97 protein-coding genes, 1 pseudogene and 1 riboswitch (2 of these 99 running past the window's edge) are annotated in these 113,161 nt (G+C 73.4%); of the genes and pseudogenes, 38 read left to right on the forward strand and 60 right to left on the reverse strand.

Annotation, left to right across the window (positions count from 1 at the left end):
- Positions 1–495: the 5' portion of a MarR family winged helix-turn-helix transcriptional regulator gene (locus ABTY59_RS01855; RefSeq protein ID WP_352016937.1), read on the reverse strand. 42 nt of this gene lie to the left of the window's left edge; 495 of the gene's 537 nt are visible here — the first part of the coding sequence; the start codon lies at positions 493–495; the stop codon falls past the left edge of the window.
- Positions 496–581: 86 nt separating this feature from the next.
- Here ABTY59_RS01855 and ABTY59_RS01860 point away from each other — a divergent pair, with 86 nt between their 5' ends.
- A complete protein-coding gene (locus tag ABTY59_RS01860; RefSeq protein ID WP_352016938.1) occupies positions 582–1,832 on the forward strand; it encodes an MFS transporter in 1,251 nt (416 codons plus the stop codon).
- Here ABTY59_RS01860 and ABTY59_RS01865 read toward each other — a convergent pair.
- Positions 1,811–2,593 (reverse strand): alpha/beta fold hydrolase, encoded by a 783-nt coding sequence (locus tag ABTY59_RS01865; protein ID WP_352016939.1) that lies wholly within the window; start codon positions 2,591–2,593, stop codon positions 1,811–1,813. The genes ABTY59_RS01860 and ABTY59_RS01865 overlap by 22 nt on opposite strands.
- Before the next feature lie 123 nt (positions 2,594–2,716).
- Between ABTY59_RS01865 and ABTY59_RS01870 the strand changes: the two genes are divergently transcribed.
- From ABTY59_RS01870 to ABTY59_RS01880, 3 genes are read left to right on the forward strand one after another with little or no spacing between them, the layout of a single operon-like run.
- On the forward strand, positions 2,717–3,151 hold the full coding sequence (locus tag ABTY59_RS01870) for a hypothetical protein (RefSeq protein WP_352016940.1): 435 nt from the start codon (positions 2,717–2,719) through the stop codon (positions 3,149–3,151).
- A 5-nt stretch (positions 3,152–3,156) separates the two neighbouring features.
- A complete protein-coding gene (locus ABTY59_RS01875) occupies positions 3,157–3,627 on the forward strand; it encodes a thiol-disulfide oxidoreductase DCC family protein (protein ID WP_352016941.1) in 471 nt (156 codons plus the stop codon).
- 9 nt (positions 3,628–3,636) lie between these two features.
- Positions 3,637–4,380, forward strand: coding sequence for a TetR/AcrR family transcriptional regulator (locus ABTY59_RS01880; RefSeq protein WP_352016942.1), 744 nt, complete (start codon positions 3,637–3,639; stop codon positions 4,378–4,380).
- Between the two features lie 186 nt (positions 4,381–4,566).
- Here the strand turns inward: ABTY59_RS01880 and ABTY59_RS01885 are convergent, their stop codons facing one another.
- From ABTY59_RS01885 to ABTY59_RS01895, 3 genes are all read right to left on the reverse strand, one after another.
- Complete coding sequence (locus tag ABTY59_RS01885; protein WP_352016943.1) at positions 4,567–6,120, reverse strand: ABC transporter substrate-binding protein; 1,554 nt, start codon at positions 6,118–6,120, stop codon at positions 4,567–4,569.
- Between the two features lie 193 nt (positions 6,121–6,313).
- Positions 6,314–7,534: a metallophosphoesterase gene (locus ABTY59_RS01890; RefSeq protein ID WP_352016944.1), complete on the reverse strand. Its 1,221-nt coding sequence runs from the start codon at positions 7,532–7,534 to the stop codon at positions 6,314–6,316.
- A gap of 18 nt (positions 7,535–7,552) precedes the next feature.
- Positions 7,553–7,798, reverse strand: a complete 246-nt coding sequence (locus ABTY59_RS01895; RefSeq protein WP_352016945.1) for an SCO4848 family membrane protein — start codon at positions 7,796–7,798, stop codon at positions 7,553–7,555.
- A gap of 109 nt (positions 7,799–7,907) precedes the next feature.
- Between ABTY59_RS01895 and ABTY59_RS01900 the strand changes: the two genes are divergently transcribed.
- Positions 7,908–9,200 carry a D-alanyl-D-alanine carboxypeptidase family protein gene (locus ABTY59_RS01900; protein ID WP_352016946.1) on the forward strand — a complete coding sequence of 431 codons (1,293 nt, stop codon included), beginning with the start codon at positions 7,908–7,910 and terminating at the stop codon, positions 9,198–9,200.
- On the opposite strand, the gene ABTY59_RS01905 is transcribed toward ABTY59_RS01900, so the two are convergent.
- Positions 9,106–10,032, reverse strand: a complete 927-nt coding sequence (locus ABTY59_RS01905) for a YihY/virulence factor BrkB family protein (protein WP_352016947.1) — start codon at positions 10,030–10,032, stop codon at positions 9,106–9,108. The two genes, ABTY59_RS01900 and ABTY59_RS01905, sit on opposite strands and share 95 nt — an antisense overlap.
- A gap of 206 nt (positions 10,033–10,238) precedes the next feature.
- On the opposite strand from ABTY59_RS01905, the gene dprE1 reads away from it, so the two are divergent.
- Complete coding sequence (gene dprE1, locus ABTY59_RS01910; protein ID WP_352016948.1) at positions 10,239–11,615, forward strand: FAD-binding protein; 1,377 nt, start codon at positions 10,239–10,241, stop codon at positions 11,613–11,615.
- A gap of 75 nt (positions 11,616–11,690) precedes the next feature.
- A complete protein-coding gene (dprE2, locus tag ABTY59_RS01915; protein ID WP_352016949.1) occupies positions 11,691–12,446 on the forward strand; it encodes a decaprenylphospho-beta-D-erythro-pentofuranosid-2-ulose 2-reductase in 756 nt (251 codons plus the stop codon).
- Between the two features lie 113 nt (positions 12,447–12,559).
- Here the strand turns inward: dprE2 and ABTY59_RS01920 are convergent, their stop codons facing one another.
- Both ABTY59_RS01920 and trpS read right to left on the reverse strand, forming a co-directional pair.
- Positions 12,560–13,150: a 2'-5' RNA ligase family protein gene (locus ABTY59_RS01920; protein WP_352016950.1), complete on the reverse strand. Its 591-nt coding sequence runs from the start codon at positions 13,148–13,150 to the stop codon at positions 12,560–12,562.
- A gap of 94 nt (positions 13,151–13,244) precedes the next feature.
- Positions 13,245–14,258 (reverse strand): tryptophan--tRNA ligase, encoded by a 1,014-nt coding sequence (trpS, locus tag ABTY59_RS01925; RefSeq protein WP_352016951.1) that lies wholly within the window; start codon positions 14,256–14,258, stop codon positions 13,245–13,247.
- A gap of 56 nt (positions 14,259–14,314) precedes the next feature.
- On the opposite strand from trpS, the gene ABTY59_RS01930 reads away from it, so the two are divergent.
- Complete coding sequence (locus ABTY59_RS01930) at positions 14,315–14,914, forward strand: RNA polymerase sigma factor (RefSeq protein ID WP_352016952.1); 600 nt, start codon at positions 14,315–14,317, stop codon at positions 14,912–14,914.
- On the forward strand, positions 14,907–15,701 hold the full coding sequence (locus ABTY59_RS01935) for a hypothetical protein (RefSeq protein ID WP_352016953.1): 795 nt from the start codon (positions 14,907–14,909) through the stop codon (positions 15,699–15,701). The genes ABTY59_RS01930 and ABTY59_RS01935 overlap by 8 nt, the downstream gene beginning before the upstream one ends.
- 134 nt (positions 15,702–15,835) lie before the next feature.
- Here the strand turns inward: ABTY59_RS01935 and glyA are convergent, their stop codons facing one another.
- Complete coding sequence (glyA, locus tag ABTY59_RS01940) at positions 15,836–17,116, reverse strand: serine hydroxymethyltransferase (protein ID WP_352016954.1); 1,281 nt, start codon at positions 17,114–17,116, stop codon at positions 15,836–15,838.
- Between the two features lie 64 nt (positions 17,117–17,180).
- A riboswitch (ZMP/ZTP riboswitch) is annotated at positions 17,181–17,271 on the reverse strand.
- A 108-nt stretch (positions 17,272–17,379) separates the two neighbouring features.
- Here glyA and rocD point away from each other — a divergent pair.
- Positions 17,380–18,585, forward strand: coding sequence for an ornithine--oxo-acid transaminase (rocD, locus tag ABTY59_RS01945; RefSeq protein ID WP_352016955.1), 1,206 nt, complete (start codon positions 17,380–17,382; stop codon positions 18,583–18,585).
- A 90-nt stretch (positions 18,586–18,675) separates the two neighbouring features.
- Entirely contained in the window at positions 18,676–19,368 is a 693-nt protein-coding gene (locus ABTY59_RS01950) for a polysaccharide deacetylase family protein (RefSeq protein ID WP_352016956.1), read from the forward strand.
- 4 nt (positions 19,369–19,372) lie between these two features.
- Here the strand turns inward: ABTY59_RS01950 and ABTY59_RS01955 are convergent, their stop codons facing one another.
- The gene (locus ABTY59_RS01955; RefSeq protein ID WP_352016957.1) at positions 19,373–20,557 is read right to left on the reverse strand and encodes a glutathionylspermidine synthase family protein; all 1,185 of its coding nucleotides are present in this window, start codon (positions 20,555–20,557) and stop codon (positions 19,373–19,375) included.
- 14 nt (positions 20,558–20,571) lie between these two features.
- Positions 20,572–20,871: a hypothetical protein gene (locus tag ABTY59_RS01960; RefSeq protein WP_352016958.1), complete on the reverse strand. Its 300-nt coding sequence runs from the start codon at positions 20,869–20,871 to the stop codon at positions 20,572–20,574.
- 90 nt (positions 20,872–20,961) lie between these two features.
- On the opposite strand from ABTY59_RS01960, the gene ABTY59_RS01965 reads away from it, so the two are divergent.
- Positions 20,962–21,810, forward strand: coding sequence for a DMT family transporter (locus ABTY59_RS01965; protein WP_352016959.1), 849 nt, complete (start codon positions 20,962–20,964; stop codon positions 21,808–21,810).
- Between the two features lie 45 nt (positions 21,811–21,855).
- On the opposite strand, the gene pdxR is transcribed toward ABTY59_RS01965, so the two are convergent.
- On the reverse strand, positions 21,856–23,271 hold the full coding sequence (gene pdxR / locus ABTY59_RS01970) for a MocR-like pyridoxine biosynthesis transcription factor PdxR (RefSeq protein ID WP_352016960.1): 1,416 nt from the start codon (positions 23,269–23,271) through the stop codon (positions 21,856–21,858).
- 46 nt (positions 23,272–23,317) lie between these two features.
- On the opposite strand from pdxR, the gene ABTY59_RS01975 reads away from it, so the two are divergent.
- Both ABTY59_RS01975 and ABTY59_RS01980 read left to right on the forward strand, forming a co-directional pair.
- The gene (locus ABTY59_RS01975; RefSeq protein WP_352016961.1) at positions 23,318–23,821 is read left to right on the forward strand and encodes a carboxymuconolactone decarboxylase family protein; all 504 of its coding nucleotides are present in this window, start codon (positions 23,318–23,320) and stop codon (positions 23,819–23,821) included.
- Positions 23,818–24,522, forward strand: coding sequence for an isocitrate lyase/PEP mutase family protein (locus ABTY59_RS01980; RefSeq protein ID WP_352016962.1), 705 nt, complete (start codon positions 23,818–23,820; stop codon positions 24,520–24,522). Before ABTY59_RS01975 ends, ABTY59_RS01980 begins: the two co-directional genes overlap by 4 nt.
- A gap of 55 nt (positions 24,523–24,577) precedes the next feature.
- On the opposite strand, the gene ABTY59_RS01985 is transcribed toward ABTY59_RS01980, so the two are convergent.
- The 6 genes from ABTY59_RS01985 to ABTY59_RS02010 all read right to left on the reverse strand — a co-directional run bounded on the left by ABTY59_RS01985 (position 24,578) and on the right by ABTY59_RS02010 (position 30,479).
- The gene (locus ABTY59_RS01985) at positions 24,578–25,426 is read right to left on the reverse strand and encodes a serine/threonine kinase C-terminal domain-containing protein (protein ID WP_352016963.1); all 849 of its coding nucleotides are present in this window, start codon (positions 25,424–25,426) and stop codon (positions 24,578–24,580) included.
- Position 25,427: 1 nt separating this feature from the next.
- Complete coding sequence (locus ABTY59_RS01990) at positions 25,428–25,793, reverse strand: hypothetical protein (RefSeq protein ID WP_352016964.1); 366 nt, start codon at positions 25,791–25,793, stop codon at positions 25,428–25,430.
- Complete coding sequence (locus tag ABTY59_RS01995; protein WP_352016965.1) at positions 25,786–27,531, reverse strand: AbeC-like domain-containing protein; 1,746 nt, start codon at positions 27,529–27,531, stop codon at positions 25,786–25,788. Before ABTY59_RS01995 ends, ABTY59_RS01990 begins: the two co-directional genes overlap by 8 nt.
- 183 nt (positions 27,532–27,714) lie before the next feature.
- Positions 27,715–28,704 (reverse strand): malate dehydrogenase, encoded by a 990-nt coding sequence (locus ABTY59_RS02000; RefSeq protein ID WP_352016966.1) that lies wholly within the window; start codon positions 28,702–28,704, stop codon positions 27,715–27,717.
- 397 nt (positions 28,705–29,101) lie between these two features.
- Complete coding sequence (locus tag ABTY59_RS02005) at positions 29,102–29,617, reverse strand: DUF3017 domain-containing protein (protein WP_502995322.1); 516 nt, start codon at positions 29,615–29,617, stop codon at positions 29,102–29,104.
- Between the two features lies 1 nt (position 29,618).
- A complete protein-coding gene (locus ABTY59_RS02010) occupies positions 29,619–30,479 on the reverse strand; it encodes a bifunctional methylenetetrahydrofolate dehydrogenase/methenyltetrahydrofolate cyclohydrolase (protein WP_352016967.1) in 861 nt (286 codons plus the stop codon).
- Positions 30,480–30,729: 250 nt separating this feature from the next.
- Between ABTY59_RS02010 and ABTY59_RS02015 the strand changes: the two genes are divergently transcribed.
- Positions 30,730–31,320 carry a hypothetical protein gene (locus ABTY59_RS02015; protein WP_352016968.1) on the forward strand — a complete coding sequence of 197 codons (591 nt, stop codon included), beginning with the start codon at positions 30,730–30,732 and terminating at the stop codon, positions 31,318–31,320.
- A gap of 70 nt (positions 31,321–31,390) precedes the next feature.
- On the opposite strand, the gene ABTY59_RS02020 is transcribed toward ABTY59_RS02015, so the two are convergent.
- The 3 genes from ABTY59_RS02020 to purN all read right to left on the reverse strand — a co-directional run bounded on the left by ABTY59_RS02020 (position 31,391) and on the right by purN (position 35,163).
- Entirely contained in the window at positions 31,391–32,824 is a 1,434-nt protein-coding gene (locus ABTY59_RS02020; protein ID WP_502995323.1) for a DUF2079 domain-containing protein, read from the reverse strand.
- Positions 32,825–32,993: 169 nt separating this feature from the next.
- Positions 32,994–34,559, reverse strand: coding sequence for a bifunctional phosphoribosylaminoimidazolecarboxamide formyltransferase/IMP cyclohydrolase (gene purH / locus ABTY59_RS02025; RefSeq protein ID WP_352016969.1), 1,566 nt, complete (start codon positions 34,557–34,559; stop codon positions 32,994–32,996).
- A complete protein-coding gene (gene purN, locus ABTY59_RS02030) occupies positions 34,534–35,163 on the reverse strand; it encodes a phosphoribosylglycinamide formyltransferase (protein WP_352016970.1) in 630 nt (209 codons plus the stop codon). The genes purH and purN overlap by 26 nt, the downstream gene beginning before the upstream one ends.
- Positions 35,164–35,497: 334 nt before the next feature.
- Between purN and ABTY59_RS02035 the strand changes: the two genes are divergently transcribed.
- Positions 35,498–36,253, forward strand: coding sequence for a hypothetical protein (locus ABTY59_RS02035; RefSeq protein ID WP_352016971.1), 756 nt, complete (start codon positions 35,498–35,500; stop codon positions 36,251–36,253).
- Positions 36,254–36,263: 10 nt separating this feature from the next.
- On the opposite strand, the gene ABTY59_RS02040 is transcribed toward ABTY59_RS02035, so the two are convergent.
- Positions 36,264–38,081, reverse strand: coding sequence for a cell division protein PerM (locus tag ABTY59_RS02040; RefSeq protein ID WP_352016972.1), 1,818 nt, complete (start codon positions 38,079–38,081; stop codon positions 36,264–36,266).
- 111 nt (positions 38,082–38,192) lie between these two features.
- On the opposite strand from ABTY59_RS02040, the pseudogene ABTY59_RS37625 reads away from it, so the two are divergent.
- A pseudogene (locus ABTY59_RS37625) lies at positions 38,193–38,399 on the forward strand (helix-turn-helix domain-containing protein); the annotation flags it as partial.
- A 786-nt stretch (positions 38,400–39,185) separates the two neighbouring features.
- A complete protein-coding gene (locus ABTY59_RS37630; protein ID WP_502995327.1) occupies positions 39,186–39,656 on the forward strand; it encodes a hypothetical protein in 471 nt (156 codons plus the stop codon).
- A gap of 135 nt (positions 39,657–39,791) precedes the next feature.
- On the opposite strand, the gene sucD is transcribed toward ABTY59_RS37630, so the two are convergent.
- The 6 genes from sucD to ABTY59_RS02075 all read right to left on the reverse strand — a co-directional run bounded on the left by sucD (position 39,792) and on the right by ABTY59_RS02075 (position 47,948).
- A complete protein-coding gene (gene sucD / locus ABTY59_RS02050) occupies positions 39,792–40,676 on the reverse strand; it encodes a succinate--CoA ligase subunit alpha (protein ID WP_352016974.1) in 885 nt (294 codons plus the stop codon).
- A 20-nt stretch (positions 40,677–40,696) separates the two neighbouring features.
- The gene (sucC, locus tag ABTY59_RS02055) at positions 40,697–41,875 is read right to left on the reverse strand and encodes an ADP-forming succinate--CoA ligase subunit beta (protein ID WP_033210588.1); all 1,179 of its coding nucleotides are present in this window, start codon (positions 41,873–41,875) and stop codon (positions 40,697–40,699) included.
- A 546-nt stretch (positions 41,876–42,421) separates the two neighbouring features.
- On the reverse strand, positions 42,422–43,555 hold the full coding sequence (locus tag ABTY59_RS02060) for a VWA domain-containing protein (protein ID WP_352016975.1): 1,134 nt from the start codon (positions 43,553–43,555) through the stop codon (positions 42,422–42,424).
- Positions 43,552–46,251: a DUF5682 family protein gene (locus tag ABTY59_RS02065; RefSeq protein ID WP_352016976.1), complete on the reverse strand. Its 2,700-nt coding sequence runs from the start codon at positions 46,249–46,251 to the stop codon at positions 43,552–43,554. The genes ABTY59_RS02060 and ABTY59_RS02065 overlap by 4 nt, the downstream gene beginning before the upstream one ends.
- Entirely contained in the window at positions 46,248–47,405 is a 1,158-nt protein-coding gene (locus ABTY59_RS02070) for an ATP-binding protein (RefSeq protein WP_352016977.1), read from the reverse strand. Before ABTY59_RS02070 ends, ABTY59_RS02065 begins: the two co-directional genes overlap by 4 nt.
- Positions 47,406–47,534: 129 nt before the next feature.
- Positions 47,535–47,948, reverse strand: a complete 414-nt coding sequence (locus tag ABTY59_RS02075; protein WP_352016978.1) for a hypothetical protein — start codon at positions 47,946–47,948, stop codon at positions 47,535–47,537.
- Positions 47,949–48,095: 147 nt separating this feature from the next.
- Here ABTY59_RS02075 and ABTY59_RS02080 point away from each other — a divergent pair, with 147 nt between their 5' ends.
- The gene (locus tag ABTY59_RS02080) at positions 48,096–49,439 is read left to right on the forward strand and encodes an SWIM zinc finger family protein (RefSeq protein WP_352016979.1); all 1,344 of its coding nucleotides are present in this window, start codon (positions 48,096–48,098) and stop codon (positions 49,437–49,439) included.
- Between the two features lie 38 nt (positions 49,440–49,477).
- The gene (locus tag ABTY59_RS02085; protein ID WP_352016980.1) at positions 49,478–51,286 is read left to right on the forward strand and encodes a DUF5691 domain-containing protein; all 1,809 of its coding nucleotides are present in this window, start codon (positions 49,478–49,480) and stop codon (positions 51,284–51,286) included.
- A 57-nt stretch (positions 51,287–51,343) separates the two neighbouring features.
- Here the strand turns inward: ABTY59_RS02085 and icmB are convergent, their stop codons facing one another.
- Positions 51,344–51,751: a coenzyme B12-dependent isobutyryl CoA mutase small subunit gene (gene icmB / locus ABTY59_RS02090; protein ID WP_189800319.1), complete on the reverse strand. Its 408-nt coding sequence runs from the start codon at positions 51,749–51,751 to the stop codon at positions 51,344–51,346.
- Between the two features lie 301 nt (positions 51,752–52,052).
- Here icmB and ABTY59_RS02095 point away from each other — a divergent pair, with 301 nt between their 5' ends.
- Together ABTY59_RS02095 and ABTY59_RS02100 are read left to right on the forward strand one after the other, a co-directional pair.
- On the forward strand, positions 52,053–52,853 hold the full coding sequence (locus ABTY59_RS02095; RefSeq protein WP_352016981.1) for a lipase family alpha/beta hydrolase: 801 nt from the start codon (positions 52,053–52,055) through the stop codon (positions 52,851–52,853).
- A gap of 222 nt (positions 52,854–53,075) precedes the next feature.
- Positions 53,076–54,656: a M23 family metallopeptidase gene (locus tag ABTY59_RS02100; protein WP_352016982.1), complete on the forward strand. Its 1,581-nt coding sequence runs from the start codon at positions 53,076–53,078 to the stop codon at positions 54,654–54,656.
- Between the two features lie 83 nt (positions 54,657–54,739).
- On the opposite strand, the gene pcrA is transcribed toward ABTY59_RS02100, so the two are convergent.
- Together pcrA and ABTY59_RS02110 are read right to left on the reverse strand one after the other, a co-directional pair.
- Positions 54,740–57,190 carry a DNA helicase PcrA gene (pcrA, locus tag ABTY59_RS02105; RefSeq protein ID WP_352016983.1) on the reverse strand — a complete coding sequence of 817 codons (2,451 nt, stop codon included), beginning with the start codon at positions 57,188–57,190 and terminating at the stop codon, positions 54,740–54,742.
- A 68-nt stretch (positions 57,191–57,258) separates the two neighbouring features.
- Positions 57,259–57,612, reverse strand: a complete 354-nt coding sequence (locus tag ABTY59_RS02110) for a hypothetical protein (RefSeq protein ID WP_352016984.1) — start codon at positions 57,610–57,612, stop codon at positions 57,259–57,261.
- 353 nt (positions 57,613–57,965) lie between these two features.
- Here ABTY59_RS02110 and ABTY59_RS02115 point away from each other — a divergent pair, with 353 nt between their 5' ends.
- On the forward strand, positions 57,966–59,084 hold the full coding sequence (locus ABTY59_RS02115; protein WP_352016985.1) for a C40 family peptidase: 1,119 nt from the start codon (positions 57,966–57,968) through the stop codon (positions 59,082–59,084).
- A gap of 87 nt (positions 59,085–59,171) precedes the next feature.
- Here the strand turns inward: ABTY59_RS02115 and ABTY59_RS02120 are convergent, their stop codons facing one another.
- The gene (locus ABTY59_RS02120) at positions 59,172–59,888 is read right to left on the reverse strand and encodes a LuxR C-terminal-related transcriptional regulator (RefSeq protein WP_352016986.1); all 717 of its coding nucleotides are present in this window, start codon (positions 59,886–59,888) and stop codon (positions 59,172–59,174) included.
- Positions 59,885–61,147 carry a PspC domain-containing protein gene (locus ABTY59_RS02125; protein ID WP_352016987.1) on the reverse strand — a complete coding sequence of 421 codons (1,263 nt, stop codon included), beginning with the start codon at positions 61,145–61,147 and terminating at the stop codon, positions 59,885–59,887. The genes ABTY59_RS02120 and ABTY59_RS02125 overlap by 4 nt, the downstream gene beginning before the upstream one ends.
- Positions 61,148–61,303: 156 nt before the next feature.
- Here ABTY59_RS02125 and ABTY59_RS02130 point away from each other — a divergent pair, with 156 nt between their 5' ends.
- On the forward strand, positions 61,304–62,644 hold the full coding sequence (locus ABTY59_RS02130) for a PspC domain-containing protein (RefSeq protein WP_352016988.1): 1,341 nt from the start codon (positions 61,304–61,306) through the stop codon (positions 62,642–62,644).
- A 156-nt stretch (positions 62,645–62,800) separates the two neighbouring features.
- Here ABTY59_RS02130 and ABTY59_RS02135 read toward each other — a convergent pair whose 3' ends face one another.
- The 4 genes from ABTY59_RS02135 to guaA form a co-directional block, all read right to left on the reverse strand.
- Positions 62,801–63,376: a DoxX family protein gene (locus ABTY59_RS02135; protein WP_352016989.1), complete on the reverse strand. Its 576-nt coding sequence runs from the start codon at positions 63,374–63,376 to the stop codon at positions 62,801–62,803.
- Positions 63,377–63,467: 91 nt separating this feature from the next.
- On the reverse strand, positions 63,468–64,700 hold the full coding sequence (locus ABTY59_RS02140) for a hypothetical protein (RefSeq protein ID WP_502995324.1): 1,233 nt from the start codon (positions 64,698–64,700) through the stop codon (positions 63,468–63,470).
- Between the two features lie 195 nt (positions 64,701–64,895).
- The gene (locus ABTY59_RS02145) at positions 64,896–65,684 is read right to left on the reverse strand and encodes a class II aldolase/adducin family protein (RefSeq protein ID WP_352016990.1); all 789 of its coding nucleotides are present in this window, start codon (positions 65,682–65,684) and stop codon (positions 64,896–64,898) included.
- A gap of 246 nt (positions 65,685–65,930) precedes the next feature.
- On the reverse strand, positions 65,931–67,523 hold the full coding sequence (gene guaA, locus ABTY59_RS02150; protein ID WP_352016991.1) for a glutamine-hydrolyzing GMP synthase: 1,593 nt from the start codon (positions 67,521–67,523) through the stop codon (positions 65,931–65,933).
- A 357-nt stretch (positions 67,524–67,880) separates the two neighbouring features.
- Here guaA and ABTY59_RS02155 point away from each other — a divergent pair, with 357 nt between their 5' ends.
- Positions 67,881–68,183 (forward strand): chorismate mutase, encoded by a 303-nt coding sequence (locus tag ABTY59_RS02155; RefSeq protein WP_352016992.1) that lies wholly within the window; start codon positions 67,881–67,883, stop codon positions 68,181–68,183.
- A gap of 879 nt (positions 68,184–69,062) precedes the next feature.
- Here ABTY59_RS02155 and ABTY59_RS02160 read toward each other — a convergent pair.
- From ABTY59_RS02160 to ABTY59_RS02185, 6 genes are all read right to left on the reverse strand, one after another.
- Complete coding sequence (locus ABTY59_RS02160) at positions 69,063–70,877, reverse strand: GMC oxidoreductase (RefSeq protein WP_352016993.1); 1,815 nt, start codon at positions 70,875–70,877, stop codon at positions 69,063–69,065.
- Positions 70,878–70,930: 53 nt separating this feature from the next.
- Positions 70,931–72,598, reverse strand: a complete 1,668-nt coding sequence (locus ABTY59_RS02165) for a succinic semialdehyde dehydrogenase (protein WP_352016994.1) — start codon at positions 72,596–72,598, stop codon at positions 70,931–70,933.
- Positions 72,599–72,751: 153 nt separating this feature from the next.
- A complete protein-coding gene (locus ABTY59_RS02170) occupies positions 72,752–74,551 on the reverse strand; it encodes a protein kinase domain-containing protein (protein WP_352016995.1) in 1,800 nt (599 codons plus the stop codon).
- Positions 74,552–74,663: 112 nt separating this feature from the next.
- Positions 74,664–77,771: a serine/threonine kinase C-terminal domain-containing protein gene (locus ABTY59_RS02175; protein WP_352016996.1), complete on the reverse strand. Its 3,108-nt coding sequence runs from the start codon at positions 77,769–77,771 to the stop codon at positions 74,664–74,666.
- Between the two features lie 156 nt (positions 77,772–77,927).
- A complete protein-coding gene (locus ABTY59_RS02180) occupies positions 77,928–80,306 on the reverse strand; it encodes a serine/threonine-protein kinase (RefSeq protein ID WP_352016997.1) in 2,379 nt (792 codons plus the stop codon).
- A gap of 187 nt (positions 80,307–80,493) precedes the next feature.
- The gene (locus tag ABTY59_RS02185; RefSeq protein ID WP_352016998.1) at positions 80,494–82,200 is read right to left on the reverse strand and encodes a glycerol-3-phosphate dehydrogenase/oxidase; all 1,707 of its coding nucleotides are present in this window, start codon (positions 82,198–82,200) and stop codon (positions 80,494–80,496) included.
- Between the two features lie 314 nt (positions 82,201–82,514).
- Between ABTY59_RS02185 and ABTY59_RS02190 the strand changes: the two genes are divergently transcribed.
- Positions 82,515–83,756 carry a nucleotide sugar dehydrogenase gene (locus ABTY59_RS02190; protein ID WP_352016999.1) on the forward strand — a complete coding sequence of 414 codons (1,242 nt, stop codon included), beginning with the start codon at positions 82,515–82,517 and terminating at the stop codon, positions 83,754–83,756.
- A 54-nt stretch (positions 83,757–83,810) separates the two neighbouring features.
- Here the strand turns inward: ABTY59_RS02190 and ABTY59_RS02195 are convergent, their stop codons facing one another.
- From ABTY59_RS02195 to ABTY59_RS02210, 4 genes are all read right to left on the reverse strand, one after another.
- Positions 83,811–84,935, reverse strand: a complete 1,125-nt coding sequence (locus ABTY59_RS02195) for a GuaB3 family IMP dehydrogenase-related protein (protein WP_086828596.1) — start codon at positions 84,933–84,935, stop codon at positions 83,811–83,813.
- Between the two features lie 106 nt (positions 84,936–85,041).
- Entirely contained in the window at positions 85,042–86,544 is a 1,503-nt protein-coding gene (gene guaB, locus ABTY59_RS02200) for an IMP dehydrogenase (protein ID WP_352017000.1), read from the reverse strand.
- Between the two features lie 140 nt (positions 86,545–86,684).
- Entirely contained in the window at positions 86,685–87,287 is a 603-nt protein-coding gene (locus ABTY59_RS02205; RefSeq protein WP_308433031.1) for a sigma-70 family RNA polymerase sigma factor, read from the reverse strand.
- 243 nt (positions 87,288–87,530) lie between these two features.
- Complete coding sequence (locus ABTY59_RS02210) at positions 87,531–88,142, reverse strand: response regulator transcription factor (RefSeq protein WP_003948568.1); 612 nt, start codon at positions 88,140–88,142, stop codon at positions 87,531–87,533.
- A gap of 431 nt (positions 88,143–88,573) precedes the next feature.
- On the opposite strand from ABTY59_RS02210, the gene ABTY59_RS02215 reads away from it, so the two are divergent.
- Positions 88,574–88,948: a WhiB family transcriptional regulator gene (locus ABTY59_RS02215; RefSeq protein WP_352017001.1), complete on the forward strand. Its 375-nt coding sequence runs from the start codon at positions 88,574–88,576 to the stop codon at positions 88,946–88,948.
- An 86-nt stretch (positions 88,949–89,034) separates the two neighbouring features.
- On the opposite strand, the gene ABTY59_RS02220 is transcribed toward ABTY59_RS02215, so the two are convergent.
- Positions 89,035–89,928: a LysR family transcriptional regulator gene (locus ABTY59_RS02220; protein WP_352017002.1), complete on the reverse strand. Its 894-nt coding sequence runs from the start codon at positions 89,926–89,928 to the stop codon at positions 89,035–89,037.
- A gap of 80 nt (positions 89,929–90,008) precedes the next feature.
- Between ABTY59_RS02220 and ABTY59_RS02225 the strand changes: the two genes are divergently transcribed.
- Entirely contained in the window at positions 90,009–90,683 is a 675-nt protein-coding gene (locus ABTY59_RS02225; RefSeq protein WP_352017003.1) for an MOSC domain-containing protein, read from the forward strand.
- 28 nt (positions 90,684–90,711) lie between these two features.
- Entirely contained in the window at positions 90,712–91,485 is a 774-nt protein-coding gene (locus ABTY59_RS02230; protein ID WP_352017004.1) for an SDR family NAD(P)-dependent oxidoreductase, read from the forward strand.
- Positions 91,486–91,490: 5 nt separating this feature from the next.
- On the opposite strand, the gene ABTY59_RS02235 is transcribed toward ABTY59_RS02230, so the two are convergent.
- Positions 91,491–93,314 carry a DUF2264 domain-containing protein gene (locus ABTY59_RS02235; RefSeq protein ID WP_352017005.1) on the reverse strand — a complete coding sequence of 608 codons (1,824 nt, stop codon included), beginning with the start codon at positions 93,312–93,314 and terminating at the stop codon, positions 91,491–91,493.
- A gap of 243 nt (positions 93,315–93,557) precedes the next feature.
- On the opposite strand from ABTY59_RS02235, the gene ABTY59_RS02240 reads away from it, so the two are divergent.
- From ABTY59_RS02240 to ABTY59_RS02260, 5 genes are all read left to right on the forward strand, one after another.
- Complete coding sequence (locus ABTY59_RS02240) at positions 93,558–94,652, forward strand: substrate-binding domain-containing protein (RefSeq protein WP_352017006.1); 1,095 nt, start codon at positions 93,558–93,560, stop codon at positions 94,650–94,652.
- Positions 94,653–94,754: 102 nt separating this feature from the next.
- A complete protein-coding gene (locus tag ABTY59_RS02245) occupies positions 94,755–96,071 on the forward strand; it encodes an ABC transporter substrate-binding protein (RefSeq protein WP_352017007.1) in 1,317 nt (438 codons plus the stop codon).
- Positions 96,072–96,075: 4 nt separating this feature from the next.
- Positions 96,076–97,020, forward strand: a complete 945-nt coding sequence (locus ABTY59_RS02250; protein WP_352017008.1) for a carbohydrate ABC transporter permease — start codon at positions 96,076–96,078, stop codon at positions 97,018–97,020.
- Positions 97,017–97,868, forward strand: coding sequence for a carbohydrate ABC transporter permease (locus ABTY59_RS02255; protein WP_352017009.1), 852 nt, complete (start codon positions 97,017–97,019; stop codon positions 97,866–97,868). The genes ABTY59_RS02250 and ABTY59_RS02255 overlap by 4 nt, the downstream gene beginning before the upstream one ends.
- A gap of 17 nt (positions 97,869–97,885) precedes the next feature.
- Positions 97,886–98,905 carry a hydroxyacid dehydrogenase gene (locus tag ABTY59_RS02260; protein ID WP_352017010.1) on the forward strand — a complete coding sequence of 340 codons (1,020 nt, stop codon included), beginning with the start codon at positions 97,886–97,888 and terminating at the stop codon, positions 98,903–98,905.
- Here the strand turns inward: ABTY59_RS02260 and ABTY59_RS02265 are convergent.
- The gene (locus ABTY59_RS02265; protein ID WP_352017011.1) at positions 98,882–102,310 is read right to left on the reverse strand and encodes a hypothetical protein; all 3,429 of its coding nucleotides are present in this window, start codon (positions 102,308–102,310) and stop codon (positions 98,882–98,884) included. The two genes, ABTY59_RS02260 and ABTY59_RS02265, sit on opposite strands and share 24 nt — an antisense overlap.
- Positions 102,311–102,356: 46 nt before the next feature.
- On the opposite strand from ABTY59_RS02265, the gene ABTY59_RS02270 reads away from it, so the two are divergent.
- Positions 102,357–103,055, forward strand: a complete 699-nt coding sequence (locus ABTY59_RS02270; protein WP_352017012.1) for an ester cyclase — start codon at positions 102,357–102,359, stop codon at positions 103,053–103,055.
- Positions 103,056–103,133: 78 nt separating this feature from the next.
- On the opposite strand, the gene groL is transcribed toward ABTY59_RS02270, so the two are convergent.
- From groL to ABTY59_RS02290, 4 genes are all read right to left on the reverse strand, one after another.
- Entirely contained in the window at positions 103,134–104,762 is a 1,629-nt protein-coding gene (gene groL / locus ABTY59_RS02275; RefSeq protein WP_352017013.1) for a chaperonin GroEL, read from the reverse strand.
- A 118-nt stretch (positions 104,763–104,880) separates the two neighbouring features.
- Positions 104,881–105,189, reverse strand: coding sequence for a co-chaperone GroES (groES, locus tag ABTY59_RS02280; protein ID WP_073810087.1), 309 nt, complete (start codon positions 105,187–105,189; stop codon positions 104,881–104,883).
- A gap of 146 nt (positions 105,190–105,335) precedes the next feature.
- On the reverse strand, positions 105,336–105,575 hold the full coding sequence (locus ABTY59_RS02285) for a hypothetical protein (RefSeq protein ID WP_352017014.1): 240 nt from the start codon (positions 105,573–105,575) through the stop codon (positions 105,336–105,338).
- Positions 105,572–106,516, reverse strand: a complete 945-nt coding sequence (locus tag ABTY59_RS02290; RefSeq protein ID WP_352017015.1) for a polysaccharide deacetylase family protein — start codon at positions 106,514–106,516, stop codon at positions 105,572–105,574. The genes ABTY59_RS02285 and ABTY59_RS02290 overlap by 4 nt, the downstream gene beginning before the upstream one ends.
- Positions 106,517–106,616: 100 nt before the next feature.
- On the opposite strand from ABTY59_RS02290, the gene ABTY59_RS02295 reads away from it, so the two are divergent.
- From ABTY59_RS02295 to ABTY59_RS02305, 3 genes are read left to right on the forward strand one after another with little or no spacing between them, the layout of a single operon-like run.
- A complete protein-coding gene (locus ABTY59_RS02295; protein WP_352017016.1) occupies positions 106,617–107,804 on the forward strand; it encodes a THUMP-like domain-containing protein in 1,188 nt (395 codons plus the stop codon).
- A 21-nt stretch (positions 107,805–107,825) separates the two neighbouring features.
- Positions 107,826–108,473, forward strand: coding sequence for a hypothetical protein (locus ABTY59_RS02300; RefSeq protein ID WP_352017017.1), 648 nt, complete (start codon positions 107,826–107,828; stop codon positions 108,471–108,473).
- Positions 108,466–109,017: a hypothetical protein gene (locus ABTY59_RS02305; protein ID WP_352017018.1), complete on the forward strand. Its 552-nt coding sequence runs from the start codon at positions 108,466–108,468 to the stop codon at positions 109,015–109,017. Before ABTY59_RS02300 ends, ABTY59_RS02305 begins: the two co-directional genes overlap by 8 nt.
- 15 nt (positions 109,018–109,032) lie before the next feature.
- Here the strand turns inward: ABTY59_RS02305 and ABTY59_RS02310 are convergent, their stop codons facing one another.
- The 6 genes from ABTY59_RS02310 to rimI form a co-directional block, all read right to left on the reverse strand.
- On the reverse strand, positions 109,033–110,226 hold the full coding sequence (locus ABTY59_RS02310) for an RNA polymerase sigma factor (RefSeq protein ID WP_469531898.1): 1,194 nt from the start codon (positions 110,224–110,226) through the stop codon (positions 109,033–109,035).
- 61 nt (positions 110,227–110,287) lie between these two features.
- Positions 110,288–110,653, reverse strand: coding sequence for a YciI family protein (locus ABTY59_RS02315; protein WP_352017020.1), 366 nt, complete (start codon positions 110,651–110,653; stop codon positions 110,288–110,290).
- A 98-nt stretch (positions 110,654–110,751) separates the two neighbouring features.
- Positions 110,752–111,615, reverse strand: a complete 864-nt coding sequence (locus ABTY59_RS02320; RefSeq protein ID WP_352017021.1) for a polysaccharide deacetylase family protein — start codon at positions 111,613–111,615, stop codon at positions 110,752–110,754.
- Positions 111,616–111,661: 46 nt separating this feature from the next.
- A complete protein-coding gene (locus tag ABTY59_RS02325) occupies positions 111,662–111,901 on the reverse strand; it encodes a hypothetical protein (protein WP_352017301.1) in 240 nt (79 codons plus the stop codon).
- An 11-nt stretch (positions 111,902–111,912) separates the two neighbouring features.
- The gene (gene tsaD, locus ABTY59_RS02330; RefSeq protein WP_352017022.1) at positions 111,913–113,010 is read right to left on the reverse strand and encodes a tRNA (adenosine(37)-N6)-threonylcarbamoyltransferase complex transferase subunit TsaD; all 1,098 of its coding nucleotides are present in this window, start codon (positions 113,008–113,010) and stop codon (positions 111,913–111,915) included.
- Positions 113,010–113,161: the 3' portion of a ribosomal protein S18-alanine N-acetyltransferase gene (gene rimI, locus ABTY59_RS02335; RefSeq protein WP_352017302.1), read on the reverse strand. It continues 313 nt past the right edge of the window; only the last 152 of its 465 coding nucleotides appear in the window; the start codon falls outside the window, past its right edge; the stop codon is at positions 113,010–113,012. Before rimI ends, tsaD begins: the two co-directional genes overlap by 1 nt.

Here is a 113,161-nt window from a genome sequence, read left to right on the forward strand (position 1 = left end):
GACCATGATCCGGCGCAGCATGTCGTTGAGCAGGACGCGCTCCTCGGGGCCGAGGACACCGAGGAGCCGGTACTCCTCGTGGCCGAGGACGTCCATCGCGCCGAGCCAGGTCTCCCGCCCGGACGCGGTGAGTTCGACGACGACCCGGCGCCGGTCGGTCGTGGACTGGGTGCGGCGGACGAAGCCGCGCTTCTCCAGGACGTCGAGGCGCCCGGAGACGGAGGCGGGGGCCAGGTCGAGGTCCTGGGCGAGTTCGGAGGGGGCGGCGCTGCCGCCGCGTCCCGCGAGCTTGTGGAGGGTGTCGAACTCGTGCCGTTCCAGGTCGAAGTCGACGAGCGACTGCTCCCGGACCCGGCGCAGATGGACCGAGAGCTTCTTCATCCGCGTGACCGCGCCCTCGACGACGGGGTCGAGGCCGGGCAGGACGGGCTGCCAGCGGGCGACGTGCTCGTCGGTCCAGTCGCGCGGTGCCTGCGGTTCCTCGGGGTGCGCCATGGGGTGATCGTACGTCGGCGAGGACTTCCGCCCCTCCGGAAGTATTTCGTTGACGAATTATTCGGTGCCGAAATAATCTGCGGTCCATGACCACGGCCCCCGTGCGCCCCGTCGCGCCTCCGCCCGTCCCCCACCCCCTCCGCACCCGCTCCTTCCGCCTGCTCTTCGCCGGCCGCGCCCTCTCCCTCCTCGGTGACGCCGCCATCCCCGCCGCCCTCGCCCTGGCCGTCCTGGAGGCCACCGGCTCCACCACGGCGCTCGCCCTGGTCCTCGGCTGCGCGATGGTCCCCAAGCTGCTCCTGCTGCCGGTGGGCGGAGTCGTCGGCGACCGCTTCGACGCCCGCACGGTCGCGCTCACCACGGACCTCATCCGCTGCGCCACCCAGCTGACCGTCGGCGTCCAGCTGCTCGGCGGCTCCCCCGGGCTCGCCGTCCTCGCGGTCGCCGAGGCCGTCGGCGGCGCGGCCGGGGCCTTCGCCATGCCGACCGGCTCGCCGCTGGTCAGGGGCACGGTCGAGGCGGCGGCGCTGCACCGGGCCAACGCGGCGATGAGCGTCGCCCAGAGCGCCACCCGCCTCGCCGGGCCCGCGCTCGCCGGCACCCTGGTCCTGACCGTCGGCCCCGGCTGGGCGTTCGTCCTCGACGCGGCCACCTTCGCCGTCAGCGCCCTGCTCCTGACGGCCGTGCGGGTGAAGCGGGTCCCGATCCCCCGCCGTTCGCTGCGCGCCGACCTCGCCGAGGGCTGGCGGGAGGTCCGCTCCCGCGACTGGTACTGGACCAGCCTGATCGGCCACAGCGCGTGGAACGGCGCCGCCGCCGTCCTGATGACCCTCGGGCCCGCGATCGCCGTGCAGCGGCTCGGCGGCGGCACGACCTGGGTCGTCCTCCTCCAGGTCGGCGCCGTCGGCTTCCTCCTCGGGGCACTGCTCGCCGACCGGGTCCGACCCCGGCGCCCGGTCCTCGCCGCGAACCTCGGCCTCGCCACGTACGCGCTGCCGCTGCTGCTGCTCGCCCTCGACGCGCCCGCGTGGCCGACGATCGCGGCGTACGGACTCGCCCAGGCGGGCCTCGGCTTCCTCTCGCCCGTGTGGGAGACGGCCGTGCAGCGCGCGGTGCCCGCCCACGCGCTCGCCCGCGTCACCTCGTACGACTGGCTGCTCTCGCTCGCCGCCATGCCCCTGGGGTACGTCCTCGCGCCGGTCGCCGCCTCGGCATGGGGTCCCGAAGTGCCGCTGCTCGCCGCCGCGGTGGTGGTCGGCGGGTGCTGCGCGGGAACCGCCCTCGTACCGGGCGTGCGGCGGTTCCGGCAGGACGGTCAGCCGGTCGCGTCGAGCTGAGCGGCCTCGGCCAGGAACGACAGGAGCAGCCGGGCGGTCTCGTCCGGGCGTTCCAGCGCGGGGAGGTGGCCGGCCCAGTCGAGGTCGACGCGGCGCGCGGCGGGCAGCAGGCTTCCGAGCTCGTCGGCGATCGCCCGGAAGTCGGGGAGGTCGTGCGCGCCGACGGCCACGAGCGCGGGGGCCTGGATCCGGGCGAGGTCGTCGCGGGTGACCTGGGGGGCGACGGGGTGGTGCTCCTCGGCGGCGGCGAGCTGGAGCGCGAAGGCACGCCGCTGCCCGTCCCGTACGAGGGCGCGGGCGGCCTCTCCGGCCTCGGGGCCGAGCCAGGTGTCGACGTTGAGCTCGACGGCGGCGTCGAGGTCGCCGGCCTCGATGAGCGCGTCCTCGCGGGCGCCCCAGGCGCGCAGTTCCGCGCTGGGCGCCATGCCGGGGATCGCTGAGCCGAGGAGGGCGAGGGCACGGACGCGGCCGGGGTGCAGGACGGCGAGTTCGAGGGCGACCCGGCCGCCGAAGGAGGAGCCGACGACGACGGAGCGCTCGGCGCCGAGGTGGTCGAGGAGGGCGCGCACGTCCTCGGCGTGGGTGTGCGGGGCGTCGACGGGGGTGTCCCCGAAGCCGCGGAGGTCGCAGCGGACGACGCGGTGTCCCGCTTCGGCCAGCGCGTGGAACTGCCCGTCCCACATGCGGCGGTCGCAGACCCCGGAGTGCAGCAGGACGACGGTCGTGGGGCCGGTGCCGGCCAGGTCATGAGAGAGCGTCACCCGCCGACCCTATGCGCGGGGGCGCGGCCGGACCAGCTCTTTCCCTCGGCACTTGAACACGTTCAAGAAGGGGTCTACAGTCAGGCGTGCCAGCTTTTGAACGTGTTCAAGGGAGGGTGGGGCATGGACCTCACTGTCGTCGCGTACATCGTCTACCTGCTGATCAGCGTGGCCCTCACCGTCTGGGTCGCCCGCACGCTCAGCCGTAACGGAAAGATCTTCCTCTCCGACGTCCTGCACGGGAACGAGAAGCTCGCGGACGCCGTCAACCACCTCCTCGTGGTCGGCTTCTACCTCGTCAACTTCGGCTTCGTCGCCCTCTACCTCAGCCAGGACGCCGCCGTCGTCGACGCCCGGGCCCTCTTCGAGGCCCTCTCCGTCAAGCTCGGAGTGGTCCTGCTCGTCCTCGGCGTGATGCACCTCGGCAACGTGTACGTGCTCAACAAGATCCGCCGCCGCGGGGTCATGGAGCGCGAACAGGTCCCGCCGGTCCGCCCCCAGGGCTGGACCACCACGCCCAAGGCCGGCCCCTGGGCCCCGCCCGCCCCGCAGGGCTGAGCGCGATGCCTGCCCCGGCACACCCCACGACCCCCGTGGGACGCCTGACCGTGCTGTACGACGCCGACTGCCCGCTCTGCGTGCACCTGAGGCACTGGCTGCTGCGCCAGCGGCAGCTCGTCCCGCTCGACCTCGTACCGGCCGGCTCGCAGCAGGCTCGACGTCTCTTCCCGGCCCTCGACCACGCCGCCACCCTGCGGGAGATCACCGTGATCGGGGACCGGGGCCAGGTCTACCGGGAGACCTCCGCCTGGATCGTCTGCCTCTGGGCCCTGGCCGACCACCGGCCCCGGGCCCACTGGCTGGCCACCCCCGCCGGACAGCCCTTCGCCCGGATGACCGTCCTCGCGGCCGCGAGGTGGCGCGAGGCGCTCAAGGGGCCGGGGCAGGACGACGACGGGCACTGCGGGGACGGGTGCCCGGAGGACGGGTACTGCGGGGACGGGCGCTGCGAGCCGCCCGGTCCGCCCCGTTAGGCTCGGCCCGTGACGGAAGAGAAGAAGGCCCCCAAGAGCGAGCAGACCCGCACGCTCATCCTCGAAACCGCGCTCCGGCTGTTCAAGGAGCGCGGTTACGACAAGACGACCATGCGGGCCATCGCCCAGGAGGCCGGGGTCTCCGTCGGCAACGCGTACTACTACTTCTCCTCCAAGGAGCACCTGGTCCAGGGCTTCTACGACCGGATCGCGGAGGAGCACCAGGCCGCCGTCGAGCCCATCCTCACCGGCCCCGAGAAGGACCTGACCGCCCGGATCCGCGGGGTCTACCTCGGCTGGCTCGACATCGCCGAGCCGTACCACGAGTTCGCCGCCCAGTTCTTCAAGAACGCCGCCGACCCGGACAGCCCGCTCAGCCCCTTCTCCCCCGAGTCCGAGGGCCCGCGCGAGGCCGCGATCGAGGTGCACCGGCGGGTCATCTCGGGCGCCGCGGTCAAGGTCGACCCCGAACTGAAGGAGGCCCTGCCGCAGTTGCTGTGGCTCCAGCAGATGGGGCTGGTGCTGTTCTGGGTGTACGACCGCTCGGAGGGCGCGGCGAACAGCCGGCGCCTGGTGGAGCGGCTCGCGCCGGTCACCGCCCGCGCGATCTCGCTCTCCCGCTTCCGGATCCTGCGCCCGCTGGTCAAGGAGACGCACGAGCTGCTCTCCGACTTCATGCCGACGGCGGCCGGGATGGCGGCCTCGGGCAAGCCGAAGAAGAAGGCGAGCCCGAAGCCGTCGGAGGATTCCTAGGGTCCGCCCCCGGGGCCGCCCCTAGGGGGTATTTCGAAAGTCCTGTGCGGTGCCCGCGGTGTCCGGTGCGTGCCCTCGGCGTGCCGGACGAAGGCCCTCGTAGCGGAGCTACTTGGGTCTTCGGCCGGTGCGGCGAGGGGGCGTGCCGGGCGCCGCGGGTGCTGTGCGGGACTTCCGAAACACCCCCTAGATCCAGCTGAGCTCCCACAGGCGCCAGATGCCCGTGCCGTCCGTCAGGTACTGGGACCCGGCGACCGCCTCCGTGGACAGGACGTAGTCCTTCTTCTGCCAGAGCGGGACGAGCGGGACGTCGGTCGCGACCTCGGTCTGGATCTGCTCGAAGTCGTTCGTCGCGCGGCCCCGGTCGCTGTACTGCTGCGTCGAGGCGATCAGGCTGTCGATGCGCTTGCTGGAGAAGCCGTTGTGCAGGGTGTTCTCGGTGCCGACCAGCGGCGCCGTGAAGCTGTCGGAGTCGGGGAAGTCGGGGAGCCAGCCGACGGGGTAGGCGTCGTAGCCGCCCTTCGCGTACCCCTTCTGGAAGCTCTGCCAGTCGGCCTCGACGACCTTGACCTCGAAGAGCCCGGTCTCCTCCAGCTGCCGCTTGATCTCGGCCGCCTCGGCCGCGTAGGTGGCGTCCTTGCGGAAGCCGTACGTGAACTTCACCGGCGTCTTGATCCCGGCCTCCGACAGGAGGGCCTTGGCCTTCTTCGCGCTCGGCTCCGGGTACGTGTCGTAGAAGGCGGTGCTGTGGCCGACGAAGCCCTGCGGGATGAGGGAGTAGAGCGGCTCGACCGTTCCCTTGTACGCGCCCTCGGTGATCGCCGGGCGGTCGAGGACGGCGGCGACGGCCTGTCGTACGGCCTTGTCCGCCATGGGCGAGCCGGGCCGGACGTTGAAGTTGAGGTTGCGGATCTCGGCGCTCTCCGCCTCCGTGACCCGGGTCCCGTCCTTGGTGTCCAGGGTCGAGAGGAAGTCCGGCGGGAGCTGGCGGTGCGTCACCGCGACGTCCTTCGCCTTCCAGGCGTTCGCGAGCTCCTCGGACTGGCCGTAGTACTTCACGAGGACCGTGTGACCGGTCTTGGTCACGGCGCCCTTGTACCTCGGGTTGGGCTCCAGGAGCGCGGACTCGCCCTCCTTGTACTCCTTGAGGACGTAGGGACCCGAGCCGTCGACCGCGTAGCCGCTGCGCAGCCGGTTCGCCGGGTACTGGTCCTTGTCCACGATCGAGCCGGCGCCCGTGGCCACCTTCAGCGGGAACGTGGCGTCACGCCCGCTCAGTCGGAAGGTGACGGTCCGGCCTTCGGCCGTGACGCTCTTCAGAGTCGGGAAGAGCGGCTGCGGTCCGACGTCCGCCTTGATGCGCAGCATCCGCTCGAAGGAGTACTTGACGTCCTCCGCGGTGATCTTGCGCCCGTTGGCGAAGGTGAGGTCGTCGCGGAGCGTGCACTGGTACGTGGTGAGCCTGGTGCCCACGAACTTGCAGCTCTCGGCGGCGTCCGGAACCGGCTGGCTCAGGCCCGGCTTGAACGTCAGCAACGACTGGAAGACGTTGCTGTACATGGCCCAGGAGCCGGCGTCGTAGGCGCCGGCCGGGTCGAGCGAGGTCACCTCGTCGGTCGTGCCGACGGTGATGGGATCGGTCCGGACGCCGTCGGAGGGCAGGAGTTGCCAGCCCCCCACTCCGGCGGCCACCAGTACTCCACAAGTGATGAGGATCCGCAGACGGACCGTCGACCGCATTGCCGTGCTTCCTTTTTTTGGTACCACCCCTGATGCGACGGCCCCCGGAAACGTCGCGATGGCTGCATCCCATCACACGCTTTTCACAAGCGGAAGAGAAAACTTTCACACCACATGTATATGTCCGGGAAATGCGAATTTAAGTCGATGAGCAGCACGTATCGACCTCGGCGCGGGGAGTGACCTCGACCGGTCAGGCCTGCTTCGAGGCGAGTTCGACGATCGTGATGTCGGAGGGGGCCCCGACCCTGACGGGGGGTCCCCAGGCGCCGGCTCCCCGCGACACGTACAGCTGGGTGTCGCCGTACCGTTCGAGCCCGGCGACCGTCGGGTTGGCGAGTTCGGCGAGGTAGTTGCCGGGCCAGAGCTGCCCGCCGTGGGTGTGACCGGAGAGCTGGAGGTCCACGCCGTGGCGCACGGCGTCGTGGACGACGATCGGCTGGTGCGCGAGGAGCACCGCGGCGCGGGCCCGGTCGCGGTCGCCGAGGGCCCGCGCGAAGTCGGGTCCCTGGCCCTCGCTCTCACCCGCGACGTCGTCGACGCCCGCGAGGTCGAAGCCGGCCGGGACCTCCACGCGCGCGTTGCGCAGGGGACGCAGCCCGAGTTCGCGGACGTGGTCGACCCAGGCGTCGGCACCCGAGAAGTACTCGTGGTTGCCGGTCACGAAGAACGAGCCGTGCCGGGCGCGGAGCCGGGCGAGCGGCTCGGCGGCGGGTCCGAGGTTCTCCACGGTCCCGTCGACGAGGTCGCCGACCACCGCGATCAGGTCGGGCTGGGTGGCGTTGATCGTGTCCACGATCCGCTGGGTGTGGGCGCGGCCCAGGATCGGCCCGAGGTGGATGTCGGACACGACGGCGATCCGGTAGCCGTGCGCGGCGCGCGGGATCTTGGCGAGCGGGACGGTGACCCGCTTGACCCGGGGCCCGCGCAGCACGCCGTACGTTCCGTACCCGACGGTCCCGAGGGCGACGGCCGCCGCCGAACCGCCGACGACCCGGGACACGAAGAGCCGCCGCGAGACGTCGAGGGGATCGGGTACGGGCTCCGCGGGCGGGGGCTCCGCGGGTACGGGCTCCGCCGAGCCCGTGGTGGCCGCGCGGCGGCGCGTCCAGCCGCGCAGCAGCGGCCGGACGGCCTCGCCGACCAGGAGGGCCAGGACGAGGTACAGGAGCACGGCGAGCCAGAGGAAGCCCGGCCAGGCGACCGCCTGCTGGACCGCGAAGGGCGCGCCCGCCCGCGAGGAGACCAGGGCGGCGACCGACAGCAGGGGCAGGACCACGACGGCGGCCGTGCCCGCCCGGCGCGGGAGGCTCCCGGGCACGGTCACGTCCCGCACCAGCCGCCGCCACACGTACCAGTGGACCGCGCCGAGCAGCGCGAGCACCACGACCAGGACCAGCAGAAACACGCCCACGCCCCCGGAACCCCTCTTCTAGCCGTCCGCGCGGCGCGCGGCGCGCACCCCACGCAACCCGATCGCGCCGATCACCGTCCCCAGGACAAAGGACGTGACGGCAAGCAGCAGATGAACCCAGAAGTAGGCCGTCGGGTCGCCGGCGTCGTCGAAGGCGAGGCCGCTCCCGTCGTTCCAGAGGTTCTTGACGAAGGTGACCCAGATGAACCAGGACCACACCCCGAAGGCGAGCAGGAACCAGGAGACGCGGCGGCTGAGCTTCATGACCCCAGTATCACCGTCGGTCGTACGGCCCCCGCTTCCGGGTGGCCGAGCGCGGGCCAACCGCCTGCCGGGGTTCGGATCGCTTGGCCGTACCTGTACGTTCTCGACCGTGTCTGCTTCGAAGAAGACCGCTTGGGCGGTCGCCGCTGCTGTGCTCCTGCCGCTCGTCACCGCCGCTCCCGCGGCCCACGCGGACGGGAAGGACGGGAAGGACAAGCAGCCCAAGCCCCCGGCCGTGATGTCCAAGGTCGGCGGGGCACAGCTCGGCAGGCCGGGCACCCAGGTGCAGCTGCTGCCCGGCGCCCCGGTGCTGCCGAAGGAGCTGTCCGGCCGGTCCTGGGTCGTCGCCGACGCGGAGAGCGGCGAGATCCTCGCCGCGCACAACGCGCACTGGCGGCTCGCCCCGGCCTCCACGCTCAAGATGCTCTTCGCGGACACGCTGCTGCCGAAGTTCCCCACCAAGACGCAGAACCACCTGGTCACCGACCGGGACCTGGCCGGCATCGGGGCCGGCTCCAGCCTCGTCGGCATCAAGGAGAAGCAGACCTACAGCGTCCGCGACCTCTGGCTCGGCGTCTTCCTCCGCTCCGGCAACGACGCCGTGCACGTGCTGACCAGCATGAACGGCGGTCTCCAGCAGACCGTCACGGACATGAACGACCACGCGGCCGACCTCCAGGCCCTCGACACCTTCGTGGTCTCCCCGGACGGCTACGACGCCCCGCGCCAGGTCTCCTCCGCGTACGACCTGACGCTCATCGCCCGCAGCGGCATGCAGAAGCCGGACTTCCGCGAGTACGCCGCCACGTCCCGCGCGGCCTTCCCCGGCGAGGCCAAGCCGGGCAAGAAGCGCGAGACCTTCGAGATCCAGAACACCAACCGGCTCCTCACCGGCGACATCGGCGTCGCCCCGTACCCGGGCATCGCCGGCGTCAAGAACGGCAACACCACGCACGCGGGTGCCACCTTCACCGGCGTCGCCGAACGCAACGGCAAGGTGCTGCTCGTCACCGTCATGAACCCCTCCTCGAAGGAGCAGCACGCCGTCTACCGGGAGGCCGCCCGGCTGCTCGACTGGGGCTTCGCCGCCACCGGCAAGGTGACGCCGGTCGGTGAGCTGGTGGCACCGCGCTCGGCCCGTACGACGCCCGCCGCGCCCGACGACGGCACGGCCCCGGCGCCCGGCAAGAACGCCCCGCACGAGCCGGTCCACGCGGCCGCCTCCGCCGAGAAGTCCGGCGGGGTCGGGATCGCGCTGGCCGTGGCGGGCGGTGTCCTCGTCCTCCTCGCGGCGGCCGCCTTCCTGGTCAACCGCCGCTGGCCGCTGGCGGCGTCGGCGGCGCGTCGGCGCCGTCCGCAGTCCCCCCAGGACGTCCAGGAGACGACCGACGCGACTCCGTAGCCGTCCAGGCCGCGCAGAACAGCAGGAGCTTCGCGGTGAAGTTGATCCAGAGGAGCAGGGCGACCGGCACGCCGAACGCCCCGTACATCGACTTCGCCGCGACGCCCTTCATGTAGCCGCCGAGCAGCAGTTTCAGGAGCTCGAAGCCGACCGCGCCGATGAGGGCCGCCACCACGAGGTCCCGGCGGCGCGGTTCGACGCCCGGCAGCAGCGTCAGCACGTACAGCAGGATCAGGAAGTCGGCGACGACGGCGACGAGGACGGCGGCCGCCTGGAGCAGATAGCCGCCCGCCCCCTCGCCGGAGACGCCGAGCCGGTCGGCGCTCCAGCCGACCGCGGTGGAGCCGAGCCAGGACGCGGCGAGCGAGGCGAGCGCCACACCGCCGAGGCCGACGAGGATCAGCGCGTCCTTGCCCTTGAGCAGGATCGGGTTGCCCTCGACGTCGTCGAGTCCCCAGACCGCGCGCAGGCACTCCCGCATCGAGCCGATCCAGCTGATGCCGGTGACGAGCAGCACGGCGCCGGCGACGAGTCCGACGGTGCCGGCGTTGGCGACGAGCCCGTCGATGTCGAGCTGGTCGGAGATTCCGGGCACCTGGTCGGCGACCTTCTCCTCGATCCGGTCGAGCTGGTCGTCGGTGAGGAGGGCGGCCCCGACCGCGGCGGCGACCGTGATCAGCGGGAAGAGGGCGACGAACGAGATGAAGGTGATGGCGGCGGCCAGCCGCGTCCAGTGGGCCTCGTCGAGGGTCTCGTACGAGCGCCAGGCGTGGGTCCGCATGAAGCGGGTCACCCACGGGCCGATGACGGGGAGCTTGGTCAGCCAGTCCATGTCGTACGTCTACTCCTCCGCCGTCGGATCAACCCCGGTACGAGAATCCCTTGCCGGGGCTCGCGGACCCACGACCGACATCCCGTACGCCGCGATCCGCGTCCACGGGCCCGGGACTCTTTCCTGACGGTCCTTTCATCACCCATTTCGACGAACCGCCATGCAATACCGGCATAAGCCACAACAGCGGCTATACGGTCACCCTCATGGCTGTCGAGACCCGCGTCCCGGACGAGGACTGCGAAGCGATCACCGGCTGGGGCCGCACCGCCCCCACCCTCGCGCGCGTGCAGCGGCCCCGCGGGCACGCCGAGGCCGCCGAGGCCCTCCGTGCCTGCGGTCCCCGCGGCGCCGTCGCCCGCGGACTCGGCCGCGCGTACGGCGACGCCGCGCAGAACGCCGGCGGCACCGTCCTCGACATGACCGGCCTGGACCGGATCCTGGCCGTCGACACCACCGCCGGGCTCGTCGTCTGCGAGGCGGGCGTCAGCCTGCACCGGCTGATGGAGACGCTGCTGCCGCTCGGCTGGTCCGTCCCGGTCGTCCCCGGCACCCGGTGGGTGACCGTCGGCGGCGCGATCGGCGGCGACGTCCACGGCGCGAACCACCCCGTCTCCGGCTCCTTCGGCCGTCACGTGACCGCGCTCGAACTCCTCACCGCCGACGGCGGGATCCGGACCGTGCTGCCCGGAACCCCGCTCTTCGACGCCACCACCGGCGGCATGGGCCTGACCGGCGTGATCCTCTCGGCGACCCTGCGGCTGCTGCCCGTCGAAACCTCCCTCCTGCGCGTGGACACCGCACGCGCCCCCGACCTCGACGCGCTGCTGGCCGGGCTCGCCGACGGCGCCCACGCGCACGCGTACTCGGCCGCCTGGATCGACCTGCTCGCGCGGGGCGCCGCCACCGGCCGCGGCGTCCTCAAGCGCGGCGACCACGTCCCGTACGACTCCCTGCCCCGCCGCCACCGCGCCCGCCGCGCGCCGCTCGGCTTCCGTCCCGCCCGGTGGCCCGCCCCGCCGCCGTACGTCCCCGGCGGGCTCCTCGGGCGCACCTCCGTCGGGCTCCTCCACGCGCTCCGGTACCACGGGGCGCCCCGGGCCGCCACCGGTCGCCTCCAGCCGCCGACCGCGTTCCTCCACCCCCTCGACGGCGTCCCGCACTGGAACCGGCTGCACGGGCCCGGCGGCTCCGTCCCGTACGAGTTCGTCGTCCCGTACGGGCAGGAGGAGACCCTCCGACGGATCGTGCGGCGGATCGCGGACCGCCGCTGGCCCGCCTTCCTCGCCGTCCTGAGACGGTTCGGCACGGGCGACCCCGGCTGGCTGTCCTTCCCGCTCCCCGGCTGGACCCTCGCCCTCGATCTCCCGGCCGGCCTCCCCGGACTCGCCCGGTTCCTCGACGCCCTCGACGAGGAGCTCGCGGAAGCCGGCGGCCGGGTCCACCTCGCCGGGGACTCCCGGGTCCGGCCGGAGACGCTGGCCGCGATGTACCCCCGGCTCGACGAGTTCCGGGCACTGCGTGCCTCGCTCGACCCCCGGTCCGTCCTCACCTCGGACCTGGCCCGCCGCCTCAGCCTCTAGGGGGTGTCTTGTCGACCAGGCCGGGCTCGCGGCGCCTGATCGACAAGACACCCCCTAGACCCCTCAGGAGTTCCCGTGAAGGACGCCTTCGGTGCCCCGCAGTCCCTGCTCGTCCTCGGCGGCACCTCCGAGATCGGGCTCGCCACCGCCCGCCGGCTGATCGCGCGCCGCACCCGCACGGTCTGGCTGGCCGGCCGGCCCTCCCCCGCGCTCACGGCCGCCGCCGACTCGCTGCGGGCACTGGGGGCCGAGGTGCGGACGGTGCCGTTCGACGCGCTCGACACGGAGTCCCACGAGGAGCGGCTCGGGAAGGTCTTCACGGAGGGCGACATCGACATGGTGCTGCTCGCCTTCGGGGTCCTCGGCGACCAGGCGCGGGACGAGTCCGATCCGCTCGCCGCGGTCCGCGTCGCGCAGACCAACTACACGGGCGCCGTCTCGGCCGGCCTGGTGTGCGCCGGAGCGCTCCAGGCGCAGGGGCACGGTTCCCTGGTGGTGCTCTCCTCGGTGGCCGGCGAGCGGGCCCGCCGGGCGGACTTCATCTACGGCTCGTCGAAGGCGGGGCTCGACGCCTTCGCCCAGGGCCTCGGGGACGCCCTGCACGGCACGGGCGTGCACGTCATGGTCGTACGGCCCGGGTTCGTGCGCTCGAAGATGACCGCCGGGCTCGCGGAGGCGCCGCTGGCGACCACCCCTGAGGCGGTCGCGGGCGCGATCGAGCTGGGGCTGCGGCGGCGCTCGGAGACGGTGTGGGTGCCGGGGGCGCTGCGGATGGTGATGGCGGCGGTACGGCACGTGCCGAGGCCGCTGTTCCGGCGGCTGCCGGTGTGACGTCGGTCTGTCGCCCGCGGCTGCCGGTGTGACGTGCGGCTGGTGCCCGCGGCTGCCCGTGTGACGTCCGGCCGTGCGCGCCGTCAGGCCGTACGTGCCGGCCGTGCGCGCCGTCAGGCCGTCGGCGCCGGGTGGTCCACCGGGCTGCCGCCCTGCGCGGGGACCGCCGAGATCGGGCGGCCGCTGCCGAACTCGTAGTCGTACAGCTTCCGCCAGACCCCGTCCGGGCCCTGCTCGTACAGCGCGAAGGAGCGGCAGGTCCAGGCAGCCTCGTACCCGGCGAGCTCCTCGAACGCCCGGTCCATCCCCTCCTCGGAGATGCCGTGCGCGACGGTGACGTGCGGGTGGTACGGGAACTGGAGCTCCCGCGCGAGGGGGCCGGCCTCGTCCCGGATCCGGTGCTGGAGCCGGTTGCAGAGGGGGACGCCCTCCGCCAGCTTCACGAAGACGACCGGGGAGAGCGGACGGAAGGTCCCGGTGCCCTTGAGGCGCACGGGGAACGGCTGGTGGTCGGCGGCGACGTCCGCGAGGTGCGCCTCGATCTCCGGAAGCCGCTCCTCGGCGACCTCGGTCGGCGGGACCAGGGTGACGTGCGTGGGGATGCCGTACGCGGCCGTGTCCCCGAAGCCGGCGCGCCGCTCCTGGAGCAGGCTGCCGTAGGGCTCCGGGACCGCGATCGAAACGCCGAGCGTTACGGTCCCCACGTCGTTCTCCTCCGTCGTCCGTCGTCGAGTCGTGTGTGGTGGTGCAGCCGCCAGTGTGCGGCCTGCACCACCGTTTCGGCCAGGGTCCTCGGTCTCAGTGCTTGGCGGGCAGGAAGCCCATCCGCTCGTACGTCTGCGCCAGCGTCTCCGCGGCGACCGCGCGGGCCTTCTCCGCTCCCTTGGCCAGGACCGAGTCCAGCGTCTCCGGGTCGTCCAGGTATTCCTGGGTGCGGGCCCGGAACGGCGTGACGAAGTCCACCATGACCTCGGCGAGATCGGTCTTCAGCGCGCCGTACATCTTGCCCTCGTAGCTCTTCTCCAGGTCCTCCACGGACGTGGCGGTGAGCGTGGACATGATGGTGAGCAGGTTGGAGACGCCGGCCTTGTTCTCCGGGTCGAAGCGGATCACCGTGTCGGTGTCGGTGACCGCGCTCTTGACCTTCTTCGCGGTGGCCTTCGGGTCGTCCAGGAGGTTGATCAGGCCCTTCGGCGAGGACGCCGACTTGCTCATCTTGATCGTCGGGTCCTGGAGGTCGAAGATCTTCGCCGTCTCCTTGAGGATGTACGGCTTGGGGATCGTGAACGTGTCGCCGAAGCGGCCGTTGAAGCGCTCCGCGAGGTCGCGGGTCAGCTCGATGTGCTGGCGCTGGTCCTCGCCGACCGGGACCTCGTGGGCCTGGTAGAGCAGGATGTCCGCGACCTGGAGGATCGGGTACGTGAAGAGGCCGACGGTCGCGTTGCCGGCGCCCTGCTTGGCGGACTTGTCCTTGAACTGGGTCATGCGGGAGGCCTCGCCGAAGCCGGTGAGGCAGTTCATGACCCAGCCGAGCTGGGCGTGCTCGGGGACGTGGCTCTGGATGAACAGGGTGCAGCGCTCGGGGTCGAGACCGGCGGCGAGCAGCTGGGCCGCGGCGAGCCGGGTGTTGGCGCGCAGCTCGGCGGGGTCCTGCGGGACCGTGATCGCGTGCAGGTCGACGACCATGTAGAAGGCGTCGTGCGTCTCCTGCAGGGCGACCCACTGGCGGACGGCGCCGAGGTAGTTGCCGAGGTGGAACGAGCCTGCGGTGGGCTGGATTCCGGAGAGCACACGGGGACTGTCAGAGGCCATGCACATCATTCTCTCAGGTGTGGGAACCGATCCCCGACTGCCGGTGTATCAAGAGTGTGAGGACGCGGGAGGGGGGCCTGGTCGAGGACGAGGCCGCGGTGATCGCCCGTGTGCGCGCCGGAGAGCCGGAGGCGTACGCGGAGTTGGTCCGCGCGCACACGGCGGTGGCGCTGAGAGCGGCGGTGGCGTGCGGCGCGGGCGCGGAGGCCGAGGACGTGGTGCAGCAGGCCTTCTTCAAGGCGTACCGGTCGTTGGGGCGTTTCCAGGAGGGCGCGGCGTTCCGGCCGTGGCTGCTGCGGATCGTCGCCAATGAGACCAGGAACACAGTGCGGTCGGCGGGTCGGCAGCGTGCCGTGGCCGGCCGGGAGGCGGATCTGCTCGGGGGCGAGCCGCGGATACCGGAGTCGGCGGACCCGGCGGTGGCGGCCGAGGAGCGGGAGCGGAGCCGGCGCTTGTGGGAGGCCCTGGACGGGCTCGCCGAGGACCATCGGCAGGTGGTGATCCACCGGTACCTCCTGGAGCTGGACGAGTCGGAGACGGCCCAGGCGCTGGGCTGGCCGAAGGGGACGGTGAAGTCCCGGCTGAGCCGGGCGCTGAGGAAGCTGGGCTTGGTGCTGGGGGCGGAGGAGCCGGAGGGAGGTGAGGGGCGTGAATGAGGAGCGGCGGCTGCCGGAGGAGCTGCGCGAGCTGGGGCGGCGGCTGCGGGTGCCGGACGTGGACGGCGAGACGATGGCCGAGCGGGTGCTCGCCCAGCTCCTCGCCGAGCGGGTGCCGACGCCGGTGGCCGAGCCCGCGCCGCGCCGGGTCCGGTGGTGGCTGCGGGAGCGGTGGCGGGCGCTGGTGGCGGCACTGACCGGGGTGCTGATCGTGCTGGTGCTCACGCCTCCGGTGCGGGCGGCGGTGGCGGAGTGGTTCGGCTTCGGCGGGGTCTCCGTGCGGTACGACCCCGAGGGCGGCCGGGTGCGGCCGGGCGGTGCGGTGCCGGGGTGCCCGGACCCGGTGGGCGTGGCGGAGGCCGGGCGGCGCGCGGGCTTCGTGCCATGGATACCCGCCGCGCTCGGGGTGCCCGACGCGGTCGCGGTGACGGGGGCGGCGGAGCGGGGCCGGGCGGTGATCAGCCTGTGCTGGCGCGACGGGGAGCGGACGGTGCGACTCGACGAGTTCCCGGCGCGGCTCGATCTGGGCTTCGTCAAGCAGGTGCCGGTGCAGCCGGAGGGGGTGGCGCTGCCGGACGGGACGCCGGGGTACTGGTTCGCCCGCCCGCACCGGCTGACGTTCCCGCTGGAGACGCGGGACGGCGCGGTGTGGACGCACGCGGTGCGCCCGGCGGGCCCCACGCTCCTGTGGACCAGGAGCGCGGGGGCCCTGACCCTCCGCCTGGAGGGCATACCGGACCGGACGGAGGCCGTGCGCGTGGCGGGGACGACGGGCGGGCCGGGCTGAGCGACCGCCGGGCCGGGTGCGGCCGCCGGGCCGGGTGCGGCCGCCGGGCCGGGTGCGGCCGGCGGGCCCGGCGACCGTGGGTGCCGGGGCGGCGCCACGGGGACGGCGGCCGCCGGGCCGGGGTGTGGGGTTCGTCAGATCGGGAGGCCCGGGGCCGGGAAGGCCGCCATCAGTTCGGCGACCTCGGCGCGGACCGTGCGGAGGGTGTCCTCGTCGCCCGCGCCGGCGGCGGTGACGGCGCGGTCGATCCACTCGGCGACCTGGTCCATGTGGTCCGCGGTGAGGCCGCGGGAGGTCAGGGAGGGGGTGCCGATGCGGATGCCGGAGGGGTCGAAGGGCTTCCGGGGGTCGTAGGGGACGGTGTTGTAGTTGACGACGATCCCGGCCCGGTCGAGGGCCTTCGCGGCGATCTTGCCCGGGACCTGCTTGGGGGTGAGGTCGATGAGGATCAGATGGTTGTCGGTGCCGCCGGAGACGAGGTCGAAGCCGCGGGCGAGGAGCGCCTCGGCGAGGGCCTTGGCGTTGGCGACGACGGCGTGGGCGTAGTCGCGGAAGGAGGGCTGGGAGGCCTCGCGGAGGGCGACGGCGATGGCGGCGGTGGTCTGGTTGTGCGGGCCGCCCTGGAGGCCGGGGAAGACGGCCTTGTCGAGGGCCTTGGCGTGCTCCTCGCGGGACATGAGCATGGCGCCGCGGGGGCCGCGGAGGGTCTTGTGGGTGGTCGTGGAGATCACGTCCACGTGCCCGACCGGGGACGGGTGGGCACCGCCGGCGATGAGGCCGGCGATGTGGGCGACGTCGGCGACGAGGACGGCGCCGGACTCGCGGGCGATCTCGCCGAAGGCGGCGAAGTCGATGGTGCGGGGCAGCGCGGTGCCGCCGCAGAAGATGATCTTCGGGCGCTCCTTGAGGGCGAGCTCACGCACCTGGTCGAAGTCGATCAGACCCCCGCCTTCGGAGATCGGAGCCTGGCGGACGCCGTACTGGACGCCGCGGAACCAGCTGCCGGTGGCGGAGACGCCCCAGCCGTGGGTGAGGTGGCCGCCCATCGGCAGCGCCATGCCCATGACGGTGTCGCCGGGCTGGGCGAAGGCGAGGTAGACGGCGAGGTTGGCCGGGGAGCCGGAGTAGGGCTGGACGTTGGCGTGGTCGACGCCGAAGAGGGCCTTGGCGCGCTCGACGGCGAGGGTCTCGACCTGGTCGATGTTCTGCTGGCCCTCGTAGTAGCGGCGGCCGGGGTAGCCCTCGCTGTACTTGTTCTGGAGGACGGTGCCGGAGGCTTCGAGCACGGCGGCGGAGACGTAGTTCTCGCTGGGGATGAGGCGCAGGGTCTCGGCCTGGAGCCGCTCCTCGGCGCCGACGAGGGCGGCGAGCTCGGGGTCGGCGGCGGCGAGCGCGGGGTGCTGCTGCGGGGTCATGGTGATGTCCTCCGGGCGTTCGGCGGAACGGTCCCGGGGCTGAGGTGCGCACGGGACCGGGGGCCCGTGATGCCCAGGCGAGCGGCACCTCGTGTGGTGGAGCGCGCGCGGCTCCCCCGGGGTCGTTTCCCCGTACGCCAGTCGCCGCGCGTGTTTCCAGCGTAGCGGGCGCGCCGTCGCCGAGGTTTCCCTGTCCGGCATCCGAGCGACGATAAGAAAGGGGCCACAGCCACCCCCCGGGCCGCAGGACGAACGGAGATCCCGTGTCGAGGACAGAAGACGCCATCGCTTCCGCGGACGCGCACAGCGCGCACAACTACCACCCCCTTCCGGTCGTCGTCGCCTCGGCGGACGGCGCGTGGATGACCGATGTCGAGGGTCGCCGCTACCTCGACATGCTCGCCGGGTACTCGGCGCTCAACTTCGGGCACGGCAACCGGCGTCTGATCGACGCGGCGAAGGCGCAGCTGGAGCGGGTGACGCTGACCTCGCGCGCCTTCCACCACGACCGGTTCGCCGAGTTCTGTACGCGGCTCGCGGAGCTGTGCGGGAAGGAGGCGGTGCTGCCGATGAACACGGGGGCGGAGGCGGTCGAGACGGCCGTGAAGACCGCCCGGAAGTGGGGGTACGAGGTGAAGGGCGTGCCGGACGGGCACGCGAAGATCGTGGTCGCGGCGAACAACTTCCACGGCCGGACGACGACGATCGTGAGCTTCTCGACGGACCACGAGGCGCGGGACCACTTCGGGCCGTACACGCCGGGGTTCGAGATCGTGCCGTACGGGGACCTGACGGCGCTGGAGGCGGCGGTCACCGAGAACACGGTGGCGGTGCTGCTGGAGCCGATCCAGGGCGAGGCGGGGGTCCTGGTCCCGCCGGCCGGCTATCTGGCGGGGGTGCGGGAGCTGACCCGCCGGCGGAACGTGCTGTTCATGGCGGACGAGATCCAGTCGGGTCTGGGCCGGACGGGGCGGACGTTCGCGTGCGAGCACGAGGGTGTGGTGCCGGACGTGTACATCCTGGGGAAGGCGCTGGGCGGCGGGGTGGTGCCGGTGTCGGCGGTGGTGGCCGACCGCGCGGTGCTCGGGGTGTTCCGGCCGGGTGAGCACGGGTCGACGTTCGGCGGGAACCCGCTGGCCTGCGCGGTGGCCCTGGAGGTGATCGCGATGCTGCGGACGGGCGAGTTCCAGGAGCGGGCGGCGGAGCTGGGCGAGCACCTGCACGCGGAGCTGGGGCTCCTGGTGGGCGGCGGCGCGGTGGAGGCGGTGCGCGGGCGCGGCCTGTGGGCGGGCGTCGACATCGCGCCCGCGAAGGGGTCGGGGCGGCAGATCTCGGAGCGTCTGATGGAGCGGGGTGTCCTGGTGAAGGACACGCACGGTTCGACGATCCGGATCGCTCCGCCGCTGGTCATCTCGAAGGAGGACCTGGACTGGGGTCTGGAGCAGTTGAGGGGTGTCCTGTCGGAGTGACGGGATCCGGTTCGGGCGGGCGGTGAGCGGGAGGAGCGGGGGCAACTCGGCTCATTGACACGGCTCTTGGTCTAGGCCAATGATGCCGCCATGCCGAGACTCCGTCTGCGTCACGCCCTGCGTGCCGCGCTCGCCGCCCTCGTCCCGCTCGCGCTGCTCGGCGCGGTCGCCGGACCCGCGCACGCCGCCCCGGCGGCCTGGCCCGAGCCCGTCCCGGTGGTCTCCCGCGTCGAGACCACCGACCCGGTCGTCTTCGTCACCATCGACGACGGCTGGTACCACGACCCGGCCACGGCGCGGCTGCTGCTCGACCGCCGGGTGCCCGCCTCGCTGTTCCTGCTCCCCGGCGCCTACTCGTACGACTCCGGCTACTTCCACACCCTGCTCGACCAGGGCCGCTCCCGCATCGAGAACCACACCGTCGACCACCCCGACCTGACCACCCTCGACGCCGCCGGCCAACGGGCGCAGGTGTGCGGGGCCCGCGACCTGCACCTCGCACAGTTCGGCGACGGGCCCCGGCTGCTGCGCCCGCCGTACGGCTCGTACGACGCGACCACCCGGACCACCGCCCGCGCCTGCGGGGCGAAGGCGCTGGTGACCTGGACGTACGACCTCACGACCTGGGGCCAGTGGACCCCGCCGACCCCGGCGCTCAAGGCCGGCGACATCATCCTGCTGCACTTCAACGAGACGGTGACGCAGGACCTGAAGCGGGCCCTGGACGCGGCCGAGGCGGCGGGCCTGACGCCGGCTCCGCTGCGGGACTACGTGCCGGAGTAGTCCGTCACAGGATGACGTGCGGGAGGAAGCGGGCGTACTCGTCGGTGACGAGCCCCGCCGACTCCCGGATGCCGAGCCCCGCCGCCTCGTCCTCGACGACCCACGCGCCGAGCACCACCCGATTGCCGTCGAAGTCGGGCAGCGGGGCCAGCTCCTGGTAGCAGCAGGCCTCCCCGTCCCGTACGAAGGGCTCCGTACCGGCCTCGTGCAGGGTGACCCCGGCGCCCTCGCGGCCGAGCAGCGGTTTTGCGACCCAGCCGGTGGTCGAGGCGAGTTCGCGCGGCCCGTCGAGGTAGGCGGGGAGCAGGTGGGGGTGGCCCGGGTTCAGCTCCCACAGGACGGCGAGGAGCGCCTTGTTGGAGAGCAGCATCTTCCAGGCGGGTTCGATCCAGCAGGTGGTGCCGGTGCCGCCGCCGTTGTCGAGGGTGTCCAGGACGTGCCGGCCGAAGCGGTCGGTGGTGAGCCACTCCCACGGGTAGAGCTTGAAGCAGCTGCGGATGAAGCGGAGCCGGTCGTCCACGAAGCGGCGCGAGAGCCGGTCCCAGCCGATCCGTTCGACGGAGAGCGCCTCGGTGTCGAGCCCGGCCTGCTGGGCGGTCTCGCGCAGGTACGCGACCGTCATCAGGTCCTCGCCCAGCTCGTCGCCGTCCGAGTGCGCGAAGTGGACGGGTCCGGGCGGGAGCAGGGGTGCCTGCCGCCGCCACGCGTCGACGAGCCGCTCGTGGAGGGAGTTCCACTGGTCGGCGCCGGGGAAGCGTTCCTCCATCCAGAACCACTGCGGGCTCGCGGCCTCCACCAGTGAGGTCGGGGTGTCGGCGTTGTACTCCAGCATCTTGGCGGGGCCCGTGCCGTCGTAGCGCAGGTCGAAGCGGCCGTACAGGGAGGGGAGTTCGGCCCGCCGCCGCCAGGACTCGGCGACCAGGCCCGCCAGCTTCGGATCGGTGATCCCGAGCTCGGCGAAACGATCCTTCTCGACGATGTGCGCGGCCGCCGTCAGACACAGCGCGTGCAGCTCCTCCACGACCTCCTCCAGCGCCTCGACCTCGGGCAGCGAGAAGGAGTAGTAGGCGCTCTCGTCCCAGTACGGGCGCAGCGAACCGTCCGGGTGACGGGTCAGCGGATAGACGAGCCCCTGCTCCTCGACCGTCTCCTGCCAGCCGGGCCGCGGGTCGATGGTGTGGCGTTCCACGGTGCCGCCCCGCCTCAGCCGCCGCCGGTGCCGGAACAGCCGAAGCCGCCGGTGTCGACGGCGGTCTTGTCGAAGCTGCCACCGCTGACGCGCTTGTCGCGGACGGAGCCGCCGTAGTAGTACGAGCCGCGGTGGGTGGAACCGTTGTCGTCGTCGTCGCTTCCGCCGCCGCTCTGGCACTCGTAGCTCGGCAGCTCCTCCCGGGTCAGCGGGTCCACACACCGCCTGTCCGGCTCCGAACCGCAGGCGGTGATCGTCGCCGCCAGGACACCCATCCCGCCGAGCACCACCGTGCTCGACCTCAGCCTGCGCATGTCCGCCGCCTTCCCTTCACCGTCGCGACCGCACAGTGTAGGCCGGTGATTTCCGGCCTCACGCCCTAGAGTCGTTTCGTGCTCCTCGGGATGATTTGCGCTCTCGCCTCGTCCGTTTGCTTCGGCGCGGCCTCGGTCCTCCAGGCGATGGCGGCGCGCGCCGCCGAACCCGGCACGGGCAGCGGCGTCGACATCGCGCTGATGTGGCGGGCCCTGCGTCAGTGGCGCTACCTCGCCGGCCTCGGGGCGGACGGTCTGGGCTTCGTCCTGCAGATCGTGGCGCTGCGGACGCTGCCCATCTACGTGGTGGGCGCGGCCCTCGCCGCCAGCCTCGCGGTCACGGCCGTCATCGCCTCCCGGGTGCTGCGGGTGCGGCTGAGCCGGGTGGAGTGGACGGCCGTGGCCGTGGTCTGCGCGGGGCTCGCGATGCTGGCGCTCGCCGCCGGCAAGGAGGGCCACCGGGAGGGCTCGGAGGCGCTGCGCTGGGCGCTGCTCGGGGTGTCCTTCGGGGTCCTGGTGCTCGGCGTCGCGGCGGGCCGGCTGCCGGAGAAGCCCCGGGCGCTGGTCCTGGGCCTCGGGGCGGGGTTCGGCTTCGGGGTGGTGGAGGTGGCGGTCCGGCTGATCGACGGCATCGATCTCACCGATCCCGTCTGGTACGCGCTCCTCGTCGGCGGCGGGGCCGCGTTCCTGCTGCTGACCTCCGCCCTCCAGCGCGGCTCGGTGACGACGGCGACGGCGGGCGCGGTGCTCGGCGAGACGATCGGCCCGGCGATCGTCGGGGTGGCCTGGCTCGGGGACCGCACGAGGGAGGGGCTCAACTGGCTGGCGATCTCCGGCTTCGCCGTGGCCGTGGCGGGTTCCCTGACCCTGGCCCGCTTCGGCGAGGCCCCGGCCGCTCCGGAAGCAGGCCGGGACCCGGCGCCGGAGACACCGGGGTGAGGCCCGGAGGGGAGCCGGGACCCGGCTCGTTCGTGCCCCGGGCCCCTACGGCAGCACCCCGCACAGTGCTGTGAGGGCCCCCTGCCAGCCGCTGTCCGGGGGTGTGGCGTAGCCGACGACGAGGCCGTCGAGGGTGGGCGGCACCGTGGGGCGGCGGAACTGGTTGACGCCCTGGACGGCGAGGCCGCGCCAGGCGGCGGCCCGCAGGGTGGCCTGCTCGGTGCCGGGCGGCAGGGCCAGGACCGCGTGGAGGCCGGCCGCGATGCCGCTGACCCGGGTCCCCGGCGAGTGCGTGGCGAGGGCCGCCACCAGCTGGTCCCGGCGCCGCCGGTAGCGCAGCCGCATCGCCCGCACGTGCCGGTCGTACGCCCCCGAGCGCAGGAACTCGGCGAACGCCAGCTGGTCCGGCGCGCTCGACGACCAGTCCACCGCCCCCTTCGCCGCCGCCACCTCCACCGCCAGGTCCGACGGCAGGACCATCCAGGCGAGGCGGAGCCCGGGGGCAAGGGACTTGCTCGCGGTGCCCAGGTAGACGACGCGCTCGGGGTCGAGTCCCTGGAGCGCCCCCACGGGCTGCCGGTCGTACCGGAACTCCCCGTCGTAGTCGTCCTCCAGGACGAAACCGCCGGAGGCGCGCGCCCAGTCGACGACGGCCGCCCGTCGGTCCGGGGGCAGGGCGCCGCCCAGCGGGTACTGGTGGGCGGCCGTCATGAGGACGGCCCCGCACCCGTCGAGACCGGCCAGCTCCTCCGTCCTCGTGCCGCGCTCGTCGAAGCCGAGGGCCGGGGTGCCGAGCCCGGCCCCGCGCAGGAGCCCGTCGTGGAGGTCGAGTCCGTACGACTCGACGGCCACGTCCCGCACGCCCCGGGCCCGCAGCACCTGTCCGATCAGCATCAGACCGTGCACGAAGCCGGAGCAGATCACGATCCGTTCGGGCCGTGCGTGCACGCCCCGGGCGCGGGCGAGGTACTCGGCGAGCGCGCCGCGCAGTTCGGTCCGGCCCCGCGGATCGCCGTATCCGAAGGCCTCGTTGGGGGCGTCGGTGAGCGCCCGGCGGTATGCCTTGAGCCAGTCGGCGCGCGGGAAGGAGGCGAGGTCGGGGGTGCCCGAGTTGAGGTTGTGCGCGGGCGGGGCGGGCCTGCGGCGGCCGGTGCCCGCCGCCGGAGCCGGGCTGGGCTGTGCCGGGGCACGGGGGGCGGTCCGGCGGGCGACGCGGGTCCCCGAGCCCTGCCGGGCGGTGAGCCAGCCCTCGGCGACCAGTTCGACGTAGGCGTCGGCGACGGTGTTGCGGGCCATGCCGAGGTCGGCGGCGAGCTGACGGGAGGACGGCAGGCGGGTGCCGGCCTCCAGGCGCCCGCTGCGGACCGCCTCCCGCAGGGCGTCCATGAGGCCCGCGCGGAGCCGGGTGCCACGGAGTTCCAGATGGAGGTCGGCCCCGAAAGTGGCCCAGTCGTTCGCCATGGAAATGGACCATACCGCTGCGCCACCGGCTTCGTACGGTGGACGCATGACGACGACGGAACCGATCGAGAAGACCCTGTACGCGCACGAGCACGCGCCCCGCCTCCCGCTCGCCGAGCACCTCCCCGAGTTCTACCGGGCCATGATCCGGCTGGAGACGGCGGCCGCGAAGGACATCGACCCGACCCTGTACCACCTGATCAAGCTGCGGGCCTCGCAGATCAACCGCTGCGCCTTCTGCGTCGACATGCACAGCAAGGACATGCTCGCGGAGGGCGAGACCATCGAGCGGATCGTGCAGCTCTCCGCCTGGGAGGAGTCCCGGCACTTCTACACCGAGCGGGAACTCGCGGCGCTCGCGCTGACCGAGTCCGTCACGGTCCTCACCGACGGCTTCGTGCCCGACGAGGTGTACGCGCGGGCCGCCGAGCAGTTCGACGAGACCGAACTCGCCCGGGTCATCGCCGCGATCGTCACGATCAACGCCTGGAACCGGATCGGCGTCACCACCCGCATGACGCCCGGCCACTACACCCCGCGCCCCGCATGAGCGCGTCGGCGCTGCGGGCCCTGCACCACGGGCTGCCCGCGGACGGCCCGCTGGTGCTGCCCGGCCCCTGGGACGCGGCGAGCGCCCGCGCCTTCGAGGAGGCGGGGTACCCGGCACTCGCCACGCCGAGCGCCGGGATCGCCGCCTCGCTCGGGTACGAGGACGGGGCGACCCCGCCGGTGGAGATGTTCGCCGCCGTCGCGCGGATCGTCCGGTCCGTCGCGGTGCCCGTCACGGCGGACCTGGAGGGCGGGTACGGCCTTCCGGCGGCCGAACTGGTCGAGCGCGTACGGGAGACCGGGGCGGTCGGCGTCAACCTGGAGGACACCGGTCCCGACCGGACCCTGAAGGACCCGGAGGCGCACGCGGAGTACCTGGCGGAGGTGCGGGCGGCGGCGCCCGACCTCTTCCTCAACGCGCGCGTCGACGTGTACGTCCGGCGGGTGCCCGAGCCGCTGCCGGCGGCGATCGCGCGGGCGCGGCTCTACGCGGCGGCGGGCGCGGACTGCGTCTACCCGATCGTCGCCCCGCCGGCCGACCTGCCCGTCCTCCGCTCCGCCCTCGGCGACCTCCCCCTCAACGCCCTGGCCCTGCCGGACGGCCCGCCCGTCCCGGAACTCGGCCGGCTGGGCGCGACACGGGTCACGTTCGGGGACGGGTTGCTGCGGCGGGCGCTGGCGGGTCTGACGTCGACGCTCTGACGTACGCCCCGTCGTGGGCGGCGCACCGCCCCCGTGTGCCCACAAGGGCCGGGGGTCAGTGTGCGCCCGGGGCGAAGAACCGCAGCGCCACCCCGAGGACCTCGCGTTGCCGTGGCCAGTCCGTCTCCGGTCCCGCCGCCAGGATCGCGTACTGGTTGCCCTCCTCGGCCGTGAACGCGCGGTCGACGACCTTCCGCCGGCCGCCCTCGCGGTCGTACGCGTACACCAGCTCGGCCGCGTCCGCCTCCCCGGTGACGGGCGCGAGGCCGAGTTCCTCATAGCCCGGCTTGTTGGCCCGGCCGTCCTCGGAGGCCCCGCGCAGCGCCTCGTACGGCGTCATGCCCGCCTCCTGGATGACGAAGACCTGGACCAGGCTCCGCCCGTCCGGCGCGTTGAAGAACACGCCCTGGTCGGACTCCGTACGGTCCCAGCCCTCGGGGACGGCGATCGTGAAGCCCTTGAGGTCCTTCTGGACCCGGTAGCCGGGCGGCGGCGCGGAGGAGTCCGAGGGCGTCGCCGAAGGGGTCTCCGCGGGCGCCTCCGACGGCGTCTCCGAAGGGGGCTCGGACGTCGGGTCCGGCGGGACCGAGACGGAGGCCGGAGGGCCCGCCGCCGGGTCGCGCGCGTCCCCGCGGCCCCAGAGCTGCCACGCACCCACGGATCCCGCCGCCAGGACCGCCGCCACCACGCCCGCCACCAGCACGACCCGGGGCCGGGGCCCGGGAGACGGCGGGGCGGGCGGCGGGGCGACGGGCTCGGGCCCGTACACCGGCGCGTACAGGGGCGGCGGCGGAGGCGGCGGGGCGACGGGGCCACCGCCCTGCGGGACGACGGGCGGCGGCACCGCTTCCCCGGTCTCCCAGCTCTGCGTCTCGTCGTTCCAGCGGGCCCCCTGACCGCTCATCTCATCCTCCGAGGGCGCCGACGGCCTGGCCCAGGGCCACGCCCGAGGCGAGGATCCCGGACACCGCGCCCGCGTCCGTGAGGGCACGGCGCAGGGCGGCGATCCGTCCGGTGCCGGCGCGGCCGGTGCCCTCGATCTCGTCCTCGGCGTCGGAGAGTTCGGCGTCGAGCGCGCTCGTCTGCTCGGAGGCGACGACGCCCTGGAGGTCGGCGCGGAACCGGCGGATGGCCTGGAGCAGCGCCTCCTGCTCCGGGTCGCGGGCCGGCTGGGTGCCGTGCACGGTGCTGGTGACGGTGTTGTTGTCGCCGATGGTGACGTTGCCGCCGGTGTTGGTGACGTGAATGCCGTTGCCCGTGTGGTCAGCCACGGTCGCCTCCGCTCGTCGAAGTGGTGAAGGTCTTGCTGGTGACGGTGTTGTGGTGCCCGACGGTGACGTTCCCCTTGGTGTTCTCGATGAACGTGCCTCCCTCGGCGACGTGCACGATCTTCTGCTCGAACTCGGCGGTCTCGTAACCGGTTTCGCGGAGCGCGACCGTCACGCCGTTCACGACCCGGTCCTGCACGCTCTTCAGATGGCGGCTGACGTCCATCTCCTGGAAGAGGGAGGCGTCGTCGTCGGAGCCGAGCTCGCGCACCGAGGCCCACGGGCCCTCGGGCAGCGCGCCCGCGTGTCCGGCGGTGAGCACCCGCCACAGGTGGCCGAGCGAGCGCCCGAGGGTGACCAGGGCCTGTCCGGCGGAGCGCGGGGTCCGGCCGAGCGCCCAGACGGCCTTGCCGAAGTGGTGGTTGTGCCGGTAGCGGTGGGCGATCCGGTCGGCGTGCCGGTAGAGGGGCTTCACGGGCCGCAGGACGTGCGGGGCGACCTCCAGCATCAGCATGCCGCCCTGGGTGTGGACGCGGACGAAGACCGTGGTGACGATCTCCTCGCCCCAGCCGCCGACCCGGATGCGGAGGAAGTGGCGGCGGGTCTCGCCGCCTTCCTCGATGGCGCCCGAGCGGTGCGCCTCGAACCCCTCCGGGGTGTACGGGGCGGCCGTGCGGTCCGGCAGTCCGTCGACGGGCAGGAAGACGACCTCGTCGATCTCCAGCTCGCGCAGCCGGTCCCGTACGGCGGCCTGCAGCCGCGGCGAGCCGTGCGGCGAGGGCACGCGCAGCGCCTCCAGGAGCGGCACGACGTGGCGCAGGACGGCGCTGTTGTCGAGGGGTTCGGGCACCGCGCCGTCGAGGTTCTCGCGGGGGCGCAGCTCGACGGAGAGCGACCAGGGCTCGTACGGTGCGCCCGCGCCGCAGAACGGGTCGTCGGAGCCGTACATGATGAGCCGGGCGTGCTGCTCGACCCTGATGCGGTCGCGGAGTCGGCGGAAGCGGGCGCCCTCGGCGTGCTCGGCCGGGTCGGAGCGCTGGTCGGCGAAGCGCTCGCGGGACAGCTCCTGGGTGAGCGCGCGGGCGAACTGGCCGCGCTGGATGGCCACCGCCCAGGCCACGAGGAGCGGCACGGCGACGGTGATCCACACCTCCAGCCTGCCGATGCCCCACGTCTCCTGCGCGACGAGGCCGGCCGCGAGGCCGAGGACGTCGCCCGTGCCGGAGACGTCGCCGAGGAGGTCCCCGCCGAAGTCGCCCGACTCGTCGTCGGCGAACGCGAGGAAGAGGAGGAACAGCGCGGACTGCAGGAACATCAGCCGGCCGTACCAGCGCACCAGGAACGCGGGGACGACCCGGTACACGGGGGCGGTGGCGGACGTGCCGCGCATCCAGCGGGCGATGCCGAGCAGCAGGTAGGGGACGATCAGGAGGGTGATCAGTCCCTTGGTGAGGGGGATCGCGACGATCCAGAGGGCGAGGACGCCTGCGGCCCAGGCGAGTTCGACGCGGCGGGCGCGCAGCGCGTGGGCGAGGACGCGGCTCGCGTCGTAGCCGAGGGAGGGGGCGGCGAAGCGCTCCTCGTGGACGTACAGGTGGTCGATGACCGCGTCGCGGAATCCGTCGTCGAGGTACGTGCCGGCGCAGAGCAGGCGGGTCGCCTCGCTGGCGGCGGGTAAGCGGCGCGGGTCGACGGCGCCGGGTGGGCCGCTGGGCTGGTGAGGTACGGACGGCTGCGCCAAGACTCCCCCGATGGTGTGGAACTTCCCTCGGTCGCGGCCCCGTCGGCCGGTGACCGGTGGGACAGCATAGGGGAGCCGGGGCGCGGTGGCGGCACGGAATGACGGCGCCCCCGCACCGTACGGTCGGTCGTACGGTGCGGGGGCGCCGGGAGTGTGGAGCCGAAGCTCGACGTCCGCTCGGGCTCAGATGAGGCCGAGCTCGCGGACCGCGTCGCGCTCCTCGGAGAGCTCGTTGACCGAGGCGTCGATGCGGGCGCGGGAGAAGTCGTTGATCTCCAGGCCCTGGACGATCTCGTACGCGCCGTCCTTGCAGGTGACCGGGAAGGACGAGATGAGGCCCTCCGGGACGCCGTAGGAGCCGTCGGACGGGACGCCCATGGAGGTCCAGTCGCCCGCGGCGGTGCCGTTGACCCAGGTGTGGACGTGGTCGATGGCGGCGTTGGCGGCGGAGGCCGCGGACGACGCGCCACGGGCGTCGATGATCGCGGCGCCGCGCTTGGCGACGGTCGGGATGAAGGTGTCGGCCAGCCACGCCTCGTCGCCCACGACCTCGGCGGCGTTCTTGCCGGCGATCTCCGCGTGGAAGATGTCCGGGTACTGGGTCGCGGAGTGGTTGCCCCAGATCGTGAGGCGCTTGATGTCCGTGACCGAGGAGCCGGTCTTCTGGGCCAGCTGCGTCAGCGCGCGGTTGTGGTCCAGGCGGGTCATCGCGGTGAAGCGCTCGGCCGGGACGCCCTTGGCGGCGGACTGGGCGATCAGGGCGTTGGTGTTGGCCGGGTTGCCGACGACGAGGACCTTGATGTCGTCCGCGGCGTGGGCGGCGATGGCCTCGCCCTGCGGCTTGAAGATGCCGCCGTTGGCGGCGAGCAGGTCGCCGCGCTCCATGCCCGGGCCGCGCGGGCGGGCGCCGACGAGCAGGCCGATGTTGGCGCCCTCGAAGCCCGCGTTCGGGTTGTCGAAGATGTCGATGCCCTTGAGCAGCGGGAACGCGCAGTCGTCGAGCTCCATGGCGGTGCCCTCGGCGGCCTTCACGCCCTGCGGGATCTCGAGGAGGCGCAGCTTGACCGGCACGTCCGCGCCGAGCAGGTGGCCGGAGGCGATGCGGAAGAGCAGCGCGTAGCCGATCTGGCCGGCCGCGCCGGTCACGGTGACATTCACGGGAGTGCGGGTCATGGCGATCTCCGTAAGACAGCTGGCGGTGGGGGTCCCTGCCCCTGGTGCGGGATAGCTCTCTTGATCGATCGGTGTCTCGACATGAAGAGATATCCAGCGGTCAGGCTATCCGACCCGGGCCCCCTCGAATCCCCACCCCCTTGTGGTGCGGCTCACTGCCACCCGTCCGGGAAGCCCCCCGGGGGTGTGCGGCGTCCCCTGGCGGCGACCGGGCCGGTTCGGTGGCGGAATGGTCACTTCCGTGCCACAGCGCACCGACGGAGCTTGAATCGACGTTGGCACGTACATGACCCTTGACCAGGGACGGCGCCCGCCCTCCCACGGGGGAGAGGGTGGGCGCCGCGCCTCACGAACGGTCGGCTCGTGCTGTGGCCGGTGAACCTTTCCGGTCACGGCACTAGGTCACCGTGAGATGGAGTACGTCCTCCAGGAACGGGATCCGCAGCCACGGCTCCGGCTGGACCATCAGCGCGAGCAGCACGATCAGGCCGCCCATCACCCCGTACGTGATCATGTCCGTGAAGCGGGAGCGCACGGCGAGCATGCCGACGGACGGCAGCGTCCGGCGCAGGGCCGCGCCCGTGAGGAGCGCCGCCCCGACCAGGATCGCCCCCACCCGGAAGGCCTGCGGGAAGGGATCCGTCCCCACCACGAGCAGGCCGGTCCCGGCGAGCACGAGCACGGTGAGCAGCGGCCACTGGCGCGCCGGCGCCGGGGCGTCGCCGGGGGCCGCCCGGCCGCCGCCCTCGGGGCGCGCGGTGTCGGTGGTGAGGGTCGGCGGCGGCCGCCGCCACGCGCGCTTCGCCGCGGCCGGAGCGCCGTCCGCCGCGCCGGCGGCGTCCGCCGCGCCGGCGGCGTCCGCGGGCTCCGCCGCGTCCGGGTTCCCGGGCGACCCCGGGGTCCCGGGGGTCACGTCAGAGCGCCGCGGCCGCGCGCTCGGCGGCCTCGACGACGTTGACGAGGAGCTGCGCGCGGGTCATCGGGCCCACCCCGCCGGGGTTCGGCGAGATCCAGCCGGCCACCTCGGCGACGTCGGGGTGGACGTCGCCGACGATCTTGCCCTCGCCGTTGCGCGAGACGCCGACGTCCAGGACGGCCGCGCCGGGCTTCACGTCCTCCGGCCTGATCAGGTGCGGCACGCCGGCCGCCGCGACGATGATGTCGGCGTTGCGCAGGTGGGCCGCGAGGTCCCGGGTGCCGGTGTGGCACTGGGTCACGGTGGCGTTCTCGGAGCGGCGGGTCAGCAGCAGCGGCATCGGGCGCCCGATGGTGACACCACGGCCGACGACCACGACCTCGGCGCCGTTGATCTCCACGCCGTGGCGGCGGAGCAGCGTGATGACGCCGTTCGGCGTGCAGGGCAGCGGGGCGGGCTCGTTGAGGACGAGCCGGCCGAGGTTGGTCGGGTGCAGACCGTCCGCGTCCTTGGCGGGGTCCATCAGCTCCAGGATGCGGTTCTCGTCGATGCCCTTCGGCAGGGGCAGCTGGACGATGTAACCGGTGCACTCCGGGTCCTCGTTGAGCTCCCGTACGACCGCCTCGATCTCCTCCTGGGTGGCGGTGCCCGGCAGGGTGCGCTGGATCGAGGCGAGGCCGACCTCCGCGCAGTCGCGGTGCTTTCCGGCGACGTACTTCTGGCTGGCCGGGTCGTCGCCGACCAGGACCGTGCCGAGGCCGGGCGTGACGCCCTTCTCCTTGAGGGCCGCCACACGGACGGTCAGATCGGACTTGATCGCGGCTGCGGTGGCCTTGCCATCGAGAATCTGGGCGCTCATGGAGACATCCTCCCGGATGACCCCCGCCTTGTTCCAATTCGCCGTCCACCGACGGGAGGCGATGCGGAACGACAGATTGCAACTGCACAACTCCGTGACGTATCGACTGGACAAAAAGTCGACCTTGCCCCGACGATGATCCGCGTAGTACCGCGGAAAGTGCCGGGGGGAATCCGCTGAAATGCCGTGAAAGTCCTCCGCGCGGGCCGCGTCGTCCCCGCACAGAGAAAATTCACGGAGGAACCCCGCGATGAGCTTCGGCGATCCGAACAACCCCTACGGCCAGCCGCAGGGACAGGGGCAGCAGCCCGGCTACGGCTACCCGCAGCAGACCCCGCAGGGCGTTCCGCCGCAGGGCTACGGCTACCCGGCGGCCCCGCCGGTCTCCCCGTACGGCGGCTACCCGGGCGCGCACATGGAGATGCCCGGCGGCGTCAAGAGCGCGCGCGTGATGCTGTGGATCATGAGCGTCTTCAACGTGATCGGCGGCCTCGCCGCGATCGGCATGTCCTTCGCGATCGACAGCGCCGACCTCGACACGTCGGGCAGCTCCTCCGCCGACGCCGAGGCCTTCGCCGACCTCGGCCAGGGCATCATGATCGGCGCCGGCATCATCTCGCTGATCTTCGCCGTCTTCGGCATCGTCCTCGCGGTCAAGTTCAAGACCGGCGGCAACGGCGTCCGCGTCGGTGCCATCGTCTGGGCCTCGTTCGCGGTGCTGTTCAGCCTCTTCTCGCTGCCGCTCGGCATCGTGAGCCTCGCTCTCGGCGTCCTGATCATCGTCTTCGTGGCGAAGTCGGACGGCGCCTCCTGGTTCAAGCGGAACCAGCAGCAGTACTGAACCACCCACGTGTGAGGGGCGGGATCCGTTCTCCGGATCCCGCCCCTCACGCGTGCCACGGCCGCGCGCGTCACTGCCGCTTCAGGACCGCGAAGCCGTCCGAGCGGTACGTGATCGCGTAGCGCGCCTCCGGGTGCAGTTGCGAAGCCAGCTGCTCCGGATCCGACACCTGCTGGCCCCACCCGCGCAGGTCGAAGGCGATGTAGTCCGGTGTGGCCCCCTTCGACGTGCCCACCCAGTAGACCCGGTGGTCCGCCGTCAGGTGGGCGAGGAGGGAGACGTCCGCCTCGACGCTCACCCCCTCCGGCACCGCGTCGACCGCGGCCCGCGCCTCCTGGGTCCTGCTGTCCGCGCGGTACGTCTCCGACTTCGTCAGCTCCCGCAGCGGCAGGTTCGCCGCGAGGACGAGCGCCACGGCCGTCGCGACCGGGATCACGACCTTCCCGTACGAGACGAGCCAGGCGCGCGGCGAGGTGCGGACCGAGCGGACGCCGTCCACCAGGGCCAGGAAGACGACCGGCATCAGGACCGCGCTGTAGTGCCAGTGCATGCCCCAGTGGTTGGGGTCCTGGGAGAGGAAGCGCCAGCCCAGGGTCGGCAGGACGAGCAGGACGAGCGGGGAGCGCAGGGCGAGGAAGCCGGTGATCGCGAGGAGGTAGAACACCATCTCCCACCGCTCGCCGGACGCGAGCGCGTCGCCGATGACCTGGCCGAAGGAGGTGTCCGCGCCCTGGCCGGTCTTCTCGATCTTGGACCAGTAGTCGTACTGTCCGAGCGCGCTCGCCGCCGGGATCAGGACGAGGACCGTCAGCGCGAACGCCGCCACGCCGAAGCCGGCCAGCGCCGCGCCGAGCCGCTTCCGCCCCTTGAGGAAGAGGACCGCGCCGACCATGGCGACGGTCAGGCCCATGTCCTCCTTCACCAGGACGAGCGGGGCCGACCAGGCGGCGGCAGCGGTCCAGCGCCCGAGGAGCAGGGCCCGGCAGGTCAGGGCGAGCAGCGGGACGGCGAAGGCGATCTCGTGGAAGTCGGACCTGACGGCCTCCTGGAGCCCCCAGGACAGTCCGTACGCGACGGTCAGTCCGATGCCGGCGGCCCGGCTGCCCAGGATCTGCTGGGTGGTGCGGCCGACGACGACCGCGGAGGCGGCGAAGAGAGCGGCCTGCCCGAAGAGCAGGGAGACCGGTGAGGGCCATATCCAGTAGAGCGGCGCGAGGAGCGCCGTGACGGGGCTGAAGTGGTCGCCGAGTATGGGGAAGCCGGGGCCCTTGATGTCGACGACGGGGGCCCGGAACTCGGCGTACGCCCGCACCGACTGCCCGAAGATCCCGAGGTCCCAGGAGGGCGTGCGGAAGTGCGCGTACTGCACCCAGGAGTACAGGAAGTACAGGCCGCAGAGGACGGCCGCGAGGATCAGGTACGGACGGAGCGGTGCCGGGGAGAGCCCTTCGGACGGCGCCTCGTCGGTGGACTCGGCAGCGGGCCTGTTCAGTACGTCCAACACCACGTCCCCCACTACCGGCGGCCGACAAAAGAGCAACCCATTAGAACAGAGTCCACCCGTTCGGCGGATCCGCCGACCACCGGCACCACGGCCGAGCGGGGCGGCCCGCCGGTACCGCGTGGGTACCGGCGGGCCGCCCCGCTCGCTTCCGCGCTGACGCGCGGGCCGGTCAGTGGAAGAAGTGGCGCGTGCCCGTGAAGTACATCGTCACGCCCGCCTTCCTCGCCGCCTCGACGACCAGCTCGTCACGCATCGAGCCGCCCGGCTGGACGACCGCCTTCACGCCGGCCGCGGTGAGGATCTCCAGGCCGTCGGGGAAGGGGAAGAAGGCGTCGGAGGCGGCGTAGGAGCCGCTCGCCCGCTCCTCGCCCGCCCGCTCGACCGCGAGCTTCGCGGAGTCGACGCGGTTGACCTGGCCCATGCCGACGCCGACCGAGGCGCCGTCCTTGGCGAGCAGGATCGCGTTGGACTTGACCGCGCGGCAGGCCTTCCAGGCGAAGGCGAGCTCGGCGAGCTCCTCGGCGGAGAGCGCCTCGCCGGTCGCGAGGGTCCAGTGCGCCGGGTCGTCGCCCTCGGCCTGGAGGCGGTCGGTGACCTGGAGGAGGGCGCCGCCGTCGATCGGCTTGACCTCGACCGGGTTGGCGGGGGCGCCGTCGGCCTTCAGGACGCGGATGTTCTTCTTCTTGGCGAGGATCTCGACCGCGCCGTCCTCGTAGCCGGGGGCGACGATGACCTCGGTGAAGATCTCCGCGACCTGCTCGGCCATCGCGACGGAGACCGGGCGGTTGACGGCGATGACGCCGCCGAACGCGGACAGCGGGTCGCAGGCGTGCGCCTTGCGGTGGGCCTCGGCGACGTCGGCGCCGACCGCGATGCCGCACGGGTTGGCGTGCTTGATGATCGCGACGCACGGCTCGGCGTGGTCGTACGCGGCCCGGCGCGCGGCGTCGGTGTCCGTGTAGTTGTTGAAGGACATCTCCTTGCCGTGCAGCTGCTCGGCCTCGGCGAGACCGCCCGTGCCGTCGACGTAGAGCGCGGCGCCCTGGTGCGGGTTCTCGCCGTAGCGCAGGACGTTCTCACGCGCGTACGTGGCGCCCAGGAAGTCCGGGAAGCCGCTGTCGTCGGCCGCCGCGTAGTCGTCGGCGAACCAGGAGGCCACGGCCACGTCGTACGCGGCGGTGTGCTGGAAGGCCTCGGCGGCGAGCCGCTTGCGGGCGGTCAGGTCGAAGCCGCCGGCCTTGACCGCGGCGAGCACGTCGGCGTACCGCTCCGGGCTGGTGACGATCGCGACCGACGGGTGGTTCTTGGCGGCGGCGCGGACCATCGACGGGCCGCCGATGTCGATCTGCTCCACGCACTCGTCCGGAGTGGCGCCGGAGGCGACCGTCTCGCGGAACGGGTACAGGTTCACGACGACCAGGTCGAAGGGCTCCACGCCCAGCTCGGCGAGCTGCTCGCGGTGCGACTCCAGGCGCAGGTCGGCGAGGATGCCGGCGTGCACGCGCGGGTGGAGCGTCTTGACGCGCCCGTCGAGGCACTCGGGGAAGCCGGTCAGCTCCTCGACCTTGGTGACCGGGACCCCGGCGGCGGCGATCTTCCCGGCGGTGGAACCGGTGGAGACGAGCTCGACACCGGCCTCGTGCAGACCGCGGGCCAGCTCCTCGAGCCCCGTCTTGTCGTAGACGCTGACCAGCGCGCGGCGGATGGGCTTAACGGTGTCCGTGTTCACCGACATGAACCTTTCGTCCCTCAATGCGGTAGCCGTGCCGGGCGAGACGCCCCACGACGTCGACGAGCAGCGAGCGCTCGACTTCCTTGATGCGCTCGTGCAGAGCGGCTTCATCGTCCTCGTCCCGCACCTCGACCACGCCCTGGGCGATGATCGGGCCGGTGTCGACACCGTCGTCGACGAAGTGGACGGTGCACCCGGTGACCTTCGCGCCGTAGGCGAGGGCGTCACGCACCCCGTGGGCACCGGGAAAACTGGGGAGGAGCGCCGGGTGGGTGTTGACGACCCGGCCGCCGAAGCGGGCGAGGAACTCCTTGCCGACGATCTTCATGAATCCGGCCGAGACGACCAGGTCCGGCTCGTACGCCGCGGTGGCCTCGGTCAGCGCGCGGTCCCACTCCTCGCGGGTCGCGTGGTCCTTCACCTTGCACACGAAGGTCGGCAGTCCGGCGCGCTCGGCGCGCTCCAGGCCGACGATGGCGTCGCGGTCGGCGCCGACGGCGACGATCTCCGCGCCGTACCCCTCGGGGTCGGCGGCGATGGCGTCGAGGAGGGCCTGCAGATTGGTACCGGACCCGGAGACCAGGACGACGAGGCGGGCGGCAGCCACTGGGGTCACTCTTTCCGTGGTGTTTGTGCGGTCGTACGAACGAATCGTGCCCCTCGATACGGGGAACCCTACGAATGGCTCGACCGTCAGCAACGATACCGGCACACGGGACGGCCCCCACGGGACGGGGGCGGAGCAGGGCGGTAGCGTCAGGGTCCGAGGCCGGACGCGCACCGGGCCCGGGCAGGGGCCGGGGCCGGTACCGGGCGGCGGAGGGCTCGGCGGAACAGCAGCGGAACCAGCAGCGGACGAGCAGCAGACGAGCACCACGAGACAGCAGCGGAGACCACGGGTGCGGCCGTGGTCGAGACGACAGAGGGAAGACGTTCAGCAGATGCCGGAACGCCAGTCCACGGACGACAACAACCCGTTCGCCCCGCCGCCCGAGGGCCGGCCGGACCAGCCGTGGCAGCCGCGGCGACCGGAGGGCTCGGACGACGACCCGTCCGGCACCCCGGACTCGTCGGGGCCGTCCGACGGCCGCTGGAGCCCGCGCCAGCCGGGCCCCTCGCAGGACGGCTTCGGCCGGGGTCCCGAGCGCCGGGGCGGCGGCCAGGGCGGGCCGGAAGGCGGGCCCGGCCAGGGCGGGCCCGGCGGCGGTCCGGGGATCCGCTGGGACCCGACGGACCCCGCGCAGCGACGGGCGCGGTACGCGATCCTCGCGGGCATGTGGGCCTTCTTCTTCGCGATCTTCGAGATCCCGGAGCTGGCGCTGCTGCTCGGCGCCCTCGGCCTGTACTGGGCGATCAGCTCGCTGCGCGCCAAGCCGAAGGCGGCCGGGGAGCCGTCGCCGACGTCACAGTCCCCGTCCTCGTCGCCGTCCGCTCCGACGGCCCCCGCGGCCGACCGGCCGTCGGGGCAGGGCGCGTCCGCCGCGCTCGCTCCGCTCCGCTCGATGCGGACGGCGGCGATCAGCGGGCTCGTCGCGTCGAGCGTGGCCCTGATGATCGTCGGGGTGGGCTTCACCCTGCAGATCGTCTACCGCGACTTCTACGAGTGCCGCGACGACGCCCTGACCCACGCGGGCGAGCTGGCCTGCAACGACCTGCTGCCGAAGCCGCTGCGCGCGGGCTTCGGGGTACGGGAGTAGCCGCCCCGCGTCAGCCGGCCGGCGGGGGCGGGGGCGGGGAGGACTCCCAGGCCGCCGGAAGGTAGTCGTACGGCTCGTAGCCGGGATCGTCGAAGGGGTCGCCGAGCGGACCGGCGAGGGGGTCGGGCCGTACCTCGGCGGGGAGACCGGCGGAGCCCCCGGCGGCTGCGCCGGCACCGAGGACCGACCCCGTGCCGGCGCCCGGTCCCGCACCGGGGGCCTGTGCTGCGCCCGCGCCCCGTCCGGTACCGGGGCCTGGCCCTGCGCCCGCGCCCCGTCCCGCACCCGCGCCTGGCCCTGCGCCCGCGCCCGGTCCCGTACCGGCTCCTCGCCCTGCGCCCGCGCCGCCCTGTGTCGTACCGGCGCCCTGTCCCCTGTCGGAGCCCGTGTCCGGCCCCGTGAGGCCCGCGTCGGCTCCCGGGGGCACGGCCGGGTCGGCGTTCCTGTCGGTGCCGGGCTCCGGGATCGTCGGCGTCCCGGGGGCGGCGGCCTCCGCGTCGCCCCCCGCGGCGCCCGGAGAGGCGCCGGCGGACAGCCCGAGCGCCGCCACGACGGCCCCGACCGCCGCCGACACCCGGCCCGGTACGGGCACGCGCGCGGGCGCCGGCACGCGCGCGGGCCTCTCGGAGCGCGGGATCCGGCGGCCCCAGGCCCGTACCCCCAGGGCCACCGGAACCCCCGCGCACGCTCCCCACAGCACCGCGGCCGCCCCCGCCTGCCACCACACCGGGCCGAACGCCGAGAGCCGGCCGGTGCCGATCGGACCGCCCGCCGCGCCCGCCAGGACCGCCACGGCCGCCCCGCACCCCCAGGCCGCGCCCAGCGCCGTCAGGGCGGCGTCCCGGGTCGCCCAGGTCCGCGCCGCGCGGCCCACGCGCCGTCCCTGCACCACGGCGGCGACCAGCGGGACCGCCACGGTCGCCCAGTGGCCCCAGGTGCCGCGCCCCTCGGCGGGCAGCGCGGCCAGGAGCGGGAAGGGCGGCACGGCCGGGTCGCCGACGAGCCCCAGCGGGGTCGCGAGCGCGCCCGTGCCGAGGGCGAAGCCGGGCCCGAGACCGTACGCGGCTCCCCACACGGCCAGGTTCGGCAGCAGCGCGAGGACGAGCAGCAGGACCGTCACCCGACCGGACCACTCCCCCGCGAGTGCTTCGTACGAGGCCTGGGCCCGGCCCGCGTGCCAGGCCAGCGACGACGCCGCCGCCACCGCGCCGCCGCCCAGCAGCGTCAGGCTCCCGAGCCCGGCCGCACGCAGGGCGACGGCGGCCTGCCGCCGGCCGGGCAGCGGGCGGCCGAGCGCCGTCCAGACGCCCGTGCCCGCCGCCCCGGCGACGACGGCGGGCAGCCAGAGTCCGGCCGTGAGCAGGTCGGCGGGCAGCGGCCCGCTCTCGCTGTAGACCACGACGACGGCCGCGACCAGGAGGTAGCCCCCGGCCACGGCGGCGACCGCGCCGCCCGGGGAGGGGCGTGGCCGGAGCCCGCCGTCGGCCGGGTCGAGGGTGTCGCGGGCGGCCCGGTGGACCAGCCAGACGGGCAGGGCGACGAGGAGCAGCGGAACGATCCCGACGGGGGCGGGCAGGCCGGACAGGGTGTCCGTGCGGACCAGGTCCACGCCGTGGGCGAGGAGCCAGATGCCGGCCGCGATGTGCAGGGCGCCGACGGGGCCGCCGTCGGGGTACGGGGAGCTGATCCAGGCCGCGATCACGAGGACCGCGAGGGCGCCGAGGCCGAGTCCGGCGGCGACTCCGCCCCGGACGCAGGCGGTGGCGAGTGCGGCGGAACGGCCGCCCTGGACCAGGGGGTGCTCGGTCGCGTGGGTCACGCGGGCCATGCTCCCAACGACACGCGCTTTTGCCGCGTAACAGGCAAACCTCCGTTGTGTCGCTCAAGATACGTTTATGTACTTTTCCGCCCAGAGCAGCTCTGCGGGAGGTCGACGCCGATGAGCCGGAGCACAGCGGATTCCGCCCCCTCCGCCACCCTGCCGTCCCCGAAGGAGCGGCGCAGGTTGCGTGAGGCCCTCGCCCTCAGCGAGGAGCAGGTCGCCGAGGCCATGGGCGTCACGAAGGCGACCGTCAGGGCATGGGAGACGGGGCGCTCGGCGCCCCGCGGCCGCAAGCGCGAGGCGTACGCGAGGCTGCTCGGCGCCCAGGAGCCGGAGGGCCCGCTCCCGGCCGCGCCGCCCCGGCCGGAGGAGCGGGCACAGGCCCAGGCGCCACGGCATCCCCAGACCGCCGGGCCGGAGTCCGCACCGCCGGAGTCCGCACCGCCGGAGTCCGGCCCTCAGGAGTCCGCCGCGCGGCAGGACCCGGCGCCGTGGCAGCCCACCCGGCCGGAGCCGCAGGCCCCCTCGCAGCCCGCCCGGTCGCAGCCGCAGGCTCCGGCCGCGTCGCAGTCGTCCGGGTCCGGGTCCGGGTCCGCCAGCGTCCGGCCCAAGGCCGCCGCCAAGCGGGCCGCCAAGCCGCCGCGGGCGCCCTCCCCCGTGCCGGCCATCGCGCCGGGACCCGCCCGCAAAGGCTCCTCGAAGCCGCCCGAGCGCCTGAAACCGGTGGCGGCCGAGGCGACCCCCGCGGAACCGGCCGCCGAGACGCCCCCCGTCGGACTCTCCGTCACCCCCGAGGAGGCCTTCGACGCGCTGTACGCGTACGCCGCGCCCGGCCTCGTCCACCAGGCGTACCTGCTCACCGGTCGCCGCCGGCTCTCCCACGAGGCCGTCGAGCGGGCCTTCCACCACGCCTGGCACCACTGGCCCGAGGTCGCCGTGGACGCGGACCCGGTGGGCTGGGTGCGGGCGGCGGCGTACGAGTACGCCCTCTCCCCCTGGCACCGGCTGCGCCGCGCGCACAAGCACCCCGACGCCCCGCCGGCCGAGGCGGACCGGCGGGCGCTGCTCGGCGCGCTCCTCGAACTGCCGCCGCCGTACCGCAGGACCGTCCTGCTCTACGACGGGCTCGGGCTCGACCTGCCGGAGACGGCGGCCGAGACCGAGGCGAGCACCCCCGCCGCGGCCAACCGGCTGCTGCACGCCCGGACGTTCCTCGGGCAGCGGATCCCCGAGCTCGCCGAGCCGGAGGCCCTGCACCGGCGGCTGAGCGCGCTGGTCGGGGAGGCGCCGGCGGCGACCCTGCCGCCCGCCCGCACGGTCCGGTCGGGCGGGGAGCACCGGGCCCGCACCTGGACGCGGGCGGTGCTCGGGGTGACGGCCACCCTCATCGCGGTCACCGGCTTCACGGTGGCGACCGCGCCCACCCGCTACATCCCGGTGAACGCCCCCGGCGAGACCGTCAACGGGGTGCCCGTGCGCGGCGGGCCGCAGAAGCTGGGCCCGGAGGACCTGGAGCTGCGCCAGAAGCTGCGCGCCGAGCCCAACCCGGGCCCGGAGCGGCTGATCCCGGCGGCCGAGTAGCCGGACACGCGAAGTGGGCCCCGCCCCCACCCGGTCTCCCGGGAGGGGCGGGGCCCACTCACGTACTGCCTCTACTGCCGTGCGCTGCCCGTCAGGCCGCTGTGCGTGCCAGCCCGTTCAGCCCGTTCAGCCCGTTCAGCCGGCGAGGATGGCGCGCGCCAGCTTGGCGGTCTCGGTCGGCGTCTTGCCGACCTTGACGCCGGCGGCCTCAAGGGCCTCCTTCTTCGCCTGGGCGGTGCCGGAGGAGCCGGAGACGATGGCGCCGGCGTGGCCCATGGTCTTGCCCTCGGGCGCGGTGAAGCCCGCGACGTAGCCGACGACCGGCTTGGTGACGTTGGCCTTGATGAAGTCGGCCGCGCGCTCCTCGGCGTCGCCGCCGATCTCGCCGATCATGACGATCAGGTCGGTCTCGGGGTCGGCCTCGAACGCCGCGAGGGCGTCGATGTGCGTGGTGCCGATGACCGGGTCGCCACCGATGCCGACGGCGGACGAGAAGCCGATGTCACGGAGCTCGTACATCATCTGGTACGTCAGCGTGCCGGACTTCGAGACCAGGCCGATGCGGCCCGGCTTCGTGATGTCGCCCGGGATGATGCCGGCGTTGGACTGGCCCGGGGTGATGAGACCGGGGCAGTTCGGGCCGATGATGCGGGTCTTGTTGCCCTTCGCCTGGGCGTAGGCCCAGAAGGCGGCGGAGTCGTGGACCGCGATGCCCTCGGTGATGACGACGGCCAGCGGGATCTCGGCGTCGATCGCCTCGACCACGGCGGCCTTCGCGAACGCCGGCGGGACGAAGAGGACCGAGACGTTGGCGCCGGTCTCCTTCATCGCCTCGGCGACGGAGCCGAAGACCGGGACCTCGGTGCCGTCGAAGTCGACGGTCGTGCCGGCCTTGCGCGGGTTCACGCCACCGACGATGTTGGTGCCGTCACCCAGCATGAGCTTGGTGTGCTTCATGCCCGTGGCACCGGTCATGCCCTGGACGATGACCTTGCTGTCCTTGTTGAGGAAGATAGCCATGGCTCTGGTTCCCTCGTCCCTTACTTCGCAGCCGCGAGCTCGGCGGCCTTGTCGGCCGCTCCGTCCATGGTGTCCACGCGCTGCACCAGCGGGTGGTTGGCGTCCGACAGGATCTTGCGACCCAGCTCCGCGTTGTTGCCGTCGAGGCGCACGACCAGCGGCTTGGTGACCTCTTCGCCCTTGGAGGCGAGGAGCTCCAGCGCCTGGACGATGCCGTTGGCGACCTCGTCACAGGCGGTGATGCCACCGAAGACGTTGACGAACACGGACTTGACGTCCGGGTCGCCCAGGATGATCTCCAGGCCGTTCGCCATGACCTCGGCGGAGGCGCCGCCGCCGATGTCGAGGAAGTTGGCCGGCTTCACGCCGCCGTGGTTCTCACCGGCGTACGCGACGACGTCCAGGGTCGACATGACCAGACCGGCACCGTTACCGATGATGCCGACCTCGCCCTCGAGCTTGACGTAGTTGAGGTTCTTGGCCTTGGCGGCAGCCTCGAGCGGGTTGGCTGCGGCCTTGTCCTCGAGCGCCTCGTGGTCGGGCTGACGGAAGTCGGCGTTCTCGTCGAGAGACACCTTGCCGTCCAGGGCCAGGATGCGGCCGTCCTTGGTCTTCACCAGCGGGTTGACCTCGACGAGGAGCGCGTCCTCGGCGACGAAGGTCTTCCACAGGGTCACCAGGGCCTCGGCGACACCCTCGGCCACGTCGGCCGGGAACTTCGCCAGGGCGACGATCTCGCGGGCCTTCTCGATGTCGACGCCGTCGACGGCGTTGACCGGGACCTTCGCGAGGGCCTCGGGGGTCTTCTCCGCGACCTCCTCGATGTCCATGCCGCCCTGCACCGACGCCATCGCGAGGAAGGTGCGGTTGGTGCGGTCGAGGAGGTACGAGACGTAGTACTCCGCCTCGATCTCCGGGGACAGCTCGGCGATCATCACCTTGTGGACCGTGTGGCCCTTGATGTCCATCCCGAGGATGTCCGTCGCGCGGGCGACGGCCTCGTCCGGGTTCGCCGCCAGCTTCACGCCGCCGGCCTTGCCGCGGCCACCGACCTTCACCTGCGCCTTGACGACCGACTTGCCGCCAAGACGCTCGGTGGCCTCGCGCGCCGCCTCAGGCGTGTCGATGACTTCACCGGCCAGCACCGGTACACCGTGCTTGGCGAAGAGGTCCCTCGCCTGGTACTCGAACAGGTCCACGCGCGTCCGTCCCTTTTCTGATGATCGCGGTTCGTTGTCTGCGTGGGCGTGCCGCGAAGGGCAACGTGACTGCGCTGTCACAAGGGAGGCGTGCACGGAGTCCGTGGACGCGGCATGTCCGTCTCGCAGGTTATCCCCGAGGGCCGTGGGTCCCTAAATCGCAGATCACAACAGAGCGGTGATACGGGTCACAGACCGTACGGGCCGGGGGGCTGTCCGTAGGGGTGGCGGGGTGGCCCCGGGAACCCCTCGCGGCAGGCGGGGACCGGGGTTTGGTCCCCTCACGACGCGCCGGACCCCGAGGTGAGGGGCGTTCCGCCACGAGTGTGATATGGACCTCAGTCGGGTCACGGGCACCCGAGTGGGTGGCCCGGGGGCTGCGGATTCCGCACCCGGGTCCGTGGTCCGGAGGCGACGGATTCCACACCCCCACTCAGGCCCGGGGCACCCGCTCAGGCCCGGGCACTCCGCTCAGCCCGGGGCAGGCACTCAGGCCCGGGGCACCCGCTCAGGCCCGGGGCAGGCACTCAGGCCCGGGGCACCCGCTCACGTCTCGGGTATCGGCAGCGGGCACTTCTCCAGGGCGGCCGCCATGATCTCCGGGAACAGGTCGGGGGTGCAGGCGAAGGCCGGGACGCCGAGCGCGGCCAGGGCGGCGGCGTGCTCCCGGTCGTAGGACGGGGCACCCTCGTCGGACAGCGCGAGCAGGCACACGAACTGCGTTCCGGACGCCTTCATCGCGGCGACCCGCTTCAGCATCCCGTCGCGGATCCCTCCCTCGTACAGGTCGCTGACGAGGACGACGACCGTGTCGGCGGGGCGCGTGATCTTCGACTGGCAGTAGGCGAGGGCGCGGTTGATGTCGGTGCCGCCGCCGAGCCGGGTGCCGAAGAGGACGTCGACCGGATCGTCGAGCTGCTCGGTGAGGTCGACGACCGAGGTGTCGAAGACGACCAGGCGGGTGGCGAGCGTCCGCAGGGAGGCCAGCACCGCGCCGAAGACGGCGGCGTGGACGACGGAGGCGGCCATGGAGCCCGACTGGTCGACGCACAGCACCACCTCCTTCCTGACCGCCCGGGAGGCGCGCCCGTGGCCGACGAGCCTCTCGGGGACGACCGTGCGGTGCTCCGGCAGGTAGTGCTTGAGGTTGGCACGGATCGTGCGGTCCCAGTCGATGTCCCGGTGGCGGGGGCGGCTGATCCGGGCGGAGCGGTCCAGCGCGCCGGTGAGGGTGGCGCGGGTGCGGGCGGCGAGGCGGCGCTCCAGGTCGTCGACGACCCTGCGGACGACGGCCCGCGCGGTCTCCCGGGTCGTCTCGGGCATCGCACGGCCGAGGGAGAGCAGGGTGCCGACGAGGTGCACGTCCGGCTCGACGGCCTCCAGCATCTCCGGCTCCGCCAGGAGCGTGGCGAGCCCGAGCCGCTCGATCGCGTCGCGCTGCATCACCTGGACGACGGTGCTCGGGAAGTAGGTCCGGATGTCGCCGAGCCAGCGGGCGACGGAGGGCGCGGAGGCGCCGAGCCCGGCGGAACGCTGCCCGTCCTCCCCCTTCCGGTCGTACAGCGCGCCGAGGGCTCCGTCCATGGCGGCGTCGGCGCCGCCGAGGGCCCGTCCGGTGCCGTCGGCGTCCCCTCCGCCCAGGACCAGCCGCCAGCGCCGCAGCCGCTCGTCGTCCCTCATGTGCGCGCCTCCGTTCCGAGGATGAGGTGGAGCAGGGGCAGCACGCGATCGGCCCGCGCCGGGTCGGAGGCGGCCCCGAAGCCCGGGGTGCCGGGATCGGCGGGTCCGGGGCCGCCGGAACGGGGTCCCCGGGCGGCCAGCTCCCCGAGAGTGCGGCGCACACCTGGCTCGTACGCGGAGAAGGTGCGGCGCAGCAGGGGCAGGACGTCGGTGAAGGCCTCGTCCGGCACCGACGTCAGCCAGTCGTCGACCAGGCCGAGGAGGTGCTCGTCGTGGACGAGGAGCAGCCCGCCGCCGGAGGTCCCGCCGACGAAGCCGTCGATCCAGGCGGCGGCGTCGGCGGGCGGGGTGCCGGGGGAAAGGGCCCGGCTCATGAGCAGCGCGGCTTCTCCGCCCCCGATGCGCCCCTCGTCGAGCAGGAGCCGTGCGGCCCTCCCCCGAAGCACCCCGGACACCCGGTCCCGCCCGGCGATCCGCCGCAGCACACCGGCCCACCGGCCACGCAGAGGACGCGGGTCGCCGTGCTCTGCGGGACCGGGGGGAGCGGGGCCCTCCGGAGGGTCGGTGCGGTCGTCGAGGAGGCCCATCGAGGTGTGGACGGCGTCCAGCCGGTCCCGCATCTGCGCGGCGGCGTCCGTGTCGAGTCCCGCGCAGGCGGACGGCAGGCCGACGCAGATCCGCTCGGCGAGCCCGGCGGCGACCTCTCCGAGCGCGGCCGTTCCGGTCCCCCGGACGTCGCCGTAGCGCAGGGAGCGGGCCAGGGTGGGCAGGGCCTCGGCGAGGTGGGCGACGTCGGTGTCGAGGGCGGCCCGGTCGGCGAGCGCCCGCATGACGACGGGCAGGGCGTCGGCGAGCCCGGCGAGGAGGCACTGCTCGGCGAGGGCGGTGATGTCGGTCAGCGCGGTCGCGGCGAAGGCGCGGGACTCGGCCTTCGCGGTGGCGGCCGCCTCGACGGTGGTGCCCCAGACGCCCGCCTCGGCGACCTGGACGTGCAGCTCGGGCTCCCAGCGCAGCCGCCAGGTCTCCCGGAACGTGCCGGTGCCGGCCACGCGTCCGGCGGCGGGCTCGCCCCAGTGGACGCCGAGCAGGCGCAGGCGGTGCAGCAGGCGGCTGCGCTCGGCGTCGGTCTCCTTGCGGAGGTCGAGTGCGAGCTCGCGCTCCTGGGCCTCGGGCTTGAGGCGCAGGGTGCGCTGGCGGCGGGTCAGGTCGCGCTGGAGGGGGACGGCGGGGGCGCCGGCGGGGACCTCGCCGAGGACGTCGCCGACGACGAGGCGGTCGCGGACGAGGCCGAGCGGCACGTCGGAGCCCTCGCAGAACACGGCCCGGACGGCGTCGGTCGTCTCGTCGAGCCCGGGGGCGGGGCGGCCGCGCAGGGCGGCGAGGGTCTCGGCGAGGCGGACGGCCTCGATGACGTCGGCGGAGGAGACGGGGTGGTCCTCGGCCCTGAGGAGGCCGGCGACCCCGGTCATCCAGCGCTCGACGGGCCGGTCGGGGGCGGCGAAGAGGTGCGCGTACCAGCCGGGCGCGTCGATTCCGGCGCCGTATCCGGAGCGGCGGGCGAGCCGGCGGTGGGTCCAGGGGACCCAGGTCAGCTCGGTCTTCGCGCGGGGCAGGCCCTTCAGGAGGGCCTTGTCGGCGGCGACGGTGGTCGCCCGGGTGAGCGCGGGCACGTGCCAGGCGCCGCAGACGACGGCGACGGAGTCCCCGAACTCCTTGCGGGCGGCGCGCAGCCGGAGCCGCATGTGGGCCTCGCGGACCAGGTCGCGGGGGTGCCCGCCGTGTCCGTACGTCTCGCGCAGGGCGCCCATGGCTTCGGCGAGCGCGTCGAAGGGGGCGGTGGGGTCGCCGTCCCCGCGCAGCTCGACGACGTCCTCCCACCAGCGCTCGGCGTCCTCGTACCCGGCGGCCCTGGCCAGTTCGGCGACGGGGTCGACCCGCAGACCGCTGCCGCTGACGGCCTCCTCGTCGTCCTCGTCGTCGCTCCAGGTGGGGTCGACGGCGGCGAGGGTGTGGGCGGCGGGCAGGTCGATGAAGCGGACGGCGGCGCCGTGGTCGAGGGCCCAGCGGATCGCGACCCACTCGGGGGAGAACGCGGCCATGGGCCAGAACGCGGCGCGCCCGGGGTCGTCCACGGCGTGGGCGAGCAGGGCGACGGGCGGCCGCATGTCGGGGTCGGCGGCGAGCGCGACGAGGGCGTCGGCCTCGGCGGGCCCTTCGACGAGCACGGCGCCGGGCCGCGCCGCGTCCAGCGCGGCCCGCACTCCACGGGCGGACCCGGGCCCGTGATGCCGCACTCCGAGCAACAGGACTCCCCCGTCCCGCGCCTGGGATACGCCCGGGGAGCCACCCGGTCCCCGGGGTACACGCGGCGGGCGGCGGGCGGGCGTGGGGGCGGTCGCGGTCGTGGACGGGGTCCCGGTGGTGGGCGGGGTCCCGGTCGCGGGCTCGGCCGTGGTCGCGGTCGTGGTCGTGGGCGGGGTCCCGGTCGTGGACGCGGTCGCGGGCGCGGGGACGGTCGTGGATGCGGGCTCGGTCGTGGGCGCGGTCGCGGTCGTGGACGCGGACGCGGGCGTGGACGCGGTCGCGGTCGCGGTCGCGGGCGTGGACGCGGTCGCGGGGGCGGTCGTGGACGCGGGCGCGGGCGCGGGCTCGGTCGGGGCTGCGGGCTCGGTCGGCGTCGTGGTCGTGGGCGTCATGCGCTCACCTCGCGGCACGCGCGGTAGAAGTCCTTCCAGCCCTCTCTTTCCCGGACGACCGTCTCCAGGTACTCCTGCCAGACGACCCTGTCGGCCGCCGGGTCGCGGACGACCGCGCCGAGGATGCCGGCGGCGATGTCGGCGGGGCGCAGGACGCCGTCGCCGAAGTGGGCGGCGAGGGCGAGGCCGCCGGTGACGACGGAGATCGCCTCGGCCGTCGAGAGCGTCCCCGACGGGGACTTGAGCCGCGTCCGCCCGTCGGTGGTGACGCCGTCCCGCAGCTCGCGGAAGACGGTGACGACCCGGCGGATCTCGTCCACGCCGTCGGGAGGGGCGGGCAGGTCGAGGGAGCGTCCGAGCTGCTCGACCCGGCGGCTGACGATGTCGACCTCGGCCTCGGGGGTGGCGGGCAGCGGGAGCACGACGGTGTTGAACCGGCGGCGCAGGGCGCTGGAGAGCTCGTTGACGCCCCGGTCGCGGTCGTTGGCGGTGGCGATCAGGTTGAAGCCCGGGACGGCCTGCACCTCCTCCCCCAGTTCGGGGACGGGCAGGGTCTTCTCGGACAGGATCGTGATGAGCGTGTCCTGTACGTCGGCGGGGATGCGGGTCAGCTCCTCGACGCGGGCGGTCATGCCCTGGGACATCGCGCGCATCACGGGGCTGGGGACGAGGGCGTCGCCGCTGGGGCCGTGGGCGAGGAGCCGGGCGTAGTTCCAGCCGTACCGGATCGCTTCCTCGGGGGTGCCGGCGGTGCCCTGGACGAGGAGGGTGGAGTCGCCGCTGACGGCGGCGGCGAGGTGCTCGGAGACCCAGGTCTTGGCGGTGCCGGGGACGCCGAGCAGGAGCAGGGCGCGGTCCGTGGCGAGTGTGGTGACGGCGACTTCGACGATGCGGCGCGGTCCGACGTACTTGGGGGTGACGACGGTCCCGTCGGGGAGCGTGCCGCCGAGGAGATAGGTGGCGACGGCCCAGGGGGAGAGGCGCCAGCGGGCGGGCCGGGGCCGGTCGTCGGCGGCGGCGAGGGCCGCGAGTTCATGGGCGAAGGCGTGCTCCGCGTGCGGCCGCAGGGCCTCGGCGGCGGGCTGCGGCCGGCCCGGTCCGGTGTCCGTCTCGACACCGGAACCGGGCTGCGCGATGGTTTCGGGCACGGGCATGGATCCCCCTCCAGATCGTTCGACCTGCTGTGCGATCCACCGTGCACCATGCCACTGACAATCGGATGTCACCGCTGGTCAGGGCAGGTTGGGAAGGTGAGGGAGGGTCAGCCCGCGACGGAGGCCGGGTCAGCCCACGACAGGGGAGACGGCGACGCAGCCGCCGGCCATCGCCTGCTCGGCCTTGGCCTCCTTGATGACCTTGCCCTGGTAGATGACCTTGCAGGTGAGGTCGGCGGGGTCGAGCGAGATCGGCATGACGGCCGGCGGCATGATGCCCTTCAGCGTCACCGTCTTCTTCCACGGGGTGGCCGGCTTCTTCTCCGACGCGACCTTCGGCTCCATCGCGGTGCCGCCGCCGGCGTGGTAGTCGATCGACTCGACGCCCTTGCCGCTGACCTCGTACGTGACCTCGTAGGTCTCGTTCACGGACTTGTCGACCTGGTCGACGGCCTTCTCGGCGGCCTCGGAGCAGGCCCCGAGCCCGAGGGCGAGGCCGGTGACGGCGAGGGCCGAGACGGCGGTGCGGACAGTGCGCTTCATGGGGTCCCCTGGGCGGCGTGGTGCGGTTCGTCGGTCGCCGCAGAGAATCGTAAAGGGAGAGTAAAGTCAAATCGCTCCGGGGCCGCCCCGCCACACGGAGCAGGCGGCCCGGGGGCGTTGTCAGTGGCTCCCTCTACCGTCGAGGACATGAATGCCATGGGGGTGCGTCGGACGGCGGAACAGGTGCTGGCACTGGCTCCTGACGAGGCGTCGCGCAGAGCGGGGAGCGAGCTCGGCACCGCCGGGCCCTGGTCCGGGACGGGGTGCGGGGACGGCGCGCTGTGGGGCCTGTGCAAGGGCGGCGGAAGCGCGCCGTACCGCACGGTCGTCGACACCACCGGCCCCGCGTACTCCTGCGGTTGCCCCAGCCGGAAGTCCCCGTGCAAGCACGCCCTGGGCCTGCTGCTGCTCCGGGCGGCGGACGGGATGGCGGCCGAGGACTCCCCCGCGCCCGACTGGGCGGCCCGGTGGCTCACCGCGCACCGCGGCCGGACCGCGTCCGCCGGTCCGCCGACGGGGGGCGCCGCGAAGGAGACGGCCGACCCCGAGGCGGCGCGCCGCAGGGCCGAGCGGAGGGCGGCCCGGATCACCTCGGGCGCGCACGAGCTGGAGCAGCGGCTCGCCGACCTGCTCCGCGGAGGTCTCGCGGCGGCCGGACAGGCGGGGTACGGGCTGTGGGAGGAGACGGCGGCCCGGATGGTCGACGCCCAGGCGCCGGGGCTCGCCGGGCGGGTCCGTGAGCTGGGGGCGATACCGGGCTCGGGGCCGGGCTGGCCCGTGCGGCTCCTTGAGGAGTGCGCCCTGACGCACCTCCTCGACCGGGCGTGGCTGGCGGTGGACCGGCTGCCCGCGCCGTTCGCGACGACGGTACGGACCCGGGTGGGCCTCACGTCCCCGGCCGACGGCGCCCCGGTGCGGGACCAGTGGCTGGTCCTCGCGCAGTACGACGCGGCCGACGCCCGGCTGACGACCCGCCGGATCTGGCTGCACGGGACGACGACCGGCCGCACGGCGCTGCTGCTCTCCTTCGGCGCGGCGGGCCGGGCGCCCGGACTCGCGTTCCCCGTGGGTGCGCTGCTCGACGGCGAACTGACCCCGCACACCGGCGCGGGCCAGATGAGGGCGGAGCCGGGCGAGCACCTCGTCCCCGTCGAGGGCCCCGCCGCGCCGCCCCTGGGCGGACCCGTCGGCGCGGCGCTCGACGCGTACGGGCGGGCGCTGTCCGAGGACCCGTGGCTGGAGTCCTGGCCCGTGACGCTGAGCGCGGTCGTGCCGGCGCGCGCGGAGTACGGCTGGCAGCTCGCCGACGCCGACGGCCGCGAGGCGGTGCCCCTGACGCCCACCGCCCAGTCCCGGCCGGGTCTCTGGCGTCTGGTCGCGCTGTCGGGCGGAGCGCCGGTGACCGTCTTCGGGGAGTGCGGGTACCGGGGCTTCACCCCGCTCGCGGCCTGGTCACCGGAGGCCCCGGGGGAAACGGTCCCCCTCATATGACGCCCGGTCACCACGCAGCGGCCCACGGAAGGAGCCCGATGGACACCACCACGACCACCGCACCGGCCACGGGCGACCACACGACCACCACACCCGCCACGGCTGACGACTCGGCCGCCGCACCCGCCACGGGTAACGACACGACCACCGCACACGCCACGGGCGACCACACGGCCACCACACGGGCCACGGGCGACGACTCGGCCGCCGCACCCGCCACAGGTGACGACACGACCACCACCGTGACCTGGGAGGAGCTCGTCAGCTCGGCGCTCCTCGGCACGGACCGGAGGCCCCCCGTCGGGCTCCCGGGCGCTCCGGCGGCCCGGGACGTGCCCGGCGCGCTGCTCGGCGCCGCCGCCCTGCACACCGTACGGCGCAGGGCGGGGCTGCGGCCCGGGCCCGCCGCGCCGCTGCCGGAGCCCGCCCCCGAGGACCCGCGCGCACCGCTGCCCGAGGCCGCCCGGCGCCGCCTCGACCAGCTGCTCGCCGGCCGAGCCGCGCCCTCGCCCGCGGGGCGGCGCGGGGCCGCGCCCGACCTGGCCGAGCTGCTCCCCCAGTGGCTGGCCCTCGCCAACCGGCACGGCTACAAGGCCTCTCCCGCCACCCTGCCCGCGCTGCTCGACGCTGCCAGGGCCCGCACCGACCTCCGCCCCCAGGCGCTCCGTCTGGCCGGGCCGCGCGGCCTGTGGCTGGCCCGGCTCAACCCGGAGTGGCGCTTCGCGCTCCGGGGCGCGGGCGCGGGCGGCGGCCTCCCGTCGCCGAGGGACCGGGAGGCGGTCCGCGCCCTGTGGGACGAGGGCCTGTTCGCCGAGCGGGTCGCCCTGCTCGCCGCCGTACGGACCGACGACCCGGCCGCCGGACTCGCGCTGCTCGCGTCGACCTGGCCCACCGAGCGGGCGGAGGACCGGCTGATGTTCCTGGACTCGCTGCGTGCCGGACTCTCCGACGCCGACGAGGAGTTCCTGGAGGAGGCCCTCGGCGACCGGAGCCGTAACGTCCGGGCGACCGCCGCCGAGCTGCTCTCCGCGCTTCCGACCTCCGCCCTCGCGGGCCGGATGGCGGGCCGGGCCGCCACCTGCGTCGGCCTCGACCGGACGGCCGCGACGCCGACGATCGCCGTCGAGGCCCCGCACGAGTGCGACGCGGCGATGCAGCGCGACGGCCTGGTCGCGACGCCTCCGGCGGGGCGCGGCGAGCGCTCCTGGTGGCTGGGGCAGCTGGTCGAGGCGGCGCCGCTGCCGTCCTGGCCGGCCAGGTTCGGCGGGCGCGGCCCGGAGGAGATCGTGGCTCTGCCCGTCGCCGACGACTGGCAGAGCGAGCTGCACGCGGCCTGGTGCCGGGCGGCGGTGCGCCAGCGGGACCCGGCGTGGTCGCGGGCGTTGCTCGGTTCCCCCGCGGTCCCGCCCGCGACGGGCCCCGGCACCTCGTCCCTGGCCGAGCGGGCCCAGCTCCTGTCGACGCTGCCCGTGGAGGAACGGGCGCGCTGGGTCGCCTCGTTCGTCGGGGCCCACGGCCTGTCGGAGGCGTTCCAGCTGCTCGGCGTGTGCGCCGTGCCATGGGCGGAGCCGCTGGGCGCGGCGGTGATCGACGCCCTCGACATCGCGCGGGAGGCGGGCAGTTACCCGTGGAGCTTCAGCGGGGTGATGGGCCTGGCGGAGCGCTGCCTCGCCCCGGAGGCGGCACGGCAGCTGGAGTCCCTGACCGCCCGGCCCGACGAGGCGGAGGACAGCTCCCCCGGCGCGGGCGACTACTGGGCGGAGGCCTTCCAGCGCCTGGTCTCCACGCTCCGTCTGCGCGCGACGATGCACGCGGAGCTCACACCCGCGAGCGAAGCGACCCCGTAGCGCCGACAGGGCCCCCCTGGGGGAGGGCCCTGCCGGTGCGGGCGGCCGCGCAGCGGGCTACGCGGCGACGCGGACGTTCGCGTTGACCCAGTCGACGATGGACGTGGTCGTCGCGCCCGGCGTGAAGATCTCGGCCACGCCCTTCTCCTTCAGCGGAGCGATGTCCGCCTCGGGGATGATGCCGCCGCCGAAGACCTTGATGTCCTCCGCGTCGCGGTCCTTGAGGAGTTCCAGGACCTTCACGAACAGCGTGTTGTGCGCTCCGGAGAGGATCGAGAGGCCGATCGCGTCGGCGTCCTCCTGGATCGCGGTGTCGACGATCTGCTCGGGCGTCTGGTGGAGCCCGGTGTAGATGACCTCCATGCCGGCGTCGCGGAGTGCTCGCGCGATCACCTTGGCCCCGCGATCGTGGCCGTCGAGACCCGGCTTGGCGACCACGACGCGGATCGGACCGCTCACACCCATCACTGCCTCCACATGCGACCCCCGCGCCTCATTGCCGGGGAGGTGAACGAACGTTATCCCCAGCATCTCGCACCCGGCCGTTTCGCGGAGGCGACCGAGGGGGAAATCACACGTGGGACATGTTCGCTCTGCGCCGTCCCCGCTTTCGGGCCCTCCTCCTGGGCCCACCAGCCGCGAGCGGGGCCGGTCGCGAAGGGAGCCGCGACGAGGTCGCCGCGCCCCCGTGCCGCCGTCCGTGCGGCGCGGGGGCGCGGCGGACCGCCGTACCGTTCGGCCCCGCGTGCCGTTCGGGAGGCCGGCCATGGAGCTCGCCAAGGTCACCGCCCTGATGAAGGCCACCGCGCTGGAAGTCGCGATCCTCACCGGCCATCTCGTCCTCTACCCGTCCGGGATCGTCGCCGAGCGGCTCGCCCAGGGCTCGGACCAGGACGCCCCCGCGACCCTCACGCCGGGCAGTCGTCCCGTCATCCTCCTGCACGGCTTCGTCGACAACCGTTCGGTCTTCGTACTCCTGCGCCGTTCCCTGACCCGGCACGGCCGTGACTGTGTCGAGTCGCTCAACTACTCCCCGCTCACCTGCGACCTGCGGGCCGCCGCCGAGGTCCTCGGCCGCCGGGTGGACGAGATCCGTGCCCGCACCGGCCACACCGAGGTCGACATCGTCGGGCACAGTCTGGGCGGGCTCATCGCCCGCTACTACGTGCAGCGTCTGGGCGGCGACAGCCGGGTGCGCACCCTCGTCACGCTCGGCACCCCGCACGCGGGCACCACGGTGGCGCCGCTCGCCGACGCGCACCCCCTGGTGCGGCAGATGCGGCCCGGTTCGGAGGTGCTGCGGGAGCTCGCGGGGCCCTCACCCGGCTGCCGGACCCGGTTCGTGAGTTTCTGGAGCGATCTGGACCAGGTGATGGTGCCGGTGGAGACCGCGCGGCTCGACCACCCCGACCTGCTCGTGCACAACGTGCGGGTGAGCGGGATCGGCCACCTCGCGCTGCCCGTGCATCCGACGGTGGCCGCCGGGGTCCGGGAGGCCCTCGACGCGGGCGGCCCGGCCGGCTCCGGAGCGCGGGACGAGGGGCCCGGGGCCACCTCCGTCGCCTGAACGCACGACGCCGTTCTTCGAACGTTCCTCGAACACAAGGCCAAAGCTCTGCACGCGACCTGGCAAAACACGGTCGATTGCCCTTTTCCTGCGGGCCCAAACCCCTCCGAAGATTGTCCGCCGCGCGTACCGCCGGGTACAGTCGCGCCACTGCTTACCCCCGGGACACCCCTCACGGGCCCGCCCCGGACTGGTCCTGCTGCCGAGGCGAGAGAGACGTTGGTGAACGACCAGCACCCCCACGCCGGGTACGTCGGAGACGGCGCCCACACCACCGGCAGTTTCGCCACCGACCCGCTGTTCGGCGCCTACGACGGTCAGGCCGACCACAGCGGCCAGTGGGACCTCGGCTCGTACGCGGCCACCGGCACGTACGCGACGACGGGGCAGTACGACACCACGGGGCAGTACGACACCACCGGCCAGTGGGACACCACGGGGCAGTGGAACACCGCCGGCTCCTACGAGGCCACCGGCACCTACGCGACCACCGCGGCGCAGTACGACGCCACGGGCCAGTGGGACGCCTCCGCCTGGACCGAGGCCCAGCACACCGGCCAGTACGAGACCGCCCACTCCGGCGCCTACGCCGCCCAGGGCACGTACGGCTACGAGGCCTACGACGCCACCGGCCAGTGGGCCGCCCCCGCCTTCGCGACCGAGACCGGCGCCTTCGACGCGACCGCGTGGAACCACGCGGCCCCGGAGCCCGAGCCGCTCGTCCCCCAGCAGTACACCCCGCAGGCCGAGCAGACCGCCGAGTTCGCCTTCGAGTACCTCCCCGAGGGCCACGGGGAACTCCACTCCGACGAGGCCGACGCCGCCTATGCGGCGCACGAGGCCGACGACCCGACCGAGACCGCGGCTCCGGAAGCCCCTGAGGATTTCGAGGCCTTCGAGGGCGGCGACGGGAACGACGCGTACGACCACGACGCCTACGGCCACGACGCGTACGACCACGACGAGCCGGGCGACGAGCCCGCCGTCGAGCTCCGTACCGACGCGCCCCTCGCCGGCCGCTCCGTACGCCGCTCCTCCGGCGGCAGCCGAGGCCGTCGCCGTACCCCCGCCAAGCGGTCCGCGCTCCTGACCGTCGCCGTCCCCTCCGCCTGCGTCATGGGTGTCGCCGGCATCGCCGCCGCCTCCGTCAGCGGCCTCACCGGCCCGACCACGACCGGCGGGCAGAAGGACGACACCACCTCGCTCGCCGCCGCCGACCCGGCCTCGGTCAAGCAGGTCGCCGCCAACAGCGCGCTCGACACCCAGCTCGCCGCGCTCAGCGCCGACGCCCGCGACTTCGGCGAGCGCGCCAGCCGCACCCAGGAGCGCATCGACCTCAAGGCCCGCCAGGCTGCCGAGAAGAAGAAGCGCGAGGAGGAGGCGGCGCGCAAGGAGGCGCTGCGCCCCAAGTTCCTGCTGCCGGTGAAGCTCCACCAGCTCAGCGCGCGCTTCGGCCAGTCGGGCGTCAACTGGATGTCGGTGCACACGGGCATCGACTTCCCCGTGCAGTACGGCACCCCGGTGATGGCCGCGACCGACGGCACCGTCCGCACCCAGTGGAACAGCGCCTACGGCAACATGGCGATCGTCACCTCCCCCGACGGCACCGAGACCTGGTACTGCCACCTGAGCAGCACCAAGATCCGCTCGGGGTACGTCAAGGCCGGCGACGTCATCGCGTACTCCGGCAACTCCGGCAACTCCACCGGCCCGCACCTCCACTTCGAGGTCCGGCCCGGCGGCGGCTCCGCGATCGACCCGCTGGCCTGGCTGCGCAGCCACGGCCTCGACCCGACCAGCTGAGCATCCCCCGAACGAGGCGTACGCGTGAGGGCCCCGGCGACTTTCCGCCGGGGCCCTCACGCGTACGTGCCGGGACCGCCCGCCTACAGCTTCTCGACCGGCGCGTACCGCAGCAGCAGCCGCTTGGGCTTCTCGTCGCCGAAGTCGATCGTCGCCTGGGCGTCCGAACCCCCGCCGGTCACCGCCGTGACCGTGCCGAGGCCGAACTGGTCGTGCGTCACGCGGTCGCCGACCTGGAGCGAGATCACCGGCTTCTCGCCGGCGCGCCGGGTGGCGAAGCCCGAAGGGCCGGAGCGCGAGCGGGAGGAGGACAGCGAGGACGTGATCCCCGAGGTCGGCCCGGCGGGCTTCGCCATCGGACCGGTCCGCTTCCACTCCAGGTACGCGGGCGGGATCTCCTCCAGGAAGCGCGAGGCCGGGTTGTACGAGGGCTGGCCCCAGGCGCTGCGCATCGACGAGCGCGTGAGGTACAGCCGCTCCCGCGCGCGGGTGATGCCGACGTACGCCAGGCGCCGCTCCTCCTCCAGCTCCTTCGCCTGTCCGAGGGCCCGCATGTGCGGGAAGACGCCGTCCTCCATGCCGGTGAGGAACACCACCGGGAACTCCAGGCCCTTGGCGGTGTGCAGGGTCATCAGCGTGATGACGCCCCGGCCCTCCTCGTCCTCGTCCGGGATCTGGTCGGAGTCGGCGACGAGCGCGACCTGCTCCAGGAACTCGGCGAGGGTCGCGGGCTCCTCGCCGCGCTCCTGCTCGAACTCCAGGGCGACGGCTGCGAGTTCCTGGAGGTTCTCGATCCGGGTCTCGTCCTGCGGGTCGGTCGAGGCCTGCAGCTCGGCCAGATAACCCGTACGCTCCAGGACCGCTTCGAGGACGACGGCCGGTCCCGCGCCGGACTCGACGACCGTGCGCAGCTCGTCCATGAGCGCGTTGAACCGCTTCACGGCGTTCGCCGAGCGCGCGGCCATGCCGTACGCCTCGTCGACCCGCTTGAGGGCCTGCGGGAAGGTGATCTTCTCGCGCAGGGAGAGCGCGTCGATCATCGCCTCGGCGCGCTCGCCGATGCCCCGCTTCGGGACGTTCAGGATGCGGCGCAGGGGGACGTTGTCCTCGGGGTTGGCGAGGACGCGCAGGTACGCGAGGACGTCCCGGACCTCCTTGCGCTCGTAGAAGCGCACGCCGCCGACGACCTTGTAGGGCAGTCCGACACGGATGAAGATCTCTTCGAAGACACGGGACTGGGCGTTCGTCCGGTAGAAGACGGCGACGTCGCCGGCCTTGGCATCGCCCGCGTCGGTGAGCCGGTCGATCTCGTCGGCGACGAACTGGGCCTCGTCGTGCTCGGTGTCGGCGACGTAGCCGGTGATCTGCGATCCCGCGCCCGCGTTCGTCCACAGGTTCTTGGGACGGCGGGACTCGTTGCGCTCGATGACGGCGTTGGCCGCGGAGAGGATCGTCTGCGTGGAGCGGTAGTTCTGCTCCAGGAGGATCGTCGTCGCGTCCGGGTAGTCCTCCTCGAACTGGAGGATGTTGCGGATGGTCGCGCCCCGGAAGGCGTAGATCGACTGGTCGGCGTCGCCGACGACGCACAGCTCGGCCGGGCCGAGGTCCTCGTAGCCGGTGCCGACGAGCTCCCGCACGAGCGTGTACTGGGCGTGGTTGGTGTCCTGGTACTCGTCGACCAGCACGTGGCGGAAGCGGCGGCGGTAGTGCTCGGCGACGTCCGGGAACGCCTGGAGCAGGTGGACCGTCGTCATGATGATGTCGTCGAAGTCCAGGGCGTTGGCCTCGCGCAGCCGCGCCTGGTACATCCGGTACGCCTCGGCGAGCGTCTTCTCGAAGCCGTCGACGGCCTGGTCGGCGAAGGTCTCCTCGTCGATCAGCTCGTTCTTGAGGTTCGAGATCTTGGCGCTGAACGACTTCGGGGGGAACTTCTTCGGGTCGAGGTCCAGGTCCCGGCAGACCAGCGACATCAGCCGCTTCGAGTCGGCCGCGTCGTAGATCGAGAAGGAGGAGGTGAAGCCGAGCTTCTTCGACTCGCGGCGCAGGATGCGGACGCAGGCGCTGTGGAAGGTCATGACCCACATCGCGTTCGCCCGCGGTCCGACGAGCTGCTCGACGCGCTCCTTCATCTCGCCGGCGGCCTTGTTCGTGAAGGTGATCGCCAGTATCTGACCGGGGTGGACGTGCCGGGTGCCCAGGAGGTGGGCGATGCGGTGGGTCAGCACCCGGGTCTTGCCGGAGCCGGCGCCGGCGACGATGAGCAGCGGGGTGTCCGTGTGGACGACGGCGGCGCGCTGCTGCTCGTTCAGCCCCTCCAGGAGCGCGGCGGGGTCCACGACGGGCCGGGGGTGCCCGTCGCGGTAGTGCGTCTCCCGGGCGGGCGGGGGCACGTCGAAGTGCTCCCCGAAGAGGTCGTGCGGGACCTCCTCCGTGGCCGGGGAGCCGTGCTCGTCGTCCTCGGGGTGGGGCGGCGGCTCCTCCGAGGAGTGGTTCTGGAGGCCGGCCAGGAAGCTGTCGTCAAAGAGGCTGCTCATCGCCTCACGAGTCTAGGACGCCCCACCGACATCCGGGCCCGCCTTCGGGACGCGGGCTGTGGAAGGGCTCACACCCAGAGGGTCGCGATGAAGATGTTCGCCATGGTCAGGCCGCCGACCGCGGCGAAGAGGCCCTTGTCGACCTTCTCCTCGTCCCGCTTGACGTAGACCAGGCCCAGGATCACGACGAGGATCGCGAGCTTGATGCCGATCTTGAGGTTGTTCACGGCCTGGTCGTCGGCCTGGTTGAGGCCGACGAGCGCGATGCCCGTGATCAGCATGGTCAGCGCGCCGTGCAGCATCGCGGGGCTGAAGCGGGCCGTACCGGCGCCCATCGCCTTCATCTGGGTGAGGAAACCGCCGAGGAGGGAGGCGATGCCGATGATGTGCAGGGCGACGAAGACATTGATGAGGACGTCCATGGGGCGGAGCCTAACCGGGGCCCCGGCGCCGCCCTCCGGCCGGGTCCGCTCCCCCAGGCCCTCGGCCGGAGTCCGCCGGAACGTCCACGATCCTCGCTCCGGCCTCACTCCAGGCGAAAGAAAGCGGTCCCGAACGCACCATCTGGCGCCAATAACGGTCAACTCCCCGTCCGGCCGTGACCCCAGGTTTAGCGTCCTCCACCAGGTGACCGGCTCCCCACCACCGCCGGCGGTCCGGCGGTTGTCGGTCACCCCCGCCGAGAAAAACCGGCGGCGGTCCGTCTCCCCTGTGCGGCCCGCCGCCGGCCCGGTGGGCACCGTCCCCCTCAGGGAAGAGGATGTGACCCGCCCTCGTGGCAGCGCACCGGAAGTCCAAACAGTCCCCCCTCGGCGGCTCGGCGGTCCGCACCGCCGCCACCCTCGCCCTCGCCTCCGCGGCGACGGCGACGCTCTTCGAGGGGTCCGGCCACGCGGACCCGCGGCCCACCACCGCCCAGGTCAAGGCGAAGGTCGACCGGCTCTACGAGGAGGCCGAGGTCGCGACGGAGCGGTACAACGGGGCGAAGGAGAAGGCCGACGAGGCGCGCAAGGCCTTCGACCGGCTGCGCGACGAGGCCGCCCGCAGGACCGCCCGGCTCAACGCCGCCCGGGACGGACTCGGGGCGATGGCCGCCGCGCAGTACCGCAGCGGCGGACTGGACCCCGCCGTGCAGCTCGTCCTCACCTCCGACCCGGACCAGTACCTGGAGCGGGCCGCGCTCGCCGAGAAGGCCGGGGACCGGCAGGCCGCCGCCGTCACGGCCGTACGGCGCGAGCTCGCCGCGATCCGGCAGCTGCGAGGCGAGTCGGCGGGAACGCTGACCGCGCTGCGCGAGCACGAGGCGGAGCTGCGGCGGCAGAAGGCCTCCGTGACCGGCAAGCTGGCGGAGGCCAGGACGCTGCTCGCCCGGCTGACCGAGGAGGAACGCGCGCGGTACGAGGCGGCCGTCGCGGAACGGGACGGCTCCGGCGCCCCGGCCTCGGCCAGGACCGGCGACCCGGTCGGCACCGGCACGGCCGACGGCTCCACGACCACGCGGGCCGACCGCTCCTCGGGCGGGCGCGGCCCGGTCACCGCCCCGAACGCCCGGGCCGCCGAGGCCATCTCCTTCGCCCGCGCCCAGCTCGGCAAGCCGTACGTGTGGGGCGCGACGGGCCCCTCCGCGTACGACTGCTCCGGCCTCACCCAGGCGGCCTGGCGCGCGGCCGGCATCTCCCTGCCCCGCACCACGTACACCCAGATCAACGCCGGCCAGCGCGTCTCCCGCTCCCAGCTCGCCCCCGGTGACCTGGTCTTCTTCTACTCCGGCATTAGCCATGTCGGGCTCTACATCGGCGGCGGCCAGATGATCCACGCCCCCCGCCCGGGTGCCCCGGTGCGCATCGCGCCGATCGACGAGATGCCCTTCGCCGGCGCGACCCGCGTCGGCTGACGCACCCGCCCCGCCGCCACCCGCCCGCACCCACGCCCGACTCGGACCAGGCGCAGGACGGTGACCCGTGTGCGCTTCGCCCCCGGCTCAGACCAGGCGGCGGGCGGTGGCCCAGCGGGTCAGTTCGTGACGGTTGGAGAGCTGGAGCTTCCGCAGCACCGCCGAGACGTGCGACTCGACCGTCTTCACCGAGATGTAGAGCTGCTTGGCGATCTCCTTGTACGCGTATCCCCGGGCGATCAGCCGCAGCACCTCCCGCTCCCGCTGGGTGAGCCGGTCCAGGTCCTCGTCCACCGGGGGCGCGTCCGTGGAGGCGAAGGCGTCCAGCACGAAGCCGGCCAGGCGCGGCGAGAAGACGGCGTCGCCCTCCTGCACCCGGAAGATCGAGTCGACCAGGTCCGTGCCGGTGATCGTCTTGGTGACATAGCCGCGGGCACCGCCCCGGATCACCCCGATGACGTCCTCGGCCGCGTCCGAGACCGACAGGGCCAGGAAGCGGACCGGGTCCTCGGCCGCGCTCATCAGGCTCGCGCATCGCCGCAGCACCTCGACCCCGCCGCCACCCGGCAGGTGCACGTCGAGGAGGACGACCTCGGGACGGGTCGCGGTGATGACCGTGACCGCCTGGTCGACGTCGGCGGCCTCGCCGACCACCTCGACGCCGGTGATCTCGGTCCGGCCGATCTCGGCCTGGACCCCGGTGCGGAACATGCGGTGGTCGTCGACGAGCACCACCCGCACCCGGCGCTCCGCGCCCGACGCCCCCGCATCCGCTCCGGTCGCCGCTCCGGTCTCGTCGCTCATCCGTCCGCCCTCTCCATCTCGAGCTCCACTTCGGTGCCGCCGCCCTGCGGTGACCGCAGCCGGGCCGTACCGCCGTTGCGCTGCATACGACCGATGATCGATTCTCGTACGCCCATCCGGTCCTCGGGCACCGCGTCCAGGTCGAAGCCCGGTCCCCGGTCCCGCACCGACACGAAGACCGTGCGCCCCTCCACCTCGGCGTACACCTGCACGGCGCCTCCCTCGCCACCGTACTTCGCGGCGTTGACCATCGCCTCGCGCGCGGCCTGCATCTGCGCCGTCAGCTTCTCGTCGAGGGGGCAGTCGCCCACGACGACCACCTCCAGCGGGACCCCGTGCTTGTCCTCGACCTCGGCCGCCGCCCGCTTCACCGCCTCCGCGAGCGTCTCGGGCTCCTCGTCCCGACCGGTGCCCTCGGGCTTATAGAGCCAGTTCCGCAGCTCGCGCTCCTGGGCGCGGGCGAGGCGACGCACCTCGCCGGCGTCGTCGGCGTTGCGCTGGATCAGGGTCAGGGTGTGCAGCACGGAGTCGTGCACGTGGGCCGCGACCTCGGCGCGCTCCTGGGCGCGGATGCGCATGGTCCGCTCGTCGGTGAGGTCCTGCGACATGCGGACCAGCCAGGGGCCGGCGAGGAGCGCTATGCCGGTGAGGACCGCGACGGCGGCGGTGACGGCCGTGCCGAGCTGGGCGACGGAGCCGCGGACCACCACGAAGACCGCGAGACCGGTGCCGACGAGACCGACGCCCACGAGACCGCGGACGAGCTGGAGCGCCCGTCTGCGGCGCCCCGGATCGGTCCAGCTGGCACGGCGGGCGTTGTCCGCCTGGCGCCAGACGAGGACGACGCCGACCGCGATGAGGATCAGCGGCCATATGTAGCGTCCGGTCTCGTTGTCGACGCTGACGTTTCCCACGAGGGCCGCGAGGCCGATGCCGAGCGCGACCAGGGCGACGACCTGGCCCCGGTCGGGCTTGCGGAGTCTGCGACGCCCGTCCGAGGTGGTCTCGAAGAGGGAGCGGGGGGCGGACCGGCCGCCGACGCCGAGCGGGACGACGATCCAGAAGACCGCGTACAGCACGATGCCGAGGCCGTTCGAGAAGGACAGCACCACGAACAGCGCCCGCACCCACACGACCGGGAGGCCGAGGTGCCCCGCGAGGCCGCGCGCGACACCGCCGAGCCACCGCCCGTCGGCGCTCCGGTAGAGCCTGCGCACGGGCGGATCGTCGGTGTCGGTGACACGAGCGGTTGCGGACATGCACCGATCGTCACACGTCGGGCCCGCCCGGGACATCAGGGTCGGCCCTGAGATCGCCCCTGGTAACGACTCGGGGGCGCGGGCCCCGCGAATATCAGGGTCGGGCCAGGGTCGGCCCCGGTGCCGCCGGACGTCACCGGCCGTCACCATGGAGGCATGACGAGTTCGATGCCTTCGCAGCACGAGGCCCCGCCGCCGGCGGAGGCCGATCCCGCCCCGCCGCTCCGGCGCTCGCGCGGGAGCAACGTCGTGGGTGGCGTCTGCGGAGGTCTCGGGCGGCACTTCGACCTCGACCCGGTGATCTTCCGGGTGGTGCTCGGCGTGCTGGCGGTCGCGGGCGGTCTCGGCCTGGTGTTCTACGGCTTCGCGTGGCTGCTGATCCCGCTCGCGGGCGAGGAGGAGAGCGAGGGACGCCGGCTGCTGACGGGCCGGGTGTCCGGGGCCTCCCTCGCGGCGCTGCTGATGGCGCTGATCGGCTGCGGGATCTTCCTGTCGACGCTGCACAGCGGTGAGGTCCTCGGCTTCACGCTGACCCTGTCCCTCGCGGTGTGCGGAGCGGCGGTCTGGTCGCAGCGGCGCAGGGCCGGCGGTGAGACCGAGGGCAGAGCGGACTCCGCGACGGTCCTCACGGTCGCCGAGGCCCCGCCCGAGACCAAGGCGCCCCCGATCTTCGAGTCCCCCTCCTGGTGGAAGGACCCGATCGTCAAGGACGGTTCGACGGGCAGACTGGCCATCGGCTACCTGTGGGGCCCGCACGGCATCCTCGACGAGGAGGGCAAGGTCAACGGCGAGGTGCCGCAGCCGGGCAGCCAGTGGGGCCCCGACCCCGCGGCAGCCGGGCGGCCGACGCCCTCCGTCCGCCGCAGCCCGCTCTCCATCGGAGGGCTGGTCTTCCTGCTCGCCCTGCTCGCGGGCGGTCTCGGCACCGGCCTGACCTGGGACACCCACCCGCTGGGCACCAGCCTCCAGGTCGGCCTGGCGGCCGCGCTCGCGGTCTTCGGCCTGGGCCTCGTCATCAGCAGCTTCCTCGGCCGGACCGGGTTCGGCACGGTCTTCCTGACCGTGGTCACGGCGGGCCTGCTCGCCCTGGCCTCGGCGCTGCCCGACCGGATCAGCACGGAGTGGGTCCGTGAGACGTGGCGGCCGGCGTCGGTCGCCGCCGTGCAGCCGGACTACGGTCTCGGCACCGGCGTCGGCACGCTCGACCTGTCCGCGCTTCCGCTCCCGGCGGGCACCACGGCTTCGACGCGCGCCTCGGTGGGCGCCGGGAAGCTCAAGGTCATCGTCCCGAAGGACGCGGTGGTGAAGGTGCACGCCGAGGTGGGGCTGGGCGATCTGCAGCTGCCGGGCGCGCCCGCCGAGGACATCGACATCGCGCCGGACCGTGACGTCACCCAGACGCTCACGCCGCCCGCCGGGACGACCCCGGCGGGCACCCTGGACCTCTCGTTGGAGATCGGAGTCGGACAGGTGGAGGTCACCCGTGCTTCTTCATGAGTTCCGTCCCGGCCGGCTGCTCATCGGCCTGGCCGCCCTCGTCCTCGCCGCCGTCTACGCGGGCGACGCCGCCGGCGCCTGGACGACCCCGTGGTACACGGTGATTCCCGTCCTCTGCGGTGGCCTGGGCTCCGCCGCCCTCGCGACCTGGGTCGCCTATCGAATACGGCGCCGTTCGGCGAGGAGCCGGTCCAGTGAGAGCACCGGGGCTCCGGCCAGCAGCAGCGGGAGCCAGGACATCAGATAGGCCAGGTCGTTCCCGAGGTAGTAGGGCTGCACCTGCCAGCTCACGGTCAGCCAGAGGCTCAGGGAGATCAGCGCGCCGCCGAGCGCCGCCACGCGGGCGAAGAGCCCGAAGAGGGTCCCGAGCCCGACGGCGAGCTCGCCGAAGGCGATCGCGTAGCCGAAGCCGGTGGGGCTCCTGAGGGCGAGGTCGACGAGTGCGGGGATCGCGGAGCTGTCGCGGACACCGCGCATCACTTCGCCGATGGAGCCGCTGCCGGTGTCGGCGAAGAAGGCGGAGTCGGTGAGCTTGTCGAGCCCGGCGTAGACGAAGGTGACGCCGAGGAAGATCCGCAGGGGAAGGAGGGCGTAGCGGGAGGCGATCGCCTTCCACTGGTCGAAGGTGGACTTCCGCTCGGCGAAGCGCCGGCCCGCACCGGCTCCGTCGGGGGCGTCGGTGCCGTGGGGGTCGTCGCCCGGGTCGGGCGGTCGGTTCGTCTGTCCCGTCATGGTCGGTCACCTCTCCACGCCCCGTACGACTGTTCGCGGAACGATTCTCCTCGCACCGGGCGTCCGGTACACGGGAAAGGGGGCCGGACGCTCAGTCCACGACGTCGATCGTGACCCGGTTGGTCTCCACGCCGGCCGCCGTGACGACCGAGACCTCCACCCGGCCCGGTTCGACGTCCGCCGGGAGGGGGACGGTCAGGGCCGCGTCGGTGGGGTTGGCGAAGCCGCCCGGGACGGGGACGAGCGGCACGTGGGCGTGGACGGGACCGATGCGGACGACGAGCCGGGTCAGCGGGTCGGGGGCGCCAGCGCCGGGCGGGACGAAGCCGCAGCCGCGGATCTCGATGTCGTCGCCCGTGCGGATCGGGGCGTCGAGGTCGCCGGCCTCGCGGGACCGGACCACGGAGTGGATCGTGGGGCGGACGCCCTCGGTGCACTTCGCGGCGAGGTGCCAGGCGGCCGAGACGCCGACGAGCAGCACCAGGGACCACGGCACTTCGGGGAGCCGGTCGGGGTCGCGGGCCAGGCCGACGGCGGCCAGGGCCAGGACGGCGCCGCAGACGAGGAGGTACTGGACGTCGGCGAGGGCGGCCCGGCCGCTGTCGTCGCAGACCAGGTCGGCGGCGCGCGGGCGGTCGGCCCGCACCTTCTGGATGCGGCCGGCCGCGGTGCCCAGGGCGACGACGAAGCGGGCGGTGACGGTGACGGAGGCGACCAGGGCGAGGACGGTGAGCAGGCCCGCGCCGCGGGCGAGAGCGAAGGCGCTCGCGCCAGGGGCGCGGAACGCGAGGAAGAGGAGGGTGTAGCCGAGGAGCACGAGCCAGCCGGCGGCGACGGCGCGGGTGGTGGAGAGCCGGTTGTCCTCGCCGATCAGCGGGGCGAGGAGACCGCCGCGGGCCCGGTGGGCGTGGGCGGCGGCGCTGAGCAGGACGGCGAGGACCACGGCGGTGCAGAGGCCGGCCGTGCGGGCAGTGGTCCAGCCGCCGTCGATGGCCGTGAGGGCCTGGCCGAGGAGGAGGGCGAGGACGGCGCCCCAGACGGCGCCGAGACCCCCGCGCCGTACCCGGTCGAGCCAGGCGAGGCTCGCCTCGCGGCCGCGCACGGCCACCGCGCGGGCGGACTGGGCGAGCTCGTCGGAGACCCACTGGCGGGCGGCGACCGGCGAGTGGGCGACGGCCGCGGGGACGCCGTGCCCGGCGGCGAGCTCGTCGCGCCGGGCCAGGAAGGCGGCGACGGCCCTCCGGTGTCCGGCCTGCCCGCAGTGGGCGCAGCCGGCGCAGGCCGTCGCGTGCTCGCCGTACTGTCTCGCCTCTTGAACCGCCACGGTGCCCACTCCCGAGCTCACGAGCTCACTTCACGGCCCGCTTGGATGCGTCCGGGCGCACCCCCGCGGGGTCAACCGCCCTTTTATTCCACGGAATTGTGCCGTACCGGCGGCTCCCGCGCCTGCCGCGCGCGCCCCGCCGGAGAGTGAATGCCGTGCCATCTCATTGACGTACAGAAGGGTGAAGCGATGGTGTTACGACAGGAGTTCGGGGTCCGTTCGGCTGATCCTGCGCCACAGGGGCTGGTAGTTGATCCAGGCGACGAGGTCGCTGCCGAGCTGTTCCCGGGTGGCGACGGCCTCGTGGTGGTCGATGAGCACGGGCTTGCCCGCGGCGCGTGCGGCGAGCTGGACCTGGGCGCAGCGTTCGAGGGCGATGAACCACCAGGCGGCCGCGTCGACGGAGGTGCCGACGGTGAGCAGCCCGTGGTTGCGGAGCACGATCGCCTTGAAGGTGCCGAGGGCGACGGCGATGCGGCGGCCCTCCTCGGCGTCCACGGTGACGCCGGTGTACGCGTCGTAGAGGGCGTGGTCCTGGTAGAAGGCGCAGGCCTCCTGGGTGATCGGGTCGAGGAGTTCGCCGAGCGCGGCGAGGGCCCGGCCGTGGACGGAGTGGGTGTGGGCGACGGCGACGGCGTCGGGCCGGGCGCGGTGGACCTGCGCGTGGACGGCGAAGGCCGCCTGGTTGACGTGGTGGCCGCCCACGAGGACCTGTCCCTCGCCGTTGACCAGGACGAGGTCGCTCGCGGTGAGGTCCTCGAACGGCGCCCCGAAGGGGTTCACCCAGTAGCAGTCGGGGTGTTCGGGGTCGCGGGCGCTGATGTGGCCCGAGACGCCCTCCTCGTACCCGAGCCGCCCGAAGAGCCGGAGGGCGCCCGCGAGCCGCTGCTTGCGGTGGGTGCGTTCCTCCTCGGCCGTCGCGTGGACGGGCGGCAGGGCGAAGTGGAGCCGTTCGACGGGCACGGGGTCCGGTATCACGCTCATGCGCCGGAAGGTAACGCCCGGCCGGTCAAGTCACCAGAGTCCGGACGTGAACACGGGGAAGCCGTCGCCCCGGAGGCACGGAGGACGCTCGGGGGACACGGGGAAGCCGTCGCTCCGGAGGCACGGAGGACGCTCGGGGGACACGACGAAGCCGTCGCTCCGGAGGCACGGAGGACGCTCGGGGGACACGACGAAGCCGTCGCCCCGGAGGTCCGGGGCGACGGCTTCAGGCGCGTGCGGGAGCGACTACTCCCACTCGATGGTGCCCGGCGGCTTGCTCGTGACGTCCAGGACGACACGGTTCACGTCGGCGACCTCGTTGGTGATGCGGGTCGAGATCTTGGCGAGGACCTCGTAGGGCAGACGGGACCAGTCGGCCGTCATGGCGTCCTCGGAGGAGACGGGGCGCAGCACGATCGGGTGGCCGTAGGTGCGGCCGTCGCCCTGGACGCCCACGGAGCGGACGTCGGCGAGCAGGACGACCGGGCACTGCCAGATCTCGCGGTCGAGGCCGGCCGCGGTGAGTTCCTCGCGGGCGATGGCGTCGGCCTCGCGCAGCAGGTCCAGACGCTCCTTGGTGACCTCGCCGACGATGCGGATGCCCAGGCCGGGGCCGGGGAACGGCTGGCGCTGGACGATCTCCTCGGGCAGGCCGAGCTCCTGGCCGACCATGCGGACCTCGTCCTTGAACAGCTGGCGCAGCGGCTCGACGAGCTCGAACTCGATGTCGTCGGGCAGGCCGCCGACGTTGTGGTGGGACTTGATGTTCGCGGTGCCGGTGCCGCCGCCGGACTCGACGATGTCCGGGTACAGCGTGCCCTGGACGAGGAACGCGACCTCGGGGCCGTCCTCCTGGAGGATCTCCAGCTGCGCCTGCTCGAAGACGCGGATGAACTCCCGGCCGATGATCTTGCGCTTGGTCTCCGGGTCGGAGACGCCGGCGAGCGCGGCGAGGAAACGGTCCTGAGCGTCGACGACGACCAGGTTGGCGCCGGTGGCGGCCACGAAGTCCTTCTCGACCTGCTCGGTCTCGTTCTTGCGCATCAGGCCGTGGTCGACGTACACGCAGGTGAGCTGCGAGCCGATGGCCTTCTGCACGAGCGCGGCGGCCACGGCGGAGTCGACACCGCCGGAGAGACCGCAGATGGCGCGCTTGTCGCCGACCTGGGCGCGGATGGCCGCGACCTGCTCCTCGATCACGTTGCCCGTGGTCCAGCTCGGCTCGATGCCGGCGCCGCGGTACAGGAAGTGCTCCAGGATCTGCTGGCCGTGGGTGGAGTGCAGCACCTCGGGGTGGTACTGGACGCCGTACAGCTTCTTCTCGTCGTTCTCGAAGGCGGCGACCGGCACGACGTCCGTCGAGGCGGTGACGGCGAAGCCCTCGGGAGCGGCGGAGCAGGCGTCGCCGTGCGACATCCACACCGACTGCTCGACCGGGGTGCCCTCGAAGAGGGTGGAGCCGGCCTTGGAGACGTGCAGCGGGGTCCGGCCGTACTCGCGGGCTCCGTTGTCGTCGACGGTGCCGCCGAGGGTCTGGGCCATCAGCTGGAAGCCGTAGCACATGCCGAAGACGGGGACGCCCGCCTCGAAGAGCGCACGGTCGAGGCGGGGGGCGCCCTCGGCGTACACGGAGGACGGGCCGCCGGAGAGGATGATCGCCTTCGGGTTCTTGGCCAGCATCTCGGCCACCGGCATGGTGGACGGGACGATCTCGCTGTAGACCCGCGCCTCACGGACGCGACGGGCGATGAGCTGGGCGTACTGGGCGCCGAAGTCGACAACGAGGACTACGTCCGGGTTGGAGACGTCGGGCGCGGCAGCGGGAGTCGCTGATGACACTACGGCGGCCTTCCGGCGGTAGGAGAGGTTCCCTCGGGGTTCCCCGGGGAGGTTCCTGGGGTTCCCTCGAAAGGGGGGCTATTTGTCGATTCTACCGGCGCGCCGGTGGCGGTTTTCGTCTCACCATCCGAACCCGGGTTGCCCGCGGGTTCGGGAAAGGGGCCATACTGGGGCCATGCGCAAGCTCACGACCTTCCTCTTTACCTATGGCAACCGGCCCACCGGCTGCCATGGTCGTGCTGCTTGAGCAACTGACAAGCGACTTCCCAGGCGCCCCGGGCCGACAAGGCCCGGGGCGTTCTGCTTCTCTCCGGGCCGTGTCGCCCCGGGGCATCCGACACCACGAGGAGCCCCACGATGACGACGACCGCCACCGCGCAGACCATCACCGAGCAGACCGGCGCCCGCACCGACGAGGCGGCGGCGCTGATCGGTGACGCCCGTGAGCGCATCGACGCGCTCGACGACCGGATCATCGGCCTCATCCAGGAACGGATGGCCGTCTCGGCCGTCATCCAGGAGGCCCGGATCTCGTCGGGCGGCCGCCGGGTGAACCTGACCCGCGAGATGGAGGTCCTCGGTCACTACAGGGACGCGCTCGGCAAGCCGGGGACGGCGCTCGCGATGACGATGCTGGAGCTGTGCCGGGGCCGCGTCTGAGCGACGCCGGGGACGGGCGTGGGCGAGGCCGGGGCCGGGTGAGGCCGGGGCCGGGCGAGGCCGGGGCCGGGCGAGGCCGGGGCCGGGCGAGGCCGGGGCCGGGCGAGGCCGGGGCCGGGCGTGGGCGCGGCCGGGGCCGGGCGTGGGCGAGGCCGAGGCCGGGCGTGGGCGAGGCCGAGGCCGGACGTGGGCGAGGCCGGACGTGGGCGAGGCCGGGGCCGGACGTGAGAAGGCGGCCCCGTGTCCGAGCGACGCCTGGACCGCTCGCCGTCGGCGCGCCCGAGTGGGTCCCCGTACCCGAGTTCGGGGCAGCTCTCACCCGTACGGCGCGTGACCGGCTCCGGCCGGGCTTCGTTGGTCCGGGTGTCCGTGCCAGCCAGGGGCGGGCCCGAAAGAAACCACGCGTGGCTTCGCTGGGGCGTGTGGCGTACCTCTCCGGTACGTCGTGGGACCTCGCACCAGCGCGTGTGACCGGACAGCAGGGGACAGCAGCCCGGTCACCCAGAAAGGGCGGTCGGTCCCGGGGACGCCCGGGGCCGGCCGCAACCGGCCGATCTCCCGACCCCCATCCCGTCCCCCCGATCCTCTCCCCAGCGGCGCAACCCCCCGGCGCCGCCCCGCTCGGCACCGCCGCTGCCCTGACACCGGTGCCGACCCCAGGGCCCCGCGCCGCGACCGGAATCGCGAGCGCGGGGCCCTTCTCGCGCGCGCACCACACACCCCCCAGGATGTGACGCGCGTCACACGAAGATCCTGTGCAACCGCTACAACCAATCGCGGCGGCCGCGGGTCATCTATGCAGCAACACCAAAGCTGGAAGGGCGCTGCACTCGGAGGGGGGTGCAGCGCCCTTTCCATGTCACGGCCGTGCCGTGGCGGTCAGTCCTTCTTCGGCGGGACCGCCGGCATCCCCAGGAACGGCAGCCGCAGGGCGCCGAAGGCCTCGGCCGGGACGGCGGGGGTCTTCGGCTCGACCGCCGAGAGCCGTACGTACGCCTCCCCCTGGCGCGGCCGGGGGTCCTCCTCGCCCTTGTTCGGCCAGAAGGACATGGCGCGCTCCGCCTGCGCGGTGATCGTCAGGGACGGGTTGACCCCGAGGTTGGCGGAGACGGCGGCGCCGTCGACGACGGAGATCCCGGGGTGGCCGAAGAGCCGGTGGTACGGGTCGATGACGCCCGTGTCGGCGTCCGCGCCGATCGGGCAGCCGCCGAGGAAGTGGGCGGTGAGCGGGGTGCCCATGAGCTCGCCGATGTTGGAGCCGGCGAAGCCGTTGATCTCCTCGGCCATCAGTCGCGCGGCCCGGGTCGCGGCCTCGATCTGGGTGGGGTTGGGCGCGCCGTGCCCCTGGCGGGCGGTGAGCAGGCCCTTCCCGACGCCGCCGGGCTTGCGGTAGGTGGTCAGCGAGTTGTCGAGGGACTGCATGACCAGGCCGATGATGGTCCGCTCCGACCAGCGGCGGTTGGACAGCGAGCGGACGGCGAGGGCGGGGTGCTTGACCAGTTCGAGGAGCCAGTTGCGGACCCGGTGCGCGCCGTACGGCACCTGGAGGACGGTCATGCCGCCCATGGAGTTGGATCCCTTGCCGTAGCGGACGGGCTCGATGTGGGTGTTGTCGTCGGGGTGGATCGACGAGGTGATCGCGACGCCCTTGGTGAAGTCGACCCGGTCCTTGCCGTGCCGCTTGCGGTAGCGGCGGTCCGTGGTCTGCGAGCCGACCAGCGCCTCGGAGTTCGTACGGGTCAGCTCGCCGAGCCGGCCGGAGACGCGGGGCAGCAGCCCGGTGTCCTTCATCCGGTGGAGCAGGGTCTGCGTGCCGTACGTGCCGGCGGCGATCACCACGCGGGGGGCGGTGAAGGTGCGGCCCGCGCCCTTCTTCTTGTTGTCGGTCGGCAGGGTCCTGACCGCGTAGCCGCCGCGCGAGTCCTCGGTGACGGCGACGACCGAGGTCATCGGGTGGACGACGGCGCCGGCCTTCTCGGCGAGGTAGAGGTAGTTCTCGTTGAGGGTGTTCTTGGCGCCGTGCCGGCAGCCGGTCATGCACTCGCCGCACTCGGTGCAGGCCTTGCGGGAGGGTCCGGCCCCGCCGAAGAACGGGTCGGCGACCTCGCCGCCCGGCTTCGCCCTGGCCGTGCCGTCGCCGTCCTCCCCGTCCCCGAAGAAGACTCCGACGGGCGCCATGTGGAAGGTGTCGCCGATCCCCATCGCCTGGGCGGTGGCCTTCAGGTGCACGTCGGAGGGGGTCATCGTCGGGTTGAGGCGCACGCCCAGCATCCGCTTGGCCTGGTCGTAGTACGGGCCGAGCTCCTCGCGCCAGTCCGTGATGTCCTTCCACTGCGGGTCGTCGAAGAACGGCGCGAGCGGCTCGTAGAGGGTGTTGGCGTAGTTGAGGGAGCCGCCGCCCACTCCGGCGCCCGCGAGCACCATGACGTTGCCGAGCAGATGGATGCGCTGGATGCCGTACAGGCCGAGGGCGGGGGCCCAGAGGAAGTTCTTCAGGTCCCAGGAGTTCTTCGGAAGGGTCGCGCGGGTGAAGCGGCGCCCGGCCTCCAGGACGCCGACCCGGTAGCCCTTCTCGGTGAGGCGGAGGGCGGTGACCGAACCGCCGAAGCCGGAGCCGACGACGAGGACGTCGTAGTCGTAGCCGTCCTCCGAGCCGTCCTCGGCCGGGTTCTGGGCAGGGGGTACCGCGGTCATGGCTCTCCTCGTACGGAAAAGGTGTGAAAAGGACAGGGCGCCAGGGGCGGGTGTCAGCGCAGGCGCAGGGCCTTCATCGCCTTCAGGGACACGCTCATGAACGCGGCGTACTTCTCGTCGTCCATCCCGAAGGAGGGCGCGAGCGGCATCAGCCGCTGCTGGGCGACGGTCTGCGCCTCGGTGTACTTGAGGATGCCCTCGGAGCCGTGGCGGCGGCCGAGACCGGAGTCCTTCATGCCGCCCATCGGGGACTGCACGCTGCCGTACGCGGGCGCGTACCCCTCGTTGATGTTGACGGTGCCGGTGCGCAGCCGGGCCGCGACGGCGTGGCCGCGGCGCGAGTCCTTCGTCCAGACGGAGGAGTTGAGGCCGTACGGGGTGCCGTTGGCGAGCTCGACGACCTCGTCCTCGTCCGTGAAGCGGTAGACGGAGACGACGGGGCCGAAGGTCTCCTCGGAGCAGACGGCCATCGGGGCCTCGACGCCGTCGAGGATGGTCGGCTCGAAGAAGAGGGGGCCGATGTCGGGGCGGGCGACGCCGCCGGCGACGAGCGTGGCGCCCTTGGCGACGGCCTCCTCGACGTGCTTCGTGACGGTCTCCAGCTGTCGCTCGCCGACGAGGGAGCCCATGTCCGCCCCGTACGCGAGGGCGCTGCCGAGGCGCATGGCCCGGGTGCGGGCGGCGAAGCGCTCCAGGAAGGCGTCGGCGATCGACTCGTGCACGTAGAGCCGCTCGATGGAGATGCAGAGCTGTCCGGCGGAGGAGAAGCAGGCGCGGACGGCTCCGGCGGCGGCCTTCTCGACGTCGGCGTCCTTCAGGACGAGCATCGCGTTCTTGCCGCCGAGTTCGAGGGAGACGCCGACGAGCCGGGCGGCGGCGCCGCGGGCGACCTCGCGGCCGGTGCGGGTGGAGCCGGTGAAGGAGACGTAGTCGGCGTGGGCGACGACCTCGGGGCCGACGACCGGGCCCTCGCCGAGGACGACCTGGAAGACCTCGGCGGGCAGACCGGCCTCGACGAGCAGGTCACGGGCCCAGAGCGCGGTGAGCGCGGTCTCCGTGTCGGGCTTCATGACGACGGCGTTGCCCGAGACGAAGGCGGGGAGCGCGTCGCCGACGGAGAGCTCCAGGGGGTAGTTCCAGGGGGCGATCTGACCGACGACCCCGCGCGGCTGGCGCAGCTCGGTGACCTTGGTGAGGGTCGGGACGACGCCGGTGTGCCGCTTGGCGCGGAGGTAGGCGGAGGCCCTGCGGCCGTAGTGCCGGGCGGCGACGGCCACTGCCTGCACCTCCTCGTGCGCGTGCAGGCGGGCCTTGCCGGTCTCCAGCTGGATGAGGTCGAGGACCTCGGCCTGCCGCTGGAGGACGAGGTCGTGGAAGCGCAGGAGGACGGCGGCGCGGGCGCGGACGGGGGTGGCGGCCCAGGCGGCCTGGGCGGCACGCGCGCGCGTGAAGGCCTCGGCGACGTCCTCGGGGGTGGACTCGGGCAGGTCCGCCAGCTTCTCCCCGGTGAACGGGGTGTGGTTGGCGGTGCGGCCGGAGCCGACGACGCCGCGCGTGAGCCGGGCGACCAGTTCGGGCGTCACGACGTCGGCGGCGGTCCGCACGCCGGCCGGCGTGGGCGCGACCGGGTTGGTCGCGCCCGCGGGGGCGGCCGGGCGGGCCGCCTCGGCGGCGGTGTCGGCGGGAACCGTGGGGGCGGCGGGGGCCTGCGAGTCCGTCATGAGCCCGAGGGTAGGCCGCGTTCCGACCTTTGGGTACCCGTCGGTAACGCGTTTTCAAGCTCTCCACACATCACGCCAGCGATCACTGGCACATAAGCCCTGATCAGCGGCTTACGGCCGACGGGGCCCGAGCGCGGAGATTTCTCCGCCCCTTCAGTCCCCCGGCGCGCGCCAGTGCTGGACGACGATGTCGAACTGCTCCCGGGTCTTCTCCCAGCTGGACTCCGGCGAGGACATGTAGATCGCGTACTCGGTGCCGTCGTCCTCGTAGTACATCTGGTCGATCGCGTGCCGCGGACCCGGGAAGTCCTTCTTCTCGGTCCAGGTGAACTCCCAGAGGCAGGAGCGGACCTGGTCCCGATAGGTGGTCTGGTTGAGCTTGACCCGCTTGTAGTTCATGCGCCGCTCCAGGACCCGCTCCAGGTCGATGGCGTGCATGTACGGGTTCTCGAAGTCGGGGCTCTTGTCGATGCTGATCCGGATGCGGTGGCGGCCGTTGTCCGGGGTGTAGTCCACCTGGTCGCCCTCCGTCTGCCGCTTCCAGCCGTCCGGCACGAGGAGGCTGAAGCCCTTCGGGTCGTCGACGCGGTGCCAGCCGGCCGGGACGCCGTCCCCCGCGACCTTGGTGGCGGGAGCGGAGGTGCGTCCGCCGTCGCCGCGGGGCTCGCGGTCGCCGCCCGCGTAGTTCATGGCGGCGAACACGGCACCGCCGGCGACGATGCCGGCGAGCACCGCCGCGAGCACGGCGGAACGCCAGCGGCCACGACCGGAGGGGGCCGGGGAGCCGGGAACGAGGGTGGAGTGCGGCCCGGGAGGCTGGTGGGATCCATGGGCCGACTGAGGCTGGTGGGCCTGGTGGGCCGGCTGGGGCTGGTGGGCCTGGTGCGCCGGCTGGGGCTGGTGGGCCTGGTGCGCCGGCTGGGGCTGGTGGGCCTGGTGCGCCGGCTGGGGCTGGTGGGGCCATTGCGCGGTGGCCTTCACGGGTCCGCCCGTGAGGCTCTCCGTCCCGGTCCCCGCGCCCGGCTCCGTACCGTCCGCCGCATGCGCGGACGCCGCCGAGTCCAGCTCCTCCCGGGCCACGCGCTGCGTCGGGACGTACGCCTGGGCGGCCGTCGGCGCGCGCCCCTCCATCGCGTCGAGCAGCATCCGCTCGGCCTCGTCCGCGCGCGGCCGCTGCGCCGGGTCCTTGCGCAGCAGGGCCACGATGACGGAGGCCAGCGGGCCCGCCTTCTCCGGGTGCGGCGGCTCCTCGGCCACCACGGCCTGCATGGTGCTGATCGGGGAGGTGCGGCGGAACGGCGAGGTGCCCTCGACCGCCGTGTAGAGCGTGGCACCGAGGGACCACAGGTCGGAGGCGGGCCCCGGGTCGCCGCCCTGCACCCGCTCGGGCGCCAGGTAGTCGATGGAGCCGACGATCTCACCCGTCCGGGTGATCGTGGAGTCTCCCTCGATCGCCGCGATGCCGAAGTCGGTGATGAGGACGCGCCCGTCGCGCGCGAGCAGCACGTTGCCCGGCTTGACGTCCCGGTGCAGCACCCCGGCCGCGTGCGCGGCACGCAGCGCGCCGACCACGTGCAGCCCGATCCTGGCCGCCTCGCGGGGCTCGATGGTGCCGGCCTCCTTGGCGGCGTCGGCGAGCGAGGGCCCGTCGACGTACTGCATCACGATCCACGGACGGTTGTCGTGTTCCAGGACGTCGTGGACGGTCACCACGCCCGGGTGGGTGATCCGGGCGGCGGCCCGCGCCTCCTTCTGCGTGCGGGCGTGCAGGACGAGCCGGTCGGCCTCGGCCACGAACCGGCCCGCCGTCAACTCCTTCACCGCCACCACGCGATGCAGCACCTCGTCGTGCGCGCGCCAGACCTTGCCCATGCCGCCGCGCCCGATGGACTCGCCCAGCCGGTAGCGCCCGGCGAGCAGCAGGCCCGCTCCTGTGTCCTGAGAATGTTCCACTTGCCCCCGCCCGTTCCTTCTGATGCCAGGTTACGGAGGGGGGTACGGGCGGCGGAACCTCGGGGCGGTCATAGGAACAGCACTGTGACCGGAGGCCGGTGGGACTCACGCGTCAGCGCGCCGGACGGAACCCCTTCACGGCCTCCTCGTATATCGCGGAGACCTTGTCGCGCTCGCTCTCCGGACCGATGACCTGTACGACGTGGTACCGACCGCCGTCGATCAGGACGAGGTTGCGCACGAACACCTGCCGGCCCGTGCTGTCCGGCCAGGTGTAGATCCCCTCGGCCGTCGGCGTCCGCCCGATGTCCACCCGGCGCGCCTTCTCCACCACCGACCAGCTGGTCGCACGGAACGGCTCCGTCTCGCGCTCCCTGGTGCTCTGGTACTCCAGCGGGTCCGAGCCGTTGTCCCTGACGCTGTCCCGGCCGGGGACGACGATCATCGTGAAGTCGCCGTCGCTGAAACGGACTTGTCCGGCGTCGTTGATCGGGGAGCGCCGCCATCCCTTCGGGACCCCGATCCGGAAGCCCTCCGGGTCCTGCCGCAACTCGTACCCGAAGGAGAGCATGGGATCCGAAGGGTCCGCCGGGGGCGGGGTGGTGGGCGGTTTCGTGGCCGGTCCCGTGGACGGCCTGGCGGACGGCCGCGCCGTCGGGTTCGCGGTCGGGTTCGCGGTCGGTTCGGCGGGCGGGCCGGTCGTGGGGGTGGTCGGCGTACGGGCCTGCTCCCCCTCTCCGGGCAGGAACAGGACGGCGTACGCGACGGCTCCGGCGAGCAGCAGGAAAACGAGGATCAGGAGCGTACGGCCCAGGGAGCGGGGGGAACCCTGAGAACCCCGAGAGCCCGGCGTACGGGAGGACGAGGGGCGCGCGGAGCGGCGCGGGGCGCGGGGGGCGCGGGGGGCGCGGGGGGCGTGCCGAGGGAACTCCTCGTCGAACTCCCCCCGGAACTCCTCGCGGTAATCCGGCTGTACGCGCGCGTGCCCGTACTCCTGGCCCGCCTGACCGTACTCGGCGCCCTGCTCCTGCCCGTACGCGGCGCCGAACTCTTGGTCGTGTTCGGGATCCTGCCCGAAGGCGCCCGGGGCCTCGTGCAGGGCGGCGGGACGCGGGTCCTTGCCGCGCTTGTGCCGGTGGCGGCCCGCCCCCGCCCTCCCGCGCCACCGGCGCACGAGCTCGCCGCGCCGGCGCACGATCGGCAGCCGCGCCTCGTCGAACGAGGGCAGCGGTACGACTCCGAGCCCGGCGTCCGGCTCCGGAGCGGAGCGGACCAGGGACCGCAGCCAGCCGCGCAGCTCCTCGAAGTCGGGGCGCTCCGTGGGGTCCTGGCGCAGCAGGGACTCCACGACGGGCCGCAGGGGCCCGCACTCCTCGGCGAAGGCCGGGGGCTCGGCGCAGACCAGCTGGACGAGCTCGGCGGCGCTGTCCTCGGGGTACGGGGCATGGCCCTGGACGGCCCGGTAGAGGAGTGCCCCGAGCGCCCACAGGTCGGTCGCGGGGCCGATGGGCGGGGCGAGGCGCCAGTTCTCGTGCACCGGTCCCGCCTGCTCCGGCGCCCAGCGCTCGGTCACCGTGCCGACGACCGCGATCCGGGTCTGGCGCGCCCGTTCGGCGGCGAGCCGTGTCGTCGGGCCCCGGTACGCCTGGGCCGGGATCGCGACCCGCGCGTCGTCCGTGGGAGGGACGGGGGCCGGGAGGCGCGCCGGGTCCGGGGTCGCCGCCGTGTACCCGGCGGGCAGGGCCGGGCGGCCCGAACCGGGCAGAACGGGGCTGCCACCGGCCGGGACCGGCCCCGAGCCGTCCCGGGACGCGTGCGGGCCGTCGCTCCAGCTGCCGGTCAGCATCACGCGCGGCGGCGGGCCGCTCCCGGGGCCGCCGCCGTACGGCTCGTCGCCGTCGTCCTCGTCCTCGTCCTCCTCCGCGACCCGCGCCCACCACTGCGGCTCGGGCGCGCCGGACGCCTGCGCGGTCGGCGGCGGGGGTGGCTCGGGCGTCTCGGACGGCGCGGGGCGCTGGGCGGGGAGGGCCCCGGTCTCGCCGAGCCGGGCGGCGGCCCGGGCACCGGCCCGGTACGCGGCGATGGCCCCGGCCCGCGCGGCCCGCACATCGGCGGTGGGCGGGGTGACCGCGGGCTGCGTCTCGGCGGCGGCCGCGGCCCGCCCGTAGGGATCGGAGCCGTAGGGGTCGGAGCCGTAGGGGTCGGGGGACCCGGTGGTGCGGGAACCGGTGTCGTCGGGGTCCGGGTCCGGGTCCAGCGGACGGTCGGATCCAGCCGTGTACGGCTCGCCGTCGGGCTCCTCGTACGCCTCGACCTCGTACGGCTCGGAGCCGTACGCCTCGACCTCGTACCCCTCGGACTCGTACGCCGGGGCGGGCTCGACCGCGTACGGCTCGGGCAGGTACGTCGCCCGCTCGTACACCGCGGCCTCGTACACCTCCGGCTCGTACACCTCCGGCTCGTACACCTCGGACGCCGACGTCCCCGCCCCGTACGCCTCCGGCCCGTACGCATCCGGCTCATACGGCTCCGGCCCGTACGACCCCGGATCCGGCCCGTACTCCTCCTCCGGCTCCGGGTCGTCCCGTTCGGCGGTCGGAGGCGGCGCGAACGCGTCGGTCTCGTCCGGGACCGGCGCGTATCCGCAGAGGGCCTCCTCGGCGGCGCCCACGGCGAGGCCGCTGAGGACCACGCGGCCGTCGTCGCAGACGAGCACCGTCCGCGCGGTGATGTTCCGGTGGACCCAGCCGTGGGCGTGGAGGGCGCGCAGCGCGGTGAGGACGTCGGCGCCTATCTCGGCCGCGCGGTACGGGTTGAGGGGCCGCTCGGCGAGGAGCGCGGCCAGCGGCCGGGCCGCCACGCGCTCGCTCACTATCCACAGGGAGCCGGCCTCGGCGAAGACGTCGAAGACCTGGTCGAGCAGGGGATGGTCGGGGATCTGCGCGGCGGCCTGGGCCGCCTCGATCGCGCGGCGCACGACGGGCTCGGCGGGCCGGCGGGTGGCCGCGCCCGTGCCGCCGGGGGAGCCGGCGGTGCCGCCCGGGCCGTCGAGGACCTCGGCGTCGACGAACTCGGGCAGCGGCACCTGGCGGACCAGGACCTCCTGCCCGCTGTACGTGTCGAAGGCGCGCGTCTCGACCGGTTCGTACGCGTCGGCGTCCGCCGGCGGCAGGGGCAGGCGGTAGCGGTCGGCGAGCACCCTTCCCGCGTAGTCGTCCACGACGCCTCCCCACGCGCGCACGCTGTCCCCGTGGACCCGCGGATCCCTCGGGATCGGGCGGGATCACACGAGTCCGTCAGTTCCGGTCCGGTACCACGCAGTTGTCGGCTCTGTTCGGCTGCTTTCGGTCCGCGAACCTCACGATACGTGGCGGCGTCAGTCCTTGGGGCTGAACGTGGCGAACGCCGTCTCCCGCAGCGTCCTGCACTCCGCGCCGTTCCACTCGTCCGCGGCGCAGCTGACCATGATGGAGTAGCCGTGCGTGGCGTCCACCTTGAAGCCCCGGTTGAGCACGTGCACGCGGATGCCCTTCTGCGTGCGCTCGAACTCCCAGTCGGCGACCGTCGGGTAGCCCTTGTAGGGGACCGGCCGTATCCCGATGTGCCGGTAGTCCTGGCTGGTGGCGGCCACGCCGTACCTGGCCAGCTCCCAGGCGCTCGCCGCGTTGTCCTTGGGGCTGTCGTTGTAGTCGACCTGGACGCGCGGGAAGCCGCCGCTCTCGCTGAAGATCCCGCCGAGGTCGTAGCCCGGGATCGAGCGGAGCGTGAAGTTCGCGGGCAGGGCCATCGAGAAGTGGAACTTGCCGTTGGTGACGAGGGTGTAGCCGGAGGGCAGCCGGGTGCCGGTCGAGCCGCCGGGCTTCCCGGAGGGCGTGGTGCCGTTCTGCCCGTCCGTGGAGCCCGTGGTGGAGCCCGTCGTGGTGCCGTCGCCGCCGGTGGAACCCGTGCCGCCGTTGTCGCCGGGCTGCACTCCGCCCTGCTGGCCGGTGCCGCCCGAGGACTGGCCCTGGGCGCCGCCGTTCCCGCCGGAGTTCTGGGCGCCGCCGGAGCCGTCGCCGCCGGCCGAGGCACCGGCCGAGGCCGTGGTGCCTCCGTCGCCCTTGCCCTGGTTGCCCTCGTCGCCTCCGCCGCCGAGGGAGACCGCGAGGATCGTCCCGAGCACGGCGAGGACGGCGACCGCCGCGATGATCACCAGCGTGCGGCGCGGCACGACGTCGGTCAGCGGTGCCCGCGCCGGGGCCGGCCTGCCGCCGCCCCGCAGCGGCTCGGTCGCCGGCCTGGCTGCCGGCTTCGGCTCGGCCTTCACGGAAGCCGCCGCGTTCCGTACGGAGTTCAGCGCGCCCCGCATCCGCTCGGCGGCGACGTCGGGGCCCTTGTCGGCCGCCTGAGTCGCCGGAGCCCGCTCGGGGCGCGGCGGCAGCGGTACGACGGTGGTGACCTCGGGCGACACGGCGGGCGGCGCCTCGGGCGCGTCGAGCACGGCGCGCAGCAGGACCCGGGCGCGGGCGTCGTCGAGCCGCTGGGCCGGATCCTTGGCCAGCAGGCCGTAGATGACCTGCTCCAGCTCGGGACCGGCGTTCTTCGGCGGGTCGACCGGCTCGGTCATGACCGCCGTGAGGGTGGCGATCGCGGAGCCCTTGTCGTACGGCGGGCTGCCCTCGACCGCCGCGTAGATGAGACCGCCCAGCGACCACAGGTCGGCGGCCGGACCGGGCTTGTGGCCGCGGGCGCGCTCCGGGGAGATGTACGAGGGGGCGCCGACGAGCATGCCGGTGGAGGTGATCGAGGGGTCGCCCTCCACCTGGGCGATGCCGAAGTCGGTGAGGACGACCCGGCCGTCGTCGGCGATCAGCACGTTGGACGGCTTCACGTCGCGGTGCAGGATGCCCTCGCGGTGCGCCGAGCGCAGCACGTCGAGGATGGCGAGGCCGACCTCGGCGGCGCGCCGGGGCGTGAGCGTGCCGTCCTCACGGACGGCGTCCGCGAGGGACTTGCCCTCGATGAGCTCCATGACGATCCACGGACGGTCGTCCTCGTCGACGACGTCGTACACGGTGACGGCGCCGTTGTTGCGGATCCGGGCGATGGCCTTCGCCTCGCGCAGGGTCCGGGTGATGAGGCGTCGCTTCTCGTCCTCGTCGATGCTCGTGGGGAAGCGGAGCTCCTTGACCGCGACGGTGCGGCCGAGGGTCTCGTCCACGGCGCGCCACACGGTGCCCATGCCGCCGCGCCCGAGGACGACGCCGAGCCGGTAGCGCCCGGCGAGCAGCCGGCCCTCGCCGACGGGCTCCTTGCGGAACCTGTCGCCACCGCGCGCGGTGGCGGCGCCCGTACGGCGGTCGCTCTCGCCGTCGCCGTCCCCGGCGCCGAAGCCGGCCCGTCCGGTCGAGGGCTCGGTGCCGCGCAGCCGCCCGGCGCCGACGGCGTCGTCACCGCCGGCCCCGCTCCCGCCCGTCCCCGCGGACCCCTCAGGGGGCGTGTCCTGAGGGTCCTTCACGTTCTGGTCGGCCCGGCCGCCCACGGGTGCCGCAGGGCTCCCCGCGGCGTCCGCGGGCTTCCCGCCCGTGCCGTCCCGCTCCGGTTCGCGCGCCCCCTCCGGGGCCTGCGCATCCTGGCTGACCTGCGCGTCCTCCGCGCCCCGCTCCGGCTCACGCGCGGCCGGAACCGCTCCTCGGTCGCCGTCGGTCGCGGCCCCCGCGGCGGCGTCCCGCCTGGGGTCCCTCGCCTTGTCCCGCGACTGCTCCGCCTCCGACATGCGTCCCCTCTGCGATCCCTGATCTTCGCCGCGTCTGCCGCTTCCCGCGCGATGCGGTAACCCGCCCTGGAAGAGAGGCCATTGTCCCTCACCTCGGGGCGGGTGGCGCCCCCGGGTCCGCACTGCGGGATACGACGCCCCCGTACGGCTCCGAGGTTCCCCCCGGAGGAGGACCCCGGACGCCCTTTCAGAGGGGCACGATGTCGGGTGCCCCGAGCCGTGCGGCGTCGGCCGTCAGGTCGTCGGGCTGCCGCTGCGACTCCCGCTCCGCCTCCACCCTCTTCTCGTAGTGCTCGACCTCCTTCTCGATCTGGCGGTCGTCCCAGCCGAGGACGGGCGCCATGAGTTCGGCGCACTCGCGGGCGCTGAGCGTGCCCCGGTCGAAGGTCTCGATGGAGATCCTGGTCCTGCGGGTGAGGACGTCGTCCAGGTGGCGGGCGCCCTCGTGCGAGGCGGCGTAGACGATCTCGGCGCGCAGGTAGTCGTCGGCCGCCGCGAGGGGTTCGCCGAGGGAGGGGTCGGCCGCGATCAGGTCGAGGATCTCCTCCGTCAGGGAGCCGTAGCGGTTGAGGAGATGTTCGACCCTGACGACGTGCAGGCCGGTTCTCGCGGCGATCCTCGCCCGGGCGTTCCACAGGGCGCGGTAGCCCTCGGCGCCGAGCAGCGGCGTGTCCTCGGTGACGCACGGGGCGACGCGCAGGTCGAGTCCGTGCACCGCCTCGTCGACGGCGTCCTTCGCCATCACGCGGTACGTCGTGTACTTGCCGCCGGCGACGACCACGAGGCCGGGGACCGGGTGGGCGACGGTGTGCTCACGGGAGAGCTTGCTGGTCGCGTCGGACTCGCCGGCGAGCAGGGGCCGCAGGCCCGCGTAGACGCCCTGGACGTCGTCCCGCGTGAGCGGGGTGGCGAGCACGGTGTTCACATGCTCCAGGAGGTAGTCGATGTCGGCGCTGGAGGCGGCGGGGTGGGCCTTGTCGAGGTCCCAGTCGGTGTCGGTGGTGCCGACGATCCAGTGCCGTCCCCAGGGGATGACGAACAGCACGGACTTCTCGGTGCGGAGGATCAGTCCGGTGGTCGAGTGGATGCGGTCCTTGGGCACGACGAGGTGGATGCCCTTGGAGGCGCGGACGTGGAACTGGCCGCGCTCCCCGATGAGGGCCTGGGTGTCGTCGGTCCACACTCCGGTGGCGTTGACGATCTGCCGGGCCCTGATCTCGTACGCCTCGCCGGCCTCGACGTCCTGGACGCGCGCGCCGACGACCCGCTCGCCCTCGCGGAGGAAGCCGATGACCCGGGCCCGGCTTGCGGCGAGCGCGCCGTAGGAGGCGGCGGTCCGCACGAGGGTGGTGACGAAACGGGCGTCGTCCATCTGGGCGTCGTAGTACTGGAGGGCGCCGACCAGGGCGTCCTTCTTCAGGCAGGGCGCGACCCGCAGGGCGCCCTTGCGGGAGAGGTGCCGGTGGACGGGGAGTCCGCGGCCGTGGCCGGAGGAGAGGGACATCGCGTCGTACAGCGCGACTCCGGAGCCGGCGTAGAACCGCTCCCAGCCCTGGTGCTGGAGCGGGTAGAGGAAGGGGACCGGCTTCACCAGGTGGGGCGCGAGCCGCTCCAGGAGGAGTCCGCGCTCCTTGAGGGCCTCCCGGACGAGGGCGAAGTCCAGCATCTCCAGATAGCGCAGGCCGCCGTGGATGAGCTTGCTGGACCTGCTGGAGGTGCCCGACGCCCAGTCGCGGGCTTCCACGATGCCGGTGGAGAGTCCTCTCGTGACGGCGTCGAGGGCTGTTCCGGCGCCGACGACTCCGGCGCCGACGACCAGCACGTCGAGTTCTCGCCCGGCCATGGCCGCGAGCGCCTCGGCGCGCTCGGCGGGTCCCAGTGTCGCTGTCCTCACGCTGCTGCCTCCCGTCGTCCCCCGTCTGTCCCGCACCGGCCGTACGCACACGAACCGCACGCCGCACGTCGCACTCCGCAGGCCGCACGAACCGGGCCCGTGTGGTCCGGCTCACAGCTCGATTCTGGCCCGGTCCGGTGACTTCAGCCACCGCCTCGCGGCCGACCTGTGGATAACACTCGGCGACCTTCGGCCCCACAATGCCGCATATCGGTCATATTTACGCCTAGTCTGACATTGCGCTCGACCCGTTCTGTCCACCGGGCTTGCGCCCCGCGCCCCCTCCGGCTACTGGGAAGGACGGCCCACCCCCCATGCCCGCTGACCTCGCCGTCATCGGCCTCGGCCACCACGGACTCCCCCTGGCCCAGGCCGCCACCTCCGCAGGCATCGACACCATCGGCTACGACACCGACCCCCGCCCCGTCGCCGAACTCGCCGCCGGCCGCTCCCCCGTCGACGGCTCCCTCACCGCCCCCGAGATCCGCCGGATGCTCTCGGGAGGCTTCCGGCCGACCACCAACCCCGCCGAACTCGGCCGGGTCCGCACCGCCGTCCTCTGCGCCCCGACCTCACCCGGCCCCGACCGGACCCTCGACCTCACCGCCGTCACCGACGCCGCCCGCGCCCTCGCCGCCCGGCTCCGCCCCCACACCACCGTCCTCCTGGAGTCCCCGGTCCCCCCGGGCACCACCGAGGGCCTCCTCCGCGAGGTCCTGGAGGCGGGTTCCGGCCTGCGCGCGGGGCGGGACTTCCACCTCGCGTACTCCCCTGGCCGGCTCGACCCCGGCAGCCGCACCCACGGCTACGCCGGCACCCCCAAGGTGATCGGCGGCCTCACCCCGGCCTGCACCGAGGCGGCGGCCGCCTTCTACGGCCGGCTCACCGACAAGGTGGTACGCGCGCGTGGCCCCCGCGAGGCGGAGACGGTCAAGCTCCTGGAGACCAACTTCCGGCACGTCAACATCGCCCTGGTCAACGAGATGGCGGTGCTCTGCCACGAACTGGGCGTCGACCTGTGGGACGTCATCCGCTGCGCCGAGACCAAGCCCTTCGGCTTCCAGGCCTTCCGCCCGGGACCCGGCGTCGGCGGCCACGGCGTCCCCGTCGACACCGTCGGCGCCCACCGGCCGCTGCGCCTCGTCGAACTCGCCGGCCAGGTCAACGAGCGCATGCCGCAGTACGTCGTCCAGCGCGCCGCCACCCTCCTCAACGAGCACGGGAAATCGGCCCGCGGCGCCCGGATCCTGCTGCTGGGCATCACGTACAAGCCCGACCTGCCCGACCGTCAGGGCGCCCCCGCCGACGAGATCGCCCGCCGCCTCATGGACCTGGGCGCGGCCGTCAGCTACCACGACCCCCACGTCCCCGACTGGCGCGTCCGTGACCTCCCCGTCCCGCGCGCCGACTCCCTCTACGAGGCCGCGGCCCACGCCGACCTGACGGTGCTGCTCCAGCACCACCGCACGTACGACCTCCAGGGCCTCTCGGTGAAGGCCCAGCTCCTCCTCGACACCCGCGGCGCCACCCCCGCGGGAGCCGCGCACCGGCTCTGAGGACGCCGAAGGGCCCCGCACCGAGACGGGTGCGGGGCCCTTCGGGGCGGGGCGTCAGCGCTTGTGCTGGGCGTCCGCGACGGTGACCTCGACGCGCTGGAACTCCTTGAGCTCGCTGTAGCCCGTGGTGGCCATCGCGCGGCGCAGGGCGCCGAAGAAGTTCATGGAGCCGTCCGGGATGTGCGACGGGCCCGCGAGGATCTCCTCGGTGGTGCCGACGATGCCCAGGTCGACCAGCTTGCCGCGCGGCACGTCCTCGTGGACGGCCTCCATGCCCCAGTGGTGGCCCTTGCCGGGCGCGTCCGTGGCGCGGGCCAGCGGGGAGCCCATCATGACCGCGTCGGCGCCGCAGGCGATCGCCTTCGGCAGGTCGCCGGACCAGCCGACACCGCCGTCGGCGATCACGTGCACGTACCGGCCGCCGGACTCGTCCATGTAGTCGCGGCGGGCCGCGGCCACGTCGGCGACCGCGGTCGCCATCGGGACCTGGATGCCGAGGACGTTACGGGTGGTGTGCGCGGCGCCGCCGCCGAAGCCGACCAGCACGCCGGCCGCGCCGGTGCGCATCAGGTGCAGGGCCGCGGTGTACGTGGCGCAGCCGCCGACGATGACCGGGACGTCCAGTTCGTAGATGAACTGCTTCAGGTTCAGCGGCTCGGCCGCGCCCGAGACGTGCTCGGCGGAGACCGTCGTGCCGCGGATGACGAAGATGTCCACGCCCGCGTCGACGACGGCCTTGGAGAACTGGGCGGTGCGCTGCGGGGAGAGCGCGGCGGCGGTGACGACGCCGGAGTCGCGCACCTCCTTGATGCGCTGCCCGATCAGCTCTTCCTTGATCGGGGCGGCGTAGATCTCCTGCAGACGGCGGGTCGCGGTCGCCTCGTCCAGCTCGGCGATCTCGTCGAGGAGCGGCTGCGGGTCCTCGTACCGGGTCCAGAGACCCTCCAGGTTCAGGACGCCGAGGCCGCCCAGCTCACCGATGCGGATGGCGGTCTGCGGCGAGACGACCGAGTCCATCGGGGCGGCCAGGAAGGGGAGCTCGAAGCGGTAGGCGTCGATCTGCCAGGCGATCGAGACCTCCTTCGGGTCCCGGGTGCGCCGGCTCGGCACGACGGCGATGTCGTCGAACGCGTACGCCCTGCGGCCGCGCTTGCCGCGCCCGATCTCGATCTCAGTCACGATGTGTGGCCTTTCCCTCTACGTCTGCGCCTACCAGTATCCCCGACACAAGCGTGAGGGGCGGCTCCGGCCACATGCCGGAACCGCCCCCTCGCGTCGCGCTGTGTTACTTCCTGCTGTAGTTCGGCGCCTCGACCGTCATCTGGATGTCGTGCGGGTGGCTCTCCTTGAGGCCCGCCGAGGTGATCCGGACGAAGCGGCCGTTCGCCTGGAGCTCCGGCACGGTGCGGCCGCCGACGTAGAACATCGACTGACGCAGACCGCCCACCAGCTGGTGGACGACGGCCGAGAGCGGGCCGCGGTAGGGCACCTGGCCCTCGATGCCCTCGGGCACGAGCTTCTCGTCGGAGGCGACGCCCTCCTGGAAGTAGCGGTCCTTGGAGAAGGAGCGCTGCTCGCCACGGGACTGCATGGCGCCGAGCGAGCCCATGCCGCGGTACGACTTGAACTGCTTGCCGTTGATGAAGAGCAGCTCGCCCGGGGACTCCTCGCAGCCCGCGAGCAGCGAGCCGAGCATCACCGTGTCGGCGCCGGCGACGAGGGCCTTCGCGATGTCGCCGGAGTACTGCAGACCGCCGTCGCCGATGACCGGGACGCCGGCCGCCTTGGCGGCGAGGGAGGCCTCGTAGATCGCGGTGACCTGCGGGACGCCGATGCCGGCGACCACGCGGGTGGTGCAGATGGAGCCCGGGCCGACGCCGACCTTGATGCCGTCGACACCGGCGTCGATGAGCGCCTGGGCGCCGTCGCGGGTGGCGATGTTGCCGCCGATGACGTCGACGGAGGAGTTCGACTTGATCTTGGCGACCATGTCGCCGACCAGGCGGGAGTGGCCGTGGGCGGTGTCGACGACGATGAAGTCGACGCCCGCCTCGATCAGGGCCTGGGCGCGCTCGTACGCGTCACCGGCGACACCGACGGCCGCGCCGACGAGGAGGCGGCCCGCCTTGTCCTTGGCGGCGTTCGGGTACTTCTCGGCCTTGACGAAGTCCTTGACCGTGATGAGGCCCTTGAGGATGCCGGCCTCGTCGACGAGCGGCAGCTTCTCGATCTTGTGGCGGCGCAGCAGCTCCATGGCGTCCACGCCGGAGATGCCGACCTTGCCCGTGACCAGCGGCATCGGGGTCATGACCTCGCGCACCTGGCGGCTGCGGTCCGACTCGAAGGCCATGTCGCGGTTGGTGACGATGCCGAGCAGCTTGCCGGCCGGGTCGGTGACCGGGACGCCGCTGATGCGGAACTTGGCGCAGATCGCGTCGGCCTCGGCGAGCGTGGCGTCCGGGTGGACCGTGATCGGGTCCGAGACCATGCCGGACTCGGAGCGCTTCACGAGGTCGACCTGGTTGGCCTGGTCGGCGATGGAGAGGTTGCGGTGCAGCACACCGACACCGCCCTGTCGCGCCATGGCGATCGCCATGCGGGACTCGGTGACCTTGTCCATCGCGGCGGAGAGGAGCGGGATGTTCACCCGCACGTTCTTCGAGATGTACGAGGCGGTGTCGATCTGGTCGGGCGCCATGTCGGACGCGCCGGGCAGGAGCAGCACGTCGTCGTAGGTCAGCCCGAGTGTCGCGAATTTCTCGGGCACTCCGTCGACGTTGGCAGTCATGACACCTTCCCAAATGGCCTTGATCGGTGCGGGATGTCCATGCTAACGGGCCTGAGCCGTGTCTCATTCCACGATCAAGATCAGCGGCAAGCTTTGGACGTTCGCACGTGTACGAAAGGGACGACGACGCCCGGCAAGGCTTACTGCTCGGCCAGTGCGCGGAGCCGGCTGAGGGCGCGGTGCTGTGCGACGCGGACGGCGCCCGGGGACATGCCGAGCATCTGGCCGGTCTCCTCGGCGGTCAGTCCGACCGCGACCCGCAGCACGAGCAGTTCGCGCTGGTTCTCCGGGAGGTTGGCGAGCAGCTTCTTGGCCCACTCGGCGTCGTCGCTGAGCAGGGCGCGCTCCTCGGGGCCGAGGGAGTCGTCGGGCCGCTCGGGCATCTCGTCCGAGGGCACGGCGGTGGACCCCGGGTGCCGCATGGCGGCCCGCTGGAGGTCGGCGACCTTGTGTCCGGCGATGGCGAAGACGAAGGCCTCGAAGGGCCTGCCCGTGTCCTTGTAGCGCGGGAGCGCCATCAGGACGGCGACGCAGACCTCCTGGGCGAGGTCCTCGACGAAGTGCCGGGCGTCGCCCGGCAGCCGGTTGAGGCGGGTGCGGCAGTACCGCAGGGCGAGCGGGTGGACGCGCGCGAGCAGGTCGTGCGTGGCCTGCGCGTCGCCGTCGACCGCGCGGTGCACGAGCGCGCCGATCTCCCCCTGCCCGGCAGGCATGGGGGTACCCACGGTCTCGTCGTCGCGCATCGCTCCATGGTGCCCCGACGCCTCGGCGTTCGTGGCACCGCGTCCGTAGTTGTGCACCGAAGCGTTATGAGCAGGTGCGCCGGTACTCATCTCCCGCGCCCTCCCCTCCCGCTCGATCGACTCGTCCCCGAGGAACTCCACATCTCAAGGATGCGGCATTCCGCGGGGAAGTGACACAAGCCCACCCCGTCCACCCCACGACGGACGCGGGCGAGGACGGGGAGACGGCAGGTGACCTGCGATTCAGCGGACCAGGCCCCAGCGGAATCCGAGCGCGACGGCGTGCGCGCGGTCGGAGGCGCCGAGCTTCTTGAAGAGGCGCCGGGCGTGGGTCTTGACCGTGTCCTCGGAGAGGAAGAGCTCGCGCCCGATCTCCGCGTTGGACCGGCCGTGGCTCATGCCTTCGAGGACCTGGATCTCGCGCGCGGTGAGGGTGGGCGCGGCGCCCATCTCGGCCGAACGGAGGCGGCGGGGGGCGAGCCGCCAGGTCGGGTCGGCGAGCGCCTGGGTGACCGTGGCCCGCAGCTCGGCGCGCGAGGCGTCCTTGTGCAGGTAGCCACGGGCGCCCGCGGCGACCGCGAGGGCGACGCCGTCGAGGTCCTCGGCGACGGTGAGCATGATGATGCGGGCGCCGGGGTCCGCGGACAGCAGCCGGCGGACGGTCTCCACGCCGCCCAGTCCGGGCATGCGCACGTCCATCAGAATCAGGTCCGAGCGGTCCGCGCCCCAGCGGCGGAGGACTTCCTCGCCGTTGGCCGCTGTGGTCACGCGCTCGACGCCGGGCACGGTCGCGACCGCGCGGCGGAGCGCCTCTCGGGCAAGCGGGGAGTCGTCGCAGACGAGGACGGATGTCATGACTGACCTCCGCGGCTCTCGCAGCTGTTGCGCGTCACCTTGAGCCTCCAGGGCTGTACGTATCGTCACCTGTGCGGTTGACGCTCTCGGACGTTTGCCCGATCGCTTGTTCTTTCAACCGCCTCCGCACTCTCAACGACGGTCACTCGAAAGAGTTACGGGTCGGACGGCGTCTTCGGCACTCTACGTGAGGGGTCGTGCGCGGAGGAGAGTGTCGCAGGTCGTTCGTCCCAACATCGAAAGCTATGCCCCATTTAGCGGGTTTTCTTCCCTTTTCGCAGTGTCTGTGGCTAGATTCGCAATGAGTCATATTTACATCTACTTCGACAGTAGGTGTAGCCACCGGACCTGTCGGGACCCGAGGAGCCCCGGCGATCAGCCATCCACCCGCCCACCTATCCGTTCGACACGGTTTCAAGGGGACAAGCGCAATGGCAGATTTCTCCCGCCTTCCCGGACCCAACGCCGATCTGTGGGACTGGCAACTGCTCGCGGCCTGCCGCGGGGTCGACAGCTCCCTGTTCTTCCACCCCGAGGGAGAGCGCGGCGCGGCACGGAGTGCGCGTGAGAACTCGGCGAAAGAGGTCTGCATGCGGTGCCCGGTGCGCGCGGAGTGCGCGGCACACGCACTCGCCGTGCGGGAGCCCTACGGCGTATGGGGCGGCCTCACCGAGGACGAACGCGAAGAACTCATGGGACGCGCGCGCAATCGCCTGATCACGACGGCCCCGGCCTCCCCGCCGGCCGCGTCCGCCGCGTCCGTGACATCCATGACGTCGATGACATCCATCGGGGACCGTATGTGAAGGAACGTTTCTTCAACGCCCTGAGCAGCTGACCGGCAGCCGGCCGAGCGGCATCCGAGGCCGGACCGCGCGCCCGCGCGCGTCGCTCACGCGCGCGTGGCGGCGCGGATCAGCTCGTCGAGGGTGGCGGCGACGGCCGGGACCTGCGCGAGGTCGGGCAGCGTCAGGGCCACGATCTCCCGCTCCACGGCCGGCTCCACGGTCACGGTCCGCGCCCCCTTGGGCCGTACGGACTCGATGGCCAGCTCCGGCAGGACGGCGACGCCCAGACCGGCGCCGACCAGGCCCACGACGGCCGGGTAGTCGTCGGTGGCGAAGTCGATGCGGGGGGTGAAGCCCGCGTCCTCGCAGACGTCCACGAGCTGACGGCGGCAGCGCGGACAGCCGGCGATCCAGGACTCGTCCGCGAGCTCCGCGATGCCGACCGCCCCGGCGTCGGCGAGCCGGTGCCCCTCGGGCACCAGGCCGACGAGCCGGTCGGCGAGGAGCGGGCGGACCACCAGGTCGTCCCACTCGGCCTGCCCCGCCCCGTACCGGAACGCCAGGGCGATGTCGCAGTCGCCCTCACGGAGCATCTCGATCGAGCGCGGCGGTTCGGCCTCGACGAGGGAGACCCGGGTGCCGGGGTGCGCGGCCCGCAGCGCGGCGAGCGCGGTCGGCACGAGGGTGGAGCTGCCGCTCGGGAACGAGACCAGGCGGACCCGGCCCGCCCGGAGTCCGGCGATGGCCGCGACCTCCTCCTCGGCGGCGGTGAGCCCGGCGAGGATGCCGGAGGCGTGGCGCACCAGGACCTCGCCGGCCTGGGTGAGGCGCATCTCCCGTCCCGTACGGATCAGCAGCGGCGTGCCCGCGGAGGTCTCCAGCGCCTTCATCTGCTGGCTGACGGCGGGCTGGGTGCAGCCGAGTTCGCGCGCGGCGGCCGAGAAGGAGCCGGTGGCGGCGACGGCGCGCAGGACGCGGAGGTGGCGGGCCTCGATCATACGTCCAGCATAAGCGACTCTTGGGTGAAGCGGCTCATTCTGGCGAGCGCCTTTGAGATCGGCGCCCGTAAGGTGCCCACATGACCTTGCTGAGTGTGAATGTGGGCCGTGCCAGGGCCGTGGAGTACACGGACGCCGCCTCGGGGATGACGGGCATCGACAAGCGTCCCGTGGACGGGCCCGTACGGATCGAGGCGCCGGGCGCGCCCGGCGTCGGGGCGAGCGGCGTCGCCGGCGACTCCGTCTGCGACCTGCGCTTCCACGGCGGCGACGACCGGGCCGCGTACGCCTTCGCCCGTGAGGACATGGACCTGTGGGAGGAGGAGCTCGGACGCGAGCTGGCCAACGGCTCCTTCGGCGAGAACCTCACCACCCGGGGCCTCGACGTGAACGGGGCCCTGATCGGCGAGCGGTGGCGGATCGGCGAGGAGGTGGTCCTGGAGGTCACCGGCGGCCGCATCCCGTGCCGCACCTTCGCGGGCTTCGTCGAGGAGAAGGGCTGGGTGAAGCGGTTCACCCGGTCCGAGGCCGGTCCGGGCGCGCTGCTGCGGGTGATCGTGCCGGGCGAGGTGCGGGCCGGCGACCCGATCACGGTGCTGCACCGGCCGGACCACGCCGTCACCGTGGCGCTGCTCCACCGCGCCGCGACCACCGAACGCGCCCTGCTGCCCGACACGTTGGCCGCCGCCGAGTGGATGGAGTCGGGACTCCTCGCGCTGGCCCGCCAGTACACGGAGAAGTACGCCAAGGCGTAGCTCCGGGGCGGGGCACTAGGTTGCCCGTATGACGACTGCACTGATTACGGGAGCCACCGCGGGCATCGGGGCCGCCTTCGCACGGAGACTGGCGGCGGACGGCCACGACATCGTGCTCGTGGCGAGGGACGTGAAGCGGCTCCGGGAGCAGGCGACCGAGCTGCACGACCGGCACGGCGTGGAGGCCGAGGTGCTCGCGGCGGACCTCTCCGAGGAGAAGGGCATCGCCGCCGTCGAGGCGCGGCTCTCGGATCCGAAGCAGCCGGTGGACATGCTCGTGAACAACGCGGGCTTCGGCAACAAGGGCCGTTTCCTCGAGGTCTCCATGGCCGACGAGCTGAAGATGCTGACGGTGCACTGCGAGGCGGTGCTGCGGCTGACCTCGGCGGCCGCCGCCTCCATGAAGGGCCGTCACCGGGGCGCCGTGGTGAACGTGGCGTCGGTGGCGGCCTTCCTGCCCCGCGGCACCTACGGCGCCTCGAAGGCGTGGGTCGTGCAGTTCACCCAGGGCGCGGCGCGGGACCTCGCGGGCAGCGGGGTGCGGATGATGGCGCTCTGCCCCGGCTTCGTGCGGACCGAGTTCCACGAGCGGGCCGGGATGGGCACGGACAACATCCCGGGCTGGATGTGGCTCGACGCGGACAAGCTGGTGGCGGCGGCGCTGACCGACCTGGACCGGGGGCGGACGCTGTCGATCCCGGACCCCCGCTACAAGGCCCTCATGGGTGTGGTGAAGCTGGCGCCGCGCGGCCTGCTCGGCGGGGTCTCCTCCAAGGCGGGCCGCAAGTACGGGCCGAAGTAGCCCTGTCACGAGGGGGACGGTTCTCCGGGCTCGTCGAGATCGAGGTATGCGGTGGTGCCGTTCCGCCAGGTGACGGTGAGCGCGCGGGGTCCCGTGACCCGGACGTGCGCGAGGTCCGGCGCGGGGGCGGGGTCGGGTTCGGCGGTCAGGGAGGCGAGGGCCACGAAGAGCGTGGCGGGTCCGCGGGTGCTGCCGTGGAGGGCGAGGGTGCGGGTCCCGGGGCCCTGGAGGGTCCGCCCGGTGGGGAGTTCGAGGACCTCGGGCCGGTAGCCGTGGACCGGGTGGAGCTGGGCGTGCGGGCCGTCCGGGGTGACGGCCCAGCCGGTCTGCCGTACGGGGGTCCCTTCGGGGGCGCCGAGGACGAGGTGGGCGCGGAGCTCGGCCCGGCCGTGGACCAGGGTCGCGGACAGGACCCGGACGCCGGGCAGCGGGTGGTGCAGGGAGACGGCCCGGTCGGGGCCGGTGGCGAGCGGGGTGGCGGGGCCCCGGGTGGTGGCCTTCCCGTCGACGAGCAGCGCGAAGTGGTTGTCGGCCACGGCCGTTCCCGTAGTGGGTCCCGTACGGGTGGAGTAGGCGTGGCGGGCGTAGCCGGGGTCGTCCCGCGTGCCCGGCGCGCTCCCGACGTGGTTGCTGCCGTGGTTGTGGAGGCGTACGAGCCCGTCGGCGGCGGTGGTCTGGACGAGCAGCCCGGCGGGGGCGACGGCCAGGACGGTGTCGGCGCGCTCGGCGGGCAGGGGTTCCTCGCGGGCGGTCCAGGCGGGGTGGTCCGCGGGCAGGAGCAGGCCGAGGAAACCCTTGGCCGCCCAGTAGGGGGAGCCGGGCCCCGAGTACTCCTGGACGAGCGGCGGGTGGGGACCGTGCCAGCCGAGGGTGAGGAGACCCCGCTCGTCGGTGGCCCCTCGGCGGTCGAAGTACCGGAGGGTCCCGGAGGCGAGGCGGCGGGTGGCGCCGGGGGTGAGCGGGGTGTGGCCGGTGAGGGTGCCGAGCCAGGGGGCGGCGGCCGCGGCGAAGCGGTAGATCAGGGACCGCCCGTACGGGAGGGGGGAGCCGTTCGCGTCGAAGAGGTGCGCGTACGTGTCGAGGTGGGCGCGCAGCCGGGGGCCGTACCGGTCGAGGAGGTCCTCGTCGCCGGCGAGGTGGGCGTGGAGGACGGGGTAGAAGTGCAGGGCCCAGGCGTTGTAGTGGTCGAAGGCGCGGTTGTCGCCGTCGCTGTACCAGCCGTCGCCGAGGTACCAGTCCTCGATGCGGGCGAGGGAGCGGTCGATGGTGGCGGCGGCGCGGTCGGTCTCGATCCCGGCGTCCTGGAGGAAGCCGGCGACGGTGAGGCCGAAGAGCCACCAGTTGTTGTCGACGGGGGACGGGTCGAGGGCGGGCAGGAGCCAGTCGGCGGTCCGCTGCCGGGTGCGGTCGTCGAGGCGGTCCCAGAGCCAGGGGCGGGTGAGGCGGAGGCCGAGGGCGACCGAGGCGGACTCGACGACCGCCTGGCGGGTGCCGGCCATCGGCGGCCAGGAGTCCCGGTCCTCGCGTCCCGGCCGCTCGGTGCCGGCGGCGAGCCCTTCGGCGTACCGGTCGAGGTGGCCGTGCGGGTCCTCGCCGTGGGCGCCGGTGACGCGGAGGGCGGCGAGGAGGAAGGTGCGGGCCCAGCCCTCCAGGCCGTCGGAGCGGGGTCCGGACCAGCTGGGGCGGGGTCCGGGGAGGTCGATGAGGCCGTGGCGGGGCGAGGCGAACGGGCGCACGTCCAGGAGGAGTCGGTCGGCGATGGCCTCCCAGTGGGCGCGGGTCCAGCCTGTGTACGGGCTGAGCTCACGGTTCTCGGGCGGCGTGGGCATGATGCTCCCTGGGGCTCCGTGCGGTGACGTCTGCGTCGCCCGCATGATGCTCCTGGGGCTCCGTGCGGTGACGTCTGCGTCGCCCGGAATCCTGAACAGACTCCGATCGATCGTCAAGGGAATCGGAGCGAATGATCGAAACTCCCGTCGTTCGATCATTTCTGGGTTAGGGTGGGCGGCCCCGGCCCGCCGGGCCCACCCTGGGGACGACGGACCACCACCACCGCGAGGGGGAACCGCGCCGTGCGCGAGAGTGCTGCCGAACGACACGACCGACTGCTGGCCCTGGTGCGCGAGCGCGGCACCGCCCGCGTCTCCGAGCTGGCCGAGCGCCTCGGGGTCTCCCCCGTCACCGCCCGCCGCGACGTCGAGGTCCTGGCCGGCCGGGGCCTGCTCGACCGGGTGCACGGCCAGGTGTCCTGGCCCCGGCGGCAGGGCGCCCCCGGCGGGCGCTCCGGCGAGGGCCTGGTGCTCGGCCTGCTCGCCCCGTCCGCCACGTACTACTTCGCCGAGGTCATCCGGGGGGCGCACGAGGCGGCGGCGCGCGCCGGGGCGCGGCTCGTCCTGCGGATCTCCGACTACCGGCCCGAGGAGGACCGCGCCCGCACCGAGGGGCTCCTCGCGGCGGGCGCCGAGGGCGTCCTCGTCGCACCCGGCTGGCGGGGCCCCGAGGACCGGCTCGCGTACGGGGACTGGCTGGCCGAGCTGCCCGTCCCCGCCGTCCTCCTGGAGCGCCGCGCCGAGCCCGGCAGCCCCCTCGACGGCCTGGACCGGGTCGCCTCCGACCACGCGCACGGGGTGCTGCTCGCCCTGCGCCACCTGCTCGCCCTCGGCCACGCGACGCCGCTGCTCGTGGCCCGCGGGGACTCCCCGACCGCCCTCGCGGTGCGCGCGGGCTACGCCGAGGCGCTGGGCACGCTCGGCCTGAAGGAACCGCGCCCGGTCATCGACTCCGTACCGGCCGAGGCGGACCCGGAGGGCTTCGAGCGGGCCGTGCGGGCGCTGCACGAGGCCGTCGGCTCGGGCCTGGCGAGCGCGGCCCTGGTGCACAACGACGTGGACGCGATCGAGATCGTGCAGCGCCTGGCCGAGCTCGGCGTGCGGGTGCCGCAGGAACTGGCCCTCATCGCGTACGACGACGAGGTCGCCGCACTCGCCGACACCCCGCTGACGGCGGTCGCCCCGCCGAAGCGGCAGGTGGGGCGGCACGCCACGGAACTCCTGGTGGAGCGGCTGACGGAGGGCCCCGACGAGGACTCCGCGCGGCGCCATCTGAGCCTGCTGCCGCGGCTCCGGGTGCGGGCCTCGTGCGGGGCGGGCACGACACCAACTGTTTGATCTTTTTTCGATCAATCAATCTTTCGCTCTTGACTTCGGTCATGAACGGTCACAGGATCACGGCCACAACCACCCAGCCGCCCCGCCCTCAGGAGCCGTGCCGTGACCCGTACCTGGAGCAGAACGTCCCGCGCCATAGCCGGCACCGCCACCGCCCTGGCCGTCCTCACGGCCTGCGGCGGCGGCGGTGACGACACCGCAAGCAAGCCGAACGGGCCCGTGACCCTCACCTTCTGGGGCTGGGCCAAGGGCTCCAAGGACGTCGTCGACGCCTTCAACGCCTCCCACACCGACATCCAGGTGAAGTTCGAGGAGATCCCGTCCGGCACCGCCGGCGGCTACGCCAAGATCTCCAACGCCGTGAAGGCGGGCAACGCCCCCGACCTGGTCTCCATCGAGTACTCCTCGCTCCCCGAGTTCGTGAGCTCCGGCGCCCTCCAGGACATCGGCGAGCAGTTCACCGAAGCCGACCGCGCCAAGCTCCTCCCGCAGTCCGTCGAACTGACCACCCTCGGCGGGAAGTCCTGGGCCGTCCCCTTCGACGCCGCCCCGCAGGCCTTCTTCTACCGCAAGGACCTCTTCGCTCAGTACAAGATCCCGGTCCCCACCACCTGGGACGCGTTCAAGAAGGCCGCCGAGCAGGTCAAGAAGGCCGACGCCAAGGCCCGCATCGCCACCTTCTTCCCCGACGACCCGACCACCTTCGAGGCCATGGCCTGGCAGGCCGGCGCCCAGTGGTTCAAGGCCGAGAACGACACCTGGAAGGTGAACACCACCGACCCGGCCACCACCAAGGTCACCGCCTACTGGCAGGGCCTCCTCGACGCCGACCTCGTCCAGAAGGACGCCTCCTTCAGCCCCGAATGGGTCGGCTCCCTCAAGAACGGCACCACCATCGGCTACCTCGGCGCCTCCTGGGGCGCGGGCGTCCTCAAGGGCAACGTGCCCGAGATGGGCGGCAAGTGGGCCGTCGCGCCCATCCCCACCTGGGACGGCAAGCCCGCCAGCGGCATGCTCGGCGGCACCTCCTTCGCCGTGACCAAGGACAGCAAGCAGAAGGCGGCGGCCGTCACCTTCGCCGAGTGGATGTCCACCACCGAGGCCGGCATCAAGGCCCGCATCGCCTCCGGCACCTCCAGCGCCTTCCCCGCCGCCGCCTCCCTCCGCCCCGTCGCCAAGAAGGCCTTCGACGCGAGCTTCTACGGCGGCCAGGACATCTACGCCCTCTTCGAGGCCTCCGGCGCCTCCATCAACCCGCACTGGGCCTGGGGCCCGAGCACCGGCACCACCAACACCGCCATCAAGGACCGGTTCGGCAAGATCGCCCCGGGCGGACCCGGGATCGCCGACGCCGTCAAGGCCGGCCACGACGCCACCGTCGCCGAGCTCACCAAGCGCGGTCTGAAGGTCGAGGGCTGACCCGATGAAGGCCCGCACCCGCGCCGCCACGCTCCTGCTGACCCCCTTCTTCGTCCTGTTCACCGCGGTGATGGTGGTGCCGATCGGATACGCGGTCTGGCTCAGCCTCTTCACCGAGAAGCAGTCCGGACTGGGCTTCGGCGGCACCGAGACCGTCTTCACCGGCCTCGACAACTACACCGCGGCGCTGGGTGACCGGGCCTTCCTGGAGGGCTTCGGCGTCCTGCTCGGATACTGCCTGCTCTACATCCCGCTGCTGCTCGCCGGGGCCCTCGGCCTCGCCCTCCTGCTCGACTCGGCGCTCGCCCGCGCCCGCCGCTTCTTCCAGCTCGCGCTCTTCCTGCCGCACGCCGTCCCCGGCATCATCGCCGCCCTGATCTGGGTCTACCTCTACACGCCCCAGCTCAGCCCCGTCGTGCAGGCCATGGACGCCGGAGGCATCGGCTTCGACTTCTTCTCCCCCGAGGGCACCCTGCCGTCCGTCGTCAACATCGCCCTGTGGGAATGGCTCGGCTACAACATGGTCATCTTCTACGCCGCCCTCCAGGCCATCGACCGCTCCGTCATCGAAGCGGCCACCGTCGACGGCGCCGGCGCCTGGCGGATCGCCTTCGCCATCAAGATCCCGCTCGTCAAGGCCTCGCTGGCCATGGTCGGACTCTTCACGATCATCGGCTCCCTCCAGCTCTTCACCGAACCGCTCATCCTCAACAAGGGCACCGGCTCCGCCGTCACCTCCACCTGGACGCCGAACATGTACGCCTACACCGCGGCCTTCGACCGCAACGACTACGGACTCGCCGCCGCCGCCTCCGTACTCCTCGCCCTGACCGCGGCGCTGCTCTCCTTCGCGGTGACCCGCCTCACCGGCCGCCGCAAGGCCGGCACGGCACCGAAGCAGGCCCCGGCCCCGAAGCCCGCCCCGGTCCGGAAGGAGCAGACGGCATGAGCACCCGCTCCCCGAACCGATGGCTCTCCCAGGCCGCGGTCAACGGCGCCCTCGTCCTCGCCGTCGTCTACATGCTCTTCCCGCTGGTCTGGCTGCTCACCGCCGCCACCAAGGACGCCGGAGGCCTCCTCGCCGGAGACGCCTTCTCCTTCGAGGGCTTCGACCTCGGCGGCAACCTCTCCCGGCTCGCCGACCACAGCGACGGCATCTACTTCCACTGGTACGCCAACAGCCTCCTCTACGCGGGCCTCGGCGCCCTCGCCTGCTCGCTGGTCAGCGTCGCCGCCGGATACGCCTTCCACGTCTACGACTTCCGGGGCAAGGAGAAGCTCTTCGGCCTCGTCCTCCTGGGCGTGCTCGTCCCCACCACCGCGCTCGCCCTGCCGATGTACCTCCTCGCCAGCGAGGTCGGCATCGTCAACACCTACTGGGCCGTCCTGATCCCCGTCCTCGTCAACCCCTTCGGCGTCTACCTCTCCCGGGTCTTCTGCGCCGGCTACATCCCCGACGAGGCCCTGGAGGCCGCCCGTATCGACGGGGCCGGCGAGATGCGGGTCTTCTGGTCCATCGGCCTGCGCATGGTCATGCCCGGCTTCGTGACCGTCTTCCTCTTCCAGTTCACCGCCGTCTGGAACAACTTCTTCCTCCCCCTGGTGATGCTCTCGGACCAGAAGCTCTTCCCCGTGAGCCTCGGCCTGTACGCGTGGAACAGCAACGCCCACGCCGAACCCGACTACTACCCCCTCGTCGTCACCGGATCCCTGCTCGCCGTCGTCCCCCTCGTCGTCGCCTTCGTCTCCCTCCAGCGCCACTGGAAGGCCGGTCTGACGGCCGGCAGCGTCAAATGAGGAGCACAGGTACAACGATGCACCCGACCACTGACAACCGCCCCTCCCTCCTCCTCGCCATGGGCCCCGGAGTGGACGACCGCCTCCTCACGGAAGCCCACCGCACCCGCCTCGCCCGCCTCACGCGCACCGACCCCCACCTCGTCGCCCACGACCTCGCCGCACCCGACCGGCGGGTCGCCGCCGCCCTCGCCGAGGCCGAGATCCTCCTCACCTGCTGGGGAGCGACCCCGCTCACCGCCGAAGTCCTCGACCGCGCGCCCCGGCTCCGCGCCGTCGTCCACGCGGCCGGCTCCGTCAAGCACCACATCACCGACGCCTGCTGGGAGCGGGGCCTCCGCGTCACCTCGGCCGCCGCCGCCAACGCGCTGCCGGTCGCCGAGTACACCCTCGCCGCGATCCTCTTCGCCGGGAAGCGGGTCCTCCGCTCCGCCCAGCGGTACGCCGAACTCCGCACCGACGACACCTGGCTCACGGAATCCACCCCGTGGGGCAACTACCGCCGCACCGTCGGCATCGTCGGCGCCTCCCGCATCGGCCGCCGCGTCGTGGAGCTGCTGCGCCCCTTCGACGTCGACATCCTGCTGTACGACCCGTACGTGACGACCCCGCCGCCCGGCGTGGAACTCGTCGGCCTCGACGAACTCTGCGCCCGCAGCACGGTCGTCTCGGTCCACGCCCCCCAACTCCCCTCCACCCACCGCATGATCGGAGCGGCACAACTGGCGGCGATGCCGGACGGCACGACCCTGATCAACACGGCCCGAGGCTCACTGATCGACGAACAGGCACTCCTCCCCCACCTCCTCACGGGCCGCCTCCACGCGATCCTCGACGTGACGGACCCGGAACTCCCGCCCCCGGACTCCCCCCTGTACACCCTCCCGAACGTCCTCCTCACCCCCCACGTGGCCGGCTCCCTGGGCAACGAACTCCACCGCATGGCGGACCAGGCCCTGGATGAGGTGGCGCGCTACGCCCTCGGCGAGCCGTTCGCGGAGGAGGTCCGGGCGTCAGACCTCCAGCGCTCGGCGTAGCCGCTCGGCCTCGGCGAGGACCGCGGGAAGGGCGTCGGGCGCGCACCGCAGCACGGCGGGCAGCGCCTCGTGCCAGGGGCCGACGTGCAGCGCGAGCGCGGTGACCTCGCGTGCCCTCACCGGATCGGGATGCTCCAGGGCCAGCACCGCGTACGCACCCGCCCGCGCGAGACCGGCCCGCGCGAGACCGTCGAGAAGGGCCTCGGCGCGCCCGTGCTCACCGGCCCGGGCCAGGACCTCCGCGAGGCCGAGCCGCAGCTCGGCGGTCTCCTCGGTGAGGTCCTCGGTCGCCTCCGCCACGAGCGCCTCGGCCTCCCCGTACCGCCCGGCGGCGACGAACGCGTGCGCGACGAACCCCACCTCGCGGCGCCCGTCGGCCGGCCGCAGGTACCCCGACGCCTCGGCCAGCAGCTCGGCGGCCTCGTCCGCCCGGCCCAGCGCCGTCTGCGCCCGCACCACGGCGGGCAGCGGCACCGCCGTGTACCGCAGGGCGCCACGCGCGGCGGCCACCGCCCGCTCCAGTCCGTCGCCCGCTTCCTCGGTCCGGCCCTCCGCCAGCAGTCGCAGGACGCGGGCGGCCCGTGCCTCCACCTCGGCGACCGGGACTCCCGCCTCGGGAGCGGGCAGCAGGGGCCGCGGCGCCCCGTCGCCGACGAGCCGGACGCAGCCCCGCGACACGGTCGGCCGCCGGAGTTCCTCCGCCAGCTCGGCGGGTCCCGCGGCCGCCCGGGCGCGGGCGACCAGCCCGACCAGGTACTCCCGCTGGTTGGCGCGGGCTCCCGCGGCCTGCCGCGCGGCCTCGGCGAGACGGCCCGTCGCGAGGAGGCCCCGGACGACCGCGAGCAGGTGCGGCTCCCGGTCCGTCCCCGCCTCCAGCCGCTCCGTGAACCGCCGGGCCTCGGCGAGGTGTCCCGCCAGGGCCAGCGATTCCGCCACGGCCGCCAGTACGGGCGCGGCCTCCTCCCGCCGGGGCGCGCGGCTCGCCTCCTCCACCCGGGCGAGGAGGGCGGCGGCCCGCTCGCGGTGCCCCGCCCCGGTGAGGGCGCGGACGAGGTGGACCTTCAGGGCCGACCCCCGCGGATCGGCCACCTCCTTCTCGTGCGCCGCCAGAGACTCGGCCTCCGCCACCCGTCCGGCGCGCACGAGGGCGCCGATCGCCGCGCGCACGGCGCGGGGGCGGCTGAACCGGTCGGTGAGCCCCGCCAGCACGGGCCCGATCCGTTCGACGGCGTCCCGCTCCGCCCAGGTCTCGACGAGGACGGCGCGGGCGTGGCTCCGGCCGCTCTCCGAGCCGAGCGTGCCGAGCAGCCGCTCCGCCCGGTCCGGGTCACCCCGCCGCGCCAGCGCCTTGACCAGGGCCAGGCGCATGGTCTCTCCGTGGCGTGAGGCCCCCGGTTCGATCGCAAGGGTCTCGGCGCGGTCGGCGGCGCCGGCCGCCACGAGGGCGGTGATCAGCTCGGCGGCGAGTTCGCTGCCGCCGGACGGTGCCTCACGCTCGACGGTCGGAAGCGCCTCGTCGACGAGCCGGTCGGCGGCCTCCCCCGGCGGTCCGGCTCCCTCCCCCGTGTCCGTCCCGCGCTCCCGTACGGCCTCCGCGATCCGCAGCAGGGCGAGGGCCCGTCCGACGTCGTGCTCGGTCCGGGCGAGGGCGAGCGCCTCGGGCACCCGGTCCGCGGCGGCGAGCGCCCCGCAGAGAGCGGCGTGGCCGAGGGCGCGCGTCCGTGGCTCCCGGACCTCGCGCACCGCGTCCCGCGCGCGCCGGAACTCGCCCGCGCGGCACCAGAAGTCGACGAGGGCGAGCAGGGGACGGCGGCGCAGGATCGCCCCGGACAGCGCGTGCATGACCTGCTCCGCCCGGTCCCCGTCGCCCAGCGCCAGCCAGGAGTCGCCGACGGCCCAGAGCGCGAAGGGGCGTTCCTGGGTGCGGAGTTCCGCGCGGGCGAGGGAGTCCGCCTCGTCCAGGAGTGCGCGGGCCCGTCGGTCCCGGCCGTCGGCGTGGAGCAGTTCGGCGAGCGCGCACAGCGCCCGGATCCGGTTCGCCGGTTCGAGTCCGCGCGCGAGTGCCGACGCGCGGTCCGGCTCGCCCAGCTCGGCCCAGGCGGCGGGGAGTTCGGCGGGCACCTGGCCGTTGCGGTCCCGGAGTGCGGCCCGGCGCAGGGCGAGCCGTAGCAGTGCGGTGACCAGGGCGGGGCGATCTCCTCGGGCGAGCAGGGCCTCCCCTGCCGCCGCGATCTCGGCGAGGGCCGCCCCGTCGCCGCCGGTGGCCGCGAGCAGCCGGTCGTGGCGGGTCGCGTCGAGCGCGCAGGTCACCATGGCATCGGCGTCGCCGGCCGCGCGCAGCATGGGGAACAGGCCGTGCAGCAGGTAAGCCGGCGGGTCCGCCGGCCACCCGCGCTCCCGCTGGCCCTCCGCCCAGCCGACGAGGAGTGCGCGCCACCTCCCCTGCTCGCGCGGGCCCAGCATCTCCCTTGCCTGTACGACCAGTTCCTCGTGGGCGAGGAGATATCCCTCGCCGCGCAGGGCGAACGTGCGCCCGGGTCCGGTGCGCAGCAGGTCGCGCACCCGGTAGGGGACGTCCCCGGTCAGTTCGGCCAGGTCGTCCGCCGTCAGTCCGCCGCCCGAGACGGTGACCAGGCCCAGGAGTTCGCAGGGGAGGCCGCCCGCCGCGAGGAGGTGCTTGAGCTCGCGCTCCGCGTCCGCCCGGATCGCGCGGGCCCGGGGCGACGGGGGGAGGATCCGCACGGTGCGCGCGTCCCGCAGCGGGTGGTCCGCCGGTACGTCCGCCGGGAGCGGCGGGTTCAGGCGTCCGGAGACGATGACGCGTCCGGTCCCCGGGAGCAGGCTCGCGATCGAGCGCGCCTCCGGCCCGGTCGTCACCCCCCGGTCCTCGTCCAGGCCGTCGACCAGCAGGACCAGCCGCTCGCCGCGGGCCGCGCAGGCGCGGGCGGCGTCGCCGTACAGACGGAACAGATGGGCTTCACGGGTGGCGGTCGTCAGATGCGCGGGCAGCCCTTCGCCCGCCAGTTCCGCGAGCTGCTCCAGGACGACGTCGACGTACGCGGAGACGTCGTTCTGGGAGCCGAGGCGGGCCGTGACGAAGAAGGAGACGATCCGCACCCCGGTGGGAGGGTGGAGGACGAACCAGGCCATGAGTGCCGTCTTGCCTGCCCAGGCGTCCGCGCGCCACCACCGGTGTCCGTCGCCGGTGAGGCAGAAGGCGGCCAGTTCCGCGAGTTCGTCCTCGCGTCCGACGAGTTCCGGAGGGGCGATGCGCCGGACCTGTTCGAGGTACGCGGACCGGACCGTCGCGTCCGGGCCGACGCCGACCCGGTTGCCGTCGCCGACGACGACGACGCCCGCTCCGTTGTCGACCGTGACCGGCCTCTCTCCCCCTGCCCGCATCATGCGCCCAACCTAGACTGGAAAGGTCCTACCTGGGTCGGGAGGCGTCATGACTTTCGTGCAGATCATCGACTGCAAGACGAGCCGGGTCGAGGACCTGAGCCGGCTCATGGACCGGTGGGTCGAGCAGACGAAGGGGAAGCGGACCGCGACGCACAGCATCGTGGGCAAGGACCGTTCCGACGCCTCGCACGTCGTGGAGATCGTCGAGTTCCCCTCGTACGACGTGGCCATGCGGAATTCCCAGCTCCCCGAGACCGACCGGATCTTCCGGGAGATGGTGGCTCTCTGTGACGAGATGCCGACCTTCACCGATCTGGACGTGGTGCGGGACGAGCAGATGTACAAGGCGGCCTCCCGCCGGTTCTTCGAGCTGGTCTCGACCGCGGGGGAGCTTCCGCCGCTCGACGAGGTGCTCGCCGAGGGGTACCACGATCACGATCCGACCAGTCCGAGCGACTCGATCGGCATGGACGCCGTGCGGCGCGAGGCCGAGATGTGGCGGGCCGCGTTCGACTTCACCTTCACCGTCGAGGACCAGATCGCCGACGGCGACCGGGTCTGCACCCGCTGGACCTGGAACGGCACGCACGTCGGCGACTTCATGGGGCTGCAGCCCACCGGGATGGAGGTGAGCATGACGGGGATGCTCGTCCAGCGGTTCCGGGAGGACGGCAAGGCCGTCGAGGGCTGGTGGCAGTACGACCTGCTCGGTCTGATGGGGAAGCTCGGGGCCGTGGAGGCCTGAGCGGGACCGGGTCGGACAGCACCGAGGCCCGGTGCCCCCGCGACGGGGGCACCGGGCCTCGGTTGTGCGCTACTGGCCTCAGTGGGAGTGGCCGTGACCGTGGCCGTGGCCGTGGTCCGCCGGCTCCTCTTCCTTCTTCTCCACCACGAGGGTCTCGGTGGTGAGGAGGAGGGAGGCGATCGAGGCGGCGTTCTCCAGGGCGGAGCGCGTCACCTTCACCGGGTCGATGACGCCGGCCTTGACCAGGTCGCCGTACTCGCCGGTCGCGGCGTTGAAGCCCTGGCCCTTGTCGAGCTCCGCCACCTTCGAGGTGATGACGTAGCCCTCGAGGCCGGCGTTCTCGGCGATCCAGCGCAGCGGCTCGACGGCGGCGCGGCGGACGACCGCGACACCGGTGGCCTCGTCGCCGGTCTTGTCGAGGTTGCCCTCGAGGACCTTGACGGCGTGGACGAGCGCGGAGCCACCACCGGAGACGATGCCCTCCTCGACCGCGGCGCGGGTCGCGGAGATGGCGTCCTCCAGACGGTGCTTCTTCTCCTTGAGCTCGACCTCGGTGGCCGCGCCGACCTTGATGACGCAGACGCCGCCGGCGAGCTTCGCGAGGCGCTCCTGGAGCTTCTCGCGGTCCCAGTCGGAGTCCGTGGACTCGATCTCGGCCTTGATCTGGCCGACGCGGCCCGCGATGTCCTCGGCGTTGCCGCCACCGTCGACGATGGTGGTGGAGTCCTTGGAGATGGTCACGCGGCGGGCGGTGCCCAGCACGTCCAGACCGGCCTGGTCGAGCTTGAGGCCGACCTCCTCGGCGATGACGGTGGCACCGGTGAGGGTGGCCATGTCGCCGAGCATCGCCTTGCGGCGGTCGCCGAAGCCGGGGGCCTTGACGGCCACGGCGTTGAAGGTGCCACGGATCTTGTTGACGACGAGGGTGGAGAGGGCCTCGCCCTCGACGTCCTCGGCGATGATCAGGAGCGGCTTGCTGGCGCCGGCCTGGATGACCTTCTCCAGGATGGGCAGCAGGTCCTGGATCGAGGAGATCTTGCCCTGGTTGATCAGGATGTACGGGTCGTCGAGGACGGCCTCCATGCGCTCCTGGTCGGTCACCATGTACGGGGACAGGTAGCCCTTGTCGAAGGCCATGCCCTCGGTGAAGTCGAGCTCCAGACCGAAGGTGTTGGACTCCTCGACGGTGATGACACCGTCCTTGCCGACCTTGTCCATCGCCTCGGCGATGAGCTCGCCGACCTGCTGGTCCTGCGCGGAGAGCGCGGCGACGGCGGCGATGTCGGACTTGTCCTCGATCGGGCGCGCGGTGGCGAGCAGCTCCTCGGAGACGGCCTTGACGGCGGCGTCGATGCCCTTCTTCAGGGCGGCCGGGGAGGCGCCGGCGGCGACGTTGCGCAGACCCTCGCGGACCAGGGCCTGGGCGAGCACGGTGGCGGTGGTGGTGCCGTCACCCGCGATGTCGTTGGTCTTGGTCGCCACCTCCTTCACGAGCTGGGCGCCGAGGTTCTCGTACGGGTCCTCGATCTCGACCTCGCGGGCGATCGTGACACCGTCGTTGGTGATGGTGGGGGCGCCGAACTTCTTGTCGATGACGACGTTGCGACCCTTGGGGCCGATCGTCACCTTCACCGTGTCGGCAAGCTTGTTGACGCCGCGCTCAAGGGCGCGACGGGCGTCCTCGTCGAACTTCAGGATCTTCGCCATGGGAGCGGTTCAGCCCTCTCGGAATGGGGTGGAACGAACCGCGCCCCCCGACGCCCGGTGGGGGGTCAAGGGGCGCAGCTCAAGCATCTGCTTCAGATACTTCGGTTACTTCGGTGAATTACTTCTCGACGATCGCGAGCACGTCGCGAGCCGAGAGGACGAGGTACTCCTCGCCGTTGTACTTCACCTCGGTGCCGCCGTACTTGCTGTACAGCACGATGTCGCCGGTCTGGACGTCGAGCGGCAGACGCTCGCCGTTCTCGAAGCGGCCCGGGCCCACGGCCAGGACGACGCCCTCCTGGGGCTTCTCCTTGGCGGTGTCCGGAATGACCAGGCCAGAGGCGGTGGTCTGCTCGGCGTCGAGCGGCTGGACCACAATGCGGTCCTCGAGCGGCTTGATGGCAACCTTGGAGCTGGTGGTCGTCACGATCCGACCTCCCCCTTCGGAGATCTCACGGGGTTAACTGTCTGAGGTGGCGACCAGGTGGATCCGTCGTCGCGGGTGCCGGACCTGCCCGTCGCTGTGTTGGCACTCTCCGGTGGGGAGTGCCAGAGCCGAGACTATGACCGCGATTAGCACTCGGTCAAGCGGAGTGCCAATTCATCGCCCTGTGGCGTGACCCGGCGGGCGTCCCGCTCCTCCTCGCAGCTCCTCGCGCGGACCGCCACCCGCTCCTCCGGGGCCGGCGCGGGCCGGGGGCTCACCCGCTCCGCCGCCTTCCGGCCGAGCCGCTCGATCGGGTCGACGGAGGAGGCGCAGGCCGGGAGGGCGAGCAGCGCGCCGGTCACGGCGAGGGCGGCGACGCGCCTCACACGTAGTCCTCGAGCTTGGCGACCGCGTACCCCTTGGACGTGATCACGTTCATCACCCGGCGGATCATGTCGGGCATGGTGCCCTTCCAGTCCTCCTTGCCGCGGAAGTGGGTGAGGACGATGTCGCCGGGGTGCAGGTCCCGGTCCCACTCGCGCCACTCCATGTGGTCGGGGAAGGCCTCGGCGGCCCAGAGCGGGACCGCCTTGACGCCGCAGGACCGCGCGGCGCGCAGGGTGTCCTCGTTGTAGTTGCCGTACGGGGGCCGGAAGAGCCGGGGCCGCTTGCCGAACTGCTTCTGGATGATGTCCTGCATGCCGCAGATCTCGCGCTTCTGCTCGCCGTACGAGAGCGCGGGCAGGTAGCGGTGGTGGAGCGTGTGGTTGTGCAGGGAGATGCCGGAGGGCTGCGACTTCTGCATCTTCGCGAAGTAGCCGTAGTCGTCGTTGACGACGTAGTCGCTGAGGAACGCGCTGTAGGGGATGCGCAGCTCGTTCATCATCTTCAGCAGCCGGGGGTCCTTCTCCGCGCCGTCGTCGATCGTCAGGAAGACGACCTTCTGCTTGGTCGGCACGGTGGTGAAGACGGGCGGGAGGCCTTCGCCGTCGGTCTCGAAGCCCTTGCGGGTGGTGATCTTCGGTTTGACGGCGGGCGGGGCGGGCGCTTCGAGCGGGGGTTTGGCGAGGCCCCACTTCCTGGCGGCGAGCACGCGGGCGGCCCGCTGGGCGCGGACCTTCTCTACGTACGCGTTCAGGGCGCCGGCCGCGCCCTGGGCCTGCTGTCCGGCGGCGGGGGCGGGGGCGCCGCGCGGGGGTTCGGCGCCGCCGGAGCAGGCCGTGGCGGCGGAGGCGAGGGCGGCCACGGCGAGCGCCGCCCCGAGCGTCCGACGGGAGCGGTGCACACCTTTTGCCATCATCCAGTCCTTTTGTCGTACGAGCTGCATGGCGCCGCATCCTGTCAGCGCGCACCCCCCTTCCGGGCCGCGACACCGCCGTACCGCCCCCACCGTCCCCCGGCCGGCCCACAGGCCCGCAGGGCCCAGAATGGGACGGGTGACCGACCTCGCCTCCTTCGCCGCCCTGCTCGCCCCCGAGGGACAGACGCTCCTCGCCGCCCTGCGCGACTACGACCCCGCCCAGGAGCTGGCGGTCGCCTCCCGGCTGCGCCGCGACCACCCCGCCGAGCTGGTCGGCGCGGCCCTCGGCCAGGCCCGGCTGCGGCAGCGGGCGGTGGCGAAGTTCGGCGCCGAGGACGCGTACCGGATGTACTTCACGCCCCACGGCGTCGAGCAGTCGACCCGCGCCTCCGTCGGCACCTACCGGGCGGCCCGGCTGAAGGCGCTCGGCGTCGGCAGCGTCGCGGACCTCTGCTCCGGGATCGGCGGCGACGCGATCGCCCTCGCCCGCGCCGGGATCTCCGTCCTCGCCGTCGACCGGGACCCGCTCACCGCCGAGACGGTCCGGGCGAACGCGGCGGCGCTCGGCCTCGCGGAGCTGATCGAGGTGCGCTGCGCGGACGTGACCGCGATCGACACCAGCCCGTACGACGCGGTCTTCGTCGACCCGGCGCGGCGCGGCGGCCGGGGCAGGATCTTCGACCCCGAGGCGTACTCCCCGCCGCTGTCCTGGGCGATCGAGGCGGCCCGCAAGGCCCCGCGCGCGGCGCTCAAGATCGCCCCGGGCATCCCGCACGAGGCGGTGCCCGAGGAGGCCGAGGCCGAGTGGATCTCGGACGGCGGGGACGTGAAGGAGGCCGTGCTCTGGTTCGGTACGGAGCCGGGCGCGCGCCGGGCCACCCTGCTGCCCTCCGGCGCGAGCCTCCTGGGCCGGGGCCTGCCCGACCCGGCGGTCCGCCCGGTCGGCCGCTACCTCTACGAGCCGGACGGCGCCGTCATCCGCGCGCACCTCGTCGCCGAGGTCGCCGAGGAGCTCGGCGGAGGCCTGATCGACGAGACCATCGCGTACGTCACGGCGGACGAGCTGCACCCGACCCCGTACGCTGCCGCCTACGAGATCACCGACGAACTGCCTTTCAACCTGAAGAAGTTGAAGGCCCTGCTGCGGGAGCGGGAGGTCGGCAACCTGACGGTGAAGAAGCGCGGCTCCGCGGTCGAACCGGAGGAGATCCGCCGCAGGGTGAAGCCGAAGGGCCCCCACGCCGCCACCGTGCTGCTCACCCGGGTCGCGGGCGCCCCGACGATGCTGATCGGCCGCCCGGCGACGGCGTCCTGAACCGTCACGGACAGGGGGATCATGGCACTGCACCCGGAAGGCATGTTCACCGGCGGACCGCTCGCGCACCTCGCCACGCTCGCCGCCGGGCCCGACCCGCTGGAGTGGGAGGTCCTGCGCCTCGCGCGGATCCTGCGCCCGAACCACTGGGACGCGGCCTGGCGGGAGACCCCGCAGCGGCTCGCCTCCCAGCTGGACTACCTGTCCACCGCGTTCAGCGAGGAGTTCCTCGCCGGCTGCCCGGAGCCCGCCCGGAGCAGCTGGCGGACGGCCGCGGGCGCGCAGGGCGTGCCCGCCTTCATGACCGGGCTCGCGACGCTGCTGCGGCTCGCGGACCGCGAGGGGGACGCCCGTTACGAGGAGGTGCCCCTGGCCGCGTGGGAGGTACGGGCACGGTTCCCGCTGCTGCTGTCCCTGGACGGCTGGGCGTACGACGGCGAGTTCGGCTCGTACGAGGAGAGCCTGCGCGCCTTCGTCGACGCCGAGCACCCCCACTGCTTCGACGAGTTGATCCCGCGCCTCACCCAGGCCCTGGAGGCGCGGACCCTCCGCGCGGACTCACCGGCCTTCGCCGAGGCGTTCGGCGTCCTCGCCCCGACGGCGACCCCGGAGACCCTGGACGTCCTGATCCGGACGGCCTACGCCCACCTGACGGAGCACCATGACTGAGCCCTTCGCCGAACTGCTCGGCGGCGCCGACCAGGCGGTCGTCAGTGCCGACGGGCGGTGGATCGCCGCGAGCGCGTGCTGGGACCGCCACAGCCGCGTGGCCGTCTACCGCGCCGCCGACCTCTCCCTCGCGCACCTCCTGACCTTCACGGAGGAGGCCGAGCCGATCGCCTTCCACCCCACGCTGCCGCTCCTCGCCGTCGGCCTCGACAACAGCGACGAGTACCTCCGCGCGGGCGGCCTCACCCTCCTCGAAGCCGACACCGGCCACCGCGTCGACTTCACCGACCCCGGCCGGGGCATCGACCTGGTCCGCTGGCGGGACCCGCGCACGCTCGAACTCACCTTCCGAGCCGTGGACCCGGACTGCGAGTACGTGCACCACGTCTGCCGGCCCACCGTCGTCCGCACCGACTGGCGCGGCCTCGCCCCCGACGCCCTCGACCTGACCGCCCTCCACGCGCCCCCGCTCGACGAGGTCACGTACCCCGACACGGGATCCGCGCGGGAACTCCTCCGGTCACTCGCCGCGCGGGCGGGCTGATCGACAGGACAGACCCTACGACCGGGCCCGTCTCAGCAGCAGCGCCCGTTCGCTCTCGTTCCTCGTGAGCCCGGCCGCGCGGGTGAACTCCGCCCGCGCCTCCGCCGTGCGGCCGAGCCGGGCGAGCAGGTCGCCGCGGACGCTCGGCAGCAGGTGGTAGCGGGCCAGGGCCGGTTCGGCGGCGAGGGCGTCGACGATCCGGAGGGCGGCCTCGGGTCCCTCGGTCATCGACACGGCGACCGCGCGGTTCAGCTCGACCACCGGGGACGGCGCGAGGGCCCCCAGCCGGCCGTACAGCGCGGCGATGGTCGCCCAGTCCGTGGCCCCGTAGGAGCCGGCCCGCGCGTGGCAGGCGGCGATCGCGGCCTGGAGGGCGTACGGCCCGTACGCGCGCCCGTCCCCGGCCCGCTCCAGGGCGGCGAACCCGCGCCGGACGAGCAGCCGGTTCCAGCGGCTCCGGTTCTGGTCGGCGAGGAGCACCGGCTCCCCGTCGGGCCCGGTCCTCGCCGCCGTCCGGGAGGCCTGGAGCTCCAGCAGCGCGGCGAGCCCGTGCACCTCGCTCTCCTCCGGCATCAGGGCGGCCAGGCCCCGGGCGAGCCGCAGCGCGTCCTCGCAGAGGCCGGGCCGCAGCAGGTCGTCGCCGGCGGTGGCCGCGTACCCCTCGTTGAAGATCAGGTAGACGACTTCGAGGACGGAACCGAGCCGGGCGGCCCGGTCCTCCCCGTACGGCACCTCGAACTCCACGCCCTCCCTCGCGAGCGTCCGCTTGGCCCGGGTGATCCGGGCCGCGACCGTCGCCTCCGGCACCAGGAACGCGCGGGCGATCTCGTCCGTCCGGAGTCCGCCGACGAGCCGCAGCGTGAGCGCCGCGCGGGCGTCGGCGGAGAGCACCGGGTGGCAGGCGGTGAAGACGAGCCGCAGGACGTCGTCGTCGATGTCGCCCGGACCGGACGGCTCGGGGTCGTACGACTCCTCCGAGAGCGTCCGGCCCACCTCGGCGAGCTTCCTGGCGTACGTCTCGCGGCGGCGCACCAGGTCGACGGCGCGGTGCTTCGCGGCGGCCGTCAGCCAGGCGCCCGGTCGTTCCGGGACCCCCGACCGCGGCCACTGCTCCAGGGCGGAGACCAGCGCGTCCTGGGCGATCTCCTCGGCGATGCCGACGTCCCTGACGATCCGCGCCACCGTGGCGATGATCCGCGCCGACTCCATCCGGAAGACCGTCTCAAGGGTGCTCTCCACCGTCACGTCTCACATGACAGCACAGGGCGGGTCAGCCCTCCGGCATCTCCTCGACCTCGCGGACCTCAAGGCCGACCTTCCAGTGCGGCGGGTGGACGGCCAGGAAGCGCTTCCCCCACTCGACGGCCTCGGCCATGTCCTTGCACTGGAGCATCGCGTAGCCGCCGACGACCTCCTTGGTCTCGGTGAACGGGCCGTCGGTGAACGACAGCGTCCCGTCCGACCAGGTGATCCGGGTGGCCTCGGCGGTCGGCTTGAGACCGGCCGTGTCCACCATGGCCCCGGCCTTGGTGATCTCCTCGAAGAGGGCGCCCATGCGCTGCTCGAAGCCGGGGTCGGCGCTCTCCATGTCGATGGTGTTCTCCTCGATGCGGACGAGGGACAGGAAGCGGGGCATGACGACTCCTCGGTGTGCGGTGGGCGGGGCCGTTCCCCGCCGTCCACACATACGTCGAACGGGCCGGGCCCGCATCGACACCGCGCCCGGAGAAGTTCTCAGACGTAGTCCTCCAGGCGGGCCACGGTGAAGCCCTGCTCCTGTATCCGGCGCAGCATCGTCGCCGTCATCTCGGTCATCGTGCGGCCCTTGAGCTCGGACGGGCCGCGGAAGTGGGCCAGGATGATGTCGCCCGGGCGCAGCTTCCGGTCGCCGCGCTGGTACTGCATGTTCTTGATCTGCATCGACTCGCGCCACAGCACGATCGCGTCGATCCCGCACTCCCCCGCCGCCGCCCGCGTGGCCTCGTTCCAGTTGCCGTAGGGCGGCCGGAAGAGGCGCGGGGTGGTGCCGTAGCGCTCCTTCAGCCGCGTCTGCTGGCCGCAGATCTCCCGGCGCTGCGCCTCGGGGCCGAGGGTGCGCAGGTCGGGGTGGGTCAGGGTGTGGTTGGCGAGGCCGTGGCCCTGGGCGATCAGGGGCGCGAAGTACGGGTAGTCGGCGCGGATGGCCGCGTCCGTGAGGAACATCGTGAAGGGGACCTGGAGGTCCTTCATCATCCGGACGAACTCGGGGTCCTTCTCGGCCCCGTCGTCGATCGTGATGAAGACGATCTTCTCGCGCGTGGGTATCTCGCTGATGACGGGCACCGGCCCGCCGGCCGGACGGACCACGGGCTTCACGGCGGGCGGGGCGGGCGGGGCGGCGAAGGGCTTCAGGCCCCATCTCCGGTACGCGGCGGCCGCGGCGGCCCCACGGACCCCGGGCGCCTCGTGGCCCGCCGCCGGCGGCGTCCCCGGGGCGGTCGTCGCCGGGGTCTTCGTCGCCGGGCCGGGAGCGGCGGCGGCGGGTTCCCCGACCGTGCAGCCGGTCACCAGGAGGGCGGCGGCGGTCAGGGCCGCCCACAGCGCGATCGTCTTCTTCACGCGCTGTGGGATGCCCCAGACGGTCGAAAGGTTGCTCGGTTCTCGCTTATTCGACCGATTCGAAGCGCCAGCGGTGGACCGGACGGGTGATCAGCTCCGCGTCCGGCTCCGGCAGCTCGGGCAGCTCGTCCTCGAAGCCGTCCGCCTCCCACCAGGTCAGGACCAGGACCCGGTCCTGCGGCGCCCGGAAGAGCTCCCGGCGCAGCGGCTCACGGGCCAGGACCTGCGCGCGCGCCCACTCCAGGAGCTCGGCGCCCCGGCCCCGGGCGGCCCTGGCCTCCCACATGAGCGTGAGCCTCACGAGTACAGGTTCTCCTTGCTGACCTCGTGCACGTGGTCGTGGTGGTGGGCTCCCGGCACGTGCGGGTCCGTCACCGGCAGGGACGAGTCCGCCGACAGCTCCAGGTCCGAGGCCGGCCGGTTGCGGGCGACCATCTCGGAGCCGAGGGCCGCGACCATCGCGCCGTTGTCCGTGCACAGGCCCGGCCGGGGCACCCGCAGCCGGATCCCGGCGCGCTCGCAGCGCTCCTCGGCGAGGGCCCGCAGCCGCGAGTTGGCGGCGACGCCACCGCCGATCATCAGGTGGTCGACGCCCTCGTCCTTGCAGGCCCGGACGGCCTTGCGGGTGAGGACGTCGACGACCGCCTCCTGGAAGGACGCGGCCACGTCCCGTACGGGCACGTCCTCGCCGGCCGCCCGCTTGGCCTCGATCCAGCGGGCCACGGCGGTCTTGAGGCCGGAGAAGGAGAAGTCGTAGGCGGGGTCGCGGGAGCCGCTGAGGCCGCGCGGGAAGGCGATCGCCGCCGGGTCTCCCTCCTTGGCGAGCCGGTCGATGACCGGTCCGCCGGGGAAGCCCAGGTCGAGGACGCGGGCGATCTTGTCGAAGGCCTCGCCGGCCGCGTCGTCGATGGTGGCGCCCATCGGCCGCACGTCGGAGGTGATGTCGGAGGAGAGCAGCAGCGAGGAGTGCCCGCCGGAGACGAGGAGGGCCATCGTCGGCTCGGGCAGCTTGCCGTGCTCCAGCTGGTCGACGCAGATGTGCGAGGCCAGGTGGTTGACGCCGTACAGCGGCTTGCCGAGGGCGTAGGCGTACGCCTTCGCGGCGGAGACGCCGACGAGCAGGGCGCCCGCGAGACCGGGTCCGGCGGTGACGGCGATGCCGTCGAGGTCCTTCGCGGAGATCCCGGCCGTCTTCAGGGCGCGCTCGATCGTCGGGACCATGGCCTCCAGGTGGGCGCGGGAGGCGATCTCGGGGACGACGCCGCCGAAGCGGGCGTGGGTGTCGACGCTGGAGGCGACGGCGTCGGCGAGGAGGGTGGTCCCGTGGACGATGCCGACGCCGGTCTCGTCGCAGGAGGTCTCGATGCCGAGTACCAGCGGTTCGTCAGCAGCCATCAGATCTCAGTCCCAGTTCCTTGAACGATCAGTCGCATCACGAGCGCGTCGACATTGCCCGGCTGGTAGTAGCCGCGCCGGAAACCGATGGGCTCGAAGCCGAAGCGCTCGTAGAGCTTCTGGGCCCGGGTGTTGTCCACGCGCACTTCGA

It is taken from the genome of Streptomyces sp. NPDC096079, assembly GCF_040303145.1.
Lineage (GTDB): Bacteria > Actinomycetota > Actinomycetes > Streptomycetales > Streptomycetaceae > Streptomyces.

Excerpts from the sequence above, each read along its gene's own strand:
- ABTY59_RS01860 (WP_352016938.1), top strand. The coding sequence starts at position 582 with ATGACCACGGCCCCCGTGCGCCCCGTCGCGCCTCCGCCCGTCCCCCAC.
- ABTY59_RS01870 (WP_352016940.1), top strand. The coding sequence starts at position 2,717 with ATGGACCTCACTGTCGTCGCGTACATCGTCTACCTGCTGATCAGCGTG.
- ABTY59_RS01875 (WP_352016941.1), top strand. The coding sequence starts at position 3,157 with ATGCCTGCCCCGGCACACCCCACGACCCCCGTGGGACGCCTGACCGTG.
- ABTY59_RS01885 (WP_352016943.1), bottom strand. The coding sequence starts at position 6,120 with ATGCGGTCGACGGTCCGTCTGCGGATCCTCATCACTTGTGGAGTACTG.
- ABTY59_RS01895 (WP_352016945.1), bottom strand. The coding sequence starts at position 7,798 with ATGAAGCTCAGCCGCCGCGTCTCCTGGTTCCTGCTCGCCTTCGGGGTG.
- ABTY59_RS01905 (WP_352016947.1), bottom strand. The coding sequence starts at position 10,032 with ATGGACTGGCTGACCAAGCTCCCCGTCATCGGCCCGTGGGTGACCCGC.
- dprE1 (WP_352016948.1), top strand. The coding sequence starts at position 10,239 with ATGGCTGTCGAGACCCGCGTCCCGGACGAGGACTGCGAAGCGATCACC.
- trpS (WP_352016951.1), bottom strand. The coding sequence starts at position 14,258 with ATGGCCTCTGACAGTCCCCGTGTGCTCTCCGGAATCCAGCCCACCGCA.
- glyA (WP_352016954.1), bottom strand. The coding sequence starts at position 17,116 with ATGACCCCGCAGCAGCACCCCGCGCTCGCCGCCGCCGACCCCGAGCTC.
- ABTY59_RS01950 (WP_352016956.1), top strand. The coding sequence starts at position 18,676 with ATGCCGAGACTCCGTCTGCGTCACGCCCTGCGTGCCGCGCTCGCCGCC.
- ABTY59_RS01960 (WP_352016958.1), bottom strand. The coding sequence starts at position 20,871 with ATGCGCAGGCTGAGGTCGAGCACGGTGGTGCTCGGCGGGATGGGTGTC.
- ABTY59_RS01965 (WP_352016959.1), top strand. The coding sequence starts at position 20,962 with ATGATTTGCGCTCTCGCCTCGTCCGTTTGCTTCGGCGCGGCCTCGGTC.
- pdxR (WP_352016960.1), bottom strand. The coding sequence starts at position 23,271 with ATGGCGAACGACTGGGCCACTTTCGGGGCCGACCTCCATCTGGAACTC.
- ABTY59_RS01975 (WP_352016961.1), top strand. The coding sequence starts at position 23,318 with ATGACGACGACGGAACCGATCGAGAAGACCCTGTACGCGCACGAGCAC.
- ABTY59_RS01980 (WP_352016962.1), top strand. The coding sequence starts at position 23,818 with ATGAGCGCGTCGGCGCTGCGGGCCCTGCACCACGGGCTGCCCGCGGAC.
- ABTY59_RS01985 (WP_352016963.1), bottom strand. The coding sequence starts at position 25,426 with ATGAGCGGTCAGGGGGCCCGCTGGAACGACGAGACGCAGAGCTGGGAG.
- ABTY59_RS02000 (WP_352016966.1), bottom strand. The coding sequence starts at position 28,704 with ATGACCCGCACTCCCGTGAATGTCACCGTGACCGGCGCGGCCGGCCAG.
- ABTY59_RS02010 (WP_352016967.1), bottom strand. The coding sequence starts at position 30,479 with ATGAGCGCCCAGATTCTCGATGGCAAGGCCACCGCAGCCGCGATCAAG.
- ABTY59_RS02015 (WP_352016968.1), top strand. The coding sequence starts at position 30,730 with ATGAGCTTCGGCGATCCGAACAACCCCTACGGCCAGCCGCAGGGACAG.
- purH (WP_352016969.1), bottom strand. The coding sequence starts at position 34,559 with ATGTCGGTGAACACGGACACCGTTAAGCCCATCCGCCGCGCGCTGGTC.
- ABTY59_RS02035 (WP_352016971.1), top strand. The coding sequence starts at position 35,498 with ATGCCGGAACGCCAGTCCACGGACGACAACAACCCGTTCGCCCCGCCG.
- ABTY59_RS02040 (WP_352016972.1), bottom strand. The coding sequence starts at position 38,081 with ATGGCCCGCGTGACCCACGCGACCGAGCACCCCCTGGTCCAGGGCGGC.
- sucD (WP_352016974.1), bottom strand. The coding sequence starts at position 40,676 with ATGGCTATCTTCCTCAACAAGGACAGCAAGGTCATCGTCCAGGGCATG.
- ABTY59_RS02060 (WP_352016975.1), bottom strand. The coding sequence starts at position 43,555 with ATGAGGGACGACGAGCGGCTGCGGCGCTGGCGGCTGGTCCTGGGCGGA.
- ABTY59_RS02065 (WP_352016976.1), bottom strand. The coding sequence starts at position 46,251 with ATGACGCCCACGACCACGACGCCGACCGAGCCCGCAGCCCCGACCGAG.
- ABTY59_RS02070 (WP_352016977.1), bottom strand. The coding sequence starts at position 47,405 with ATGCCCGTGCCCGAAACCATCGCGCAGCCCGGTTCCGGTGTCGAGACG.
- ABTY59_RS02075 (WP_352016978.1), bottom strand. The coding sequence starts at position 47,948 with ATGAAGCGCACTGTCCGCACCGCCGTCTCGGCCCTCGCCGTCACCGGC.
- ABTY59_RS02080 (WP_352016979.1), top strand. The coding sequence starts at position 48,096 with ATGAATGCCATGGGGGTGCGTCGGACGGCGGAACAGGTGCTGGCACTG.
- ABTY59_RS02085 (WP_352016980.1), top strand. The coding sequence starts at position 49,478 with ATGGACACCACCACGACCACCGCACCGGCCACGGGCGACCACACGACC.
- icmB (WP_189800319.1), bottom strand. The coding sequence starts at position 51,751 with ATGGGTGTGAGCGGTCCGATCCGCGTCGTGGTCGCCAAGCCGGGTCTC.
- ABTY59_RS02095 (WP_352016981.1), top strand. The coding sequence starts at position 52,053 with ATGGAGCTCGCCAAGGTCACCGCCCTGATGAAGGCCACCGCGCTGGAA.
- pcrA (WP_352016983.1), bottom strand. The coding sequence starts at position 57,190 with ATGAGCAGCCTCTTTGACGACAGCTTCCTGGCCGGCCTCCAGAACCAC.
- ABTY59_RS02110 (WP_352016984.1), bottom strand. The coding sequence starts at position 57,612 with ATGGACGTCCTCATCAATGTCTTCGTCGCCCTGCACATCATCGGCATC.
- ABTY59_RS02120 (WP_352016986.1), bottom strand. The coding sequence starts at position 59,888 with ATGAGCGACGAGACCGGAGCGGCGACCGGAGCGGATGCGGGGGCGTCG.
- ABTY59_RS02125 (WP_352016987.1), bottom strand. The coding sequence starts at position 61,147 with ATGTCCGCAACCGCTCGTGTCACCGACACCGACGATCCGCCCGTGCGC.
- ABTY59_RS02130 (WP_352016988.1), top strand. The coding sequence starts at position 61,304 with ATGACGAGTTCGATGCCTTCGCAGCACGAGGCCCCGCCGCCGGCGGAG.
- ABTY59_RS02135 (WP_352016989.1), bottom strand. The coding sequence starts at position 63,376 with ATGACGGGACAGACGAACCGACCGCCCGACCCGGGCGACGACCCCCAC.
- ABTY59_RS02145 (WP_352016990.1), bottom strand. The coding sequence starts at position 65,684 with ATGAGCGTGATACCGGACCCCGTGCCCGTCGAACGGCTCCACTTCGCC.
- ABTY59_RS02155 (WP_352016992.1), top strand. The coding sequence starts at position 67,881 with ATGACGACGACCGCCACCGCGCAGACCATCACCGAGCAGACCGGCGCC.
- ABTY59_RS02160 (WP_352016993.1), bottom strand. The coding sequence starts at position 70,877 with ATGACCGCGGTACCCCCTGCCCAGAACCCGGCCGAGGACGGCTCGGAG.
- ABTY59_RS02165 (WP_352016994.1), bottom strand. The coding sequence starts at position 72,598 with ATGACGGACTCGCAGGCCCCCGCCGCCCCCACGGTTCCCGCCGACACC.
- ABTY59_RS02180 (WP_352016997.1), bottom strand. The coding sequence starts at position 80,306 with ATGTCGGAGGCGGAGCAGTCGCGGGACAAGGCGAGGGACCCCAGGCGG.
- ABTY59_RS02190 (WP_352016999.1), top strand. The coding sequence starts at position 82,515 with ATGCCCGCTGACCTCGCCGTCATCGGCCTCGGCCACCACGGACTCCCC.
- guaB (WP_352017000.1), bottom strand. The coding sequence starts at position 86,544 with ATGACTGCCAACGTCGACGGAGTGCCCGAGAAATTCGCGACACTCGGG.
- ABTY59_RS02205 (WP_308433031.1), bottom strand. The coding sequence starts at position 87,287 with ATGCGCGACGACGAGACCGTGGGTACCCCCATGCCTGCCGGGCAGGGG.
- ABTY59_RS02210 (WP_003948568.1), bottom strand. The coding sequence starts at position 88,142 with ATGACATCCGTCCTCGTCTGCGACGACTCCCCGCTTGCCCGAGAGGCG.
- ABTY59_RS02215 (WP_352017001.1), top strand. The coding sequence starts at position 88,574 with ATGGCAGATTTCTCCCGCCTTCCCGGACCCAACGCCGATCTGTGGGAC.
- ABTY59_RS02220 (WP_352017002.1), bottom strand. The coding sequence starts at position 89,928 with ATGATCGAGGCCCGCCACCTCCGCGTCCTGCGCGCCGTCGCCGCCACC.
- ABTY59_RS02225 (WP_352017003.1), top strand. The coding sequence starts at position 90,009 with ATGACCTTGCTGAGTGTGAATGTGGGCCGTGCCAGGGCCGTGGAGTAC.
- ABTY59_RS02230 (WP_352017004.1), top strand. The coding sequence starts at position 90,712 with ATGACGACTGCACTGATTACGGGAGCCACCGCGGGCATCGGGGCCGCC.
- ABTY59_RS02235 (WP_352017005.1), bottom strand. The coding sequence starts at position 93,314 with ATGCCCACGCCGCCCGAGAACCGTGAGCTCAGCCCGTACACAGGCTGG.
- ABTY59_RS02250 (WP_352017008.1), top strand. The coding sequence starts at position 96,076 with ATGAAGGCCCGCACCCGCGCCGCCACGCTCCTGCTGACCCCCTTCTTC.
- ABTY59_RS02255 (WP_352017009.1), top strand. The coding sequence starts at position 97,017 with ATGAGCACCCGCTCCCCGAACCGATGGCTCTCCCAGGCCGCGGTCAAC.
- ABTY59_RS02260 (WP_352017010.1), top strand. The coding sequence starts at position 97,886 with ATGCACCCGACCACTGACAACCGCCCCTCCCTCCTCCTCGCCATGGGC.
- ABTY59_RS02265 (WP_352017011.1), bottom strand. The coding sequence starts at position 102,310 with ATGATGCGGGCAGGGGGAGAGAGGCCGGTCACGGTCGACAACGGAGCG.
- ABTY59_RS02270 (WP_352017012.1), top strand. The coding sequence starts at position 102,357 with ATGACTTTCGTGCAGATCATCGACTGCAAGACGAGCCGGGTCGAGGAC.
- groL (WP_352017013.1), bottom strand. The coding sequence starts at position 104,762 with ATGGCGAAGATCCTGAAGTTCGACGAGGACGCCCGTCGCGCCCTTGAG.
- ABTY59_RS02290 (WP_352017015.1), bottom strand. The coding sequence starts at position 106,516 with ATGCAGCTCGTACGACAAAAGGACTGGATGATGGCAAAAGGTGTGCAC.
- ABTY59_RS02295 (WP_352017016.1), top strand. The coding sequence starts at position 106,617 with ATGGGACGGGTGACCGACCTCGCCTCCTTCGCCGCCCTGCTCGCCCCC.
- ABTY59_RS02300 (WP_352017017.1), top strand. The coding sequence starts at position 107,826 with ATGGCACTGCACCCGGAAGGCATGTTCACCGGCGGACCGCTCGCGCAC.
- ABTY59_RS02305 (WP_352017018.1), top strand. The coding sequence starts at position 108,466 with ATGACTGAGCCCTTCGCCGAACTGCTCGGCGGCGCCGACCAGGCGGTC.
- ABTY59_RS02310 (WP_469531898.1), bottom strand. The coding sequence starts at position 110,226 with ATGGAGTCGGCGCGGATCATCGCCACGGTGGCGCGGATCGTCAGGGAC.
- ABTY59_RS02315 (WP_352017020.1), bottom strand. The coding sequence starts at position 110,653 with ATGCCCCGCTTCCTGTCCCTCGTCCGCATCGAGGAGAACACCATCGAC.
- ABTY59_RS02325 (WP_352017301.1), bottom strand. The coding sequence starts at position 111,901 with ATGTGGGAGGCCAGGGCCGCCCGGGGCCGGGGCGCCGAGCTCCTGGAG.
- tsaD (WP_352017022.1), bottom strand. The coding sequence starts at position 113,010 with ATGGCTGCTGACGAACCGCTGGTACTCGGCATCGAGACCTCCTGCGAC.